The 111,675-nt window shown below is 64.4% G+C and carries 111 protein-coding genes (2 of these 111 only partly in view); 67 read left to right on the top strand and 44 right to left on the bottom strand.

Annotated elements, in window-relative coordinates:
- The 5 genes in view from ACSQ22_RS11390 to ACSQ22_RS11370 are tightly spaced (at most 35 nt apart) and all read left to right on the top strand, a layout consistent with a single transcriptional unit that may run on beyond the window.
- On the top strand, positions 1-381 hold the 3' portion of the coding sequence (locus tag ACSQ22_RS11390) for a trypsin-like peptidase domain-containing protein (RefSeq protein ID WP_436130342.1). It extends 1,554 nt beyond the left edge of the window; only the last 381 of its 1,935 coding nucleotides appear in the window; its start codon lies beyond the left edge, outside the window; it ends in the stop codon at positions 379-381.
- Between the two features lie 9 nt (positions 382-390).
- Positions 391-1,449 (top strand): Holliday junction branch migration DNA helicase RuvB, encoded by a 1,059-nt coding sequence (ruvB, locus tag ACSQ22_RS11385; protein WP_055396394.1) that lies wholly within the window; start codon positions 391-393, stop codon positions 1,447-1,449.
- 35 nt (positions 1,450-1,484) lie between these two features.
- Positions 1,485-2,771 (top strand): efflux RND transporter periplasmic adaptor subunit, encoded by a 1,287-nt coding sequence (locus ACSQ22_RS11380; protein ID WP_436130341.1) that lies wholly within the window; start codon positions 1,485-1,487, stop codon positions 2,769-2,771.
- A gap of 6 nt (positions 2,772-2,777) precedes the next feature.
- Positions 2,778-4,016, top strand: a complete 1,239-nt coding sequence (locus ACSQ22_RS11375) for an ABC transporter permease (RefSeq protein ID WP_436130340.1) — start codon at positions 2,778-2,780, stop codon at positions 4,014-4,016.
- Positions 4,016-4,753, top strand: a complete 738-nt coding sequence (locus ACSQ22_RS11370) for an ABC transporter ATP-binding protein (protein WP_436130339.1) — start codon at positions 4,016-4,018, stop codon at positions 4,751-4,753. Before ACSQ22_RS11375 ends, ACSQ22_RS11370 begins: the two co-directional genes overlap by 1 nt.
- Before the next feature lie 106 nt (positions 4,754-4,859).
- On the opposite strand, the gene ACSQ22_RS11365 is transcribed toward ACSQ22_RS11370, so the two are convergent.
- From ACSQ22_RS11365 to ACSQ22_RS11335, 7 genes are all read right to left on the bottom strand, one after another.
- Positions 4,860-6,704 (bottom strand): lysoplasmalogenase family protein, encoded by a 1,845-nt coding sequence (locus ACSQ22_RS11365; protein ID WP_436130338.1) that lies wholly within the window; start codon positions 6,702-6,704, stop codon positions 4,860-4,862.
- 79 nt (positions 6,705-6,783) lie between these two features.
- Positions 6,784-7,950: a DSD1 family PLP-dependent enzyme gene (locus ACSQ22_RS11360; protein ID WP_436130337.1), complete on the bottom strand. Its 1,167-nt coding sequence runs from the start codon at positions 7,948-7,950 to the stop codon at positions 6,784-6,786.
- Entirely contained in the window at positions 7,934-8,575 is a 642-nt protein-coding gene (locus tag ACSQ22_RS11355) for a histidine phosphatase family protein (RefSeq protein ID WP_436130336.1), read from the bottom strand. The genes ACSQ22_RS11360 and ACSQ22_RS11355 overlap by 17 nt, the downstream gene beginning before the upstream one ends.
- A 51-nt stretch (positions 8,576-8,626) precedes the next feature.
- Complete coding sequence (locus tag ACSQ22_RS11350; RefSeq protein ID WP_436130335.1) at positions 8,627-9,244, bottom strand: DUF4136 domain-containing protein; 618 nt, start codon at positions 9,242-9,244, stop codon at positions 8,627-8,629.
- Positions 9,245-9,299: 55 nt separating this feature from the next.
- On the bottom strand, positions 9,300-10,280 hold the full coding sequence (gene ttcA, locus ACSQ22_RS11345; RefSeq protein WP_436130334.1) for a tRNA 2-thiocytidine(32) synthetase TtcA: 981 nt from the start codon (positions 10,278-10,280) through the stop codon (positions 9,300-9,302).
- A 4-nt stretch (positions 10,281-10,284) separates the two neighbouring features.
- Positions 10,285-10,656 (bottom strand): dihydroneopterin aldolase, encoded by a 372-nt coding sequence (locus tag ACSQ22_RS11340; RefSeq protein WP_008907163.1) that lies wholly within the window; start codon positions 10,654-10,656, stop codon positions 10,285-10,287.
- Between the two features lie 26 nt (positions 10,657-10,682).
- A complete protein-coding gene (locus tag ACSQ22_RS11335; protein ID WP_431151754.1) occupies positions 10,683-11,468 on the bottom strand; it encodes an SDR family oxidoreductase in 786 nt (261 codons plus the stop codon).
- Between the two features lie 15 nt (positions 11,469-11,483).
- On the opposite strand from ACSQ22_RS11335, the gene ACSQ22_RS11330 reads away from it, so the two are divergent.
- Positions 11,484-12,602: a class I SAM-dependent methyltransferase gene (locus ACSQ22_RS11330; protein ID WP_436130476.1), complete on the top strand. Its 1,119-nt coding sequence runs from the start codon at positions 11,484-11,486 to the stop codon at positions 12,600-12,602.
- Positions 12,603-12,720: 118 nt separating this feature from the next.
- Here the strand turns inward: ACSQ22_RS11330 and eutC are convergent, their stop codons facing one another.
- From eutC to ACSQ22_RS11300, 6 genes are read right to left on the bottom strand one after another with little or no spacing between them, the layout of a single operon-like run.
- Entirely contained in the window at positions 12,721-13,530 is an 810-nt protein-coding gene (eutC, locus tag ACSQ22_RS11325) for an ethanolamine ammonia-lyase subunit EutC (protein ID WP_431151755.1), read from the bottom strand.
- Positions 13,527-14,936, bottom strand: a complete 1,410-nt coding sequence (locus tag ACSQ22_RS11320) for an ethanolamine ammonia-lyase subunit EutB (RefSeq protein ID WP_436130333.1) — start codon at positions 14,934-14,936, stop codon at positions 13,527-13,529. Before ACSQ22_RS11320 ends, eutC begins: the two co-directional genes overlap by 4 nt.
- Positions 14,937-14,962: 26 nt before the next feature.
- A complete protein-coding gene (locus tag ACSQ22_RS11315; RefSeq protein ID WP_436130332.1) occupies positions 14,963-15,739 on the bottom strand; it encodes a DeoR/GlpR family DNA-binding transcription regulator in 777 nt (258 codons plus the stop codon).
- Positions 15,740-15,749: 10 nt separating this feature from the next.
- Positions 15,750-17,417, bottom strand: coding sequence for an ABC transporter permease subunit (locus ACSQ22_RS11310; protein ID WP_436130331.1), 1,668 nt, complete (start codon positions 17,415-17,417; stop codon positions 15,750-15,752).
- On the bottom strand, positions 17,414-18,421 hold the full coding sequence (locus ACSQ22_RS11305; protein ID WP_108498518.1) for an ABC transporter ATP-binding protein: 1,008 nt from the start codon (positions 18,419-18,421) through the stop codon (positions 17,414-17,416). Before ACSQ22_RS11305 ends, ACSQ22_RS11310 begins: the two co-directional genes overlap by 4 nt.
- A gap of 52 nt (positions 18,422-18,473) precedes the next feature.
- Positions 18,474-19,499: an ABC transporter substrate-binding protein gene (locus ACSQ22_RS11300; RefSeq protein ID WP_436130330.1), complete on the bottom strand. Its 1,026-nt coding sequence runs from the start codon at positions 19,497-19,499 to the stop codon at positions 18,474-18,476.
- Positions 19,500-19,716: 217 nt separating this feature from the next.
- Here ACSQ22_RS11300 and hisN point away from each other — a divergent pair, with 217 nt between their 5' ends.
- Both hisN and ACSQ22_RS11290 read left to right on the top strand, forming a co-directional pair.
- Entirely contained in the window at positions 19,717-20,523 is an 807-nt protein-coding gene (gene hisN / locus ACSQ22_RS11295) for a histidinol-phosphatase (RefSeq protein WP_436130329.1), read from the top strand.
- Between the two features lie 32 nt (positions 20,524-20,555).
- Entirely contained in the window at positions 20,556-20,750 is a 195-nt protein-coding gene (locus tag ACSQ22_RS11290; protein ID WP_055396419.1) for a DUF2905 domain-containing protein, read from the top strand.
- A gap of 18 nt (positions 20,751-20,768) precedes the next feature.
- On the opposite strand, the gene otsA is transcribed toward ACSQ22_RS11290, so the two are convergent.
- From otsA to otsB, 3 genes are read right to left on the bottom strand one after another with little or no spacing between them, the layout of a single operon-like run.
- Positions 20,769-22,145: an alpha,alpha-trehalose-phosphate synthase (UDP-forming) gene (gene otsA, locus ACSQ22_RS11285; protein ID WP_121507649.1), complete on the bottom strand. Its 1,377-nt coding sequence runs from the start codon at positions 22,143-22,145 to the stop codon at positions 20,769-20,771.
- A 48-nt stretch (positions 22,146-22,193) separates the two neighbouring features.
- Positions 22,194-23,999 (bottom strand): glycoside hydrolase family 15 protein, encoded by a 1,806-nt coding sequence (locus ACSQ22_RS11280; RefSeq protein ID WP_121507648.1) that lies wholly within the window; start codon positions 23,997-23,999, stop codon positions 22,194-22,196.
- Positions 23,996-24,733, bottom strand: coding sequence for a trehalose-phosphatase (gene otsB / locus ACSQ22_RS11275; RefSeq protein ID WP_055396426.1), 738 nt, complete (start codon positions 24,731-24,733; stop codon positions 23,996-23,998). Before otsB ends, ACSQ22_RS11280 begins: the two co-directional genes overlap by 4 nt.
- Positions 24,734-24,965: 232 nt before the next feature.
- Between otsB and trxC the strand changes: the two genes are divergently transcribed.
- Positions 24,966-25,403 (top strand): thioredoxin TrxC, encoded by a 438-nt coding sequence (gene trxC, locus ACSQ22_RS11270; protein WP_436130328.1) that lies wholly within the window; start codon positions 24,966-24,968, stop codon positions 25,401-25,403.
- Between the two features lie 14 nt (positions 25,404-25,417).
- On the opposite strand, the gene ACSQ22_RS11265 is transcribed toward trxC, so the two are convergent.
- Genes ACSQ22_RS11265 through ACSQ22_RS11250 form a run of 4 tightly spaced genes read right to left on the bottom strand, consistent with a single transcriptional unit; the run spans position 25,418 to position 27,812 of the window.
- Positions 25,418-25,891, bottom strand: coding sequence for a DoxX family protein (locus tag ACSQ22_RS11265; protein ID WP_176888203.1), 474 nt, complete (start codon positions 25,889-25,891; stop codon positions 25,418-25,420).
- Entirely contained in the window at positions 25,891-26,673 is a 783-nt protein-coding gene (locus tag ACSQ22_RS11260) for an HvfC/BufC family peptide modification chaperone (protein ID WP_436130327.1), read from the bottom strand. The genes ACSQ22_RS11265 and ACSQ22_RS11260 overlap by 1 nt, the downstream gene beginning before the upstream one ends.
- Positions 26,664-27,515 (bottom strand): MNIO family bufferin maturase, encoded by an 852-nt coding sequence (gene bufB, locus ACSQ22_RS11255; RefSeq protein ID WP_436130326.1) that lies wholly within the window; start codon positions 27,513-27,515, stop codon positions 26,664-26,666. Before bufB ends, ACSQ22_RS11260 begins: the two co-directional genes overlap by 10 nt.
- A 3-nt stretch (positions 27,516-27,518) precedes the next feature.
- Complete coding sequence (locus ACSQ22_RS11250; protein ID WP_436130325.1) at positions 27,519-27,812, bottom strand: BufA1 family periplasmic bufferin-type metallophore; 294 nt, start codon at positions 27,810-27,812, stop codon at positions 27,519-27,521.
- A 212-nt stretch (positions 27,813-28,024) separates the two neighbouring features.
- On the opposite strand from ACSQ22_RS11250, the gene ACSQ22_RS11245 reads away from it, so the two are divergent.
- Both ACSQ22_RS11245 and ACSQ22_RS11240 read left to right on the top strand, forming a co-directional pair.
- Positions 28,025-28,570: a sigma-70 family RNA polymerase sigma factor gene (locus ACSQ22_RS11245; RefSeq protein ID WP_426306309.1), complete on the top strand. Its 546-nt coding sequence runs from the start codon at positions 28,025-28,027 to the stop codon at positions 28,568-28,570.
- Complete coding sequence (locus tag ACSQ22_RS11240; protein ID WP_436130324.1) at positions 28,567-29,208, top strand: NrsF family protein; 642 nt, start codon at positions 28,567-28,569, stop codon at positions 29,206-29,208. Before ACSQ22_RS11245 ends, ACSQ22_RS11240 begins: the two co-directional genes overlap by 4 nt.
- Before the next feature lie 35 nt (positions 29,209-29,243).
- Here the strand turns inward: ACSQ22_RS11240 and ACSQ22_RS11235 are convergent, their stop codons facing one another.
- Together ACSQ22_RS11235 and ACSQ22_RS11230 are read right to left on the bottom strand one after the other, a co-directional pair.
- Complete coding sequence (locus ACSQ22_RS11235; RefSeq protein ID WP_176888209.1) at positions 29,244-29,702, bottom strand: GNAT family N-acetyltransferase; 459 nt, start codon at positions 29,700-29,702, stop codon at positions 29,244-29,246.
- A 129-nt stretch (positions 29,703-29,831) separates the two neighbouring features.
- Complete coding sequence (locus ACSQ22_RS11230) at positions 29,832-31,085, bottom strand: multifunctional CCA addition/repair protein (RefSeq protein WP_436130323.1); 1,254 nt, start codon at positions 31,083-31,085, stop codon at positions 29,832-29,834.
- Positions 31,086-31,130: 45 nt separating this feature from the next.
- On the opposite strand from ACSQ22_RS11230, the gene ACSQ22_RS11225 reads away from it, so the two are divergent.
- Entirely contained in the window at positions 31,131-31,586 is a 456-nt protein-coding gene (locus tag ACSQ22_RS11225; protein WP_436130322.1) for a hypothetical protein, read from the top strand.
- A 24-nt stretch (positions 31,587-31,610) separates the two neighbouring features.
- Here the strand turns inward: ACSQ22_RS11225 and ACSQ22_RS11220 are convergent, their stop codons facing one another.
- The 3 genes from ACSQ22_RS11220 to ACSQ22_RS11210 form a co-directional block, all read right to left on the bottom strand.
- Positions 31,611-31,919: an NIPSNAP family protein gene (locus ACSQ22_RS11220; RefSeq protein ID WP_218298910.1), complete on the bottom strand. Its 309-nt coding sequence runs from the start codon at positions 31,917-31,919 to the stop codon at positions 31,611-31,613.
- Between the two features lie 8 nt (positions 31,920-31,927).
- Complete coding sequence (locus tag ACSQ22_RS11215) at positions 31,928-32,620, bottom strand: glutathione S-transferase family protein (protein ID WP_436130321.1); 693 nt, start codon at positions 32,618-32,620, stop codon at positions 31,928-31,930.
- Positions 32,621-32,746: 126 nt separating this feature from the next.
- Positions 32,747-33,319 carry a 5-formyltetrahydrofolate cyclo-ligase gene (locus tag ACSQ22_RS11210; protein ID WP_121422201.1) on the bottom strand — a complete coding sequence of 191 codons (573 nt, stop codon included), beginning with the start codon at positions 33,317-33,319 and terminating at the stop codon, positions 32,747-32,749.
- Positions 33,320-33,333: 14 nt separating this feature from the next.
- Here ACSQ22_RS11210 and ACSQ22_RS11205 point away from each other — a divergent pair, with 14 nt between their 5' ends.
- Both ACSQ22_RS11205 and ACSQ22_RS11200 read left to right on the top strand, forming a co-directional pair.
- Positions 33,334-35,319: a transglycosylase SLT domain-containing protein gene (locus ACSQ22_RS11205; protein ID WP_436130320.1), complete on the top strand. Its 1,986-nt coding sequence runs from the start codon at positions 33,334-33,336 to the stop codon at positions 35,317-35,319.
- 91 nt (positions 35,320-35,410) lie between these two features.
- A complete protein-coding gene (locus tag ACSQ22_RS11200) occupies positions 35,411-36,010 on the top strand; it encodes a DUF4124 domain-containing protein (protein WP_228897439.1) in 600 nt (199 codons plus the stop codon).
- Between the two features lie 136 nt (positions 36,011-36,146).
- Here the strand turns inward: ACSQ22_RS11200 and ACSQ22_RS11195 are convergent, their stop codons facing one another.
- The 9 genes from ACSQ22_RS11195 to ACSQ22_RS11155 form a co-directional block, all read right to left on the bottom strand.
- The gene (locus ACSQ22_RS11195) at positions 36,147-37,079 is read right to left on the bottom strand and encodes an MBL fold metallo-hydrolase (protein WP_228897438.1); all 933 of its coding nucleotides are present in this window, start codon (positions 37,077-37,079) and stop codon (positions 36,147-36,149) included.
- Positions 37,080-37,204: 125 nt separating this feature from the next.
- Positions 37,205-37,594 carry a D-ribose pyranase gene (rbsD, locus tag ACSQ22_RS11190; protein ID WP_121507634.1) on the bottom strand — a complete coding sequence of 130 codons (390 nt, stop codon included), beginning with the start codon at positions 37,592-37,594 and terminating at the stop codon, positions 37,205-37,207.
- Positions 37,591-38,535, bottom strand: a complete 945-nt coding sequence (gene rbsK, locus ACSQ22_RS11185) for a ribokinase (RefSeq protein WP_228897437.1) — start codon at positions 38,533-38,535, stop codon at positions 37,591-37,593. Before rbsK ends, rbsD begins: the two co-directional genes overlap by 4 nt.
- Positions 38,532-39,554, bottom strand: coding sequence for a LacI family DNA-binding transcriptional regulator (locus tag ACSQ22_RS11180; protein ID WP_176888217.1), 1,023 nt, complete (start codon positions 39,552-39,554; stop codon positions 38,532-38,534). Before ACSQ22_RS11180 ends, rbsK begins: the two co-directional genes overlap by 4 nt.
- Before the next feature lie 35 nt (positions 39,555-39,589).
- The gene (locus ACSQ22_RS11175) at positions 39,590-40,582 is read right to left on the bottom strand and encodes an ABC transporter permease (protein WP_436130319.1); all 993 of its coding nucleotides are present in this window, start codon (positions 40,580-40,582) and stop codon (positions 39,590-39,592) included.
- The gene (locus ACSQ22_RS11170; protein WP_436130318.1) at positions 40,579-42,240 is read right to left on the bottom strand and encodes a sugar ABC transporter ATP-binding protein; all 1,662 of its coding nucleotides are present in this window, start codon (positions 42,238-42,240) and stop codon (positions 40,579-40,581) included. Before ACSQ22_RS11170 ends, ACSQ22_RS11175 begins: the two co-directional genes overlap by 4 nt.
- 160 nt (positions 42,241-42,400) lie before the next feature.
- Positions 42,401-43,354, bottom strand: a complete 954-nt coding sequence (locus tag ACSQ22_RS11165; protein ID WP_436130317.1) for a sugar ABC transporter substrate-binding protein — start codon at positions 43,352-43,354, stop codon at positions 42,401-42,403.
- A 466-nt stretch (positions 43,355-43,820) separates the two neighbouring features.
- Positions 43,821-45,503 carry an AMP-binding protein gene (locus ACSQ22_RS11160; RefSeq protein WP_176888221.1) on the bottom strand — a complete coding sequence of 561 codons (1,683 nt, stop codon included), beginning with the start codon at positions 45,501-45,503 and terminating at the stop codon, positions 43,821-43,823.
- Positions 45,504-45,577: 74 nt separating this feature from the next.
- A complete protein-coding gene (locus ACSQ22_RS11155) occupies positions 45,578-46,321 on the bottom strand; it encodes an FFLEELY motif protein (protein ID WP_436130316.1) in 744 nt (247 codons plus the stop codon).
- A 97-nt stretch (positions 46,322-46,418) separates the two neighbouring features.
- On the opposite strand from ACSQ22_RS11155, the gene ACSQ22_RS11150 reads away from it, so the two are divergent.
- A complete protein-coding gene (locus ACSQ22_RS11150) occupies positions 46,419-47,312 on the top strand; it encodes an esterase/lipase family protein (RefSeq protein ID WP_436130315.1) in 894 nt (297 codons plus the stop codon).
- Positions 47,313-48,288: 976 nt separating this feature from the next.
- Here the strand turns inward: ACSQ22_RS11150 and phhA are convergent.
- The 5 genes from phhA to ACSQ22_RS11125 all read right to left on the bottom strand — a co-directional run bounded on the left by phhA (position 48,289) and on the right by ACSQ22_RS11125 (position 53,469).
- Positions 48,289-49,128 (bottom strand): phenylalanine 4-monooxygenase, encoded by an 840-nt coding sequence (gene phhA, locus ACSQ22_RS11145; RefSeq protein WP_218298897.1) that lies wholly within the window; start codon positions 49,126-49,128, stop codon positions 48,289-48,291.
- Positions 49,129-49,193: 65 nt separating this feature from the next.
- Complete coding sequence (locus tag ACSQ22_RS11140; protein WP_218298896.1) at positions 49,194-50,162, bottom strand: Bug family tripartite tricarboxylate transporter substrate binding protein; 969 nt, start codon at positions 50,160-50,162, stop codon at positions 49,194-49,196.
- A 73-nt stretch (positions 50,163-50,235) separates the two neighbouring features.
- Positions 50,236-51,348 carry a 4-hydroxyphenylpyruvate dioxygenase gene (gene hppD, locus ACSQ22_RS11135; RefSeq protein WP_056059508.1) on the bottom strand — a complete coding sequence of 371 codons (1,113 nt, stop codon included), beginning with the start codon at positions 51,346-51,348 and terminating at the stop codon, positions 50,236-50,238.
- Between the two features lie 186 nt (positions 51,349-51,534).
- Complete coding sequence (locus ACSQ22_RS11130) at positions 51,535-52,524, bottom strand: lipase secretion chaperone (RefSeq protein ID WP_436130314.1); 990 nt, start codon at positions 52,522-52,524, stop codon at positions 51,535-51,537.
- 3 nt (positions 52,525-52,527) lie between these two features.
- Positions 52,528-53,469 (bottom strand): esterase/lipase family protein, encoded by a 942-nt coding sequence (locus tag ACSQ22_RS11125; protein ID WP_055396875.1) that lies wholly within the window; start codon positions 53,467-53,469, stop codon positions 52,528-52,530.
- A gap of 163 nt (positions 53,470-53,632) precedes the next feature.
- Between ACSQ22_RS11125 and ACSQ22_RS11120 the strand changes: the two genes are divergently transcribed.
- The 6 genes from ACSQ22_RS11120 to fabB all read left to right on the top strand — a co-directional run bounded on the left by ACSQ22_RS11120 (position 53,633) and on the right by fabB (position 59,596).
- On the top strand, positions 53,633-54,115 hold the full coding sequence (locus ACSQ22_RS11120; protein ID WP_055396873.1) for an Lrp/AsnC family transcriptional regulator: 483 nt from the start codon (positions 53,633-53,635) through the stop codon (positions 54,113-54,115).
- 221 nt (positions 54,116-54,336) lie between these two features.
- Entirely contained in the window at positions 54,337-55,074 is a 738-nt protein-coding gene (locus ACSQ22_RS11115) for a GNAT family N-acetyltransferase (RefSeq protein ID WP_055396871.1), read from the top strand.
- A 114-nt stretch (positions 55,075-55,188) separates the two neighbouring features.
- On the top strand, positions 55,189-56,073 hold the full coding sequence (locus ACSQ22_RS11110; protein ID WP_055396869.1) for an HlyC/CorC family transporter: 885 nt from the start codon (positions 55,189-55,191) through the stop codon (positions 56,071-56,073).
- Positions 56,073-57,695 carry an apolipoprotein N-acyltransferase gene (gene lnt, locus ACSQ22_RS11105; RefSeq protein ID WP_436130313.1) on the top strand — a complete coding sequence of 541 codons (1,623 nt, stop codon included), beginning with the start codon at positions 56,073-56,075 and terminating at the stop codon, positions 57,693-57,695. Before ACSQ22_RS11110 ends, lnt begins: the two co-directional genes overlap by 1 nt.
- Positions 57,696-57,854: 159 nt before the next feature.
- Complete coding sequence (fabA, locus tag ACSQ22_RS11100; RefSeq protein WP_008907199.1) at positions 57,855-58,376, top strand: 3-hydroxyacyl-[acyl-carrier-protein] dehydratase FabA; 522 nt, start codon at positions 57,855-57,857, stop codon at positions 58,374-58,376.
- The gene (fabB, locus tag ACSQ22_RS11095; RefSeq protein WP_436130312.1) at positions 58,373-59,596 is read left to right on the top strand and encodes a beta-ketoacyl-ACP synthase I; all 1,224 of its coding nucleotides are present in this window, start codon (positions 58,373-58,375) and stop codon (positions 59,594-59,596) included. The genes fabA and fabB overlap by 4 nt, the downstream gene beginning before the upstream one ends.
- Before the next feature lie 228 nt (positions 59,597-59,824).
- Here the strand turns inward: fabB and ACSQ22_RS11090 are convergent, their stop codons facing one another.
- A complete protein-coding gene (locus tag ACSQ22_RS11090; protein ID WP_436130311.1) occupies positions 59,825-60,742 on the bottom strand; it encodes a LysR family transcriptional regulator in 918 nt (305 codons plus the stop codon).
- A gap of 213 nt (positions 60,743-60,955) precedes the next feature.
- Here ACSQ22_RS11090 and ACSQ22_RS11085 point away from each other — a divergent pair, with 213 nt between their 5' ends.
- The 7 genes from ACSQ22_RS11085 to ACSQ22_RS11055 all read left to right on the top strand — a co-directional run bounded on the left by ACSQ22_RS11085 (position 60,956) and on the right by ACSQ22_RS11055 (position 68,596).
- Positions 60,956-62,032, top strand: coding sequence for an asparaginase (locus ACSQ22_RS11085; protein WP_436130310.1), 1,077 nt, complete (start codon positions 60,956-60,958; stop codon positions 62,030-62,032).
- Between the two features lie 458 nt (positions 62,033-62,490).
- Positions 62,491-63,396 (top strand): glycine--tRNA ligase subunit alpha, encoded by a 906-nt coding sequence (glyQ, locus tag ACSQ22_RS11080; protein ID WP_008907201.1) that lies wholly within the window; start codon positions 62,491-62,493, stop codon positions 63,394-63,396.
- A 20-nt stretch (positions 63,397-63,416) separates the two neighbouring features.
- Positions 63,417-65,558, top strand: a complete 2,142-nt coding sequence (gene glyS / locus ACSQ22_RS11075; RefSeq protein ID WP_436130309.1) for a glycine--tRNA ligase subunit beta — start codon at positions 63,417-63,419, stop codon at positions 65,556-65,558.
- A gap of 52 nt (positions 65,559-65,610) precedes the next feature.
- Positions 65,611-66,222: a D-glycero-beta-D-manno-heptose 1,7-bisphosphate 7-phosphatase gene (gene gmhB / locus ACSQ22_RS11070; protein ID WP_055396855.1), complete on the top strand. Its 612-nt coding sequence runs from the start codon at positions 65,611-65,613 to the stop codon at positions 66,220-66,222.
- 65 nt (positions 66,223-66,287) lie between these two features.
- Positions 66,288-67,064, top strand: coding sequence for a lysophospholipid acyltransferase family protein (locus ACSQ22_RS11065; RefSeq protein WP_228897696.1), 777 nt, complete (start codon positions 66,288-66,290; stop codon positions 67,062-67,064).
- A gap of 11 nt (positions 67,065-67,075) precedes the next feature.
- On the top strand, positions 67,076-68,035 hold the full coding sequence (locus ACSQ22_RS11060) for a M48 family metallopeptidase (protein WP_436130475.1): 960 nt from the start codon (positions 67,076-67,078) through the stop codon (positions 68,033-68,035).
- A gap of 138 nt (positions 68,036-68,173) precedes the next feature.
- Positions 68,174-68,596 carry a rhodanese-like domain-containing protein gene (locus ACSQ22_RS11055; protein WP_121507620.1) on the top strand — a complete coding sequence of 141 codons (423 nt, stop codon included), beginning with the start codon at positions 68,174-68,176 and terminating at the stop codon, positions 68,594-68,596.
- A 197-nt stretch (positions 68,597-68,793) separates the two neighbouring features.
- Here the strand turns inward: ACSQ22_RS11055 and lysM are convergent, their stop codons facing one another.
- Positions 68,794-69,279 (bottom strand): peptidoglycan-binding protein LysM, encoded by a 486-nt coding sequence (gene lysM, locus ACSQ22_RS11050; RefSeq protein ID WP_436130308.1) that lies wholly within the window; start codon positions 69,277-69,279, stop codon positions 68,794-68,796.
- A 180-nt stretch (positions 69,280-69,459) separates the two neighbouring features.
- Here lysM and ACSQ22_RS11045 point away from each other — a divergent pair, with 180 nt between their 5' ends.
- Entirely contained in the window at positions 69,460-70,227 is a 768-nt protein-coding gene (locus tag ACSQ22_RS11045) for a type III pantothenate kinase (protein WP_436130307.1), read from the top strand.
- 192 nt (positions 70,228-70,419) lie between these two features.
- Here the strand turns inward: ACSQ22_RS11045 and ACSQ22_RS11040 are convergent, their stop codons facing one another.
- The 3 genes from ACSQ22_RS11040 to ACSQ22_RS11030 all read right to left on the bottom strand — a co-directional run bounded on the left by ACSQ22_RS11040 (position 70,420) and on the right by ACSQ22_RS11030 (position 72,738).
- Entirely contained in the window at positions 70,420-71,196 is a 777-nt protein-coding gene (locus ACSQ22_RS11040; protein WP_436130306.1) for a tetratricopeptide repeat protein, read from the bottom strand.
- A 56-nt stretch (positions 71,197-71,252) separates the two neighbouring features.
- Complete coding sequence (locus ACSQ22_RS11035; RefSeq protein WP_121422226.1) at positions 71,253-71,915, bottom strand: TetR/AcrR family transcriptional regulator; 663 nt, start codon at positions 71,913-71,915, stop codon at positions 71,253-71,255.
- 229 nt (positions 71,916-72,144) lie between these two features.
- Positions 72,145-72,738 (bottom strand): phasin family protein, encoded by a 594-nt coding sequence (locus ACSQ22_RS11030; RefSeq protein WP_228897423.1) that lies wholly within the window; start codon positions 72,736-72,738, stop codon positions 72,145-72,147.
- 227 nt (positions 72,739-72,965) lie between these two features.
- On the opposite strand from ACSQ22_RS11030, the gene ACSQ22_RS11025 reads away from it, so the two are divergent.
- The 38 genes from ACSQ22_RS11025 to ACSQ22_RS10840 all read left to right on the top strand — a co-directional run.
- Positions 72,966-74,951 carry an SDR family oxidoreductase gene (locus ACSQ22_RS11025; protein WP_228897422.1) on the top strand — a complete coding sequence of 662 codons (1,986 nt, stop codon included), beginning with the start codon at positions 72,966-72,968 and terminating at the stop codon, positions 74,949-74,951.
- Positions 74,952-75,062: 111 nt separating this feature from the next.
- Entirely contained in the window at positions 75,063-76,157 is a 1,095-nt protein-coding gene (rfbB, locus tag ACSQ22_RS11020; RefSeq protein ID WP_228897421.1) for a dTDP-glucose 4,6-dehydratase, read from the top strand.
- On the top strand, positions 76,154-77,044 hold the full coding sequence (gene rfbD / locus ACSQ22_RS11015) for a dTDP-4-dehydrorhamnose reductase (RefSeq protein WP_228897420.1): 891 nt from the start codon (positions 76,154-76,156) through the stop codon (positions 77,042-77,044). Before rfbB ends, rfbD begins: the two co-directional genes overlap by 4 nt.
- Before the next feature lie 14 nt (positions 77,045-77,058).
- The gene (gene rfbA / locus ACSQ22_RS11010) at positions 77,059-77,943 is read left to right on the top strand and encodes a glucose-1-phosphate thymidylyltransferase RfbA (protein ID WP_055396830.1); all 885 of its coding nucleotides are present in this window, start codon (positions 77,059-77,061) and stop codon (positions 77,941-77,943) included.
- Between the two features lie 6 nt (positions 77,944-77,949).
- Positions 77,950-78,495: a dTDP-4-dehydrorhamnose 3,5-epimerase gene (gene rfbC, locus ACSQ22_RS11005; RefSeq protein WP_431151801.1), complete on the top strand. Its 546-nt coding sequence runs from the start codon at positions 77,950-77,952 to the stop codon at positions 78,493-78,495.
- On the top strand, positions 78,492-79,685 hold the full coding sequence (locus ACSQ22_RS11000; RefSeq protein ID WP_436130305.1) for a DUF1972 domain-containing protein: 1,194 nt from the start codon (positions 78,492-78,494) through the stop codon (positions 79,683-79,685). Before rfbC ends, ACSQ22_RS11000 begins: the two co-directional genes overlap by 4 nt.
- Positions 79,686-79,753: 68 nt before the next feature.
- Positions 79,754-80,692: a glycosyltransferase family 2 protein gene (locus ACSQ22_RS10995; protein ID WP_228897417.1), complete on the top strand. Its 939-nt coding sequence runs from the start codon at positions 79,754-79,756 to the stop codon at positions 80,690-80,692.
- Positions 80,693-80,764: 72 nt separating this feature from the next.
- Entirely contained in the window at positions 80,765-82,483 is a 1,719-nt protein-coding gene (locus tag ACSQ22_RS10990; protein WP_228897416.1) for a GspE/PulE family protein, read from the top strand.
- The gene (locus ACSQ22_RS10985) at positions 82,476-83,684 is read left to right on the top strand and encodes a type II secretion system F family protein (RefSeq protein ID WP_121422233.1); all 1,209 of its coding nucleotides are present in this window, start codon (positions 82,476-82,478) and stop codon (positions 83,682-83,684) included. The genes ACSQ22_RS10990 and ACSQ22_RS10985 overlap by 8 nt, the downstream gene beginning before the upstream one ends.
- Positions 83,685-83,710: 26 nt before the next feature.
- A complete protein-coding gene (gene gspG, locus ACSQ22_RS10980; protein ID WP_055396821.1) occupies positions 83,711-84,154 on the top strand; it encodes a type II secretion system major pseudopilin GspG in 444 nt (147 codons plus the stop codon).
- A 50-nt stretch (positions 84,155-84,204) separates the two neighbouring features.
- A complete protein-coding gene (locus tag ACSQ22_RS10975) occupies positions 84,205-84,699 on the top strand; it encodes a GspH/FimT family pseudopilin (RefSeq protein WP_121422234.1) in 495 nt (164 codons plus the stop codon).
- Complete coding sequence (locus tag ACSQ22_RS10970; RefSeq protein ID WP_055396819.1) at positions 84,696-85,148, top strand: type IV pilus modification PilV family protein; 453 nt, start codon at positions 84,696-84,698, stop codon at positions 85,146-85,148. Before ACSQ22_RS10975 ends, ACSQ22_RS10970 begins: the two co-directional genes overlap by 4 nt.
- Positions 85,145-85,756 (top strand): prepilin-type N-terminal cleavage/methylation domain-containing protein, encoded by a 612-nt coding sequence (locus ACSQ22_RS10965; RefSeq protein ID WP_121507613.1) that lies wholly within the window; start codon positions 85,145-85,147, stop codon positions 85,754-85,756. Before ACSQ22_RS10970 ends, ACSQ22_RS10965 begins: the two co-directional genes overlap by 4 nt.
- A complete protein-coding gene (locus ACSQ22_RS10960; protein ID WP_121507612.1) occupies positions 85,756-86,670 on the top strand; it encodes a general secretion pathway protein GspK in 915 nt (304 codons plus the stop codon). The genes ACSQ22_RS10965 and ACSQ22_RS10960 overlap by 1 nt, the downstream gene beginning before the upstream one ends.
- The gene (locus tag ACSQ22_RS10955) at positions 86,667-87,668 is read left to right on the top strand and encodes a PilN domain-containing protein (RefSeq protein ID WP_228897414.1); all 1,002 of its coding nucleotides are present in this window, start codon (positions 86,667-86,669) and stop codon (positions 87,666-87,668) included. The genes ACSQ22_RS10960 and ACSQ22_RS10955 overlap by 4 nt, the downstream gene beginning before the upstream one ends.
- Positions 87,665-88,219 (top strand): type II secretion system protein GspM, encoded by a 555-nt coding sequence (gene gspM / locus ACSQ22_RS10950; RefSeq protein WP_228897413.1) that lies wholly within the window; start codon positions 87,665-87,667, stop codon positions 88,217-88,219. Before ACSQ22_RS10955 ends, gspM begins: the two co-directional genes overlap by 4 nt.
- A 140-nt stretch (positions 88,220-88,359) precedes the next feature.
- A complete protein-coding gene (locus ACSQ22_RS10945) occupies positions 88,360-88,719 on the top strand; it encodes a hypothetical protein (RefSeq protein ID WP_436130304.1) in 360 nt (119 codons plus the stop codon).
- 36 nt (positions 88,720-88,755) lie between these two features.
- Complete coding sequence (gspD, locus tag ACSQ22_RS10940; RefSeq protein ID WP_436130303.1) at positions 88,756-91,149, top strand: type II secretion system secretin GspD; 2,394 nt, start codon at positions 88,756-88,758, stop codon at positions 91,147-91,149.
- Positions 91,150-91,223: 74 nt separating this feature from the next.
- On the top strand, positions 91,224-91,676 hold the full coding sequence (locus tag ACSQ22_RS10935) for a hypothetical protein (RefSeq protein ID WP_436130302.1): 453 nt from the start codon (positions 91,224-91,226) through the stop codon (positions 91,674-91,676).
- Positions 91,677-91,848: 172 nt separating this feature from the next.
- Positions 91,849-92,802, top strand: a complete 954-nt coding sequence (locus ACSQ22_RS10930) for a hypothetical protein (protein ID WP_228897409.1) — start codon at positions 91,849-91,851, stop codon at positions 92,800-92,802.
- Between the two features lie 30 nt (positions 92,803-92,832).
- The gene (locus ACSQ22_RS10925) at positions 92,833-94,038 is read left to right on the top strand and encodes an FG-GAP repeat domain-containing protein (RefSeq protein WP_436130301.1); all 1,206 of its coding nucleotides are present in this window, start codon (positions 92,833-92,835) and stop codon (positions 94,036-94,038) included.
- 22 nt (positions 94,039-94,060) lie between these two features.
- Positions 94,061-94,954 carry a peptidylprolyl isomerase gene (locus ACSQ22_RS10920; protein WP_228897407.1) on the top strand — a complete coding sequence of 298 codons (894 nt, stop codon included), beginning with the start codon at positions 94,061-94,063 and terminating at the stop codon, positions 94,952-94,954.
- A 158-nt stretch (positions 94,955-95,112) separates the two neighbouring features.
- Entirely contained in the window at positions 95,113-96,090 is a 978-nt protein-coding gene (locus ACSQ22_RS10915) for a glycosyltransferase family 2 protein (protein ID WP_436130300.1), read from the top strand.
- Positions 96,091-96,092: 2 nt separating this feature from the next.
- Entirely contained in the window at positions 96,093-97,316 is a 1,224-nt protein-coding gene (locus ACSQ22_RS10910; RefSeq protein WP_436130299.1) for a glycosyltransferase family 4 protein, read from the top strand.
- Complete coding sequence (locus ACSQ22_RS10905; protein ID WP_218298873.1) at positions 97,316-98,236, top strand: NAD-dependent epimerase/dehydratase family protein; 921 nt, start codon at positions 97,316-97,318, stop codon at positions 98,234-98,236. Before ACSQ22_RS10910 ends, ACSQ22_RS10905 begins: the two co-directional genes overlap by 1 nt.
- Positions 98,233-99,057, top strand: a complete 825-nt coding sequence (locus tag ACSQ22_RS10900; RefSeq protein WP_055396791.1) for an ABC transporter permease — start codon at positions 98,233-98,235, stop codon at positions 99,055-99,057. Before ACSQ22_RS10905 ends, ACSQ22_RS10900 begins: the two co-directional genes overlap by 4 nt.
- 4 nt (positions 99,058-99,061) lie before the next feature.
- Entirely contained in the window at positions 99,062-100,285 is a 1,224-nt protein-coding gene (locus ACSQ22_RS10895) for an ABC transporter ATP-binding protein (protein WP_436130298.1), read from the top strand.
- Positions 100,282-101,181, top strand: coding sequence for a lysophospholipid acyltransferase family protein (locus ACSQ22_RS10890; protein ID WP_436130297.1), 900 nt, complete (start codon positions 100,282-100,284; stop codon positions 101,179-101,181). Before ACSQ22_RS10895 ends, ACSQ22_RS10890 begins: the two co-directional genes overlap by 4 nt.
- Entirely contained in the window at positions 101,178-102,194 is a 1,017-nt protein-coding gene (locus ACSQ22_RS10885; protein ID WP_436130296.1) for a methyltransferase domain-containing protein, read from the top strand. Before ACSQ22_RS10890 ends, ACSQ22_RS10885 begins: the two co-directional genes overlap by 4 nt.
- A 2-nt stretch (positions 102,195-102,196) precedes the next feature.
- On the top strand, positions 102,197-102,847 hold the full coding sequence (locus ACSQ22_RS10880) for an acyltransferase (protein ID WP_436130295.1): 651 nt from the start codon (positions 102,197-102,199) through the stop codon (positions 102,845-102,847).
- A gap of 5 nt (positions 102,848-102,852) precedes the next feature.
- Positions 102,853-103,545, top strand: a complete 693-nt coding sequence (locus ACSQ22_RS10875) for a lytic transglycosylase domain-containing protein (protein WP_436130294.1) — start codon at positions 102,853-102,855, stop codon at positions 103,543-103,545.
- Positions 103,546-103,765: 220 nt separating this feature from the next.
- On the top strand, positions 103,766-104,869 hold the full coding sequence (locus tag ACSQ22_RS10870) for a glycosyltransferase family 4 protein (RefSeq protein ID WP_029413975.1): 1,104 nt from the start codon (positions 103,766-103,768) through the stop codon (positions 104,867-104,869).
- A gap of 84 nt (positions 104,870-104,953) precedes the next feature.
- Positions 104,954-105,844, top strand: coding sequence for an acetylglutamate kinase (gene argB / locus ACSQ22_RS10865; RefSeq protein WP_055396782.1), 891 nt, complete (start codon positions 104,954-104,956; stop codon positions 105,842-105,844).
- A 173-nt stretch (positions 105,845-106,017) separates the two neighbouring features.
- Positions 106,018-106,710, top strand: coding sequence for a response regulator transcription factor (locus ACSQ22_RS10860; RefSeq protein WP_055396780.1), 693 nt, complete (start codon positions 106,018-106,020; stop codon positions 106,708-106,710).
- A gap of 90 nt (positions 106,711-106,800) precedes the next feature.
- Positions 106,801-108,252 (top strand): sensor histidine kinase, encoded by a 1,452-nt coding sequence (locus ACSQ22_RS10855; RefSeq protein WP_121422250.1) that lies wholly within the window; start codon positions 106,801-106,803, stop codon positions 108,250-108,252.
- Positions 108,253-108,429: 177 nt separating this feature from the next.
- Positions 108,430-109,092, top strand: a complete 663-nt coding sequence (slmA, locus tag ACSQ22_RS10850) for a nucleoid occlusion factor SlmA (protein WP_436130293.1) — start codon at positions 108,430-108,432, stop codon at positions 109,090-109,092.
- A gap of 190 nt (positions 109,093-109,282) precedes the next feature.
- On the top strand, positions 109,283-110,026 hold the full coding sequence (locus ACSQ22_RS10845) for a TetR/AcrR family transcriptional regulator (protein WP_055400968.1): 744 nt from the start codon (positions 109,283-109,285) through the stop codon (positions 110,024-110,026).
- 5 nt (positions 110,027-110,031) lie between these two features.
- Positions 110,032-111,675: the 5' portion of an acyl-CoA dehydrogenase C-terminal domain-containing protein gene (locus tag ACSQ22_RS10840; protein ID WP_218298868.1), read on the top strand. 153 nt of this gene lie beyond the right edge of the window; only the first 1,644 of its 1,797 coding nucleotides appear in the window; the start codon lies at positions 110,032-110,034; its stop codon lies beyond the right edge, outside the window.

The following is a 111,675-nucleotide window of genomic DNA, read 5'->3' as shown; positions in this document are numbered from 1 at the left end:
ATCAAACAGTTTGGATCGAACTTCATCTACGAAGGTCCGATCTTCTACGCTTACCCCGTTGAAGGCTCCAACCAAGACTCCAATCTGTTCCCCGTGTACCGCCTGGTCGATCTGGCGCGCAAGATGCATCTCTACACGGCCAACCCAGCAGAGCGCGACGGGCTGGTCCGTGCATTCCCCACTGTGGCCCTGGAAGGCACGGCATGGTGGGGTCAGGCTGCGCCGGGCAATGGTGCTATGCCTGTCTACCGCTACTTCAACCGCAGCACGAACACCTACTTCTACACAACCAGTGCAGCGGAGCGCAACTACATCAACGCCAACCTGAGCCAGCAGTACCTTGAAGAAGGCATCGGCTTTTATGTCTGGGCGGACAAGTAACCGCGCTGCATGACCATCCAGACCGACGACTTCGCCCCCGCCCCCGCAAAACGCGTCATCTCGGCCGTGCCCGCATCGCCTCAAGAAGAGGCGATCGAGCGCGCGCTGCGCCCCAAGCTCCTGCAGGAGTACGTGGGCCAGGCGAAGGCGCGCGAGCAGCTGGAGATCTTCATCGGCGCGGCGAGGAAGCGGGGCGAGGCGCTGGACCATGTGCTGCTGTTTGGCCCGCCTGGTCTGGGAAAGACCACGCTCAGTCACATCATTGCGGCTGAGCTGGGGGTCAACCTGCGCCAGACCAGTGGCCCTGTGCTCGAAAAGCCCAAGGACCTGGCGGCGCTGCTGACCAACCTCGAAAAGAACGACGTTCTTTTCATTGACGAGATCCACCGCCTGTCGCCTGTGGTGGAGGAAATTCTCTACCCCGCGCTGGAGGACTACCAGATCGACATCATGATCGGCGAGGGGCCTGCGGCGCGCAGCATCAAGCTCGACCTGCAGCCCTTCACGCTGGTGGGCGCCACCACACGTGCGGGCATGTTGACCAACCCGCTGCGCGACCGCTTTGGCATCGTGGCGCGGCTGGAGTTCTACACAGCCGAAGAGCTGGCCCGCATCGTCAAGCGCAGCGCGGGGCTGCTCAATGCGCCCATGGATGAAGAAGGCGGCTTTGAAATTGCCCGCCGCTCGCGCGGCACGCCCCGCATCGCCAACCGGCTGCTGCGCCGCGTGCGCGACTACGCCGAGGTCAAGGGCGACGGGCGCATCACCAAACCCATTGCCGACAAGGCGCTGGCCATGCTGGATGTGGACCCGCAGGGTTTTGACGTGATGGACCGCAAGCTGCTGGAGGCGGTCATCCACCGCTTTGATGGCGGCCCCGTGGGGCTGGACAACATTGCCGCCAGCATCGGGGAAGAGGCGGGCACCATCGAAGACGTGATTGAGCCCTACCTCATCCAGCAAGGCTTTTTGCAGCGTACGCCGCGTGGGCGTATTGCCACGCTGGCGGCGTTCCGACACCTGGGGGTGGCGCCGCCCAAGGCAGCTGGAGGGCTGTTTTCTGAATGACGGAAGGCACAGCGCATGGCAACCAGGGCAGATCTGTGAATAGGCGCTGGTTTGCTGTTGCGTTGGGCGCTGTCGTGCTGGTGGTGGCTGCCTTCACCGGGGTGATGGCGCTGCGTGGTCCGCAGGTCGATGCCCTGTTGGTGCAGTCGGCGCCGCTGGTGCGCACGCTGCAGTTTTCGGCGCGCGTGGCCACGTTGTCGCGGGTGGATGTGGGCAGCACCGTCACCGGCCGCGTGGCCCAGGTGCAAGTGACAGAAGGCGCGCAGGTGCGCCGGGGCGACGTGCTGGTGCAACTGGAGTCCGACGAGCTCGCGGCAGCGCTGGCGCAGGCCGTGGCGGCCGAGCGCCAGGCGCAGTCCCGCCTGGTAGGCCTGCGCAGTAGCGGCCGCAGCGCTGCACAGGCAGCGCGCGCACAGGCCAATGCCACCCTGCAAGCGGCCAGCGCCAGTCTGGCGCGGGTGCAGCAGCTGGTGGCCCAGGGGTTCTATAGCGCCGCGCAGCTCGATGAGGCGCAGCGCGCCGTCGATGTGGCCCAGGCGCAGCAATTGAGCGCGCAGGCACAGGTCCAGGCCAACGCCGATGCGGGCACTGACGTGGTCCAGGCGCAGGCGCAGCTGGCGCTGGCCCGGGCGGCCACGGTGGCGGCCCAGGCCCGCCTGGCGCAGACCACGCTGGTAGCCCCGGCCGATGCCCGCGTGCTGGTGCGCGACGTCGAGCCCGGGCAGATCGTGCAGCCTGGCAAGGCCTTGCTCAGCCTGGCGCTGGCCGGGCCCACCCAGCTGGTGGCACAGGTGGACGAACGTTTTCTGGACCAGTTGCTGCCGGGCCAAAAGGCCTCGGTGGTGGCCGATGCCTTTGCGGGCCAGCGCTTTGCAGCGCGTGTGCTCACCATCGCACCCTCGGTGGATGCCCAGCGCGGTGCCATCGAGGTGAAGTTTGCGCTGGAGCAGCAGGCCCCCGCCTTTCTGCGCGAGGACATGACCTTATCGGTCGAGGTAGAGACTGCGCGGCGCGAGCGGACCCTGGTACTGCCCCAGGCGGCCCTGCGCGGCCCGGTGGAGGGCGACCAGGCGACGGTGCTGGTGTTGCGGGAGGGGCGCGCCCAGGCCCGCCCCGTGCGGCTGGGGCTGCGCACACTGGACGCTGTGGAGGTACTGGACGGCCTGGTCGAGGGCGACACCGTGCTGAGGGGCGGTGCCGTCCAGGCGGGCGACCGCGTGCGTGCCCGCCCGGTGGCCTGGTCCGCAGGTGCGGCCACCGCCGTTTCCCCCACCCCGGGGGGCGATGCCGGCTCCGCATTGACGAACGCCATGGGCCGCTGAGCCGCCATGTGGATCTGGCCTGGCTTCGAGTTGCGCGTGGCGCTGCGCTTTCTGCGCGAGGGCCGCATGCAGACCGTGCTCATCATCGTGGGGGTTGCGGCGGGGGTTGCGGTCATTGCCTACATCTCGGCGCTGATCAGCGGCTTGCAGTCGAACACCCTGGCCAAAACACTGGGCGCCCAGGCGCACATCACCCTGCGGGCGCCGGACGACCTGGTCATACCGGCAGCCCCTGCCTTGCCTGGCACCGCTGCGCTGACCGAAACCCAACCGCGTGCCCAGCGCCTGCGGTCCGTGGCCAACTGGCAGGCGCTGGTGCCGCTGCTGGAGCGCTTGCCCGAAGTCGCCGGGGTGTCGCCCATGGTGTCCGGCTCAGGCTTGGCGCTGCGCGGCGAGGCATCGCAGGCCATTGCCCTGATGGGCGTGGACCTGGATCGCTATGACCGCGTGGTGGGGCTGCGCTCCAAGGTGGTCAGTGGCACGGCGCGGTTGTCACCGGGCGAGGCCATCGTGGGGCGCGAGCTGGCCTCCGACCTGGGCGTGCGCGTGGGAGACCGCCTCACCGTGCAGACGGGCGGCGCGGGCGGTACGGTGAGTGATTCGGTGCGCGTCACCGCGCTGGTGGACCTGGGGGTGAAAGACCTGAACCGGCGCACCGTGATCGTGCCGCTGCGCGCGGCGCAAAGCCTGCTGGCGCTGCCGGGTGGTGCCAGCCAGCTCGACCTGACCTTGAAGGACGTGTGGGTGGCACAGACCCTGGCGCGTGCGTTGCAAATGCAGTTCCCCTACAAGATCGAGAGCTGGCAAGAGAGCAATGCCCAGCTGGTGTCAGCACTCAATGCGCAGTCCATCAGCACCTCCATCATCCGGGGCGTGGTGTTGGCGGTGGTGGTGCTGGGTATTGCCAGCGTGCTGGTGGTCTCGGTAGTGCAAAAGGGCCGGGAGATCGGCATCCTGCGCGCCATGGGCGCCACGCGGGGCCAGGTGCTGCGCGTGTTTCTGGTGCAGGGCGCCGTGGTGGGTGCGCTGGGCTCGGTGCTGGGCCTGCTGCTGGCGGTGGCACTCATCTGGGTGTTCACGCACTTCGTGCGGGGCTCGGACGGCATGCCGCTGTTTTCGATCACGCTGCCGCCTGCCATGGCGCTGCAAATTGCGTTACTGGCGTCGGTGTGCGGCGTGCTCGCGGCGGTGGCGCCCGCGCGGCGCGCAGCCGCGCTGGATCCGGCGCAGGCCATCAGGATGTGATGAGCGCCGCCGCCGCCCCCGAACTGATCGTGCTCCACGCCGTGCGCAAGAGCTACAACCTGGGCCGCCCCAGCGAGGCCGAGGTGCTGCACGGCATCCAACTGCAGGTGCGCCGGGGCGAGTTCATCGCGCTGATGGGGCCTTCCGGCTCGGGCAAGAGCACGCTGCTCAACATCCTGGGCCTGCTCGAACGCATGACGACGGGCAGCTATCTGCTGGACGGCGAGGCGGTGCAGGGTCTGGACGATGCGGCACTCACCCTGCGCCGGCGCAGCACCCTGGGTTTTGTCTTTCAGTTCCACCACCTGCTGCCTGCTTTCTCCGCGCTGGAGAACGTGACGCTGCCGGCCCTCATGGCCGAAGGCCGCGTCAGCCCCGCCCACCGCGATCACGCGCGCAGCCTGCTCGACGCCGTGGGCCTGGCCCAGGCCATGGACAAGCGCCCCGCAGAGCTGTCAGGCGGCATGCAGCAGCGCGTGGCCATTGCGCGCGCGCTGGTCATGAACCCGCCGCTGGTGCTGGCCGATGAGCCCACGGGCAACCTGGACACCGCGTCCTCTGCCGAAGTGTTTGCCCTGCTGCGCCGTATCCATGCCGAGCGGGGCACGAGTTTTGTGGTGGTCACGCACGACCCCCGGCTGGCCGCGCGCTGCGACCGGCTGGTGGAGCTGATCGACGGCCGGATTGCCCGCGACGAGGCCATCACTGTGGGCGTGGAGCCTGCGCCCAGTGGGTGAGCTGCAGGCAGGTGATTTGCTATCAAATAAATAGCTATTCGCGCTTGATACTGAGGCGCTGGCGGCCATTTTGGTTAAAAAACCATCGCACAGAACACACAGGTGCTCAGGAGGAGCGTGAAGCCGTCCCTGGGGCGATGTTCGGAGCCCTGTCCCGAGCCATGTGCGTGCGGCCCTCTTCTCCGGCCGCGCCCGTTCGCTGCACTGCGGTGGCAGGCACCGAGGCCTTGCTGGCCAGCCATCCACTGACGATCAGCGCCTGCGCCGCATAATACGTGGCCAGCACCCAGACCTGCGCCATCGGCAGCGGCATCACAAACCGGTTGGTGGCCAGCAGCGAGTCGCTGAGCATGAAAAACCCGGCGCCGACCGCTACCAGCAGCGACGGCGCGTCGCGCAACACCGTCGCCCGGCCGATGGCCTGGGCCGCCATCAGCGCGATCACCAGCACATAGGCCGCCACCGGCGCGCGCAGTGCAGGCGGCAGGCCACCCGTCCACAGAAAGGCGTACATGGCCACGCCAATGCCCAGTGTGGCGGCCAGCGCACCCCGGTGCGGAAACCACGCTTGCCCGCTTTTGAACAGCGCCACATAGAACAGATGCGCCACCAGAAAACTCACCAGGCCCGGGATGAAGAAGCCCTGGAACATGAGGAACACATCCCCGGCCAGCGATCCGGCCAGCGCGGCCGCGAGGAGAAGCAGGGTCTTTGGGTTAAATTGGCCTCTAGCGCTTGGCGAATAAGCACTGGCAGCTACCAAAACAAGAGCAAAAACCATCGTCAGCGGCTTGAACAGCCAATGCCATTCCATGAACCCCATCGCGCTGGTGGCGGTGGCCAGCGCGCCGCTTTGCAGCATCAGCGCCATCAGCGCGGTGATACGTCCCTGCATCACTGCGCCCAGCGACCATTGCACCGTCAGCAGCACCGCAAACCAGATGGCGTTGCGCGCCAGCGGCGCCGCATCTGCCTGCCAGAGAAAAGCCGCCACGACCGCCAGCAGCAGCGCGAACTGCACCAGCGCAAACCACTGCGCGGCGCGCGACATCGGCGGGTGGTACAGCTGCATCTGTGCCATGCTGAAGGCGGGCTTGGGAAAGCGCTCTGCCACATCGGCAGGCCGCCAGCCCGGAGGCTTGACCCAGACCTTGAGCTTGTCGAGCCAGCTGCGCGCATGCCAGCTGTCATGTGCCAGCCCTGCGTACACCTGCGCGTTGGCCCAGAGCGGGTCCCAGCTGTTCAGCAGGCCGCGCGTGCCGTACACACACTTCTCCTGGTCGTCTTCGTCCTTGAAGGTGCCAAAGACCCGGTCCCACAGGATCAGGATGCCGCCATAGTTCTTGTCCAGATAAGCGTCGTTCACCGCGTGGTGCACCCGGTGGTTGCTGGGGCTGCAAAACCAGCGGTCAAACCAACCGAGCTTGCCCACCTGCTCGGTGTGCACCCAGAACTGGTAAAGCAGATCGATGAGCGCCACCACGCCAAACACCAGCGGCGGCACGCCCGCCAGTGCCATGGGCACATAAAAGATCCAGCCCAGCAGCGCGCCCGAGCTGGTCTGGCGCAGCGCGGTGGAGAGGTTGTAATCCTGGCTCTGGTGGTGCACCGCGTGCGCGGCCCACAACACGGCCGATTCATGCCCCATGCGGTGCAGCCAGTAGTAGCACAGGTCGTAGAACACCAGTGCCAGCAGCCAGCCGGGCAGGCTGGTCCAGAATGCATCGTTGCGCCACAGCGCCACGTGCTCGAACAGGGCCGTGTAGATGCCGATGCGCAGCAGCCGGGTGAACACTGCGCTGGTCTGGCTCAGCATGCCCAGACTGATGCTGCTGACGGCATCGGCCAGGCGGTAGGTGTTGCGCTGCCTTCTGTAGCCCACGGCCAGTTCGATGGCGATCAGCAAAAAGAAGACGGGGGTCGCAAGGACAATGATCTGGCTGGGGCTCATGTTGCCGGATTGTGGTCCAGCAGCCAGCTCACACCGGGGCAGGTGAACCCCTATAGCCCCGGTGTTTAGAGGGCTGCGCCTATGTCAGCGCTCCCCGTGCATCCACCTGGATGATGCGCTCCACCGTGCCGGCCGCCAAACCGCCGCGCACGCCGATCAAAAAGTCATGCAGGTTGACCGTGGGGTCGCAATGGCCAGGGATGAGCCAGAGCATATGGCCCAGGCTGGGCAGGCGGGCATCGGGAGCGTCCGCGTAGAGCAAGCCATGCTCGTCGCCCCCGTTGGCATAGCGCAGGGTGCGGTCGGCGGGCAGCAGGGCCACCGTGGGCAGGCCGGAGTCAATGGCGTGGCTCTTGTGACCGGCGTCGCACACGGCGTGGGTGTCGCGCACCGACACCACCTGGGTCTTGACGTACAGCGCATGTTCAAACGCGGGCTGCGCGGGATCGCGTTCGTTGCGCGCGTAATCTGCGTCCATGAACAAAAACGAGCCCGCCTGCAGCTCGCCAAACACGCCGCTGGCAGCCTCGTGCACCAGGGTGCCGGTGCCTGATCCGGTGACCAGCGGCACGGGCAGCCCGGCGGCTTCGATGAGCTGGCGCGTGTGATCCGCCGCGCGCACCACGGCGGCGATGGTCTCGCGCCGACCCACGCTGCTGGCCAGGTGCTGCGCGCGGCCATGGTAGGCCTGCAGGCCCGCGAAACGCAGGCGGGGGCTGCGCGACACGGCCAGCGCCAGTGGCACGGCGGCTTCGCCCGGTGGCACGCCGCAGCGGCCCTGGCCCACGTCGATCTCCACCAGCACGTCGATGCCCGCATCGCTGCCAGATTGCGCCATGGCTTCGGCCAGGCGCTCAATGCCGTCGATGTGGTCCACGGCCATGCCCAGGCGCCCGCCACGCGCCGCCAGCTGGGCGGCCAGCCGCGCCACGCGGTGCAGCTTGGGCATGGCGATGACCTGGTTGGTGATGGTGATGTCATCGACCCCACCGGCGGCCAGCGCCTCCGCCTCGGCCACCTTCTGCACGCACACGCCCTGGGCGCCCGCGCGTTGCTGTAGCAGCGCGATTTCGGCACTCTTGTGCAGCTTGGCGTGGGGGCGCCAGCGCACCTGGTGCTTGCGCGCAAAGTCGGCCATGCGCTGGATGTTGCGGTCCATGGCGTCCAGGTCCACCACCAGGGCGGGGGTGTCGATAGCGTCCACCCGCTGGCCGATGGTGGATTGCAATTCAGGCGTGGTTTTCATCGCGCAGGACGATCTGGTCAAGGTGTTGGGTGTCTGCCCAGCCGACGAGGGTGAGGCCGTCGGGCGTCCACAGCAGGCGGTTGATGGCGGCGTTGGACAGTTGCCAGGTGCGCGGCGCCTGGATGTCCTGGCGCGTGGCCAGGCGGTACAACACATCGAGCACGCCGCCGTGCGCCACCATCACCACCTGCTCGCCCACATGCAGCTGCGCCAGGACGGTCACGGTGCGTTCGATGCGCTCGCGCAGCGCGACGAGCGACTCGCCACCTTCGGGTGTGTAGTGCGGATCGCGCTTGCGCCAGCGCAGCGCGTCTTCGGGCAGCTCGGCCTCGATCTCGGCAAACGTGCGGCCCTGAAAGTGGCCAAAACTACGTTCGCGCAGGCCGGGATTGGTCACCAAAGGCGCGCCCGTGGTGCGGGCCACGGCCTGGGCCGTGGCGTGCGCGCGCTGCAGGTCGCTGGTGTAGATGGCGGCAATCGGTTCACCCACCAGTGCCTGGGCGACCTGATCGGCCTGCCACAGCCCGGTGTTGTTGAGCGGAATGTCCAGGTGGCCCTGGATGCGGGTGTCCACGTTCCAGGCGGTTTCACCGTGGCGGATGGCAATGATGCGGGTAGCGTGCATGTCAGTTTTCGATGGCGTTGGATGTAGCTCGCAGCCGCTCAGGGGAATGTTTCATTTTTGCGCCAGGGGCAGGCGCACCTGTCGAGGGCCCTGGGGTGGCTTTGGAAAGCCATCGAGTGCGGCGTCAAACAGCACGCCATAGACGGCCGGGTCGCTCACCCACACATCTTCGTGCACGGCCGAGGTTTCGTACACCACCGCCTGGGTGTTGGCATCGCGCATCACGATGCTGACAGCGCGGCGGTGCAGGGGCGTGGGCTCGCCAAAGCGCCACATGCCATGCACGCCCCAGCCTCGGCCATACCAGCCACCCACGCCCCAAGGGCCGGGGCCATACGCACCGTAGGGCCCGTAGGGGCTGAAAGGATCGTTGCGCGGCACCGTGTCAGCCTGCACGCCCAGTTGCACCCGCAGGCGGGGCGCGGCATCGTCGCGTTGCAGGCCGGCGCGTGCCAGGGACTGTTCTGCCAGTGCGGCGATGGCGTCAAACGATGGGGTTTGCTGCGAAGGCAGGCGTTCGATGCGGTAGGTGGCAGGTGCAGGCGCGGCCGCCAGGGTTGAGAAGCTCTGTACTTGCCCGTCGACCACGCGGGTGGTGCTGCAGCCCGCGAGCAAGGCGGTTGCCAAGCCCTGTATAAGAAGGGGAATCCATCGGCGTTGCGTTGTCATGGTCAGACGCTCCAGAAAAAGAAGTCTCCATGAGAGTGCCCCAGCTTGCCAGGGTTCACGACAGTTGCACCACCTGCACGCCGGGCAGCGTGGGCGAGGGCGCCACAAACTCTTCCTTGTCAAACGCCTTGTCGCCGTCTTCGCTGGCGATGCCCGTGGCCTTCGCGTTCTTGAAGTCGTACAGGCTGCCGTCCAGCAGGTGCGATGGCACCACGTTCTGCAGCGCATTGAACATGTTCTCCACCCGGCCCGGGAAGCGCTTTTCCCATTCGCGCAGCATCTCGCCCACCTGCTTGCGCTGCAGGTTCTCCTGGCTGCCGCACAGGTTGCACGGGATGATGGGGAAGTTGCGGTGCGCAGCCCAGCGGGTGGTGTCCTTCTCGGCCACGTAGGCCAGCGGGCGGATGACCACATGCCTGCCGTCGTCGCTGACCAGCTTGGGGGGCATGCTCTTCATCTTGCCGCCAAAGAACATGTTGAGCAGCAGCGTCTGCAGGATGTCGTCGCGGTGGTGGCCCAGCGCGATCTTGGTGCAGCCCAGCTCATCGGCCACGCGGTACAGAATGCCCCGGCGCAGGCGGCTGCACAGGCTGCAGGTGGTCTTGCCCTCGGGGATCAGCTTCTTGACGATGCTGTAGGTGTCTTCGTTCTCGATATGGAAGGGCACGCCGGTGCTGGCCAGGTATTCGGGCAGCACATGCTCGGGGAAGCCCGGCTGCTTCTGGTCCAGGTTCACCGCCACCAGGTCAAAGTGGATGGGGGCGCGGGCCTTGAGCTTGAGCAGGATGTCGAGCAGCGCATAGCTGTCCTTGCCGCCGGACATGCACACCATCACCTTGTCGCCTTCTTCGATCATGTTGAAGTCGACGATGGCCTTGCCGACCTCGCGGCACAGGCGCTTTTCCAGCTTGTGGGTTTCGCGCTCGATCTTCATGCGGGCGGCGCCGCTGGTGGCTTCGGTGCTTTCCTCCGTCCAGCCTGTGGATTGGGCGGAGCCGGGGTTGGATGTGAGGGCTTCGTTCAATACTGCGCTCATGGGGTCACCACTGTCCTGTCTCGATGCGAATGGCCACTTCGCAGTCGTCAAAAATTTCGAGTTTGGCAATCTTCACCCGCACCCCCAGCACGCCGGGCAGCTGCATGAGGCGGTTGGCCAGCTTGCCGATCAGGCTCTCCAGCAGGTTCACATGCTCTGCGGTGCACTCGTCGATGATGATCTGGCGCACACGGCGGTAGTCCAGCACATGGCCGATGTCGTCGTCGCGCGGGGCCAGCGGCTGCACACCCAGGCTCAGTTCGGCATCGACCTGGATGGGTTGCGGGTCGGTCTTTTCGTGGTCGAGGATGCCCAGGTTGGCGTCAAAGCGCAAACCGGTGAGCGTGAGGATCTGGGTGCCTGCAGCGGTGGTCATGAATAGGTCCTGGAGTGAGCGGGCGCTCACATCAAAGAGAAATCGCGGTCAAACTTCATCAGATGCTGGCCACCGTCGACCAGCAGCGTGGTGCCGGTCATCGACCGGTTCTCCAGCGCAAACTTCACCGCACTCGCCACGTCCTCGGCGGTGGACGAGCGGCCCAGGGGGCTGAGGGAGTGCAACTGGGCAAACTTTTCGTCGCTGAGCATGTGGCTGGTCAGCGTGAGGCCCGGTGCCACGCCCACCACGCGCACGCGCGGCGCCAGGGCGATGGCCAGCATGGTGCCCGCAGCTTCGAGTGCAGCCTTGGAGAGCGTGTAGCTCACAAAATCGGGGTTCTGATTCCAGAGCTTCTGGTCCAGCAGATTGACCACGACGCCCTGCGCGTCGGCCTCGCCCTGGGCCGCGCGGTCGGCCACGTGCTGGTGCAGCGCCTGGGCCAGCAGCACGGGGGCGGCGGTGTTGCTGCGCAGGTGCTTTTCGAGCGCGGCAAAACCAAAGGTGGCGGCATTGTCATGCTCGAACAACGAGGCGCTGTTGACCACCGCATCGACACGGCCAAAGTGCGCCACCACGCGGGGCAACAAGCCGCGCACGGCGGCCTCATCCTCAAAATCAGCATCAAAATGGGCGCTAGCGCTTGTCAGTTGTACGCAAGCAGCTACGGTATCGATAGCATTCTGCTGCGATGAGCGATAGTGGACCGCCACCTGCCAGCCACCCGCCGCCAGGGCCAGCGCAATGCTGCGGCCCAGGCGCTTGGCGGCGCCTGTGACCAGAACGGTGCGTGGGTGGGAGGGAGTAAGCATGTGGGCTGGGAGACAATGCGGGCCGTGACCCAAAGACCCGACAGTTTAACGACCGCCCTGCACCAGCACATCACCCAGGCCATTGCCGCCGAGGGCGGATGGCTGGGTTTTGACCGCTTCATGGCCTTGGCCTTGTACACGCCCGGCCTGGGCTACTACGCCAACGATTCCACCAAGTTCGGCGCCATGCCCGAGTCCGGCAGCGACTTTGTGACCGCGCCCGAGATGACCCCACTGTTCGGCCAGACGCTGGCCGTGCAGGTCGGTGAGGCCCTGGCGCACACCGCCACCGACGAGGTGTGGGAGTTTGGCGCGGGCTCCGGCGCGCTGGCGCTGCAACTGTTGGAAACGCTGGGCGATCAGGTGCAGCGCTACACCATCGTCGACCTGTCGGGCAGCCTGCGCGCGCGCCAGCAGGCCAAGCTGGTGGCGCACGCCCACAAGCTGCGCTGGGTGGATGCCTTGCCCGAGAAATTCAGCGGCGTGGTGGTGGGCAACGAGGTGCTCGATGCCATGCCCGTGCAGCTGCTCGCCCGCCACGGCGGCCAGCAGGGCGGTGTGTGGCACGAACGCGGCGTGGTGGTGGCCGAAGACGGCCACTTTGCCTGGGCCGACCGCCCCACCGACCTGCGCCCGCCCATCGACATCGAAGGCCCGCAGGATTACCTGACCGAGATCCACGCCCAGGGCGAAGGCTTCATGCGCATGCTGGCCGACCGGCTCACGCGCGGTGCAGCCTTCTTGCTGGACTATGGATTTGGCGAAGACGAGTACTACCACCCCCAGCGCCACATGGGCACCGTGATGTGCCACCAGGGCCACCTGGCCGATGGCGACCCGCTGGTGGCGGTGGGGCTCAAGGACATCACCGCCCACGTCAACTTCACCGCCATGGCGCTGGCCGCGCAGGAGGCGGGCCTGAACGTGCTGGGCTACACCACGCAGGCGCATTTCCTCATCAACTGTGGGTTGCTCCCCAAAATGGAGCAACAACCGCAAGTCCAGCGGGCGACAGCGGCCAAATTGATCATGGAACACGAGATGGGCGAGCTGTTCAAGGTGCTGGCCGTGGGCGCGGGCGAGCCCTGGGAGCCGCTGGGGTTCAGCCACGGCGACCGTTCGCACCGGCTGTAGGCGGCGCTGGTGGCCTTGCCGTCTTGCTCTAGAGCAGAGATGGGAAGGCGTTGCAGCGCGGGATCAGAGGCTCGCGGTCGGTTTGGGGCTGCTTTGCGCGGTGTGCCTTGGGGGGGGCTCAACCCAGCTGCGCTGCGTCGCCGCCCTGGTAAGCCGTTAGCGTCACCGCATCGCTGCGGTCCTTCAGCCCCACCCCCGTCAGCCCCAGTTGCCGCGCCTCCTGGCATAGCCACCACAGGCGTGCAGCGGCGGCGGCGGGGGGCAGACCCTCGGACCGCACGTTGGAGATGCAGTTGCGCTGCGCATCGTTGCGCCCCACCTGCGGGTGCCAGGTCAGGTAGATGCCCAGGCTGTCGGGCGAGCTGAGGCCCGGCCGCTCGCCAATCAGCACCGCCGCCAGGCGCGCGCCCAGCAGTGCGCCCACCTCGTCACCCAGCGCCACGCGGGCCTGCTGGGCAATGACCACGGGGCCCAGCTGCCAGCCGGCGGGCGCCTGTTGGCGAATCGCGTCGATGAGCGGTGGCGCCTGCCGCGCCACAGCCAGGGACGAGAGGCCGTCGGCCACGACCAGCAGCAGGTCGATGGGAGTGGTTCCGTTTGCCGAGGACTCCCGCAGCGCCTGCGCATCGGCGTCGCTCAGCCGCCGGCCCAGGTCGGGGCGCAGCAGGTAGGTGGCACGGTCGGGGGCGGCGCTGTGCACGGGGAGCGTTGCGCAGCCCTGGGCCTGCAGCTGGGTGGCCAGCGCTTCGGCGTCCAGCGGGATGTGCACGGCATCGCGCGCCTGCGCATGGGCCAGGCCAAAACGCAGCAGCTCGGCCGTGGGCAGGGCTGCGCCCGCACGCCCCAGGGCCAGGCGCGCCTGGGTGTGGGCGCGCAGGTCCTCCCAGGGGTCGGGAGGGATGCCGTGTGGCGCTGGTTCGTGTGTCATGCGCCCAGCCTCCATTGCCGCATCTGTGCCAGCGCCGGGTGTTGATCGTGGGCAGGCAGCAGGCGTCCGCCTGCATCGGTGATGTGCATGCGCTGCAGCCAGGCGCCAAACTCGGGTGCGCACTGCAGGCCCAGCACCTCGCGCAGGTAGAGCGCGTCGTGGAACGAAGTACTCTGGTAGTTGAGCATGATGTCGTCCGCCCCCGGCACGCCCATGATGAAAGTCAGGCCCGCCGTGCCCAGCAGCGTCATCAGTGTGTCCATGTCGTCCGAGTCGGCCTCGGCGTGGTTGGTGTAGCAGACATCACAGCCCAGCGGCACGCCCAGCAGCTTGCCGCAGAAGTGGTCTTCCAGGCCAGCGCGGATGATCTGCTTGCCGTCGTACAGGTATTCCGGGCCGATGAAGCCGACCACCGTATTGGTGAGCAGCGGCGCAAACGCGCGGGCCACGCCATACGCCCGCGCCTCGCAGGTCTGCTGGTCCACGCCGTGGTGCGCGTTGGCCGACAGGGCACTGCCCTGGCCGGTTTCAAAGTACATCACGTTGTCGCCCACTCCATCGCCAAAGTTTTTTCCGCGCCGCAGGGACAGTGCAGCCTCGCGCGCTTCTTGGAGCAGCGCCAGCGAAATGCCAAAGCTCGCGTTGGCCGCCTCGGTGCCCGCAATCGACTGGAAGACCAGGTCCACCGGCGCGCCTTGTTCCACCATCTGGATGGTGTTGGTCACATGCGTGAGCACACACGACTGGGTGGGGATCTGCAGCCGCTCGATCACATCGCCCAGCATGTGCACCAGCCCGGTGAGCGCTGCGATGCTGTCGGTGGCGGGGTTCACGCCAATCACCGCGTCGCCCGCGCCGTACAGCAGGCCGTCGATCATCGACGCCGCGATGCCACGCAGGTCGTCCGTGGGGTGGTTGGGCTGCAGGCGCACGGCCAGGTGGCCCGGCAGGCCGATGGTGTTGCGAAACCGCGTGACCACGCGGCACTTGCGCGCCACGGCGATCAAGTCCTGATTGCGCATCAACTTGCTCACGGCCGCCGCCATCTCGGGCGTGATGCCGGGTGCCACGGCGGCGAGCATGGCGCCGTCGGTGCCGTGGGCCAGCAGCCAGTTGCGGAAGTCGCCCACGGTGAGGTGGGCGAGGGGCGCGAACGCGGCGGCGTTGTGGGTGTCGAGGATGAGGCGCGTGACCTCGTCGCTTTCGTAGGGAATGAGCGCCTCGCTCAGAAAGCGCGACAGGGGAATGTCGGCCAGGCACAGGCGCGCGGCCATGCGCTCCACAGCCGATGTGGCCGCCACGCCCGCCAATGCGTCACCCGAACGCAGCGGCGTGGCCTTGGCCATCACTTCGCGCAGGTCGCTGAACTGCCAGCGCTGGCCGCCGATGGTGTGCTGGTAGGTCATGGTGTGCGTTGCCTCCTGTGAAAGTCTCAGGCCACCACGATGTGGCAGCCCGCTGCCTGCAGTGCCGAGAAGGCGGGCAGGGCGCGGGCGCCTGCGTCGGTGACCAGCGTGCCCACGTCGGCCAGGCTGGCATAGGTCACGCGGCTGGCTTGCCCCACCTTGCTGTGGTCGGCCAGCAAGATCAGCTCCTTGGCCTGCGCAGCCATGGCGCGGGCGATGGCGGCCTCGTGGTGTTCAAAGCTGGTGGCGCCACTGTGCACGCTGATGCCCACGGGCGAGAGCAGGGCCACATCGGCGCGGTAGCGGTGGATTTCGGCCACGGTGGTGTCGCCGTGCGTGGCCTGTACGGCAGGGTCGGTGCGGCCACCGAGCAGGATCACGTCGTTGCGCGTGTTGCGCCCGGCGTCGGCCGCAGCGAGCTTGAGCGCCACGTTCAGCCCGTTGGTAATGATGGTCAGGCCCGACAGGCTCGACAACGCTTCGGCCAGCAGGGTGGTGGTGCTGCCCGCATCAATGAACAGCGTTTGCCCCGGCTGCAGCAGCTGTAGGGCGGCGCGGGCGATGGCGCGCTTTTCGCGCTCGCGCACCGCCTGGCGTACGGCCAGCGGGGGTTCGGGCTCTGGCCCCTGGGCCACCACGCCCCCGTGCACGCGCCGCAGAATGCCCTGCGACTCCAGCGCGAGGATGTCGCGGCGGACAGTTTCGCGCGACACATCCAGGTCTTGCGCAATGCGCTCCGTGCTCACACGCGAGAGCGTGGACAGCAGGGTGCGGATGCGGAGGAAACGTTCTTCTTGCAGCATGGTGGCGATGTTAGGCGGGCTTGGAACCTGGTTTTCGGCGCTGCGTGCCAAAGTGCAGCAGCAACGCCAGCGACCCCACCACCGCCATGATGCAGGTAGAGAACGCTGCCGCCTGCGAGGTCAGCCCCGCTTCATCCAGCCGCATCACCGTCACCGCCCCCATCGGCAGCGAGGGCGTGATAAGGAAAATCACCGCCGACAGCGTGACCATGGAGCGCATGAACAAGAACACCAGCACCGCCAGCAGCGTGGGCAGCAGCGCGGGCAGGTACACATCGCGCAGCACGCGGGCGGTGCTGCCGCCCAGTACGGTGGTGGCGTCTTCCAGCGTGGTGGGCACGTTGCGCATGCCGGTCATCATGGTCATGAAGCCCTGCGTGTGGTAGTGGTAGTAATTGCACAGCGCCAGCAAAATGGCCGTGCCATACAGCATGCCCCAGGGCCAGGTGGCGGTGTTGAAGGTGAACACATAGGCCAGCCCCAGCACCAGGCCGGGCACGCCCACCGGCAAGGCCGACAGCGCCGTGGCCGCCTGCGCCAGCCGTCCCGGCAGGCGGCGGATGCCAAAGCACAGCACGAACAGCATCGCCGTGCCCACGCTGGCGGCCAGGGCCGACACCCAGACCGAGGTCCACAGCGGCGCATAGCCCCCCGCAATGGTGATGTCGTAGTGCTTGAGTGTGAGGTCCAGCCGGTAGGGCCACAGCCGGATGAAGCTGGCCACCACCACCGTGAGCACCAGAGCCACGATGCTGCCCGCAATGCCCATGCAGGCGATGAAGAACGCGGCATCGCGCCCTGGGCGGCGGTTGGGCGTGGGCGGCAGGGCCGATTCGGCCCCTGCCCCGGCGCGCTGTGCAGCCATGCGTTCGATGAACACCGACAACGCGGCGGGCGCCAGCAGCAGCATGCCCACCACCGCGCCCATGCCAAACTTCATCTGCCCGCTGACCTGGTTGTAGATCTCGGTGGCCAGCACGGCAAAGTTGCCGCCAATGACCACGGCGTTGCCAAAGTCGGTGATGGTGATGGTGAACACCACAAACCCCGCGCTCAGCAGGCCGTAGCGGGCCTGCGGCAGCGTGATGTCGCAAAACTGCCGCCAGGGCGTGGCGCCGAGCACCTCGGCGGCGTCGTACTGCCGGGCATCGCCCTGGCGCAGCGCGGTGCGCACGATGAGCACGGCCTGCGGCAGTGCATAGAGAACGTCTGCAATCAGCAGGCCCCAAAAACCATAGATTTCGGGCCGCACGCCCAGCATCTTGCCCACGATGCCGTTGCGCCCCAGCAAAAAGATGAGGCCCAGCCCCAGCACCAGCGAGGGCGCCAGCATGGGCAGGGCCAGCGCACCGGCCACAAAGCGGCGGCCCGGCATGCCGGTGCGCTCCAGCCCAAACGCCACCACAAAGGCCAGCACCAGCGTGACGGCCGTGGTTACGGCGCCCAGCAGCAGACTGTTGGCCAGGGCCCGCCACACGCCCGGGGTGTCGAGCAGCGCGGCGTAGTTGCCCCAGCCGATGCCGCCCGTGTCCTGCACCAGGCTGCGCCAGGCAATGGCCAGCATGGGCACGCCAAAGAACAGCACCAGCGCGGCCAGCGGCAGCAGCAGGCAGGCGCGCAGCAGCCAGCGTTCGCTGGCGTGCATGGGTGGCAGGTGGGGGGCGGCAGTGGTGCTCATGCGTGCACCCAGGCGCAGTCCTGTGCGCTCACCGAGATGTCCACGTTCTGGCCCGCCTCCCAGGTGCTGGCGCTGCTGGATTCGGCCAGCAGGTCCAGGTCGTTCCAGCGCAGCTGCACCCGCTGGATGCTGCCCAGGAAGGTGGTGCCGGTGACGCGGCCCGCACCCTGCGCGCTGGCTTGCAGCTGCAGGCGTTCGGGGCGGATGCACAGCAGGGCCGATTCGGGCGCCATGCCTTCGGGGGCCCCGCCCAGCGCGGGCTGCAGCAGCCGTGCCTGGGCGGGCGGCAGCAGGTTGCTGTGTCCCATGAAGTTGGCCACGAAGCGGGTGCGCGGTGCCAGGTACAGCTCGCGCGGCGAGCCCGCCTGTGCAATGCGCCCACCCTGCATGCAGACGATGCGGTCGGCCATGGCCAGGGCTTCTTCCTGGTCGTGCGTGACCATGATGGTGGGAATGCCCAGGCGGCGCTGCACCTCGCGCAGCTCATGGCGCAGGTCGGCGCGCACGCGGGCGTCCAGGGCCGACAGGGGTTCGTCGAGCAGCAGCAGCGAAGGGTTCACCGCCAGGGCCCGCGCTATGGCCACGCGCTGCTGCTGGCCGCCCGACAGCTGCGCCGGGTAGCGCCCGCCATAGTCGGCCAGCTTCACCATGTCCAGCAGCTCGGCCGTGCGCGCCTGCACCACGTCGGGCGGTGTGCGGCGGATGGCCAGGCCGTAGCCCACGTTCTGCGCCACCGTCATGTGCGGGAACAGCGAGTACGACTGGAACACGATGCCAAAGCCCCGGTCGCGCGCCGGCAGCGTGGCCAGGTCACGGCCGCCCAGCGTGATGCGGCCGCCATCGGCAGGCAGCAGCCCCGCGATGATGCGCAGCAGCGTGGTCTTGCCGCAGCCGCTGGGGCCCAGCAGGCACACGAACTCCGAGGCGCCCACGGCGAGGTGGATGCGTTCGAGCGCGACCTGGCCGTCAAAGCTCTTGTGCAGGTCGGTGATCTGCAGGGACATGGTGTGTGGTCCTCGGGGAGTACGGTTCAGTGCAGCGGTTCGGTACAGCGGCTCAGCGGCCGATGGTCTTTTGCCAGGTGCCCAGGATCGCGTCGCGTTCCTTGGCGGACTTGGCGAAGTCCATGGGGTAGAGCACCTTGGAGAGGTCGGCGGGCAGGCCTGCCGCTGCAGCCGCCTTGGATTGCGGCACGCCGGGCACGGTGACGATTTCCTTGTACTTGGTGTAGAGCTGTGCTGCGCCGGGCGACAGCGTCCAGTCCAGAAAGCGCTTGGCGTCGGCCTTGTTCTTGGAGCTGGCCATCAGGCCCGAGGCTTCCAGCTCATAGCCCGCGCCGTCGGTGGGGATCACCATCTTGACCGGATAGCCCTCGTCCACCGACTGCATGGCCGCAAACGCCAGCGAGGTGCCAATTGCAAACTCACCCGCCCGCGCGGCCTTGCAGGGGCGCGAGCCCGACTTGATGTACTGCGCCACGTTGCCGTCCATGGCCTTGATGAGCTTCCAGCCCTCGTCATTGCCGCGCGACTGGATCAGCGCGGCAATCTGCAGGTAGCCCGTGCCCGAGGACACCGGGTTGGGCATGACGACCTCGCCCTTGTAGATGGGGTTGGTGAGGTCCTTCCACGACGTGGGCATGGCCAGCTTCTTGGCCTTGAGTACCTCGGTGTTCACGCAGAACGCGGCCATGTAGCCGGTGGTGGTGAACCATTTGCCGTCGGCGGCCTTGTCCTTGGCGGCCAGCTTGTCGCTGCCCTTGGGGGTGTAGGGCTCCAGCAGTGCGGTGATGCGCGGGTCCAGCGTGTTGGTCAGCGCCCAGCCCCAGATCACATCGTGCTGCGGGTTGGCAGCTTCGGCCAGGATGCGCGCGCCCAGGTCGCCCGTGGACAGGCGCAGGACCTTCACATCCACATCGGGCAAGTCCTTTTTGGCGGCGGCCAGGTATTCCTTGATCTCGTCTTCTTCGAGCGCGGTGTAGGCCGTGACGGTGCCCGCCTGGGCGGCGGTCAGCCCGCAGGCCAATGCGCCCAGCACGGGCAGCAGGCGCAGGGCGGCAAAGAGGGAGGAGCGAGTGCGCATGAATTTCTCCAGAACGGTGCGTTGCCAAAAAACAGTGCGGGGTCACCGCAGGCCAGGGGGTTTGTTCACCAAAGTTGTGCGTTTTATTGCACTTGTGCAAATTATTGTTTTTGCACGAAAATGCACAAGCACTAAATATGCCAACCCGCTCATGCCGAGTGGAAGGCCCTTTTTCATTGCCCAACCACTGCCCGGACCTCTTCCCTTGACCCTTCCCATGAACACTTTGCCAACCCCCGTTTCCCCCTTCCTGGCCCTGGCGCACGCCCTGGTCGATGCGGCCCGTGTGCACTCGCTGCGGTACTTCCGCACCCCGCTGGATGTGCTGACCAAATCGGACGAGAGCCCGGTCACCATCGCCGACCGCGAGGCCGAGGCCGCGATGCGCGCGGTGCTGCAGGCGCAGGCGCCCACGCACGGCATCCTGGGCGAGGAGCATGGCCGCGAGCGGCTGGACGCCGAGTACGTGTGGGTGATCGACCCCATCGACGGCACCAAGAGCTTCATCACCGGATCGCCGCTGTGGGGCACGCTGGTGGCGCTGCTGCACCAGGGCCAGCCCGTGCTGGGGCTCATGGATTTGCCGGTGCTGGGTGAGCGCTGGACGGGGCTGGCAGGCCAGCTGACGCAGTGCAATGGCCAGCCTGTGCGGGCCAGCGGGTGTGAACAACTGGCGCAGGCCCGCATCTACACCACGTCGCCGGATGCCTTTGGTGCGGCCGACTGGCAGTGCTTTGATGCGCTGAGCCGCCAGTGCGCGCTGCGGCGGTTTGGTGGCGACTGCTATGCCTATGCCCAGCTGGCGGGCGGGCATGTGGACCTGGTGGTGGAGGCGGGGCTGCAGCCGTACGACTACCTCTCGCTGGTCTGCCTGGTGGAGGGCGCGGGCGGGCGCATTACCGACTGGCAGGGCCGCGCGCTCACGGTGGCATCGGATGGGCGCGTGGTGGCGGCTGCCACGCCGCAGTTGCATGCCCAGGCGCTGGCCCTGCTGGCTGACCGGGTCGACCGGGCCACGGCGTAGCCGAATGCGGTGGCGCCTACACTCGGCGCACCATGTTCCGCTGGCTCCTCGTCATTCTCCTGGCCCTGATGTTCATCAGCTGGCTCACACCGCTGCTGCGCCGCCTGGGCTTTGGGCGCCTGCCGGGGGACTTCCGGTTCCGCTGGCTGGGGCGCGACTGGGATGTGCCGCTGGCGTCCACGCTGCTGCTGAGCTTCGTGGTCAGCCTGATCACCAAGCTGTTGTAACGGGCCGCAGCTGGGCGGCTACCCCGCCGCCTGCAATGCGTCCAGAAACGCCTTGCGCCACCAGTGCACGTCGTGCTGGCGTATACGGGCCATCAGCTTTTGATGGCGCGCCTGCCGCTCCACCAGCGGCATCTGCAATGCCTGCTGGATGCTGTCGGCCATGCCTTGGGTGTCGTAGGGGTTCACCAGCAGCGCTTCTTTCAGCTGCTCGGCCGCACCGGCAAAGCGTGACAACACCAGCACGCCCGGGTCGTCCGGGTCTTGCGCCACCACGTACTCCTTGGCCACCAGGTTCATGCCGTCGCGCAGTGGCGTGACCAGCCCCACGGCGGCGGCGCGGCACAGGCCCGGAACCCGCTTGCGGGCCACCATGCGGTGGATGTAGCGCACGGGCATCCAGTCCAGTTCGCCATAGTCGCCGTTGACGGCGCCACACAGACCTTCCAGCTCCTGGCGCAGGTCGGCATAGGCGTTGACGTCGTCGCGCGTGGGCGAGGCGATCATGATGAGCGTGGCGCTGTCGCGGTTTTCCGGGTAGCGGTCCAGCAGTTCGCGAAAGGCCCGCACACGTTGCGGAATGCCCTTGGAGTAGTCGAGCCGGTCAATGCCCAGCAGCAGGCGCCTGCGTGAATACTCGTCGCGCATGTTCTCGTAGGTTTCCACCGCGTCGGGCGCGTGCGTGAGGCGTGTGAATTCGTCCACGTCGATGCCGATGGGAAAGGACTGCACCACCACGGTGGCTCCAAAGGCGCGCACGCGCTTTTCGTCCACCTCTTCCGCGCTGCCTTCGTTGCGCACATAGCGCGTGAAATGCGACACGTCGGCCTCGCTCTGCAGACCCACCAGGTCGTAGGCAAACAGCGAGCGCATCAGCCATTCGTGCTGCGGGATGGCCGCCATGATGAGCGGCGGCGGCATGGGAATGTGCAGAAAGAACCCGATGCGCTGCTTGCAGCCCATGGCCCGCAGCTCGGCCGCCAGCGGGATCAAGTGGTAGTCGTGCACCCAGATCACGTCGTCGTCGCGCAGCAGTGGCAGCAGCTTGCGCGCAAACATCTGGTTCACGCGGCGGTAGCCCGCGATGTAGCTGGCGTTGAAGTCGGCCAGGTCCAGTCGGTAATGGAACACCGGCCACAGCACGCTGTTGCTGTAGCCATGGTAGTAGCTGTCGTGGTCTTCGCGGCACAGGTCCACGGTGGCCAGGGTGACGGCACCTGCCTGTCGGGTGTGCAGTTCGCCCTCGCCGGGTGTGCCGCCTTCGACCACGGTGCCGCTCCAGCCGAACCAGAGGCCCCCGGTCTGGTTCAGGGCTTCGCCCAGGGCGACGGCCAGGCCGCCGGCGGCGGGTTTTCGGGGGTCTGCAAGGCGGTTGGAGATGACAACAAGACGGCTCATGGGTTCATCATCGTTGTGGATCGCCCCGGGCCGCTGTCGGACAGTGCCTCAAATCACGCTGTCCCAGGGGGCCGACAGGCGCACGGCGGCGTTGATGACGCCCACCATGGAGTAGGTCTGTGGAAAGTTGCCCCACATTTCCTGGGTCTCGGGGTGTGTGTCTTCGGACAGCAGGCCCAGCGGATTGCGGGCGGCCAGCATGGTCTCGAAGATGGCGCGGGCCTCGGCCTTGCGGCCAATGCGCGCCAGCGCGTCGATGCGCCAGAAGGTGCAGATGTTGAAGGCCGTCTCGGGCTTGCCGAAGTCGTCGGCCGCCTCGTAGCGGCGCATGTAGGGGCCATCGCACAGGCTCTTTTCCATGGCCTCCACGGTGCTCACAAAGCGTGGGTCCTTGGGGTCGATCAGGCCCACCTCGGCCATCAGCAGCACGCTCGCATCGAGTTCATGGCCGCCGAAACTCTCCGCGAACGCCTGGCGCGCTTCGCACCAGGATTTGTCGAGGATCTCGGCGCGCATGCGGTCGGCATGCTGCTGCCAGTGGCTGGTACGGTCGGCCAGCTGCAGGGTGGCGGCGATCTTGGCCAGCCGGTCGCAGGCTGCCCAGCTCATCAGCGCGGACGAGGTGTGCACCCTGGCGCGCGTGCGCAGCTCCCACATGCCGGCGTCGGGCTGGCCATACACACGCACCGCATTCTCGCCCACCTGTTCCAGCCGCGTGAACTCGGCCAGGCCCGCACGGTGCAGCAGGCGGTGGTCGTGGAACGCCTGGGCTGCGCCCAGCACGATGTTGCCGTACACATCGTGCTGAAAATGCTCGGCCGCCTGGTTGCCCACGCGCACCGGGCCCATGCCCCGGTAGCCCGCCAGCTGCGGCACAAGGCTCTCGGGCAGTTCTTGCTCCAGGCCAATACCGTACAGCGGCTGGATGTGGCCATCGCCGCCTTCCACCACCACGTTGCTGAGCCAGCGCAGGTAGTCCTCCATGGTGCCCACTTCGGAGATGCTGTTGAGCGCGCGCACCACGAAGAACGCATCGCGCAGCCAGCAGTAGCGGTAGTCCCAGTTGCGGCCGCTGTGGGCGGATTCGGGGATGCTGGTGGTCATGGCGGCCACGATGGCGCCGGTGTCTTCGTACAGCGAAAGCTTGAGCGTGATGGCCGCGCGGATCACGGCCTCCTGCCACTCCAGCGGCACGGCCAGAGCGCGGGTCCAGCTGCGCCAGTAGGAGGTGGTCTCCTGCTCAAACAGGCGCGCGGTGTCGGCAATGCCCTCCACCAGCGTCTCGTCCGCCCCCAGCAGAAAGTTGTGTTCGCGTGTGAGCACAAATGCCTGGCCCGACAGCACATGCGACACCGGCGCATCGGTGGACAGGCGCAGCGTCATGCTCTCGCCCACGTAGCGGATGTGGTTGCTGCCGCGTGTGATCTCGGGGGTAGTCTGGCCCCAGTCGTAGCGCACCTTGAGCGCCACACGGATGCGCGGCGCACCCTGGATGGGGCGCACCCGGCGCACCAGCGTCATGGGGCGAAAGTAGCGCGAGCGGCTGTAAAAGCGCGGCGCAAAATCGGTGATCTCGATGCCGTGGCCCGCCTTGTCAAACAGCTGCGTGCGCAGGATGGCGGTGTTCGGCTCGTACCACTGGTGGGCCGATGCCAGGTCTTCCAGTTCGATCGCGAAGTGGCTGCCTTCGTCGCCGGGCTGCAGCAGGGCGTTGAACACCGGGTCGCCATCAAAACGGGGCAGGCAGCACCACACCATGCGGGCGTGGTTGTCGATCAGTGCGCTGATGGCGCAGTTGCCGATCATCCCGAGGTTGAGTGAGCCCGCTTGGGGATCGTTGGCTGCCGTGTTCATCGTTCGCGCTCCAAGGTCGTGCGTGCAGAAGACAGCCAGCCGCGCAAGGCGGCGGATGTCATGCAGCGGTGTTGTGCCATGGTCGGCCCTTCGCCCACCTTGATGCCCCAGCCGCCCAGTGCCTGAACGGCGGCAAAGCCAGCCTCATCGGTGACGTCATCTCCCACAAAGACTGGGGTGCGCCCGGCAAAGGGGGCCTGTGTCATGAAATCGAGAATGGCCTGGCCTTTGTGGACGCCCCGGGGCTTCACTTCAAAGACACATTTGCCGCGCAGCAGTTCCACACCCTCCACCTGCTGCATGGCGCGCACGAGGGTGTCGTGGCACAACCCTTCCAGGTGGGGGGCCTGGCGGTAGTGCAGGGCCACGCTCGCGCGCTTGGGCTCTACCAGCAACCCCGGATAGTGCGCCGCAAGGTCGTACGCAGCCCGCAGAACGTTCTCCAGGTCTGGCGGCAGAACGGCAGGGTGGGATGTGTCGGTCAGTCGGTATTGGGCACCATGCTCGCTGGCCAGCGGCAGGTGCAGCGGGGCCAGAAATCCGTCGATGTCGGCCTCAGGCCGCCCGGTCACGATGGCCAGCGCGCCGTCCAGATGGGTGTACAGCGATGACAGCGTGGGGACCAGCCCGGAAGCGATGCGCACCGCCTCGGGGCGCGGCGCCAGCTCGGTGAGGGTGCCGTCAAAGTCCAGAAAAAGCGCATGGGCAGTTGTCAGTAGGGGGAGCAGCTGCATGGGCGAAACCTTATCAGACGCGGTGAAGCTGACCCGGGTGAAAGGGTGTTTCAGCGCTGGTAAACGCGCGCAAGGTGTGCGACGGGGTGCAACACCAAGTCCCCAGGACTGCCAAGCCCGCTCTTGAAACGCCCGGCTTGTGCCGCCATGTGTAAGAACCTGTTGCGATCCCCGAAAAGATCTTGAACAGGTTCTAAGAGGCCCGCTTTTTGCTCACACCGATTGCCGCACCATGACCGAAGCCCTGCACATCGTCTGCCCCCATTGCCACACCACCAATCGCGTGCAGCGCGCCGACCTGGGCAACGCGCCCGATTGCGGAAAGTGCCATCAGCGCCTTTTCGCGGGGGCGCCGCTGGAGCTGGATGCCACCAGTTTTGACAAGCATGTGGTGCGCAGCCACATCCCCGTGCTGGTGGACTTCTGGGCGCCCTGGTGCGGGCCTTGCCGCCAGATGGCCCCGGCCTTTGCGCAGGCCGCCCGCGAGCTGGAGCCGCGTGTGCGCCTGGCCAAGCTCAACACCGAAGACCACCATGCCATCGCGGCGCGCTATGCGATCCGCAGCATTCCGACCATGATTTTGTTTCAGCAGGGGCGCGAAGTGGCGCGCGTTTCGGGTGCGCTGGGGGCTGCGGACATCGTGCGCTGGGTGCAAACAGCGGCAGTTTAAAGAAGACAGACGCCTCAACGAATTCCGAGTGCCCGGTCCAGTGACACGTTGCCTGCGCCGCGCCCCACCAGGTACAGCATCAGCCCCGCCCATGACAGGTGCGTGGGCCAGGCATCGGGGTACACGAACACCTGGATGACCAGCGTCATGCCCAGCAAGGCCAGGGCCGACAGGCGCGTGAGCAGGCCCAGCACCAGAAGAACAGGGAACAGATGCTCTGCCACGGTGGCCATCTGCGCCGCCAGCTCGGGTGGCAGCAGGGGCAGCTTGTACTCGTCGCGGAACAGCGCATAGGCGCTGTCTGAGATGGTGAACCACCCCTCGACTTTGGTGCGCGCTGAAAGCCAGAAGATGCCTGCAATTGCCACGCGGTTGACCATCGCCAGCAGGCTGTGCGGGGTGAGCGAGGTGGCTGCATCGGCCAGGCGCGCCAACAGCTTGCGCTGGCCTTTGGCGGGTGCAGTGGGGAAATGTGTGCTGGTGGTCATCAGGGGCTCCTTGGCCTCGGTGTGAATTGGTGTGGGTCGGTGGGTATCAATGCGCCTGCGTCCAGCAAGGAGCCCATCAGGGCCGCAAAGTCTGCGGTGGGCTCGGCCGCAAGGGCTGAAGTGGCGGCGGCCTCCAGCGTCTGGCCTTGGGCGCAGGCGTCCAAAAAGGCCACTCCGGCGCGCGACAGTGGGCGCCACGTCACGGGTGCGTGGGGCCGGGTGAGCAAGGCCCCATCGCCGGTCCAGTCCAGCGGCTCTGTGGGGAGCAGACCTTCGCGGTGGCTCTGCCACAACGCGTAGGCGGGATGCTCGTCGCACCAGGCCCAGCGTGCGGCGGGGTGGGGGCGCAGTTGCACCAGGGGCAATGTATCGGGCGCCTGCTGTGCCAGCCAGTTGCGGTCCACAGCGGTGGCGTCTGCCGCCAGATGGCATTCGGTCCAGCCGCGGTCCAGGCGTGCCACGGCCGGCAGGTAAGGCAGCTCGGCCGCTGGTGCAAAACCGGCCAGAAAGTCAGCAAACCCCGCGCCGTAGTCCATCAGCAGTCCGTCAGCCGGCGGCTGCGTGCGGGCATACACCGCAGCGGTGGCGCGAAACCATTCTTCGCCCACCAGCTGGCACACCGTGGGGTAGCTGGCCTGCAGGGCATCAATGCAGCCCTTGAGCACGGTGTTGCGGTACACGGCAAAGCCGGGCTGGGATTCCAGCGCAGACAGCCACGGTGCGTGCTCGGCATGGCCGAGCAACGCGGCAGAGAAGCCGTCCTGGAATGCGCTCAGCTGCATGCTGCCTCCTCGGGCTGCGCCGCTGTGAGCGCGTTGTGGGCCTTGTCGCGCTCGGCCAGCAGTTCGCTGAAGGCGGGCAGATTGTCGTCGCGTTCGATGAGGGTGGGCACGGGGCCTGTGCGCGCGATCACCTGCTCGTACAGCGCCCACACCACCGGGGCGATGGACGCGTCGTGGCTGTCGATCAGCAGGGCATCGCCATGCACCGGGTCGGCATGGTGGCCCGCCAGGTGGATTTCGGCCACGGCGTGCAGGGGAAAGGCGTCGAGGTAGGTCTGCGCGTCAAAGCCCAGGTTGTTGGCACTGACGTACACGTTGTTCAAGTCCAGCAGCAGGGCGCAGCCAGTCCGCTGCACCAGCTCGGTCAGAAATTCGGTCTCAAGCCAGTCGTGGCCGTCGATGTGCAGGTAGTGCGTGGGGTTCTCGATGGCGATGGGGCGCTGCAGCGCATCCTGCGTTCGGGCGATGTTGTCTACGATGCGGTGCAAGGCGGCCTGCGTGCGCGGAAACGGCAGCAGGTCGGGCAGGTACTGCCCGCGCCACTTGGACCATGCCAAGTGCTCCGAGATGATGACTGGCTCCACCCGCCTTGCAAGGGCTGCGAGTCGCGCCAGGTGTGCCGCGTCGGGCGGAGTATCGGCAGCAAGCGACAGCGATACGCCGTGCAGCGCCACGGGGTGGCGCGCGCGGATGGCCTCCAGCCAGGCCAGGCGGGGGCCACCCTCGGCCAGATAGTTTTCGGGGTGCACCTCCCACCACAGACCCGTGGCGGTGCAGTGCAGCGCCTCGTCATAGTGCTGGGGCTTGAGGCCCAGGCCGGCGGTGAAAGGGCACAGGGCCATCGGTCAGGCCTTGATGGGGGTGAGCGAGCCCATGCCCTTGGGCGTCTTGATCGTGGTGCAGGTGCCTGCGGGCACAAACTTCCAGGCGTTGCCCTGGTAGTCCACCTTGGCGGAGCCCGCACAGGTGGTGCCGGGACCGGCGGCGCAGTCGTTCTTGCCAGCCATCGAGACGCCGTAGCACTTCTCCATGGCGGGTTTGGCGCCGTCCATGGGGACGGAGGTGGTTTGGGCCATGGCGGCGCCAGAGGTCAGGGCTACAAGGGCAAGGGCGCCGAGGCTGAGGGTGCGAGTGGTCATGGTACGGTTCTCCGAGGGTTGGGTCAGGGTTGAATCCGATCGGGGTGCGGCGAGAGGCCACGTTGAACTGCCCGATCTGCGTTGTAATTCGCGCAGCGCAGCTTGCGGGTTACAGCGCTGTACAGAAAATTTCGGAGCGGCATGGCGAAACATTTTTTGCGATGCCTGTAACCCAATGGCTCCGGCATACGAATTTCCTGCAGGGAGACACCATGGAGAGTGTGGAAGAACGCCTGCGCGGCTTGTTGATGCAGGGGCTGGATGCCGACGCAGCCGCCTACCAGCGCTTTTTGAAAGAGCTGAGCGCCCACCTGCGCGCCTTTTTGCGCCGCCGCCTGGCGCAGCGGCCCGATGAGGTGGAAGACCTGGTGCAGGAGACGCTGCTGGCGGTGCACAACCAGCGCCACACCTACCGGCCCGAGATGCCGGTGACGGCCTGGGCACACGCGATTGCGCGCTACAAGCTCATCGACTGGCTGCGCTCGCATGCCGTCAAAGAGGGGCGCAACGACCCGCTGGACGATGCCGACGAGTTGTTTGCCAGCAGCGACAGCGAGGCCGCCGAAGCCCGGCGGGACCTGGGGCAGTTGCTGCGCACGCTGCCCGACAAGCAGCGGCTGCCGATTGAGTATGTGAAATTGGAAGGTTTGTCGGTGGTCGAGACGGCGCGCCTCACGGGGCTGTCGGAATCGGCTGTCAAAGTCGGCGTGCACCGGGGGCTCAAGGCCCTGGCCGCCAAGATCAGGGGAATGGCATGAAAACCGATGAATTGATCCACCTGCTGGCCACCGATGACCGGCCGGTGCAGCGCAACGCGATAGAGCAGCGCTTTGTGGTGGCCGCACTGGCGGGCATTGCCGGCGCCGGGGTGCTGATGCTGGCCCTGTTCGGTCTGCGCCCTGATCTGCTGGCCACCATGGCGCTGCCCATGTTCTGGGGCAAGCTGGTGTTTGCCGCCGCGCTCGCTGCTGCCGGGCTGGCGCTGCTGCGCCGCATGGCCCGCCCGGGCATGGCGCTGGGCCATGCAGCCCTGTGGCTGACCGTGCCGCCGCTGGTGCTGTGGGCCATGGCCTTGTGGGCGTTGTCGCAGGTGTCCGCCGCAGAGCGCATGCCGCTCATCCTGGGCAGCACCTGGCGCACCTGCCCGTTCAACATCGCGGCGCTGTCGGTGCCGGCATTTGTTGCAGGCTTTTGGGCCCTCAAGGGCGCTGCCCCCACGCGCCTGGTGTGGACGGGTGCGGGCGCTGGTTTGCTGGCGGGTGCGCTGGGCGCCTTGGTGTACGCCCTGCATTGCCCCGAAATGGCCACACCCTTCCTGGCTGTCTGGTATGTGGCGGGCATGGCCATCCCGACTGCGCTGGGGGCGGTGCTGGGGCCGCGCCTGCTGCGCTGGTGAGGGGGCGCGGCAAGTGTGCCAAGCGCCCTGGTGGTTCAGGCGCTGACGCGTTTGTTGTAGGCGCGGAAAACCGTGTCCAGCGTCCAGCCCAGCGATTCGTAGAGGGACTGCGCTGTGGTGTTGGTGTGCGCTGTGGTCAGGTCCATGCGCACCTTTCCATGGGTGCGGGCCGTGGCTTCTGCTGCCATCAGCAAGCTGCGCCCGGCGCCTGTTTTGCGGGCCGCGGGGGCCACGAACAGGTCGTACAGCGTGTAGATAGGGGCGGCCTCCACCGAGCAGAACGTGGGGTAGAGCTGGCAAAAGCCTACCGCCGTTTGCGACGCATCCAGCGCCAGCAGGATCACCGACTCTTCACGCTCTAACCGCTCCGCGATGAAGGCCTTCGCTCCGGCCAGGTCTGGCGCCTGCTCGTAGAACTGCCGGTAGGCATCAAACAGCGGCGCGACGGTGTCAGCGTCGGCCGGGGTGGCAAGGCGGATGTGAACAGTGGTCATGGAGACGTTGGGATGGCTGTGCGGGCGCGAAACTGCACCAGATTCTTGCAAGGCTGTACCCCGGATGGAATACAGGCGGACGCGGATTGTAGGAGGGGCTGTCCGCGTCTTGGGCGGTCGCGTGCGGGGTCAGGCAACGTCGCTGCGGGGCTGCAGCCACTGCGCCACCGCTTCCACCCGCGCCTGGTGGATCAACGCACCCACCTGCGGCCCAGCCACACCCTTGGCCGCCGCCTGCGCTGCAATGTCGCGCGTGACGACCGATTGGACGGCCGCCAGCACAGCCGCCAGCCGCTGGCGCTGCGGGTAGGCGGATTCTTCAAACCCCAGCCGTCCGCGCGCATCGCATTCGCAGGCCAACAGGATGTCGGCGAACCGCTCGGGCTTGCGGATGGCGTCGCAGCGCTCCAGCAGGCGCACCAGCGCGGCGGCCGACAGATCGGTGCTGCGGTGGATGTGGCCGTGCTCGCGGGCCACCACATCGGCCGTCTCGCGGCATTCCACGGGCACGCGCAGGCGCTCGGCCACGTCTTTCAGCAGCTCCGCACTGCGCTCCTCATGCCCGATGTGGCGGGGCAGTACGTCGGCGGCCGTGGTGCCCTTGCCCAGGTCATGCACCAGGCAGGCAAACCGCACGGGGAGTGACGCCTGCAGCCGGGCCGCCATGTCCAGCACCATCATCAGGTGTACGCCCGTGTCCACCTCGGGGTGGTACTCGGCCCGCTGGGGCACGCCCCACAGGCGCGCCACTTCGGGCAACAGCACCTGCAGCGCGCCGCACTCGCGCAGCACCTCGAACATGCGCGAGGGTTGTGCTTCCATCAGCCCGCGCGCCAGCTCCTGCCACACGCGCTCTGCCACCAGGTGGTCCACCTCGCCATGCGCGACCATCTCGCGCATCAGCTGCATCGTCTCGGGCGCCACCGTGAAGTCGGTGAAGCGCGCAGCAAACCGCGCCACGCGCAGGATGCGTACCGGGTCTTCGCGGAAGGCATCGGTCACATGGCGCAGCACGCGCGCACGGAGGTCTTTTTCGCCGCGGTAGGGGTCAAAAAGGCGGGTGGCGCCGGATTCATCTGTGCTAGATGCTATCGAATTGATAGTGAGGTCGCGGCGCGAGAGGTCTTCCTCCAGCGTCACATCGGGCGAGCTTTGCACCACAAAGCCCCGGTAGCCGCGCCCGCTCTTGCGCTCGGTGCGGGCGAGCGCGTATTCCTCGCGTGTTTCGGGGTGCAAAAAGACGGGGAAGTCGCGCCCCACGGGCAGGTAGCCTTGCGCCAGCATCTGGTCAGGCGTCGCGCCCACCACCACCCAGTCGTGGTCATTCACCGGCCGGCCCAGCAGCTTGTCGCGGACCGCGCCGCCTACCATGTAGATTTGCATCGGTGTAGTTTAGGACGAGCACTCGGCCGTATATTCCAGCCCACCATGTCCCTATCGTCCGAACTCACCATTGCCCAGCTCAACCCCGACGGCAGCGTGCCCGTGCCCACGGCGCCCGACGCAGCGGCCAACGCCGCCGCCGAAGCCCTGCAGCGCGAGGCGCAGTTCGAAGCCCTCAAGGCCAAGGTGGACGACCTGCAAGAGATCCTGGCCAAGCCGCTCAATGAAATCCTGGCCGACCGCGACAAGTTCAAGGAAGCGATGGCCGCGTGGGACGCCTTCGGCGCCATGTGGATGCTGTCACAGCGCGCCATGAAGCGCGTGGCGCTGGATCTGGCTGCGCAGCAGGGTGTGAGCGACGAAGAGGTGGTAGCGCGTGCGCTCGCCTATGCCAACCAAGTGCTGAACGCGGAGGAGGACGACCTGGGCTGCACCATTGCCCCCGCCCAGTTGGCGCACATTGCGCGGCACAAGCCGTTTTTGCGCAAGCAGTTCCGGTAGTTGGGCGGGTGCGCCCACGCCTGTTCAGCGGAACACCGGCCTGAAAAAGCTCCGCTCATAACTCACGATGCACCCCGTCTCCTCGGCGTAGCGGAACGCTGCCTGGCACTCCGCGTCCTGCATCGACTGCTGGCGGTACACCTCGTAGGCCGCGAGGCTCTCAAACGTGAACAGCGCCAGCGCGATGTTGTTGGCGCCCTCGCTGGGCATGAAGTAGCCGTGGTGCTGGCCGCCGAACTTCTCGACCAGCGGTATCCACAGCCTGCCGTAGTGCTCGAACTCCTTGAGCTTGCTGGTGTTGAGCACGTAGCGCAGGTAGATGGTGACAGCCATGGCGATGCTCAACCCTCGGTATGGCGCAGGCGGTACGGCTCTTCGAAGTCCAGAAAGTCCTTCTCGGCCAGGGCTTCGTCGATCCAGGCTTTCACGCCGGGCAGTGCGCGCACGCGGTCTACATAGGCCTTGATGGGGGTGGGTACGGGCAGGGCATAAGAGTGCAGGCGCATGCACACGGGGGCAAAGTAGGCGTCGGCCACGGTGAACTCGCCAAACAGCATAGGGCCGCCGTGCTCCTGCAGCAGTGCACTCCACATCTCCACCAGGCGCTGGACGTCGGTGCGCACGCCGGCTTTGTCGCGCCAGATCAGCGCGCCGGCATCGGCCAGATTCGCCTCAATGTTCATGGGGCAGTTGCCGCGCAGGGCGGTGAAGCCGCTGTGCATCTCGGCGCAGACGCTGCGTGCGCGCGCACGGGCCTTGGCGTCCGCGGGCCAGAGCTTCTTGTCGGGGTGGGTTTCGGCCACGTATTCGGCAATCGCCAGGGTGTCCCACACGACCAGATCGCCATCGACCAGTGCAGGCACCTTTCCCGTGGGGCTTACGGGGCTCATCACACGCTTGAACTCCGAATCGGCGTCAAAGCTGTCGAAGCGCACGCGCACTTCTTCAAACGCAATGCCCGCCTGCCTGAGCAGCACCCAGGGGCGCATGGACCATGAGGAGTAGTTCTTGTTGCCGATGTAGAGCTTGAGCATGGGGGCACCTGAAAAATGAAGGTCAGCCCGCCATGCTAGCGGCTGCGCGATGCGCCAGCGATGCCAAAAAAGGTCTGAATGATGCGCAGCGCGCATCACCGGGCCCCGAGGAGCCGGTCTGGCCGCTCAGACAGGCCAGACTACCCCGTTGTCGTTCAGGATGGCGTCGAGCGGCAGGTCGAACTCCTCAGGCTCGAAATCATCCAGATAGCCATGGGTGAAGCCCAGACCCACGGTGAACGGCTTGGGCTGCAGCGTGGCCAGCGTGCGGTCGTAAAAGCCGCCGCCATAGCCCAGCCGGTAGCCACCCGGTGCGTAGCCCACGCAGGGCACAAACAGCAGAGTAGGCACGATGACCTCGGTGTCCTTGGGCTTGGGGATGCCGTAGGCGTCTTCTTCCATTGGGCAGCCGGGGTACCAGGCGTGGAAGGTGAGGGTCTTGTGCTGCTTGTTGACCACCGGCAGGCCGATGCGGCGGCGCAGGGGTTCGTCCAGCAGCTCGCCGTCTTCCTTCCAGCGGTGCAGGGCGGGCAGGGGGTCGAACTCGCCCTTGATGGGCCAGTAGGCGCCGATCACCGTATCCGGCCGGTTCACCAGCCAGATGCGCATCACCTGCTGTAACAGGTCGGCCCGCTGTAGGCGGTCGGGCAGGTTGAGGCGTTCTTCTATCAATGCGCGCCGAAGGGCTGCTTTGTCCATCAGATAATTCCCCCATGCAATTTCTCAGAGCGATTCTGACACCCCTTGTGGCCGCCACCCTGCTGGCTGCTACCGCGCCCCTTGTCATGGCGCAAAACCGTGGTGACGATACCCTGCTGGAGATGCAGCAGGCGTTCCGCAAGGGCGACCGCAACAAGCTCGCGCAGCTGCTGCCTGCGGCACGCGGCCATGCGCTGGAGCCCTGGGCTGCCTACTGGGAGCTGCGTGTGCGTCTTGGCGAGGCCTCGCCACAGGAGATCCAGTCCTTCATGCAGCGCTACGCCGGCACCTACCAGGAAGACCGCCTGCGCAACGACTGGCTGCTGCTGCTGGGTCAGCGCCGCGACTGGAGCCAGTTTGCCGAGCAGCACCCGAGCTACCGCATGTCGGACGACCGCGAAGTGCGCTGCTACGCCCTCCTGATCGACCAGATCAAGGGCACGGCGCCTGCCACGGTGGCTGAGGACGTGCGCAGCAACTGGTATGCGATCCGCGACGCCGACGATGGCTGCACCCACGCCGCGCGCGTGCTTTATGGCTACAAGAAGCTCTCGGCCCTGGACGTGTGGCGCAAGGCCCGCCTGGGTGTGGAGGCCAACCGCCCCCGTGTGGTGCGCACGGCGGTCGAAATCGTCTCGCCGGAATCGCTGCCGCAGCTCAAGGATGTGCTCGATGCGCCCAGCAAGTACCTGCTCTCGCGCGCCACTGCGGCCGGCAAGGCCCGGCAGGAACTGGTGCTGCTCGCCCTGTTGAAGCTGGCCACCAGCGACCCGGACAGCGCGGCCTACCAGCTGGAGAACAAATGGGGCGTGCATCTCTCCGCCGAAGAGCGCAACTGGGCCTGGGGCGTGATTGGCAAGACCGCTGCGCAGAAGCTGGCCAGCAACGCCCATGGCTACTTTGCCAATGTGACCAAGGACAGCGACCTCAACGACGACCTGCTGGGCTGGAAGGTGCGTGCCGCCCTGCGCGCCGGCCAGTGGAAGGCCGTGGGCAAGGCGGTGGACGCCATGGGCCCTGAAGGCCGCCAGGACAGCACCTGGGTGTACTGGAAGGCGCGCTCGCTGCTGGCGGGCCGCGTGAGCGATGCCGAACGCGCCGAAGCACGGCAACTGCTCGAAGGCATTGCCGGAACGCGCGGCTTCTATGAGCAGCTGGCGCTCGAAGAGCTGGGCCAGCGCATCACCACGCCGCCCGCGCCCGCGCCCCTCACCGCCGAAGAAAAGGCCGCCGCTCGCGCCAACCCGGGGCTCAATCGCGCCCTGTACGCCATCCTGCTGGGCCTGCGCAGCGAAGGCGTGCGCGAGTGGAACTACACCACCAACCTGCACCAAAGCGGCGGCATGCCCGACCGCGAACTGCTGGCCGCCGCCGACTTCGCCTGCCAGCGCGAGGTGTGGGACCGCTGCATCAACACCAGCGAGCGCACCAAGAGCGTCGTGGACGTCACGCAGCGCTTTCCCACCCCCTTCCGCAGCGCGGTGGTGGAGCGTGCCAATGGCATCGGCCTGGACCCGGCCTACGTGTACGGCCTGATCCGCCAGGAAAGCCGCTTCATCATGGATGCGCGCTCGCACGTGGGCGCCTCGGGCCTCATGCAGGTGATGCCCGCCACCGCGCGCTGGACGGCCAAGAAGATCGGTCTGAACGGTTTCACGGCCGACCAGATCAATGACCGCGACACCAACATCACCATCGGCACGGCCTACCTCAAGCTCGCGCTGGACGACTTTGCGGGTTCCATGCCCATGGCCGCGGCCGCCTACAACGCTGGCCCCGGCCGCCCGCGCAGCTGGCGCAACGGCCCGGTGCTGGACGCCGCCATCTGGGCCGAGAACGTGCCGTTTGCCGAGACGCGTGACTACGTGAAGAAAGTGCTGTCCAACACCACCAACTACGCGGCCATGCTCACCGGCCAGCCCCAGTCGCTCAAGAGCCGCCTGGGCACGATCGGCCCGCGCGATGCGGCGTTGCCAGAGGTGAACAAGGATTTGCCTTGATGGGCCGGTGGTTGCTATAAATAGAAGAGCTGCTGGCGCTTATCAGATAAGCGCTAGGGCCTATTTTTGCCAATATTTGGAGGGGTAAGCCATGGGAAAACTGGGTTGGGTGGCCATGGTCGCCCTGGCGATGGCTTTGGGCGCAGCAGCGCAGGCGCAGCCGGTGTACAAGTGGGTCGATGCCGACGGCAAAACCCATTACGGATCGCAGCCGCCGCCTACCTCACAGGATGCCGAGCCGATGAAGCTGCAGAACAACAACGGTACCAGTGGCAGCGGTGGGGCAGGCAGCAAGGGCAGTGCCTCTTCTGCTGGCAAGTCGGCGGGTGCCACCCAGTTCAACCCCGACGGCACCAAGAAGATTCCGAAAGACGTTCAGGAATTTGGCGAGGGGCTGAAGAAGGCCCTGGGCACGGTGGACGGCAAGCAAGTGCCGCTCAACTGCGCCACCGCCGTGGACAACATCCACTACCAAGCCGACCTCATGCTGGAAGTGGGCCAGAAGAACGTGCGCGACGGTTACATGGCCCAGGCGGACTTTGACAAGGCGGCACCCAAGATCCGTGAAGCCAAGGGCAAATACAGCGTATCGGACTGCCAGGGCGCATCGGGCAACAAGAAGGCGTTCTACCAGTGCATGTCCAGCAGCAACAACCATGTGACGGGGTGCGACAAGCAGCACAAGCATTGAAGCCGTGCCGAGGCGCTGTGTGCCGTCCCCCAAGAGGGACGCCTGCAGCGGCCCGGTCAAGGGCGTGCCTGGCGGCACTGACTGAGGTACGTTGCTGCGTTCATCGGGGATGCCAAGGTCCGGGCGGACGTCGTATCTATGCGTTGTGCAGCATGTCGCCTTGGCGGGTGGCCGCACCGGACCGCACCAGTTCGTCGCTCAGGCTGCCAAGCCATTCAACCTCGGCCTGATCGGCAAAGTGGCGCTCGCGCAGCATGCCGAAGTAGGGCGTGGCCTGCGCCCATGCAGCCAGGTCCTGGAGGCTGATCTGCTGCCATTCCAACAGCTTGTACTTGAGCAGCACCTTGGCCGCATAGAGCGCATGTTTGCCCGGGTTGCGCACAAAACCGTCCAGGCGGCGGCGTGCGCCATCGATGGCACGGGGCGCATCGACAAACACCGGCCCGTGGCCGGGGATCACGACCTGGGGCGATAGCTGCTCGATCACATCCAGCGTTGCGGCCACCTGGGCGAACGCGTCTTCGCCTTCCAGCTCGGGAAACACCACGCCAAAGCCGTTTTCCCACAGCGCATCGGCCGAGATCAGCACACGGCCCTGGGGCTCGAACAACACCACCGAATGCGGATCGTGCCCCGGCGCGGCATGCACCTGCCAGGGCTTGTCGCCCAGCAGTACGCAGGAGTCGGGCACCAGCAGCGTGTCGGCCCGAAAGGGTGGGCATTCCTGGCCCGTCGGTGTGTAGCTGAGCGCATAGGCATCCCACTGGCGCACATGGTCGGCCTGGCCGGGTGGAATGGCCGTGAGCACGCCGGGCCAGGCCTTTTGCAGCGCGGCATTGCCGCCGCAGTGGTCGCTGTGCAGGTGGGTGTTGAGCAGGCGGTCCAGCCTGCGGCCCGCGAGAGCATCGCGCACCAGCTCCACGGTTTGCTCGGCATGGCTGCAATAGCCGGTGTCCACGATGGCCGTGTCGTGGTGGCCGATGAAGAGGATGTTGTTGGCCGACAGCCAGCCGCGTTCGAGAACGGTGATTTCAGGGGGCAGGAGATCGTGGGGCGCTGTGGTGGGCATGGGTGCAGGAATTCGGGGCATCGGTGGCGGGCATCAACGCCGCGCCGTGGGCTGCTGCCCAGCGTACCGCAGGTCGCGCCTGCCCGAAGTCCTCCAAAACCCGCAGCCTGGCCACCCAGGCTGTGTCAGAACGTCACGCCCGCCACCAGAATCACATTGGCATAAGGCGTGCACTCACCCGTGCGCACCATCACACGGGCTTGCTGGGTCAAGCGCTTGAACTCATCGTGCGATACGGCCTGGGGATCCACCGGCAAGTGGCACCAGGCGGGCAACTGCCCTCTATTGCGCTCCACGGCTTCGGTGGCGATCAGCGCTTTTTCGACCTGCATTTCGTCCAGCACCACCCGCAGCACATCGGCCACGGCCGGGATGCCCGGCGTCAGCGCCAGGTCGATGCGGCGCGGGCCATTGGGGATGGGCAGTCCCACGTCGCCAATCACCAGCATGTCGCCGTGGCCCAGGGTGGCGATGGCGTGGGAGAGTTCGGCGTGCAGCAGGGCGGTGCGTTTCACAGGGGGCTCCAGGCGGGCGGTTGGGGGCTTTGCGCCACGGCGGCGCGGGTGGGGATGGAAGGCTGGGCGCCGGGCTGGGTGACGCACAGGGCCGATGCCCGAATGCCTTCGCGCACGGCGGCGTCCAGCGGATCGCCGCGTGCCAGCGCCACGGCCAGTGCCCCCAGGAAAGTGTCACCAGCGGCCGTGGTGTCCACGGCTTTCACGACCAGGCCGGGGTGGTAGCGGTTGCCTGCCGCATCGGCGGCCACGGCGCCCGCAGCGCCCAGAGTTACTACGACCTGTGCGGGGCCCTTGGCGCGCAGGGCTTGTGCGGCCTGCGCGGCATCGGCGGGGGTGTCCACGCTCTGGCCCGCCAGCGCGGCGGCTTCCACCTCGTTCACCACCAGCGTGTGCACCAGCGGCCACATCGCATCGGGCAGGGGCTGGATGGGCGAGGGGTTCAGCACCACCGGGCAACCCGCCCCACGGGCCATCTCGGCGGCGGCCAGCACCTGGGGCAGGGGGGTTTCGAACTGCAGCACCAGGCCGCCTGCGCCGTGCAGTGCGGTGCCCAGCGCGGCGGCATCCAGCACAAAGCGGCCGTTGGCGCCGGGCACGACCACGATGCGGTTTTGCCCGCTGGCCTCCACGGTGATGGCGGCCACGCCGGTGGTGGTGTCGGTGTCGGTCTGCACGCCGCTGTGGTCTATGCCGTCGGCATCGAGCCCGGCGCGTAGCGTGTGGCCGTAGCCGTCATCGCCCACGCGGCCAAACAAGGCCACCTGGGCGCCCTGGCGCGCGCAGGCCACCGCCTGGTTACCGCCCTTGCCGCCGGGGACCAGGTGCAGGGCGTCGGCCAGCACGGTCTCGCCAGGGCCCGGCGCGTGTTGAACCTGCAGCACCAGGTCCATGTTCAGGCTGCCGACGACGGCGATGCGGGGCGTGTGGGTGGTGCTCATGCCGCACCTCCAGGCGCATGGGCCGTGGAGGCGCGCACGCGCAGTTCGGGCTGCAGCATCACTTTGCGTGCGTCCTGGCGCTTGCCATCGATGCGCTCCAGCAGCATGTCCACCGCCAGTGCGCCGATGCGCTGCTTGGGCTGGGCCACGGTGGTGAGCGGCGGGCTGGTGAAGGCGGTGAGTTCGATGTCGTCAAAGCCGACGATGGACAGTGCCTCGGGCACGCGCAGGTCGCGTTCGTGCGCGGCGCACAGCGCGCCCATGGCCATGAGGTCGTTGCACACGAAGACGGCGGTGGGCGGCTCGGGCGCGCGCAGCACCGCGTGCATGGCTTCGTAGCCGCCCTGGCTGGTGAAGTTGCCGTGCCACAGCAGGCCTTCGCCGGTGCCGCAGCCCGCGTCGGCGAGGGCCGTGCGCCAGCCGGCAATGCGCTGCTCGCTGGGCGCAATGCCTTCGGGGCCGCCAATGCAGGCAATGCGGCGGTGGCCCAGCGACAGCAGGTGGCGCGTGGCCAGCAGGCCGCCCTGCATGTGGGCGGTTTCCACCAGGTCGCAGGGTTGTTGCCCGGCGATGTCGATTTCGCGGTCCACCAGCACGGTGGGGATGGACAGGCCCGCCAGCTGCGTGGCCAGCGTGGCGTCATGCCCGGTGGAGACCACGATGAGCCCGTCGATGCGCCGCTCGGCCAGCACCTGCAGGTAGGTGCCCTGGCGGTGCGCCTCGTCGTTGGTGTTGCACAGGATGACGTTGTAGCCCGCGCCAAAGCAGCGGTCTTCCACGCTGTGCACGATCTCGGCAAAGTAGGGGTTGGAGCTGTTGGGGATCAGCATGCCCAGCGTGCGCGTGTTGTTGCTTTTGAGGCTGCGCGCAATGGCGCTGGGCACATAGCCCAGGGCGCGGATGGCGGCCTCGACGCGCTCGCGCCCCTCGGGGCTCACGCGGCGCGTGCCGTTGACCACGTGCGACACCGTGGTGACCGACACCTCGGCGTGGCGCGCAACGTCCTTGATAGTAGCCATGCAGGAAGAAGAAAAATCGGTGTGTTGAAACAGGTTCAGCGGGCGGCGCGGCGCTGGCGCAGCGTGTCTACGATGACGGCCGCCACGATCACAAAACCCGTGATGATGCGCTTGCTGGGCTCGCTGGCGCCGACCTGGGCCAGGCCTGCCTCCAGCACCGCGATGATGAGCACGCCAAACGCGGTGTTGACCACCGAGCCGCGCCCGCCCATGAGGCTGGTGCCGCCAATCACTACGGCCGCAATCACCTGCAGCTCCATGCCGGTGCCAGCGTTGGGGTCGGCGGCTTCCAGCCGGGCCGACTGCATCAGGCCCGCCAGGCCCGCCAGCAAGCCAGTCATGGCAAACACGATGACACGGATGGGGCGCGGGTCCACACCGGCCAGGCGCATGGCTTCTTCATTGGTGCCAATGCCCACCACGCAGCGGCCGAACACCGTGCGCGACAGCACCAGCTGCGCCGCCACCACCAGCACCACGGCCAGCAAGAAGGCGAACGAGATTCCACCAAAGAAGGGTGCCGACAGCCACGAGATCGCATCGCCCACGTACTGCGTGCGCGAGTCGGTCACCACATACGCGCTGCCACGTACGGCTTCGAGCATGCCCAGCGACACGATGAACGAGGGCAGCCGCCATGCGACGGAAATGGTGCCCGTGATGGTGCCGCACACCAGGCCCGTGGCCAGTGCCAGCGCGGCGGCGGCGGGCACCGTCCAGCCCCACTGCAGGATGGCAGCGGCCGAGGTGGCGGCGGCCAGCGCCATCACCGAGCCCACCGACAAATCGATGCCCGCGATGATGAGCACAAAGGTCATGCCCACGGCCATCACGGCCAGGGCCGGGATCTCGTTGGCGATGGTGATGAAGGTTTCGGCGCTCCAGAAATACTCGGACAGCGACGAGAACAGCGCCACCATGCCCGCCAGCACGGCCAGCAGGCCCAGGTAGGTGCCCAGCTGGCTGCGCCAGACTGAAGCGGAGGAAGGCGCCGCAGCGGGCGCGGCAGATGCGGTGGGGGCGTTCATGCGGTCACAGGAGAAGAAGTTGAAGGGGTGGTGCTGGTGCGTCCGCCGGGCTCGGAGAACGCGGCTGCCAGCAGCGATTGCTCGGACCACTCGCCGCGCTCGAACACGGCCACCAGGCGGCCCGCGCTCATCACGCCGATGCGGTCGGCCATCGCCATGAGTTCGCGCAGGTCGGACGACACCATCAGCAGCGCGCGGCCTTCTGCGGCCATGCGGTCCAGCTCGCCATACAGCTCGGCGCGCGCGCCCACGTCCACGCCGCGCGTGGGTTCATCGAGCAGCAGCACGCGGCCTTCGCGATGCAGCCAGCGGGCGAACACCACCTTTTGCTGGTTGCCGCCCGACAGCTGCCCCACGGGCTGCTCGGGGCTGCGGCAGCGGATGCCCAGCGTGCGCACAAAGCCCTGCACCAGGCGGCTTTCGAGCCCGCGCTGCAGCCAGCCGCCGCGCGACACGGCCGACAGGTCAGACAGCGTGGCGTTGATCCGGATGGGTTGCGACAGCAGCAGGCCCTGGGATTTGCGGTCTTCGGTGACCAGGCCCACACCGGCGGCGATGGCCTGCAGCGGCGATGCGAAACCCCGCTGCCAGGTGCGGGGGGCGGTGGGTGCTGTAGTGGGTGGTTTTGCTATGTTTTGTGTAGCTGCTAGCGCATGATCTACTGGCGCTTGCGGCTGTTTTTGCTCTGAATTCGGGTGCAGCGTCACGCTGCCACGGTCTGCCCGGTCGGCGCCAAACAGCAGGCGGACCAGCTCGGTGCGGCCCGATCCAACCAGCCCGGCAATGCCGAAAATTTCGCCCGCGCGCAGCTCCAGGCTCACGTCCTCCACGGCGGTGCCCCGGCCCAGGCCCTGGGCGCTCATCACCACGGAGCCGATGGGGCGGCGCGGGCGGTGGTCCAGGTCGCTGACCACGCGGCCCACCATGCGCTGCACTAGGTCGTCCTCGCTCATGCCCGCCATGGGGCGCACGTCCACCAGGCGGCCGTCGCGCAGCACGGCCACGCGGTCGGCAATGCGGCGCAATTCTTCCAGCCGGTGCGACACATAGATGATGGCCACGCCACGTGCGGTGAGGTGCGCGATCTGCTCGAACAGGTAATTGGTCTCGCGCGGCGTGAGCATGGCCGTGGGCTCATCGAGCACCAGGATGCGTGTGTCGTCCTGCAGGTTGCGCGCAATCTCCACCATCTGCTGCTGGCCGATGCCCAGCTGCGAGACCGGGGTGGCGGGGTCGATGTTGTCGAGCCCGATCTTGGCCAGCTGCGCACGGGCGGCGGCGTGCAGCACATCGCGCTGCAGCCAGCCCAGCCGGTGCGGCAGGCGGCCCATCAACAAATTCTCGGCCACGGTGAGCGTGGGCACCAGGCCCAGTTCCTGCATCACCATGCGCACGCCTTGGCGCTCGGCATCGCGGCGCGACGTGGGCGTGTAGGTTTGGCCCGCCAGCACCATGCCACCGCGCGTGGGCTGCTCCAGCCCGCAGAGGATCTTGGACAGCGTGCTCTTGCCCGCGCCGTTTTCCCCGGTCAGCGCCAGCACCTCGCCCGCAAACAGCTCCACGTTCACGCCATCGAGCACGGTGGCGGTGTAGTCTTTGCCCACGGCCTGGATGGCGAGCAGGGGCGTGGCTTGTCGGGCGGCGGAGGGGCTGAGCATGGTGGTGTGATGGGGGCGACTGCAGAGTGGGCTTTATGTTTTAAGCGGTGAACAAAGCTCAGCGAAGCGGTTCTGGCTAGGCGCCGTGTCGCAGGCAGTACTGGAAGTACGACAAGACACGGCAACAACGCCAGAAGAGCTTTGTTCTCCGCTCCGAGGCTTACTTGCTGTCTTTCGTCACCAGCACCACCTCCGTCTTCACCGTGGCGGGCAGCTGGTTCTGCGGCGTCTTGGCGGCCAGGGCCTTCTGCGCCAGTTCGATGCCGAACACGGCCTGCTTGGCGGCGTACTGGTCGGCGGTGGCCAGCACGCGGCCGTCGGCCAACATGGGCTTGATGGCGCCGATGTTGTCGTAGCCCACCACCTGCACCTTGCCGGTCTTGCCTGCGGCCTTCACGGCGGCCACGGCGCCCAGGGCCATGCTGTCGTTGCCAGCCAACAGGGCCACGAGGTCAGGGTGCTCGCGCATCATGCCGGCGGCCACGGTGTTGCCCTTTTCGATCTCCCAGTTGCCGGACTGCACGCCCACCACGGTGATGTTGGCGGCCTTCATGGCGTCCTGGTAGCCCAGGGTGCGCTGCTGCGCATTGAAGGTGGTGGACACGCCTTCGATGATGCCGACCTTGTCACCGGCCTTCAGCGTGTTGGCCAGGTGGTCGCCCACCAGCTTGGCGCCAGCACGGTTGTCTGGGCCCACGAAGGGCACGGTGATGTTCTTTTCCTTCAGCGCATCGGCATCGAGCTGGTTGTCGATGTTGACCACGAGGATGCCCTTGTCGATGGCCGTCTTGACCACGGGCACCAGCGCCTTGGAGTCGGCGGGGGCCAGCACGATGGCGCTGACCTTCTGGGCCACGGCCTGCTCGATCATCTTGATCTGGGCTGCCGTGTCTGTCTCGTTCTTGATGCCATTGGCCACCAGCGTGTATTCCTTGGCATGGGCCTTCTGGTGCGCCTTGGCGCCGTCTTCCATGGTGCGGAAGAACTCATTGGCCAGCGACTTCATGATGAGCGCGATCTTCGGCTTGTCCTGCGCGAAGGCAGGGCTGGCCAGCAGGCTGCCCACAACGGCGAGGGCGGCGGCGGTCTGAACGGAACGGCGGGTGAACTGCATGGGTGTTGTCTCCAGGTTGGAATGTGGACAAAGGCAACGCTGAACAAGCCTCTCGCGCCCGGCGCATCCCTGGCTCAGACGGTCTGCAGCGTTGCAAATCCTCGCGATAGCTACGGCTATCACTGTGGTTTGCGCCTTGCAGCCCATCCCGATCCAGGGCCCGCCGCATCGCGGAGGCTTATTCAGCGTCGCCCTAAGGCGACCGACAGCGTGGAGGGAAATCCCCGGCAGCGCCCCAAAAAAGGAGCGGCTACGGATGCCCGGTGCCTTGTCGCGATTGGGATGATAACGAAAGCAAACGTTTGCGCAAACGTTTGCTAGTCAGTAAAAACCCGGAGATACAGACATTGGAGCACCTAGTGCAGGCGGCCGACCTGCATGGTCGGAACCCAAGAAAAAGGGCGCCGAAGCGCCCTTGGGGAGGTGGCAGGGGGCGGCGCTTGGCGCGCTGCCCTTGTGAACAGCGTCAAGCCTTGCGCAATTCCCTGCGCAAGATCTTGCCCACGTTGCTCTTGGGCAACTCGTCGCGGAACTCGATGTACTTGGGGCGCTTGTAGCCGGTGAGATTCTGGTGGCAGTAGTTGGCCACCTCGTCCTCGGTCAGGGCCGGGTCGTTCTTGATGATGAACACCTTGATGGCCTCGCCCTGCTTCTCATCGGGAACGCCAATGGCCGCGCATTCGACCACGCCGGGGCACAGGCTGATGACCTGCTCCAGCTCGTTGGGGAACACATTGAAGCCGCTCACCAGGATCATGTCCTTCTTGCGGTCGATGATGCGGGTGTAGCCCTGCGGGTCCATGATGCCGATGTCGCCCGTGCGCATGAAGCCGTCGGGCGTGAAGGCCTTGGCGTTTTCTTCGGGCTGGTTGTAGTAGCCCACCATCACGTTGGGGCCGCGGATGCAGATCTCGCCCGACTCGCCCTGGGGCAGGCTGTTGCCTTCGTCGTCCTTGATGGCGATGTCGATGCCCGGCAAGGGCAGGCCGATGTTGCCGCTGAAGGTGGTGCTGATCACCGGGTTGTTGGTGCCGATGGCGCAGGTCTCGCTCATGCCCCAGCCTTCGATCATGGTGCTGCCGGTCACTTTCTGCCACTGCTTGGCCGTGCCCTCGCTGGCCGCCATGCCCCCGGCCTGCGACACGCACAGGTGCGAGAAGTCCAGCGCCTTGAACTGCGGGTTTTGCAGCAGCGCGTTGAACAGCGTGTTCACCGCAGGCAGCATGTGGAAGGGGCGCTTCTTGAGTTCTGCCACGAACTTCGGTATGTCGCGCGGGTTGGGGATCAGCGTGAGGCTGGAGCCCTGGCGGATGGCCAGCAGGCACAGCGTGAGCGCGAAGATGTGGTACAGCGGCAGTGCGGCAATGCTGTTGGCCTTGGAGAGGTCGCCCACCTTGGACAACGCGGGCGTGAACCACGCCTCGGCCTGCAGCGTGGCGGCCACGATGTTGCGGTGGGTGAGCACTGCGCCCTTGGACAGGCCCGTGGTGCCGCCGGTGTATTGCAGAAAGGCAATCGAATCGAGCGTGGCCTGGCTGGGGGCCAGGGACTTGTGCTCGCCCAGCGACAGCGCCTTCTTGAAGGTGACGACCTTGCGGCCGTTCGACAGGGGCAGGTCGTAGGCGGGCACCATCTTGGCCAGGTGGCGCACGGCGAAGGTGATCCATTTGCCAAACCAGAAGCCCAGCAGGTCGCCCATGGAGGCCATCACCACATGTTTGACGGCCGTGTGGTCAATGACCTCAGCCAGCGTGTGGGCAAAGTTCTCCAGGATCACGATGGCGGTGGCGCCCGAGTCCTTGAGCTGGTGCTCCAGCTCGCGCGCGGTGTACAGCGGGTTCACGTTCACGCAGGTGTAGCCTGCGCGCAGCACGGCGGCCATGGTCACGCCAAACTGCGGGATGTTGGGCAGCATGATGGCCACGCGCGCACCCGGCTCCAGCCCCAGGCTCTGCAGATAGGCCCCCAGCGCGGCCGAGCGGCGCTCCAACTCGCCATAGGTCATCCACTGGTCCATGCAGACCGAGAACGGACTGGATGCGTGTTTGCGGAACGACTCTTCCAGCAGGTGGGCCACAGAGCGGTATTGCTCGGGCTTCACGTCGTGTGGGACGCCCGGGGGGTAGCTCTTGAGCCAGATCTTTTCCATGCGCTTGTTTCCTTGTGCTCGCCAAATGCCATTGATAGGTGGGCACAGATTGTGGAAGGCGGGCGCGTAACGGGCTATCGGGCTTGTCCTAGTGTGCTGGCGAGCTGGGTCCCGCAGGTGACAGGATCGGCATCGAAGAGCAAATCCATCAGCGCGCGCTCGCGCTGCTCGATGGTGGCCAGAAACTGCTCCACCCCGCCGCGCTGGCGCGCGAGCTGGCCGAAGGTGTCAAACCCGGCCTCCAGAAACCTCTGCAACGCGCCCATGCCGGCAGCGTTGGCCGGGCCGCGCATCATGCGCAGCATCATCCGCAGCCCAGGTGTGCGCGTGAGGCGCGCCAGATCAGTGCCCATGGCCAGCACGCGCTGCAGCTGCTGCGCTCGTGCATGGCGCTGGCCCACAGTGCGCCAGGCAGCGGTGTAGCGGGCGGCAGCGTTGGCCGCATCGGCTTCAAGCAGCAACCACGCGCGGCCCATGTCCTGGTCCAGCTCCTCGGTCTGTGCGTGCAGCACGGCCAGGGCCACGGCGGTGGTCACCACTGGCTGGGGGAACATGGGCTGCAGCGTGCCGGCGATGCGGCCAAACTGCAGATCGCGGTCGGTGTAGTCGGTGTCGCTGTACAGCTCTTCCAGAAAGAACTGTGCTGCGGGTCCGAACGCGGGCGAGCCCATCAGGTCCGCATAGGTGCCCCGAAAGCGCCGCGCCTGCAGGCTTTTGACGCTGCCCACCGCCGCGCCCAGCGCCGGGTCGCCCGTGCGGTGCAGGCGCAGGGCGGTCACGTCGGCGATGCAGTCGCGGATGGTCTGGGCGGCATCCATGGGGCGGGGTCCTTTCTGCGTTCCGCGGGGTGCGGTGTCGGGCGGTGGTCAGACCGCACAATGCGGCTGGTCAATTACAACATTTGCCCTCACCACCATGATCGCGCGCTGGCAACGAATCCTGCTCCTGTTCATCCTGCTGACCATGGCCGTCTGGCTGGTGTGGCAATGGCACCATTCACCGTTGCGTGCTGTGCTGGGGGCACTGGTGCCGCTAGGCATTTACCTGGTGGTGATGGCGGTGGAGTTTGTGCTGATGCACATCACCAACCGTGCCGATGCTGCGCCCCGCGCCCGCCTGTCACAGGTCGTGGGTGCCTGGTGGGCCGAGGTGTGGGTGGCGTTGATGGTGTTTTGCTGGCGCCAGCCATTTCGCCACCAGTCATTGCCCGATTGGCTGCCTGCGCAGCCGACAGGAAAACGCGGCGTTGTGCTGGTGCATGGCTTCATGTGCAACCGGGGCCTGTGGCTGCCGTGGTTCGCGCCATTGCAAGCCCGAGGCCATGCCTATGTGGCGGTCAATCTGGAGCCGGTGATGGGCTCGATTGACGAGTATGCCGACATCATCGAAGACGCTGTGCGCCAAGTGACGGCGGCCACGGGGCAGGCGCCGGTGTTGTTGTGCCACAGCATGGGGGGCTTGGCGGTGCGGGCGTGGCTGCGGGCGCACCAGGCGGACGGGCGGGTGCACCGGGTGTTGACACTGGGCACGCCGCATGGGGGCACGTGGCTGGGGCGTTTCAGTCGTGCGGTGAATGGGCGGCAGATGAGCTTGGCGGGGGATTGGGTGGTGGCGTTGCAGCGGGCAGAGCCGGCGGGGCGGGCTGCGTTGTTTACGTGCTGGTATTCGAACTGCGACAACATCGTGTTTCCGGCGACTACTGCGGCGTTGGTGGGGGCGGAACACCGGTTGGTGGAAGGGGTTGCGCATGTGGAGATGGCGTTTGATCCTGGGGTGATGCGGGCCTGTCTTGAGGAGATTGAGCGATAGTTTTTTTGGATAATTTTGGCTGCTAGCGCTTTTCTATAAAGCGCTAGCAGCTATTGTTTTTGTAGCTATTGAGTCTTGCCGGGAGCGTTTGGTCTTCGCTTGCTGAAGCCTGGGCTTTCGGTGGCTACTGCATGCCAGTGTTCCGGGCGGGAGCCGGGACTCGCCCCGGCGGGCGAGGTACTTGTTCTTTGCTTCGCCAAAGAAAAGTACCCAAAAGAAAGGCGACCCCCAGTCTGCGACCCCTTCGCTGTGCGAAGGGGCAAACCTGCGGCGGGGCGGTTGCGGGGTGCGCCGTGGAACTCGCTTTGCTGCTGCGCAGCGCCGCTCGGACAACCACGGCGAGTCAGTTCACGAGGCATGCGCGCTCCGACGCGCATACTCACCCCGCAACCGCCCCGCCGCAGGCGCAGCCAGCAGGGGGTTGGGCAGTCAAACATCCAACAGCCGAACAGCCAAGCAGCCGCACGGGCCTTTGCTGCGCTCGGCCCCATCTCGCGGGCGCAAGCGCCTCGCGCTGCGCAGGCTGGGCCGAGTGCAGCGATGGCCCGAATGGATGTCCGATTCGCGGGTTCCCTTCTGTATGCGCCTGGGGCGCGCAGGGCGCGGGGTGGCACGCGCGTCGGAGCGCGCGTGCTTCGTGTTCTAGCTCGCCGTGGCTGTTTGAGCGACGCGCGCAGCGCAAAGCGAGTTCCACGGCGCACCCCGTGACCGAGCACCCCAGGTTGCCCCGCAGCGCAGCGAAGGAGTCGCAGACAGTAGGGTCGCCCTTTCTTTGGTGACTTTCTTTCGGCGACGCGAAAAAAAGTTACTCGCATGCCGGGCGACTCCCGGCCTCCGCCCTGAAACACAGGCACGCCTTCCAAACTAGCACGCCAAAGCTCCAAGAGGTTCAGCCCGTACGGCCGCTGAATGCTATTAAAATGGTAGCTATTGGTGCTTTATAGAAAAGCGGTAGCAGCCAATTTCATTCGAAAAGTCAAGCCGCAACAGCTTCCCGCTCATCCGCAGCAAACTCCGGCAACCCCCGCAGCCGCTCATAGATCGGCGCAAAGTCCGCCGCCGTCATCTCGAACAGCTGCTCAAAACTGTCGATCACAAAATACGTCTGCTGGTACGTATCGATCTTGTACCGCGTGCGCATGGTGCGCTCCAGTTGCAGCGGAATGCGCTGTGGCTCCGGGCTCTGCACTGAGTACGCCAGTTCGCCCGACGAACTCAAAATGCCCGCGCCATAGGCCCGCAACTGCCCCGCTTCGCGGATCAGCCCGAACTCGATGGTGTACCAGTACAAGCGGCTCAGCATCTCGCACGACCCCAACCCTTGAGCCTTCAGACCGCCCTGGCCGTAGCGCTGCACATAGTCCGCAAACACCGGGTTGAACAGCAGCGGCACGTGGCCGAATAGGTCGTGAAAAATGTCGGGCTCGACGATGTACTCGAACTCCTCGGGCTTGCGGATCCAGTCCGTCACCGGGAACTTGCGGTTGGCCAGCAAGGTGAAAAACGGCACCTCGGGGATCAGCCCGGGCACGCCCACCAGCTCCCAGCCTGTGGCCTTGTAAAGGCGCTCGTTGACCTCTTCGAAGCGCGGAATGCGGTCGCTGGCGCCCAGTGAGGGCAGGGCGTCGATGAACGCCTGGCTCGCCAGGCCGGGCAGCAGGGCGCGCTGGCGCTCGTACAGGCGGCGGTAGGTGTCGTGGTCGGCGTCGGTGTAGCTCGCGTAGTCCTGCGGGCAGGTGTAGTCCGCGTTGGCACGCGAGTAGTCGCCACGCGGTGGGCGGGTGGATTGGCCATAGACGACAGGGGCTTGTCCCATTTTTTTCTCCTTTGCCGCCATGGTCGGCGCACCGCGACGGGGGTGCGCACCAGCCCACGCGGCTGCTAATCGATCTTGATCTTTGCGGCCCGGATCAGGAACTCGTACTTGCTGTTTTCCGAGCGCACAAACTGCGCAAACCCGTCGAGCGTCAGCTCTTCGGGCGTGATACCCATCTTCTTGAACTTCTCCTTGCCAGCGGGCGAATGCATCGCTGCCGAGAACGCATTGGCGTAGCGGCGCGCGTCGGCATCGGGCAGCGAGGCGGGCGCGAACAGGCCGAACCAGGTCGACACGTTGAAGCCCTGCACGCTGTCGTTGATGCTGGGCACGTTCGGCAGCGCCTCATTGCGGCTCAACGTGGTTACACCCAGCGCCAGCAGCTTGCCCGACTGGATCTGCGGCAACGCCGAGGCCAGGTTGTCAAACACCATCAGCACCTGGCCGGATTCCAGCGCGGCCAGCGCGGGCTTGGAGCCCTGGAAGGGCGTGTGGCCCATCTTGGTGTTGGTGAGCGACTTGAACATCTCTGCCGAGATGTGGCCGATGCTGCCGTTGCCGCCCGATCCGTACTTGGCCTGGTCCGGGTTCTTCTTGAGGTACTGCACCAAGTCGGGCGTGGTCTTGATGCCCAGCTTGACCGCCTGCTCCGCATTCACCACCAGCACGTTGGGCGTGCGGGCTACCAGCGCGATGGGTTTGAAATCCTTGAGCGCGTTGTAAGGGAAGTTCTTGTACAGCCAGGGATTGACGGCGTGGGTGGCCACGGCGCCCATCAGCACCTGGTTGCTGGTCTTGGGTGATTTGGCGACCTGGTCCGCACCGGTACTACCACCCGCCCCCGGTTTGTTCTCCACGGTAATGGAGCCAAGCTGGGCTGCAGCACCCTCGGCCACGATGCGGGCCGAGGTGTCCAGCGGACCACCAGCGGGGTAGGGAACCACGATGGTGAGCGGGGCAGAGGGGCTTTGGGCCATGGCAAAGGTGGCCACACAGGTCAGGCCAACACTGAACAGGGTGCTACGGAGCGACATCGGGATCCTTATGAGTTCCGGGGAGCGCGCAGTATAGGCACCTGTTCAGGGTTAACCCTGGATGTCTGATGTCTTAGGTGTTCAGCACGCCACGGCGGATCTGGTCGCGCTCCAGCGACTCGAACAGCGCCTTGAAGTTGCCTTCGCCAAAACCATCGCGGTAGTCGCCTTCGCGCTGGATGAATTCGAAGAACACCGGGCCCAGCATGGGCGTGGAGAAGATCTGCAGCAGCAGGCGGGGCGTGCCGTCGGCCGTGGTGCCGTCCAGCAAGATGCCGCGCGACTGCAGTTCGGGCACAGGCTGGCCGTGGCCGGGCAGGCGGGTGTCCAGCATTTCGTAATAGACCTCGTTGGGCGCGGTGGCCAGCTGCACGCCGGCCATACCCAGCTTGTCCACCACGTCCAGCAGGTTGTCGCAGATCAGCGCGATGTGCTGGATGCCTTCACCGTTGAATTGCATCAAGAATTCTTCGATCTGGCCGCCGCCCTGCTTGGATTCTTCGTTCAGCGGGATGCGGATCTTGCCGTCGGGCGCCGTCATGGCCTTGCTGGTCAGGCCCGTGTATTCGCCCTGGATGTCGAAGTAGCGGATCTCACGGAAGTTGAACAGCTTCTCGTAGAAATTGGCCCAGAAGCCCATGCGGCCGCGGTACACGTTGTGCGTAAGGTGGTCGATGAGGTTCAGGCCATGGCCCACGGGGCGGCGGTCCACGCCTTCGATGAACTCGAAGTCGATGTCGTAGATGGACTTGCCGTCTTCAAACCGGTCGATCAGATACAGCGGCGCACCACCAATGCCCTTGATGGCGGGCAGGCGCAGTTCCATGGGGCCGGTGGGGATCTCGATGGGCTGGGCGCCCAGCTCCAGTGCGCGGTTGTAAGCCTTGTGCGCATCCTTCACACGGAAGGCCAGGCCACAGGCGGAGGGGCCATGCTCGGCACCAAAGTAGGCGGCCTGGCTGTGGGGCTCGCGGTTCAGGATGAAGTTGATGCCGTTCTGGCGGTACAGCACCACATCCTTGGAGCGGTGCTTGGCGACCAGGGTGAAACCCAGCTTTTCGAACACGGCCTCCAGCACGCCGGGCTGGGGCGAGGTGAATTCGACGAACTCGAACCCCATCAGGCCCATGGGGTTGTCCCAGGCTTCGAGCTGGGCGGCGGTTTCTTGCGGCAAGGCGGCGTTCATGGGGTGTCTCCGGCATTCGTTGAGGAATGTCATGGACTGTAGGCGCGCCCTGCCTCATGTTTCTGGCGAAATCAAGAGGCTTGGGCCTCCGATTTGCAGGAATATTGTGAATGATCAAATTTCAGCGCAAGACGAGGGCGCTACCCCGGTATGTGGCGGCTGTCTCTTGCGTGGGGCCAGGGGAGCTCAGGAGCCTGACGCAGCAGGTGGCAGGCGCCGCAGCGCCAGGGCGGCGTCGATGCGTTGTTGCTCCTCGGCGGAGAAAAGCTGCTGGCGCAGTTGCTGCAATGCGGGGCCTTCGCCTTGTTGGCCGCGCGCCTGGTTGTACTGGTCAAGCCGCTGCTGCCAGTGTTGTTCTTCCCGGTCGAGCTGGGCCATGGCGTGGGCGGCGGCCTCGCCGTATTGCGCACTGCGGGCCGCGTGGCGGGTGCGCTCGTCGGTGTTTTGCGCGTTGAACGCGGCGGTCTGGGCGGCGGCGTTCAGGTGTTCGGTGGTGGCGGCGCGCTCGGCGCGGCGTGCTTGGGGCAGTTCGTTCTCTGCATCGCGCAAGGCCTGGGCGCGTTGCTCGGCGGTGAGCTGGGGGTTGCGTTCGATTTCCAGGCGCGCCAGGGTGTAGCGGTCCAGTTCCGCCTCGCGGGCGAACAGGGCGTCGTGCTCGGGACCGTCAAAAAACTGCTGGCGCACCTTGTGGCGGGCTTCCAGCGCCTCGCGCAGGGCACCGGGGTCGTTCGGGTCCTGGGGAGGGCGCAGCTGGCCCAGGGCCACGCGGTAGTCTACATAGCGCTCGGCCAGCGCCAACGCCCGCGTGGCCAGGGCTGCCGGGAAGTGTTTGCCCACCAGCGCCGCCAGGCGTTGTTTGAGTGCGGCGGGGTCTGTCGCGCCGTCCTCCAGGGCTTCTGTGAGCAGCGCCTCCAGCGTGTCGCGCAGGCCGTGCACCAGCAGGGGGTCTTCACTGCCGTCGGGGTCGGTGGCGCGGCGGGTGGCAAAGAAGCTGCTCTCCATGGGCCGCGCCGACAGGCTCTGGCCTGCACCGCCGGTTGGCGCTGCCGCCGCGCCGGGCACCGAACGCGGGTCCACCGCGCCCGGCAGGCCTTGCTGTGAACCCGGCCACCAGACCACGGCGGCCGTGGCGGCGACCAGGGCCACCCCTGCGGCGAAGGCGCGGGCACGGTTCACGGCTTACAGGCCCTGTGCCTTGAGGCGGTTGGCGTGCTGGCGGTACAGCGTCACCGGGTCGGTGGAGAACCAGTCGCGCAGGCCCAGCAGTTGGTTCACTTCGTCGAGGTGGTTCTGCCGGTAGTCGCCCAGGTGTTTGCCCAGGCGCGAGGAGCAGGCCGACACCAGGCCGTCGTTGGCTTCGCCGAAGACCAGGCCCAGCACGCCCAGCAGGGCGTCGCTCGCATCCAGCACGTTGGTCAGGGTCTTGGTGCCCGTCCAGGAGTAGTAGCGCACGCCGTTGACGAGTTCTGCGCCGCTGCCGCAGCCAGAGGTGGGGACGCCTTGCGGAAAGCGTCGGTTGAAGGCGGCGGAACCGGCGGTGGTGAGCGAGTCCAGCGCGGCGGTGGGCATCTGCGGCAGACCGGAGCCGCCCGAAGTCAGGTTGATCAGCGCGACCAGCGCCGACGCCGCCCCGTTGGCGATGGTTTCGGAGACCGAACCCGCGGGTGCCACGCCACGCATGATGTCCGCCACCCGCGATCCCCGGTTGACCCCACCGACCGAGGTCACCGAGGCAACCTTGCCCGGCGCCACCCCGGCCACGTAGCGCGCCGTAGGCCCGCCATGCGAATGCCCCACCAGGTTCACCTTGGCCGCGCCGGTGATGGCTAGGATGGTATTCACCTGTGCGAGCAGCTGCTCACCCCGGACCTCGGTGCTGTTGGCGGCCGACACCTGGGCTACATAGACCTTGGCGCCGCCCTGGCGCAGGGCGTCAGGGATGCCGTAGAAGTAGTCGACACCCAGGGCCGAATCAAACCCGAAAAGCCCGTGCACAAGCACGATGGGGTAGCGGGTCTGGGTGGTGCCCGTCTGGGCTTGCGCGCTGGCGCCGACGAGCAGCAATGCGGCGGTCGCGGCCAGAACAAATCGCCGCAAAAAGCGGCTGAGGAATCCGGTCATGCAGTTGTCTCCATAGGTATGTTTTTTGTATTCGCAAAAAAGAACGACCGTTCGTTTTTGCGAGATTTATTTTTCTTTTCTTCCTGTGGAGTCACTATCGGGACATACCCGAGCCTGCAATTCAGAAGGCGCGAAAAGTCAAAACTTCATAAAATCTTGCGCCATGCAAGCTTTAAACGCACTCGACAAGCTGGACAGGGCCATCCTGCGCCGTCTGCAAGAAAATGGCCGTGAGACGTACGACGTCATCGGTGAGCAGGTGGGCCTGTCGCCCAGTGCGGTGTTGCGCCGCGTCAAGCGCCTGGAGGAAAGCCGTGTCATCGACCGGTACGTTGCATTGGTGCCCCCCGAGGCCGTGGGCCTGGGACTGACGGCCTACCTCAATGTGCGCCTCGAAAAACACACCGAAAGCCACAAGCGCAACCCCATGGACCTGTTCCGCGCCAGCGTGCAGACCTGGCCCGAAGTGGTGGAGTGCGCGTCGCTCACGGGCGAGATGGACTACCTGCTGCGCGTGGTGGTGGCCGACATGGCGCACTACAGCAGGTTCATCATGGACACGCTGCTCAAACACCCCAGCGTGCAGGACTGCAAGACCAGTTTTGTGCTGGACCGCGTGAAGGCGACCACAGCCGTGCCGGTGTAAATAGGCTTTTGAACGGGTGCTGAAGGTGCCGCGAGCGTGACACCCCATGTTGCCCCGCGCCCCATGCCGCTATACCCTTGCGGGAAGCCGTTGGCGGAGGCGCCCAGCTTGCCAAGTGGGGCAGGAGTGCTGTGTGGAACAGGTTTGAGCTACCTCACTAATTTGTTGCAGCGCAGCATTTTTGCTGGAAATAATGAGGGAAAACCCTTATATTTGCAGCCATGATCGCAACCAAAGACTGGCTCAAGGCATCCTGGTATGCAGGCAGGGATATGCTGCGCCCGGTGATGGGCGAATCGCCTGCCCATGAAACTCGCGTCAAGCAGGAGGTCCCCGTGATGGTTCCCATTCGTGCCCTGGGTCCCTCCTACCGGGAGCGGATCACCCAACATTTGCTCCAGCTGGAGCCCGCAGACCGCTACCTGCGTTTTGGCTACGCCGCCAACGACGAGCAGATCCGGCGCTATGCCGAGCAGCTCGACTTCAACCGCGACGAGATCTTCGGCATCTACAACCGCCGCCTCGAACTGATCGCCATGGCGCATCTGGCCTTCTCGGAGCACCCAGAGTACAAACATTGCGCCGAATTTGGCGTGTCGGTGCTCAAGCAGGCGCGTGGCCGGGGCTTCGGTGCACGCCTGTTCGAGCGGGCCGTGATGCATGCGCGCAATGAAGGTGTGAACATGGTTTTTATCCATGCGCTCTCCGAAAACACCGCCATGCTGAAAATTGCCCGCAAGGCCGGTGCCACCGTGCGCCGCGATGGTTCGGAGTCCGAGGCTTACCTCCAGATCGAACCGGCCAGCCTGGACACGCGCATGACCGAGATGGTCGAGCAGCAGTTCGCCGAGGTGGATTACCAGATCAAGAAGCAGGCCAAGCAGTTCTGGGACTTTTTGGCCAGCGTGCAGGAAGTGCGCAGTGGCGTGCAGCACGCGCGCCACCAATCTGCTGAATAGTCCGTCCATCCATCCCAAGGTCGCGCTGCGCGGCCTGCGGGGTTTGCGTAGCGGGCCGTCACAACTATCCGCTATCCTAGGGGCCTGATTCACTACCGCACGTCGTGCACTCCAGTGTCTGACCCGCATCCCGCGCACCCCGGGCGACCACCCGAGAGGGAAGACAAGCGCACCTTCCTGCAGAAAGTGGCCGAGTTCATCCATCCGGGGCCAGACTCCACGGAAGAACTCATTGAGACCCTGGCCGAGGCCGAAGACAACCAGGTCATTGGGGCCGATTCGCGCGTGATGCTGGAGCGCGTCATCCGCATGGCCGACATGACGGCGGGCGACGTGATGGTGGCAGCCCCTCGCATGGACCTCGTCAACATCGACGCACCGTTTGACGAGATGCTGCACCTTGTCATCAACACCGCGCACTCGCGGTTTCCGGTGTACCAGGGCGAGCGCGAGAACATCATCGGCATCCTCATGGCCAAGGACCTGCTCAAGTTGCAGCGGGCGCCGGAGCTGAATATCCGAGCGCTGCTGCGCCCGGCCGCCTTTGTGCCTGAAAGCAAGGGCCTGAATGACCTGCTGCGCGAGTTTCGCGGCAACCGCAACCACCTGGCCATCGTGATCGACGAGTTTGGCCGCATGGCCGGGCTCATCACCATTGAAGACGTGCTTGAACAGATCGTGGGCGAGATCGAGGACGAGTTCGACATCCCCGAAGACGACGGCGACATCTTTGGCCTGGCCGACCGCACCTACCGGGTGAGTGGCGACACCTCGGTGGAGCGGGTGTGCGAGGCGTTTGATGTGCTGGTTCAGGGCAGCGACCCCCATGAAACCTTCGAAACCATCGGCGGCCTGATTGCCCATGAAATGGGCCATGTGCCCAAGCGCGGCGAGCACCTGCAGCTGAGCGGCCTGCACTTCGTCGTGCTGCACACCAAGGGCGGCGCCGTGCGCTGGTTCAAGGTGTCGCGGGTCGAAGAAGCCAGCGCCAGCGACTGATGGCCCGCGCTACTTCCACGCCGGGGCTGCCGCTGGCCCTGCAGGCGCTGCTGGCCGTGGCTGCCGGCGTTGCGCAGGCGGCCTCGCTGGCCTGGCCCTGGAGCGGAGAGCCTCTGTGGTGGCTGCAGATCGCCTCCATGGCGGTGCTGGCCTGGCTGGTGCGACCACATGCCACGGTGTCTGTCTCCTGGCAGCGCGGCGCGGCCATCGGTGGCCTGTTTGCCACGGCCTGGCTGGCCGGGACCTTCTGGTGGCTTTTCATCTCCTTGCACACCTACGGCGGGCTGGCAGCGCCGCTGGCCGTGGCGGCGGTGCTGGGGCTGGCGGCGTTCCTCGCCAGCTACTACGCGGCGATGTTGGGGGTTTTTTGCCGCCTGGCGCTTACCAGTAAAGCGCTAACAGCTATCATTTTTGGAGCATTCTGGCTGATGGCCGAACTGGCGCGTGGCACCTTGTGGACGGGGTTCCCCTGGGGCGCTGGCGGTTATGCCCATGTGGATGGGCCGCTGGCGGCGCTGGCGCGCTACGGGGGCGTCTATGGGCTGGGGGCGGTTGCTGCGATGCTGGCGATGGGGGCGGTGCAAGTGCGGCGCGCCGACTTCCGTGGCTGGCGCCTGTGGGCGGTGCTGCTGGCGTTGGGGGCAGCGCTGGCCCTGGCCACGGTAGACCGCTTTTGTGCCATCCATCTCTGCTCCACACCCCAGCAGCGCCCGGCGCCTTCTCTGAGCCTGGAGCTTCTGCAGGGCAATATCCCGCAGGACGAGAAATTTCAGTCGGGCAGCGGCGTGCCGCTGGCACTGAAGTGGTATGCCGAAGCGCTGCGCGACGCCAAGGCCGACCTGGTGGTGGCGCCTGAAACGGCCATCCCGCTGCTGCCCCAGCAGCTCATACCGGGCTATCTGGAAGGCATCCAGCAGCGCTACGCGCAGGGTCCGCAGGCCGCGCTGCTGGGCATTCCGCTGGGCGATGAGGCGCAGGGCTACACCAATTCGGTGCTTGGCATGAGCCCCGCCACCCAGGCCACGCCCTACCGCTACGACAAACACCACTTGGTGCCGTTTGGCGAATTCATCCCGCCCTTCTTTAAATGGTTCACGGCCATGTTGAACATTCCGTTGGGGGACTTCAACCGGGGTGTGGTGGGGCAGCCCTCCTTTGCCTGGGCGGGCCAGCGCATTGCGCCCAACATCTGTTACGAAGACCTTTTTGGCGAAGAGTTGGGGGCTCGTTTCATCGACCCGGCTCAGGCGCCCACGGTGTTCGTCAACTTCAGCAATATCGGCTGGTTTGGCGACACCGTGGCCATTGACCAGCACCTGCAGATCAGCCGCATGCGTGCCCTGGAGTTCGAGCGCCCCATGGTGCGCGCCACCAACACCGGCGCCACCGCCATCATCGACCACCGGGGTGTGGTGACGCACCAGCTGGCGCGCACTACACGCGGCGTGCTCAAGGGCGAGGTGCAAGGCCGGGGGCTGGATCCGCAAAGTGGCTGGGCCATCACGCCCTACGCCTGGTGGGTGTCGCGCTGGGGCCTGTGGCCGCTCTGGATGTTCGGGGCGCTGGTGCTGGCGCTTGGCGTGTGGGCCAGAAACAAGGACATGGGGGCGCGCCGCCATTGATCCAGGTCAGGCGCCGACAGGGCGGGGCGGGTGGCTTGGCAGGCCATTGTTTAGAGGCAGCTCCCTATGCCTTGATAATAGAGCCCCGCAAGACGGGGCTGTATTGCATACAACGATGATTTGAGGCGGGCCAACCGCTGTTCTGGAGCACGACTGAAAATGGCAGATTCCTTTTCCTACGAACAACTGATCGCCTCTGGCGAGGGCCGGCTGTTCGGCGCCGACAGCGGGCGCCTGCCGCTGCCGCCCATGCTGATGTTTGACCGCATCACGCACATCGACAGCGATGGTGGCGCGCACGGGCTGGGAAAGATCCGCGCCGAGCTCGATGTCAAACCCGACCTGTGGTTCTTTGCCTGCCACTTTCAGGGCGACCCGGTCATGCCCGGCTGCCTGGGGCTCGATGCCATGTGGCAACTCATCGGTTTTTACCTGACCTGGCTGCAGCTGCCCGGCCGGGGCCGTGCGCTGGGTGCGGGCGAGGTCAAGTTCACGGGCGAAGTGGGCCCGGACGTGAAGCTCGTCACCTACGAAATCGACATCAAGCGCGTCATCAAGCGCAAGCTGGTCATGGCCATTGGCGATGCCCGCCTGCTGGCTGATGGCAAGGAAATCTATGTAGCCAATGACCTGCGCGTGGGCTTGTTCAAGCGCGAGGAAGACGGCAAGGACGCAGCATGACCACCAAGAAGCGCGTAGTCATCACCGGCGCGGGCATCGTCTCGTGCATTGGCAACGACCTGGCCACCGTGGAAGCCTCCCTGCGTGAAGGCAAAAGCGGCATCAAGGCCGTCGAAAAATTCACCGAGCTGGGCCTGCGCAGCCAGGTGGGTGGTGCGCCCGAGATCGACATCGAGGCGCGTATCGACCGCAAGCAGCTGCGCTTCATGGGTGATGCGGCCGCGTATGCGCAGATCGCGCTCGAAGACGCCATTGCCCAGGCGGGTCTCACGCCTGAGCAGGTGAGCCACCCGCGCACCGGCCTCATCATGGGCTCGGGCGGCGGATCGCCTGCCAACCAGATCGAGGCGGCCGACACGCTGCGCGAAAAGGGTATCCGCCGCGTCGGGCCCTACCAGGTCACGCGCTGCATGAGCTCCACCGTCTCTGCCTGCCTGGCCACCAACTTCAAGGTCAAGGGCATCAACTACTCCATCACCTCGGCCTGCTCCACCTCGGCCCACTGCATCGGTGTGGCCGCGCAGCAGATTGCCTGGGGCATGCAGGACGTGATGTTTGCGGGTGGTGGCGAGGAATTGAGCTGGGGCATGTCGCTGCTGTTTGATGGCATGGGTGCCATGTCCAGCAAGTACAACGCCACGCCCGAGAAGGCCTCGCGCGCCTACGACGCGAACCGCGACGGCTTCGTGATCGCCGGCGGCGGCGGCGCCGTGGTGCTGGAAAGCCTCGAACACGCCCAGGCGCGCGGCGCCACCATCCTGGCCGAAGTGGTGGGCTTTGGCGCCACCAGCGATGGCGAAGACATGGTGGCCCCCTCGGGCGATGGCGCCATTGCCTGCATGCAGCAGGCCATGGAAGGGCTCGACGCCCCCATCGACTACATCAACACCCACGGCACCTCCACGCCGGTGGGCGACATGCAGGAAGTGCGCGCCATGCGCGCCCTGTTTGGCGACAAGGTGCCGCCGTTTTCGTCCACCAAGTCGCTCACGGGCCACTCGCTGGGTGCCACGGGTGTGCAAGAGGCCATCTACTGCGTGATCATGCTCAACAAGGGCTTCATCGCCGGTTCTGCCAACGTGGAGACGCCCGACCCGGCACTGGGTGACATGCCCCTGGTTACGCAAACGCGCGATGCGCAGCTGACCACGGTGTTGTCCAACAGCTTCGGCTTTGGGGGCACCAACGCCAGCCTGGTGCTGTGCCGCTGGAACCACTGACCGCAGCCTGCCCACTGCAACGGCCTGCCTGTCTTTGGACATGCAGGCCTTTTTTTTCATGGGCTAGGAGGCTGCGCGGCAGAAGGCATCGAAGCGAAACGCGCGAAAACCGAGGATCGCGTGGAGCTACCGACAAGCCCAGGGTGGGTCCCTGGGCGCAGGAGGTAGTACCGCGCGAGACCGGTTTATCGCGCGTTGCAGCCGATGCTCCTTCTGCAGCGCAGCCTCCTAGCGCTTGGCAGGCTTGGGGTTGGGCTGCAGGGCCTCGTGCAGCAGGGTGGGCAGCATGGCCAGCATGCGCGTGGCCTGCAGACCGGGTGGCAACGCCCTTGCGTGGTAGCTGTACAGCGACATGGGGGGCAGTTCGTGCAGCTCCTGCGCCACTATCTGCATGGGGTCGAGCCCCTTGGCGGTGAGAAAGTCCACCACCGTCCAGCCCATGCCCCGGCGGACCAGTTCCAGCGCCAGGCGCGATGTCTGCACCTGGATGCCAGGCCCGGCGGGGGAGCCCAGCCGTTGCGCGAGTTCGTCAATCGCCTGGCGCATGGGGTCGTCGCCCACCAGACGGATCACCGGCACCTGCGCCAGCCGCGCGCCGGGGCTGGCGGCACGGGGTGCACGTGCCCACACACTGGTCGCCACCGCCAGGTACAGGCGACCACTGACCAGCAGGTCGCTCGCAATTTGCGGGTGCGGGTGTTTGTAGAAACCCAGGCAAAAGTCCACGCTGCGCGTGAGCAGCGCCTGCGTCATCTGGTCCTGGTGGATGGTGCGCACCTCCACGCCCACCTGCGGATGCTGCTCGGCATGGTGTTGCAACAGGCGCGGCAGAAACTCGTGGGTGATCGACGGGATCGCCCCCAGGCGTACATCGCCCGAATCGCTGGTGGCCAGGTTGCGCGCAGTGCGCTTGAGTGCGTCCAGCTGCCGGTAGATGCCAGTGGATTCGGCCGCCAGCACCTGGGCCTCGGGGGTGGGGGTCAAGCCCGAAGGTGTGCGGTTGAACAGCCGGTAGCCCAACTGCAGCTCGGTGTGCGCAATGGCCTTGCTGACCGCCGAGGGCGTGATGCACAGCAGGCGCGCCGCTGCGCTCATGTTGCCGGTCTGCAGCACGGCCTGAAAAACTTCCAGTTGCCGCAGGTTCATTCCAGCGCTGCTCCGGTGTGTATGCCTGTGCGACCCGAATACTGGGATCGGGTGGAGGTCTTGGGGGTGTGAGTGAAATTCATAAGGGTGGGTCAATTATTCCGCATAACTGTGTTCTGCTTTCTCATAGGATGCGGCACCGCTTCACGGGCGGGTTTTGCAAAGAGCGGCGCAACGCGCGTCGCCAACCCCAAAAAATCAGGAGACACCCTCATGCGCATTTCTTCCTCCCCCACTGCCAGCCGCTGGCTCGCAGGCTTGCTGTTGTCGGCCGCGTCCGCTGTGGCCATGGCCCAGGCTGCCAAGCCCAATGTGGTGGTGCTGGCCACCGGCGGCACCATTGCAGGTGCTGGCGCCTCGGCCGCCAACAGCGCCACCTACGCTGCTGCCAAGGTGCCGGTCGATAAACTGCTGGCGGGCCTGCCCGAGCTGGCCAATGTGGCCAAGGTGTCCGGTGAGCAGGTGTTCCAGATCGCGTCTGAAAGCTTCACCAACGAGCACCTGCTGCGCCTCGGCCAGCGCGTGTCGGCCCTGGCCAAGCAGGCGGATGTGGACGGCATCGTCATCACTCACGGCACGGACACGCTGGAAGAAACCGCGTACTTCCTGAACCTTACCGTGCGCACCAACAAGCCCATCGTGGTGGTGGGCTCCATGCGCCCCGGCACGGCCCTGTCGGCCGACGGCGCGCTGAACCTGTACGACGCCGTGACCGTGGCCGCCAGCAAGGACGCTGCCGGCAAGGGCGTGCTGGTCACGATGAACGACGAGATCCAGAGTGGTCGCGACGTGAGCAAGACCATCAACATCAAGACCGAGGCCTTCAAGAGCCAGTGGGGCCCATTGGGCATGGTGGTGGAAGGCAAGAACTACTGGTTCCGCGCGCCGGTCAAGCGCCACACCATGCAGTCGGAGTTCAACATCGACGACATCAAGACCCTGCCCGCCGTGGACATCGTCTATGGCTACAGCAACATGAACACCACGGGCATTGAAGCCTACGGCAAGGCGGGCGTGAAGGCGCTGATCCACGCCGGTACGGGCAACGGCTCGGTGGCCGCACAGGCGGTGGATTCGCTCAAGGCACTGCGTGCTGCGGGCGTGCAGATCGTTCGCTCGGCCCGCGTGCCCGACGGTTTTGTGCTGCGCAATGCCGAGCAGCCTGACGACAAGTACGACTGGGTGGTGGCCCACGACCTGCGCCCCCAAAAGGCCCGCATCCTGGCCATGGTGGCCCTCACCAAGACCAATGACAGCAAGGAACTGCAGCGCATTTTCTGGGAGTATTGAAGCACCCCCTGAGGCGCTGCGCGCCTTCCCCCTGAAGGGGGACGCCCCCAGCGCGGCGGGGCGGCCCTTGCGCGGGTGCACTCGCCCAGGCAGCGCCCTGTGGTGGCGCTCCGGCCAGTGCGATGGATAGTTGATTTGACTTGGCGCACAACACGTGCGCCGACGGGCTACCCGCAAAGGTGGTCACTGGTACGCAACGGGCTATAGCCTGCGTGACTGGTTGGGAAGGCTGGTGCTCCAAAAGGGCTCCGGCCTTTTTTCATGGGCGCGGGCCGATGTTGCGGGCGCTGCCGCAGCACGTGCGGCTGCGCGCCGTAAAATCACCGGTTTGCGCGCGCGAGGCCCGTCCTTGCTACCTTTGGGGTGGCAGGCGCCGGGGCTGGCATCCGCACCGCCTTTTCTTCTTTTTCCCCTTACTTGCTCGGCCCTGGCTTGCCAGTGCCTCAGCCAAAGACGCCATGTTGACATTCCAGCAAATCATTTTGAAGCTGCAGTCCTACTGGGACGCGCAGGGTTGCGCCCTTTTGCAACCCTATGACATGGAAGTGGGCGCCGGCACATCGCACACCGCCACCTTCCTGCGCGCCATCGGCCCCGAGCCCTGGAAGGCCGCCTACGTGCAGCCCAGCCGCCGCCCCAAGGACGGCCGCTACGGCGAGAACCCCAACCGCCTGCAGCACTACTACCAGTACCAGGTGGTGCTCAAGCCCGCACCGGCCAACATCCTGGAGCTGTACCTGGGCAGCCTCGAAGCCCTGGGCTTCGACCTGAAAAAGAACGACATCCGCTTTGTGGAAGACGACTGGGAAAACCCCACGCTCGGCGCCTGGGGCCTGGGCTGGGAGGTGTGGCTCAATGGCATGGAGGTGACGCAGTTCACCTACTTCCAGCAGGTGGGCGGCATCGATTGCAAGCCCGCCACCGGCGAGATCACCTACGGCCTGGAGCGCCTGGCCATGTACCTGCAGGGCGTGGACAACGTCTACAACCTCAAGTGGACCGACACCCTGAGCTACGGTGACGTGTACAAGCAAAACGAGGTGGAGCAGTCCACCTACAACTTCGAGCACAGCGACGCGGACTTTTTGTTCACCGCCTTCAACGCGCACGAAAAGCAGGCCAAGTACCTGATGGAGCAGCAGCTGGCGTTGCCCGCGTATGAGCAGGTGCTCAAGGCCGCACACAGCTTCAACCTGCTGGATGCGCGCGGTGCCATCAGCGTGACGGAACGCGCCGCCTACATTGGCCGCATCCGCAACCTGGCCCGTGCCGTGGCGCAGAGCTACTACGAAAGCCGCGAGCGCCTGGGCTTCCCCATGGCGCCGCGCGAGTGGGTGGAACAGATGGTCAAAAAGGCAGCGTGAACGAGCGAAAGAACAAGAACATGACGACCCAAAACCTCCTCGTTGAACTGTTTGTTGAAGAACTGCCCCCAAAGGCACTGCAGAAGCTGGGCGACGCCTTTGCCACCGTGCTGGGCGACCAGCTCAAGGCCCAGGGCCTGGCGACGGCTGCCTCGGTGGTCACGCCCTTTGCCTCGCCCCGCCGCCTCGCTGCCCATGTGACGGCGGTGGCCGACAAGGCCGCCGACAAGGCCGTGCAGCAAAAGCTGATGCCCGTGACCGTGGGCTTGGACAAAGACGGCAACGCCACGCCTGCGCTACTGAAAAAGCTGCAGGCGCTGGGCGCCGATGTGTCCAACCCCGCAGCCGCTGTGGCTGCCTTGAAGCGCGCGCAGGACGGCAAGGCTGAAGCCATGTTCTACGACAGCGTGGTGCCCGGTGCCACGTTGGCGGCTGGCCTGCAAAAGGCGCTGGATGAAGCCATCGCCAAGCTCCCCATCCCCAAGGTGATGAGCTACCAGCTTGAAACCGACTGCGAGCTGCCCGGCTGGACCAGCGTGAACTTTGTGCGCCCCGCACACGGCCTGGTGGCGCTGCATAGCAGCACCGTGGTGCCCGTCAAGGCGCTGGGCCTCACGGCTGGCAACAGCACCACCGGCCACCGTTTCGAAGCCGCCGTGTCGCCCGTGGTGCTGGCCGATGCCGACAGCTACGCCGCCACGCTGAAGAAGGATGGCGCCGTGATCGCCAGCTTTGCCGAGCGCAAGGTCGAGATCGCGCGCCAGCTGGCCGCTGCTGCTGCGAAGGTGGGCAATGGCGCCCGCCCCATTGAAGACGAGGCGCTGCTCGACGAAGTGACCGCGCTGGTCGAGCGCCCCAACGTGGTCATCTGCCAGTTTGAAGAGCAGTTCCTGGGCGTGCCACAAGAGTGTCTCATCCTCACGATGAAGGCCAATCAGAAGTACTTCCCGCTGCTGGACGCTGCGGGCAAGCTCACCAACAAGTTCCTGGTGGTCAGCAACATCAGCCCCGAAGACACGAGCTTTGTGACCGGCGGCAACGAGCGCGTGGTGCGCCCGCGCCTGGCCGATGCCAAGTTCTTCTTTGACCAGGACCGCAAGAAGACCCTGGCCTCGCGCGTCGAGGGTCTGGGTAAGGTCGTGTACCACAACAAGCTGGGCACGCAGGGCGAGCGCGTGGAACGCGTGCGGGCCATTGCCAAGGCCATTGCCAAGCAGCTGGGTGATACGCAACTGGTGCAGGATGCCGACCTGGCCGCGCAACTGGCCAAGACCGACCTTGTGACCGACATGGTGGGCGAGTTCCCCGAGCTGCAGGGCATCATGGGCGGCTACTACGCCCTGAACGACGGCCTGGGCGAGACCGTGGCGCACGCGATCGAAGACCACTACAAGCCGCGTTTTGCGGGTGATGCGCTGCCGCGCAACACCGCAGGCGTCGTGGTGGCCCTGGCCGACAAGCTGGAAACCCTGGTGGGCATGTTTGGCATTGGCAACCTGCCCACGGGGGACCGTGACCCGTTTGCGCTGCGCCGCCACGCGCTGGGCGTGATCCGCATGCTGGTCGAGAAGGATCTGCCGCTGGAGATGAATGCGCTTCTGGCTGGTGCCGTGCCCGCCTTTGGCGACAAGATCACCGACGCCTCGGCGCAGCTCGCCGACTTCATCTACGACCGCCTCGCCGGCAGCCTGCGTGAGCAGGGCTACAGCGCCCAGGAAGTCGACGCGGTGCTGGCCCTGCGTCCGCAGCGCCTGGCCTTGGTCGAAAAGCAACTGGCCGCAGTGCGTGCCTTCGCCGCCTTGCCCGAAAGCCCCGCCCTCGCTGCTGCCAACAAGCGCGTTGGCAACATCCTCAAGAAGGCCGAGGTCGAAGGCCCGGTGGACGCGCACGTGAACCCCGAGCTGCTGCAGGAAAAAGCCGAGCAGGACCTGTACGCTGCGCTGCAGCGCTTCGTGCCCGAAGCCAACGCCCAGTTCGATGCTGGCGACTACACCGCATCGCTGCAGACCCTGGCCGTGCTGCGCGCGCCGGTGGATGCGTTCTTTGACGATGTGATGGTTAACGCCGAGCAGCTGGATGTGCGGATGAATCGCCTGGGCCTGCTCAAGATGCTGCACAACGCGATGAACCGCGTGGCCGACCTGTCCCGCCTGGCGGTTTGACCGGTTTGCACAAGCTGCTAGGCTGGCGGTTCTCACAAGGTAAACCCCTCCTATGAAACTCGCCATCCTCGACCGCGACGGCACCCTCAATCCGCTGGCGGACGACTACGTCACCGCTGCCGACGAGTGGACCGCTGTGCCGGGCGCGCTCGAAGCCATTGCGCGCCTCAACCATGCGGGCTGGCATGTGGTGGTGGCCACCAACCAGCCGGGCCTGGGCCGGGGCTTGTTTGATGTGGTAGCGCTCAACGCCATTCACGCCAAGATGCACCGCCAGGTGGCGGCGGTGGGTGGGCGCATTGATGCCGTTTTCTACTGCCCCCACGCGGCCGATGAGGAGTGTGCGTGCCGCAAGCCCGCCCCCGGGCTGCTGGAGCAGATCAGTGACCGCTATGGGGTGGAGCGTGAGGATGTGCAGGTGGTGGGCAGCTGCACTGCGCACCTGCAGGCAGGCGCCGCACTGGGCGCACAGCTGCACCTGGTGTGCACGGGGCAGTCGGCGCAGGTGCACCCGGGTGGCCCCTTGCCAGCGGGGGTTCCGCCGGGCACGCGCGTGCATGCCAGCCTGGGTGATTTTGTGGACCAGCTTTTGCCTGCTGTGCAGCCCGCTGCGGCACCCCTGGCGGCGACACCCCTGCCAGCGCCTGGTGGTGCCGCTTTCTGATGCTATTACTTTAATAGCTGTTAGCGCTTGATAGATAAGCGCTGGCGGCCAAAATGACCATCAAAATGGCCTTTATCCGTTCCGTCATTCACCTTCTCTGGATGGGCATCACTGTGGTGCCCTATGCGCTGACCATCATGCTGGGCACGCTGCTGGGCGTGCGCGGCAAGCCGCTGTACCGCATCGCCCGCGCGTGGCTGTCACTGTGCATCAGCGGTGCCCGCGTGATCCTGGGCATCCGCGCCAACGTGATCGGCATGGAGAACCTGCCGCAGGGCGAGAACGCGGGGGCGGTGCTGCTGGTCAAGCACCAGTCTACGTACGAGACCTTTCTGATGCCAGCGATCATGCCGCGCCCCCTGGCCTATGTGTTCAAGAAGGAGCTGCTGCGTGTGCCGTTCTTCGGCTGGGCCATCGGCCGCCTCGACATGATCCACATCGACCGCGACCAGCGCACCCAGGCCTTCCACAAGGTGGTGCAGCAGGGCAAGGACCTGTTGGCCCAGGGCATCTGGATCATCATGTTCCCCGAAGGCACGCGCATTGAGCGTGGGCAAAAGGGCAACTACAAGACCGGCGGCACCCGCCTGGCCATCGACACCGGCGCGCCAGTGGTGCCAATTGCTGTGACGTCCGCCAAGGTCTGGCCGCGCAAGGCGTTCATCAAGCGCCCGGGCGTGGTGGATGTGTCCATCGGCAAGCCCATTTCCAGCGTAGGCCGCAAGCCCGACGAGCTGATGCGCGAAGTGGAGGCCTGGATCGAGGCCGAGATGCGCCGCCTGGATCCTGATGCGTACCCAGCCGTGGTCATCCCCCCGCACGCCAAGGCGGGCGAGAAGTAGGCCACAGCGTGATGCAGCGGCTTGTGCAGTTGGCGCTCGACTTTTTCGACCCGCCGGTCGCACCGGCAGGACCGGCTGCGGCGCCGGGGGTGAAGGCTGCAGATTCCAAGTCAAAACTTCCCCCAGCGCCGGATGGGAAAGCGCCAGTAGCTCCTAAAACAGTAGTGAATCGGCCTGCTGCGCCTGCTGTACCGCTGCCATCTCTGCTGTCTCCGGCCGAATTCCGCCACCCGCAGGCCAGCCGCGAAGTGCTGCTGGGCGATGCCGTCGTGGCCTATGCGTTGCAGCGCGCGCGGCGCCGCACCATCGGCTTTACCGTGGGGGCCGATGGACTGTCGGTACGTGCGCCCAGCTGGGTCACCCTGTCGGGCGTGGATTCTGCGCTGCGCGAGAAGTCCGAATGGATCCTGCGCAAGCTGTCTGAGGCGCGCGAGCGCCACCAGCGCATGGAAGGCGGTCGCATTGTCTGGGCCGATGGCGCCGTGTTGCCCTATCTGGGCGAGCCTTTGACCGTGGTGCTGGACCCGAGCCACGGTTTTGCGGGCAAAGGCGGTGCGCTGGTGGCGGGCACCGATGTGGTGCCACCCAGCCTGCACATCGGCCTGCCCCACAGCGCCAGCCCCGCGCAGATCCGTGACGCCGTGCAGGCCTGGCTCATGCGTGACGCGCGCCGCCACTTCACGGCCCGGCTCGACCATTTCGCCCCGCTGCTGGGTGTGCGCTGGGCCAGCCTGCGCCTGTCGAGCGCCAACACCCGCTGGGGCAGTGCCAAGGCAGACGGCTCCATCCGCCTGAACTGGCGCCTGCTGCACTACCGCCCGGCCATCATCGACTACGTGGTGGCGCACGAGCTGGCCCACCTGCGCGTGATGGACCACAGTCCGCGCTTCTGGGACACCGTGGCCACCGTGGTGCCCGACTATGCGCAGCTGCGCAGCCGCTTGCGGGATGAGCCCGCGCCTTTGTGGTGAATCCCCCCTGAGTCGCCTTTGGCGCCTTCCCCCTAGGGGGACGACGCCCTCGCTGCGGGGCGGCCCTTGGCTTGCGTCCCTCGCACTGGTCGCGCCCAGTTCAAACGTTTTGCCTAGTGCCCAGAAAGGATCCAAACCATGACAAATACGCTCTCCTCCGTTTCTCCCGCCGACGGCTATGCCGGTGACGTGACGCCCCAGCAGGCCTGGCAGTGGGTACAGGCCGGCCAGGCCGTGCTGGTGGATGTGCGCAGCGACGCCGAACGTGAATGGGTGGGGCAGGTGCCCGGCGCCGTCGCCGTAGCGTGGAAGCAGTGGCCGGGCATGGCCATGAACGCGGATTTTGATGCGCAGATGCGTACTGCCGTGCCTGAGGGCGCCCGGGCTGTGCTGCTGTGCCGCAGCGGCGTGCGCTCCATCGCCGCCGCGCGCCGCGCCACCGAGCTGGGCATTACGGCCTACAACATCCTGGAAGGTTTTGAGGGAGACGCCGATGCGCAGGGTCAGCGCGGCAAAAAGGGCGGCTGGCGTTTTCACGGTCTGCCGTGGAAGCAGGGTTGATGCTCCCAAAAAAATAGCTGCCAGCGCTTTATAGATAAGCGCTGGCAGCTGGCTCTAAAGCTTGACTTGCCCCGGCGTTCCGTTCGTATGGGGCGTCGGTATACCCCCAACTCAGGCCAGCGCACCCGTGGAACCGGCTTTGCCGGGCCACCGGGTGTGTCCCCCTTGGGGGAAGGCGCCGCAGGCGACTCAGGGGGTTACTTAGCCTGCGGGATCCGCAGTTTCTGGCCGGGATAGATCTTGTCGGGGTGGCTCAGCATGGGCTTGTTGGCCTCGAAGATCACGGGGTACTTGTTGGCGTCGCCATAGAACTTCTTGGCAATGGCGCTCAGGGTGTCGCCGCGCACCACGTCGTGGTACTGGGCCTCGGGCTCGGGGTTGGTCACCTCCATCAGGTTCTCGACGCTGGTCACGCTGGCCACGTTGCCGCAGCACAGGGTGACTTTTTCCTTGGCGGCCTGGGTGGGCGCGGTGCCCTTGACGGTGACCTTGCCTTGCGTGCCGTCGAATGCCACCTGTACGTTGCTGGCGCCCAGGTTCTGGGACGCGATGTAGGTCTCGATAGCCTTGGATGCCTTGGCGTTGAGCTCATCCTGCGTGGGGGCGGCTGCCGTGGCGGCCTGCGCTTCTTTGCCGCCGAACAGCTTTTCGCCGGCTTCCTTGATGAAACTGAAAAGACCCATGTCGTACCTCCTAATGTTGCAGAAACAGGAAGGACCACTGTAGCGGGTACGGGCGGCTGCATCGTGTCGGACAGGGGCGCGACACGATTTTTCACAATTTGGGGGCCGGGGAGAGGTGGTGCCGCCGTGGCTGTCGCCTTCGGGCAGGGGCGCATCGCAAAACTCGGGATAATCCGCCGCATGACTTTTCTGGCCATCGACGTCGGTAACACCCGTCTCAAATGGGCGTTGTACGACGCTCCCCGCCCCGGGGCTGCGCTCATTGCGCATGGCGCCGAGTTTCTCGACCACATCGACCGCCTGGCCGAAGGCAACTGGGCCTCGCTGCCCCACCCGGAGCGCATGCTGGGCTGCGTGGTGGCGGGCGATGCCGTCAAACGCCGCGTACAGGAACAGATGGAAATCTGGGACGTCACCCCCTCGTGGGTGGTGTCATCGGCGCAAGAGGCGGGCTTGACCAACGGCTACGACCACCCCTCGCGCCTGGGCTCGGACCGGTGGGTGGCCATGATCGGCGCACGCCACCATGTGCTGACAAGTGGCCCCGCACGGCCGCTGGTGGTGGTGATGGTGGGCACGGCCGTGACGGTGGAGTGCATCGACACCGAGGGCCGCTTCATGGGCGGCCTGATCCTGCCCGGCCACGGCATCATGCTGCGTGCGCTTGAATCCGGCACCGCCGGCCTGCACGTGCCTACGGGCGAAGTGCGCCCGTTCCCTACCAACACCAGCGATGCGCTGACCAGCGGCGGCACCTACGCCATCGCGGGGGCCGTGGAGCGCATGTACCAGCACCTGTTGCAGCACTGCGGCCAGGAGCCTGCCTGCATCATGACCGGCGGCGCCGGCTGGAAGATGGCGCCCAGCATGACGCGGCCGTTTGAGCTGGTGGACAACCTGATTTTTGACGGTCTGCTGGAGATTGCCGCGCAGCGGTTTGGGGGCTGAGGGCTTTTGAGCTCCGCATCCATAGCAGCGCGACACGGCAATCTACTGCAAACCTCTGTGCAAAACAGGCGCTGCGCAAGCCAGAGACACCGAGCAAGGGCCGTCCCGCAGTGAGGGTGTCGTCCACCTTCCCGAATGGCGTAGCCAGTCGAGAGAAGGGGGAAGCGGCAAAGCCGCTCAGGGGGATGTCTCTTACTCTTCTTCCAGTTCCGCCCGTGCCATCTCCACATCCAGCCGCTCCATGGCATCCATGGGTTCTGCGGTGGCGGCCTTTTCGTAGAGCGCAGTGGCTTCCTTCATCTTCTTGTCGCCCTCCAGCATGACGAGGGCATTGGCGTACTCAATCATGGCGATGGCCGATCCCGGGTTGAGCTTGAGGGCCTCCTGGAACAACTTGAGGCCGGTGTCCTTCTTGGCGCCATAGGTCATGCCGCCAATCAGCGAACCCACCTTGTCGATCACCTCCGCATGGAAGGCACCCAGCGCAATGCGCGCATCGGCGTGTTTGGGCGACAGGGCGATGGCCTTTTCCAGCGACTCCTTCACCTTGCCGCCCAGGCCCTGCGCCAGCGCCTTGGCCACGCTGATGCCCTGGCTGTAGCGGCCCAGTGCGTAGGCATGCCAGTACCAGGCGTTGGCGTTGTCGGGCTCCTTGGCGGCCTGGGCCTCCGCCCGTTCGGCCACCTGCATGAACAGGTCCAGGCGCGCCTTCTCCTTCGGCTCCAGGTAGTTGGCATAGATGGAGGTGGCCTTGTTGGCGGCAGTGATACCCGCGCCACCGGCAGCCAGGCCCGCTGCCGCAGCTTTCTCAAAATCACCGTTGTGGAACAGCGCCCAGGCTTCCAGCACGGCAGCCTCCTTGGGGCAGGGTTCGGCATCACCGCCATGCAGTCGTGCCCAATGCTTCTTGACGCTCGCAGCGTCAAATTGGTAGTCGCCGGCGTGGGGGAAGGGGGTCCATTTGGCCATGGTGTGTGTCTCCGGAAGTTCTTGTTGGTGGGTGTCTGTGGCGGGTGGGCCGTGTATCAGCCTGGCGCTGGTGCGTAGGCGCCGACCAGCTGCAGCAGGTGGGCGCGCTGGCCGCTTTCGAGGTAGGGCATGAGCAGGTTCAGCACATGGTGGGCTCCGCGCAGCAGCGCAGCCTGGGCGCTTTCGGGCTCCAGTGCACGGCGCGGGTCGCGCACGTATTCAAAGCTCAGCCAGTAAGTGAGCACCACGACCATGCTGGTGGCGGTGGCCTCCAGCTCGCGCGAGTCGATGTGCAGTGCATCTGCGCGGCCCATGCCGTCGAGCATGGCGCGCACGGCGCGGGTCTTGTTCTTGAGGATGGCCTGGAAGTGGGTTTCCAGGCGCCGGTTCTTGGACAGCAGGTCGTTGAGATCGCGGTACAGGAAACGGTACTGCCAGATCAGCTCGAACAGCGAGTGCATGAAGAACCAGGCGTCCTCCACATTGCGCACACCATCGGCGGCGGCCAGTAGTTCGGTCAGCGAGGTTTCGTAGCGATCAAACAGCGCGTTGATCAGCTCGTCCTTGGCCGGGTAGTGGTAGTACAGGTTGCCGGGACTGATGCGCAGCTCGGCCGAGATCAGGGTGGTGGAGACGTTGGGCTCACCGAACCGGTTGAACAGGTCCAGCGTCACTTCCAGAATGCGTTCTGCGGTGCGGCGTGGCGCTTTCTTCACCATGTGTGCGGGCCCCTTCGCGTCGTTTGGCGTCGTTGTTGCGTTGTCTCTGATGGCTACTCTAACCCACGCGGTCATGCTGCAGTGCGACATGAACGTAGGGTGCGTATGCAGTACCTAGGCTGCTTGTAGCGCACTTCATGGGTTTCACCAAAAAAAGAAAAGCGGTCCAAACGCCTTGGCGCGTGGACCGCTTGGAGCGGGCTGGGTGCTTGCCGGTGGCAAGCCGTGATCAGCTGGCCGATGGCGTGCTGGTGGCTGCGTCGGCAGCGGCACGTGTCGCGGTCTTTTTGGCCGCAGCCTTCTTGGCGGGGGCCTTGGCGGCTGCCTTGGCAGGAGCCGCCTTCTTTGCCACTGCCTTCTTGGCGGGGGCCTTGGCTGCGGGTTTGGCGGCTGCCTTGGCAGCAGCTTTGGCGGGTGCAGCCTTGCTGCCCTTGGCCAGGGCGTCCACACGGGCGTTCAGGGCTTCCAGGTCGCGGGCCGAGGGCACGCCCAGCTTGGCGAGGGCCTTGGCCACGCGGTCTTCAAAGATGTTTTCGAGCTTGTCCCACTGGCCCTGGGCCTTGGAGCCGATGTCGCTGGCCATGGTGGTCACGCGGCTGGTGGCTTCGGTGATCTTTTCTTCGGCCACGGCCTGGGTCTTGCGCTGGATGGTCAGGCCTTCCTTGACCAGGGCTTCAAACACCTTGCCGCCTTCTTCCTGTGCCTTGGAGAAGGCACCCAGGCCTGCCAGCCAGATCTGCTGGGCGGAGTCCTTTACGGTGCTGGACAGTTGGGCGTTGCTCTTCTTTTTGTCGGCGCTGAGTTTCTGCAGTTTCTTGACCATGGGGCCTCCGTTGTGCGGTTGGTTGGGTTTGCCGGGGCGGGTTGCCTTCGACGCATGGCCGCACTGTACGCCGCACGGCGCGACAGGTGTAGGCGCGCGCTCCTAAAAATGTAGAGCGTGCCATCTAGCGGGGGCGTTCGCTGGCCGCCTAGCATCGGCGCGGGTTTCTGCTGAATCGGTGCGCGCAGGCCTTGGGCAAGAATGAAGCTATCTCAGAGGAGTTATCCATGCAGTATTTCGTGACGGGGGCAACGGGGTTCATTGGCAAGCGGCTGGTCAAGAAGCTGCTGGAGCGAAAGGGGGCGGTGGTGCATTTCCTGATCCGCAAGGAAAGTGCGGACAAGGTGGCCGACCTGCGTAGCTTCTGGGGTGTCGGGCCCACGCGTGCGATTCCCGTGTTTGGCGATCTCACCGCGAAGAAGCTGGGCGTGGCGGCGGAAGACGTCAAGAAGCTCAAGGGCCAGATCGACCACTTCTACCACCTCGCTGCCGTCTACGACCTGGGTGCGGACGAGGAAACCCAGGTGGCCGTGAACATTGAGGGCACGCGCAACACGGTGGACCTGGCCAAGGCGATTGATGCCGGGCATTTCCACCATGTCTCCTCCATCGCGGCTGCCGGGCTGTACGAAGGCGTGTTCCGCGAAGACATGTTCGAGGAAGCCGAGGGCCTGGACCACCCGTACTTCCAGACCAAACACGAGAGCGAAAAGATCGTGCGCCAGGACTGCAAGGTGCCCTGGACGGTGTACCGCCCGGCCATGGTGGTGGGCGACAGCCAGACCGGCGAGATGGACAAGATCGACGGCCCCTACTACTTCTTCAAGCTCATCCAGCGCCTGCGCCAGTTGCTGCCGCCCTGGATGCCCACGGTGGGCCTGGAGGGCGGGCGCGTGAACATCGTGCCCGTGGACTTTGTGGTGAACGCGCTCAACGTCATCAGCCACCAGAAGGACATCGGCAAGAAGTGCTACCACCTGGTGGACCCGGTGGGCTACCGCGTGGGCGATGTGCTCGATATCTTCAGCCGCGCAGCCCATGCGCCGCGCATGAACCTGTTCGTCAACGCCGCGTTGCTGGGCTTCATCCCCAAGAGCGTGAAGAAGAGCCTGATGGCGCTGGCGCCCGTGCGCCGCGTGCGCAACGCGGTGATGAAGGACCTCGGCCTGCCCGAGGACATGCTCACCTTCGTGAATTACCCCACGCGCTTTGATTGCCGCGAAACGTTGGCCGCGCTCAAGGGCTCCGGCGTCACATGCCCCAATCTCAAGGACTACGCTTGGCGGCTGTGGGACTACTGGGAGCGCAATCTGGACCCCGAGCTGTTCATCGACCGCACGCTCAAGGGCACGGTGGCGGGCAAGGTGGTGCTGATCACCGGTGGATCGTCCGGCATTGGGCTGGCGGCAGCGCACAAGTTTGCCGAGGCAGGCGCCACCACCATCATCTGCGGGCGTGACCAGGACAAGCTCGACGAGGCCTGTGCCGAAGCCAAGGCCAAGGGTTACCAGTTCATCGCCTATTCGGCAGACATTGCCGACATGACCGACTGCGACCGTTTTGTGCAGTTGCTCATCGACAACCACGGCGGTGTGGACTTCCTCATCAACAACGCGGGCCGCTCCATCCGCCGCGCCATCGAGTCGAGCTACGACCGCTTCCACGACTACGAGCGCACCATGCAGCTCAACTATTTCGGCTGCCTGCGCGTGACCATGGGCTTTCTGCCCGGCATGGTGGCTAAGCGCAAGGGCCATGTGGTCAACATCAGCTCCATCGGCGTGCTGACCAACGCGCCCCGCTTTTCGGCCTATGTGGCCAGCAAGGCGGCGCTGGACGCGTGGACGCGCTGTGCCTCCAGCGAGTTTGCCGACCAGGGCATCACCTTCACCACCATCAACATGCCCCTGGTGCGCACCCCAATGATTGCGCCCACCAAGATCTACAACAACGTGCCCACGCTGAGCCCCGAGGAGGCGGCGGACATGATCGCCCAGGCCTGCATCTTCAAGCCGGTGCGCATCGCCACGCGGCTGGGCATCACCGGCCAGCTGCTGCACGCGCTGGTGCCACGCGTGGCGCAGATCACCATGAACACGAGCTTTCGCATGTTCCCGGACTCCACCGCCGCCAAGGGCAGCAAGGACGCCAAGCCGCAGCTGTCGGCCGAGGCCGTGGCGCTGCAGCAGATGATGCGAGGCATCCACTTCTGATGACCCGCCGGCCCGGGCAGAAATACCCGCGTTGAACTCTGTTACCCGGGGGCCGGGCGGGGTGGGATAATCGTGGGTTCTGCCGAGCAGGCATTTCACACGGCCCTCCCTATGATTCTGGTTACTGGCGGCGCGGGTTTCATCGGCGCCAACTTCGTTCTTGACTGGCTTGCTGCCTCCAGCGAGCCCGTGGTCAACCTCGACAAGCTCACCTACGCGGGCAACCTGCACAACCTGGACAGCGTGCAGGGTGACGCGCGCCACATCTTTGTGCAGGGCGACATCGGCGACACCGCGCTGGTGGCCCGCCTGCTGGCCGAGCACAAGCCCCGCGCCGTGGTCAACTTCGCGGCTGAATCGCATGTGGATCGCTCCATCCATGGCCCCGAGGATTTCATCCAGACCAACATCGTGGGCTCGTTCCGCCTGCTGGAGGCCGTGCGTGCCTACTGGAGCGCGCTGCCCGAGGGCGAACGTGCCGCCTTCCGCTTCCTGCATGTGTCCACCGACGAGGTCTACGGATCGCTGGCCCCCACCGACCCGGCCTTCGCCGAGACGCGTGGCTTTGAGCCCAACAGCCCTTACAGCGCCAGCAAGGCCGCCAGCGACCACCTGGTGCGCGCCTGGCACCACACCTACGGCCTGCCGGTGCTCACCACCAACTGCAGCAACAACTACGGGCCCTACCACTTCCCCGAAAAGCTGATCCCGCTGATGATCGTCAACGCGTTGGCTGGCAAGAGCCTGCCCGTGTATGGCGATGGCATGCAGGTGCGCGACTGGCTCTACGTCAAGGACCACTGCAGCGCCATCCGCCGCGTGCTGGAGGCCGGCGCGCCCGGTGAGACCTACAACGTGGGGGGCTGGAACGAGAAGCCCAACATCGAGATCGTGAACATGGTCTGCAGCCTGCTCGACGAGCTGCGCCCCCGTGCTGACGGCCAAAGCTACCGCACCCAGATCACCTATGTGAAAGACCGTCCGGGCCACGACCGCCGCTACGCCATCGACGCCCGCAAGATCGAGCGCGAGCTGGGCTGGAAGCCCGCCGAGACCTTCGACACCGGCATCCGCAAGACCGTGCAGTGGTACCTGGACCATGCGGACTGGGTGGCCAGCGTGCAGACCGGCGCCTACCGCGACTGGGTGCAGACCCAGTATGCGCAGGAGGCCTCCGCTGCGGCTGTGACGGGCGCCACTGCATGAACATCCTGCTGTTTGGCAAGGGTGGCCAGGTCGGCTGGGAGCTGCAGCGCAGCCTGTCGGTGCTGGGCTCCGTCACGGCGTTGGACTTCGATAGCACCGAGCACTGCGGTGACTTTTCCAACCCCGCCGGCGTGGCTGATACGGTGCGCGCCCTGCGCCCCGATGTCATCGTCAATGCCGCCGCCCACACGGCCGTGGACAAAGCTGAGAGCGAAGCCGAGTTTGCCCGCACCCTCAATGCCACAACGCCCGGAGCCCTTGCGCAGGAGGCCGCGAAGCTGGGTGCTTGGCTCGTGCACTACAGCACGGACTATGTTTTCGATGGCAGCGGCAGCCGCCCCTGGGTGGAGACCGATACACCCGCCCCGCTGAGCGTTTACGGCCGCACCAAGCTCGAAGGCGAGCAGCTCATTGCAGAGGCGGGCGCCAAACACCTGATCCTGCGCACCAGCTGGGTCTACGCAGCACGCGGCGGCAACTTCGCCAAGACCATGCTGCGGCTGGCGCAAGAGCGTGAGCGGCTGACGGTGATTGATGACCAATGGGGTGCGCCCACCGGTGCCGACCTGCTGGCCGATGTGACCGCCCACGCGCTGCGCCACCTGCAGCAGCGCCCGCAGGATGCAGGCCTGTACCACTGCGTGGCTGCGGGCGAGACCAACTGGAATCAGTATGCAAAATACGTGCTGGCGCAAGCCCAGAAAGCGCAGATAGCTGCAAAAATAATAGCAAAAGAGGTCGCGCCTGTGCCCACAAGCGCATTTCCCACACCGGCCGTGCGCCCCCACAACTCGCGCCTGGGTACCCACAAGCTGCAGTCCACCTTCGGTTTGCAGATGCCCCATTGGCAACAGGGCGTGGCGCGCATGCTCACGGAAATTCTCTGAACGGACCCCAGACCATGACGCAACGCAAAGGCATCATCCTCGCAGGAGGCTCCGGCACCCGGCTGCACCCGGCCACGCTGGCCATCAGCAAACAACTGCTGCCCGTTTACGACAAGCCCATGATCTATTACCCGCTCAGCACGCTGATGCTGGCGGGCATCCGGGACATCCTGGTTATCAGCACCCCGCAGGACACGCCGCGTTTTGCCCAGCTGCTGGGGGATGGAAGCCAATGGGGCTTGAACCTGCAATACGCGGTGCAGCCCAGCCCGGACGGCCTGGCGCAGGCGTTTGTGATCGGGGAGTCTTTTCTGGATGGGGCTCCGAGCGCTCTGGTGCTGGGAGACAACATCTTCTACGGGCACGATTTCCATGAACTGCTGGGCAACGCTCAACAGCGCTCTGCGGGTGCCAGCGTGTTTGCCTACCATGTGCACGACCCGGAGCGCTACGGTGTGGCCGAGTTCGATGCCCAGGGCAAGGTGTTGTCGTTGGAGGAAAAACCTGCTCAGCCCAAGAGCAGCTATGCCGTCACAGGCCTCTACTTCTACGACAACCAGGTTGCGCAGATGGCCCGGAGCTTGAAGCCATCGCCACGCGGCGAACTGGAAATCACCGACCTGAACCGGCTGTACTTGGAGCAGGGGCAGCTCAATGTCGAGATCATGGGCCGCGGCTATGCCTGGCTGGATACTGGCACCCATGAAAGCCTGCTGGAGGCCAGCCAGTTCATTGCGACGCTGGAGCATCGCCAGGGCCTCAAGATTGCCTGCCCCGAGGAAATTGCCTGGCGCGCCGGCTGGATCGACAGTGCCCAGTTGCAGCGCCTGGCACAACCTCTTGCCAAGAACGGCTACGGCCAGTACCTCCAGCGTTTGCTGAACGACAAAGTCTATTGATCCCCCATGCACTCCATCCGGCAATCCATCCCAGACGTTGTCCTCCTTGAGCCCAAGGTGTTCGGCGATAGCCGTGGTTTTTTCTACGAAAGCTTCAACCAGCAGGCCTTCCGGGAGGCCACGGGTGTCCAGTGCGACTTTGTGCAGGACAACCACAGCCGCAGCAGCCAGGGTGTATTGCGGGGCCTGCACTACCAGTTGCCCCCCAGGGCGCAGGGCAAGCTCGTGCGCGTGGTGCGTGGCGCTGTGTTTGATGTGGCGGTGGATATTCGCAAGGGGTCACCCACCTTTGGCCAGTGGGTGGGGGCCCTGTTGACCGAAGACAACCACCGGCAGCTTTGGGTGCCGCCGGGGCTTGCTCACGGTTTTCTGGTGTTGTCCGAATCGGCTGACTTCCTTTACAAGACCACCGACTACTACAGCCCAGAGCATGAGCGCTGCATTCGCTGGGACGATCCACAGCTTGCCATCGCCTGGCCAGCCGTGGAGGCCGCCATTCAGCTTTCGGCGAAGGATCAGGCGGGGCGCTGGTTCGCTGAGGCAGACCTTTGACGACGGCGCAGGGGCGTGCAACGGGCGGATCTCTGGACCGCCCTGCCAAGCTGCGGATCGCCCTGTTGGGAGCCAGGGGCATCCCCGCGAGCTATGGGGGGTTCGAAACCTTTGCCGAACAACTCTCGATACGCCTGGTGGAGCGTGGCCACGAGGTCACTGTGTATGCAGAGACCAGCGAGTCGTCCGTCGAAGACACCTTCTACCAAGGTGTTCGCGTGCGCCACAAACGTCGGCCCCGGTGGGGAGCTGCATCGGTCCTGGCCTACGACTGTGCCTGCCTGTGGGACGCCCGGCGGGGGTACGACCTGGTCTACATGCTGGGGTATGGCGCTGCCTGGGCCTGCTGGTGGCCCCGGGTTTTTGGGGTTCCGGTCTGGATCAATGTGGACGGACTGGAGTGGGCCCGCAGCAAATGGGGGAGGGTTGCACGCATCTACCTGCGCTGCATGGAGTGGGTGGCCAGCCGGGTGGCCACGCGCCTCATCGCCGATGCCGAGGCCATTGCACAGCGGTTCCGCGAGACTTATCCCAAGGGGGCTCCGTCGAGCTTCATTGCCTACGGCGCCGAACTGGTGCAGGACCGGGACGTGGACCCTTCCGTGCTTTCTGCCTGTGGGCTGAAGCCCCGCCGCTACATGCTGGTCGTGGCGCGCCCGGAGCCGGAAAACCATATCCTTGAAATCGTTCAAGGCTATGAGATGCACGGCGGTGACTGGCCGTTGGTCATCGTAGGGGATGTGTCCGGTGCCACGGCCTACCAGCAACTGCTGAGGCAACATGCCAGCGACCGCGTGCGTTTCTTGGGGGGCATCTACGACACCGGGCAGCTCGCAAGCTTGCGTGTACATGCGGCCTGTTACCTGCACGGGCACTCGGTGGGGGGGACGAACCCTTCGCTGCTCGAGGCACTGGCCTGCGGAAACTGGGTCATTGCGCATGACAACCCGTTCAACCGCGAAGTGGCACGCGATGCGGCCGACTACTTTGCCACCCCCGAGCAACTCGCTCGCAGCCTGGACCTGGTGGTTGGCCAGTCGGACGCCATGCTGCCGCAGCGAAGCCAGCGCGCCCGCGATATCGTGGCGGAGCACTACACCTGGGAGGGCATCGCAGATGCCTACGAGGCGCTGATGCTTTCAGAATGCCGGCCCCACAGCGCTGCAACAACCAGCACGGGGACCGTGTGACTGAGCCGACTCATCGATTGGCCTCACGCGGAGGGGCGGGCGGGGCTGCCCCGTCGCAGTCACCGCTGGTGGATGTGCTGCTGGCTACGTACAACGGGGCGAAGTATCTCCGTGCCCAGCTCGATTCGCTGTTGGCCCAGACCCACCAGAATTTCCGCCTCCTCGTCAGCGATGACGGGTCTTCGGATGACACGCTTGCAGTCCTGGAGAGCTACCGGGTGCGCTTTGGAGAGCGTTTGGTACTTGTACCCAATCCCCACCATGGGCAAGGGCTGGTCCGAAACTTTGAGAATCTCATGGTGGCCAGCCTGCATGATGGTGTGGCTGCTTGGGTTGCTTTCTCGGACCAGGACGATGTCTGGCTCCCTCCGAAAATCGAGCTGTGTCTCCAAGAAATGGTGCGAATGGAGCAAGAGGGTGGTGCGGAATTGCCTTGTCTGGTGCACTCCGACCTGACGGTGGTGGATGAGCACTTGGGCGTGATTTCGGAGTCCTTCGCCACATACCAGCGTATGGACCCTCTGCAGTGCTCGCCACTTTCGCTGCTCAGCGTGAACCAGGTGACGGGATGCACGATGATGGTGAACCGCACCCTGTTGCGAATGGCCTTGCCCCTCCCGCAGGAAACCATCATGCACGACTGGTGGTGTGGCCTGGTGAGTGGAAGCGGCCATAGGCGTTTTGTGCCAACCCCGCTGATCCTGTATCGCCAGCATGGCGCCAACCAGGTAGGAGCCAAGGATCGTAGCCTGAAGACGCGTCTGCTCCGGCTGTTGACGAACGGCCAGGGGATCGTCCGGCGTGTCCGGGGGCTGGGTGGGGCTACCTATCTGCAGGCGCAGGCGCTGCAGCTGCGATTGCGCGCCTTGGGGCTGGATGAAGGCTACGTGTCAGAATACCTTGCGTGGAGGGATGGGCCTCTGAGGGCGAGAATTTTTGGGTATCGCGAATATTATGTGGGCCCCGAATTGGATCGATTAAGCCGCTGTTTGCTGTGGTTCAAGTGATTCACTCCGCCCGAGTGAGACAAGTCGGGCCCGGGTATTGGGTGGTTGGAAGAATGTTCAAAGGCGTTGGTAATGAAGCTCTCGGCTGAAATTGGTGAAGTGGAAAGCGTCGATATCGCTGCGCCCAGGCTCGGTGAGATGCTCCTTGCGGACCAGAAGTTGTCGCGCAATGACCTGGAGAGGGCGCTAGAGGTCCAGCGTTCCATGGGCGGTCGCCTGGGGCGCCTGCTTATCAGTCTGGGGCTGGTGTCTGAGGTGGATGTCTACTCCGCACTGTCCCGGCAGGCCGGATTGCCTTTGGTGCGTCAGGACGCTTTCCCGAAGGAAAAGCCGGAAACTTCACGACTGAACACCAGCTTTTTGCTGGCCAACAACCTGCTTCCTTTGGGAAATGCAGAGGATGCAGAGTCCACGCCGGATTTCGCGTCGGTAGATCCGAAGAGCGCGGCATTGCGCGATGCATTGCGCCTGGTCTTTGGGGATGTGCCCAGGGTCTTTTTTGGCCTGGAGTCTGAAATATCCAGTCAGCTCAATGCCTGGTACGTCCAGGAGTCGGAGCCGGAAGGAGAAGTCGTTGCGGACCAGTTTGAGGCTTCGGAATTCATCGAGCACCTGAGGGACATGGCCTCGGAGGCCCCCATCATCCAGCGCGTGAGCCATATCCTCTCCCAGGCCGTGGCGGCCCAGGCCTCCGACATTCACATCGAAACCTACGAAGAAAAATCGGTGGTCCGGATACGGGTGGACGGCGAGCTGTACCCCATTGACGAGATTGATAACAAGGATGCCCCCGCTGTGGTGTCCCGCATCAAGATCCTTTCGCAGCTGGACATTGCGGAACGCCGGATGCCGCAGGACGGGCGCACCAAGCTGCGCGTGCATGGCAAGGAAATGGACTCTCGCGTGTCCACCATTCCCACCATGTTTGGTGAATCGGTCGTCATGCGCTTGCTGGAAAAGAACTTCGACCTGCTCTCGCTGGAGAGCCTGCACTTCACGCCACCCACTTTGAAAACCATGCGTCAGCTGCTCAGCGTGCCACATGGGATCTTTCTGGTGACCGGTCCCACAGGCTCCGGGAAGTCCACCACGCTGTATGCCTCCATGCAGGAACTGGAGGGCGAGAACCTCAAGATTCTGACGGTGGAAGATCCGGTGGAGTACCGGCTGCAATGGCTCAACCAGGTGCAGGTCCAGCCCCAGATCGGGCTGACCTTTGCGAAGGTGCTGCGATCCTTTCTCCGCCAGGATCCTGATGTGATCATGATCGGGGAAATGCGCGATGGCGAAACCGCTGAAATTGCGGTCCAGGCGGCATTGACGGGCCACTTGGTCATGTCCACCCTACACACCAACAGCGCGCTCGGGGCCATCGTGCGGCTCATCAACATGGGGGTCGAGCCCTATTTGATCACGGCGTCCGTCATTGGCGTGCTGGCGCAGCGCCTGGTGCGCAAGCTGTGTGAGGAATGCAAAGCGCCGTTGCTGCCGGACCAGGCGCAGGCTGCCGCAGCCTCCCTGGGCATGGCCATGGAGGAGGGCCAGGTCATCTATCGGTCCGTCGGTTGTTCTGCATGCCGGGGGACCGGCTACCGAGGGCGGTTGGCTGTTCATGAATTGCTGGTAATGTCAGAAGACGTAAAAAAAGTGGTGCTCGAAAGAGGTTCTTCGTTGGGGGGCGGAGATGGCGCCTATGCCGGGGGGAACTTGTTGCAGGATGGCGCCACCAAGGTCTTCAAAGGTCTGACGACTGCGGAAGAAGTCCTGCGCGTTGCGCGTCAAAATGATTGAATTTCAATACGATGGAATCACGTCCGATGGCAAGGCCTGCCAGGGGACGATCCGCGCGCTGAACGTGGAGACCGCGCGACTGCGACTCATTGGGCAGGGCGTGACGCCGGTTCGTATTGCAGACGAGTCGGCAGCAGTTGCCCAAGATGAGCCGCAAAGCCGAGGGGGCAAGCTCAAACGTGGCGAGATCCTTTTGTTCAGCCGCGAGATGGCCCACCTCAAGCAGGCCAACATGCCGCTGGACAAGGCGCTGGTCATGCTCAAGGAGACGGCCAACACGGAGCGGCTGAAAGCGTTCATTGCCAAGGTCGAGGAAGGGGTGCGTGGCGGTAAGTCTCTGTACCAGTCGCTGCTGCCGTTTGAGCGGGATCTTGGGCGCCAATATCTGGTTCTGATTCGGGCGGGGGAAACTTCTGGTTCGCTGCATGTGGTTCTGAAAGAACTCACAGTGCAACTGGAGGCAGAAGACAAGCTTCGCAACTACGTCATTTCCTCCATGACGTACCCCGTCATCTTGCTGATTGTTGCGGTGCTGTCCGTCGTGATGCTCCTGGCATTTGTGGTTCCCCAGTTTCGGGAAATTTTTGATTCCATGGGCGACAAACTGCCTTACTCCACGCGCTTGGTGGTCGATCTCAGTGATCTGATCCGCTCGCACTGGATGGCAATCCTGTTAGGCTTGACGGTGGTCTTGTTCCTGGGCTCCCGCTGGGGCGCGACGCCTGCGGGGCGGTTGCGCGTTGACAGTGTGCTGTTGGACCTCCCCCTGTTCGGCAAGGTGTTGCGGAATCTGCAGTTTGCTATTTATTTCCGCACCTTCGGCATCTTGCTGCAGCGGGGTGTACCCATGGTGGATGCGTTGCGCATTGCTGTGGACACACTGACCAATACCGCATTGCGCAAGGATATTGAACCTCTGGTGGGCATTGTAAAAACAGGCAAACGACTTTCCACAGGGTTTGTCTCTCCTTACTTCGGGAAATCCAGCACCCCGCAGCTTATTCGGGTTGCTGAGGAAACAGGGCAGCTTGATATTACTCTGCTGGGTTTGGCAGATCGTTACGAGGATGAAGGTCGGCGTACCATGGGGCGTGTTTTGGCAGCCATGGAGCCCTTGATTATTATTGTTTTGGGGGCCTTGGTTGCCTTCATTATTATTGCGATTCTGGGTGGCGTTTTGTCGATCAACGACACAATTTGATTCTGGATTATTTGAGAGATTTTGAAATGAATGTAGTGAATTTTGAACACAAAGCAATGGCGCGAGCGCAGCGTTCCTCCGGCTTCACGCTGATTGAGTTGCTGGTGGTTCTGGTGATTCTGACGTTGCTTGCCGGGCTGGTGGGCCCGAAGGTGCTTGATCAACTCGGCGGTGCCAAGTCCAAGACGGCCCGCATTCAGATCTCGGAAATTGAGCAGAGTCTGGACCTTTTCAAGCTGGATGTCGGCCGTTATCCCAATGATGCGGAAGGGCTGCGTGCCCTGGCAGAGCGGCCTGCAACGGCCCAGGGATGGAATGGTCCCTACCTGAAGAAGGGCCTGCCTTCTGATCCTTGGGGTGCCGCCTATTTGTACAAAAACCCGGGACGCAATGGCGGGCCCGACGTGTTCTCTCTGGGGTCCGACGCCAAGCCGGGCGGTGACGGTGAGAACGCGGACGTTTTTAACTGACGCTCTGTTGCGCTTTCCACTCCCCAGTGCCGTCTGGTGACTTGTTTCGCATGAGCCGCCCTTTGTTGGCGTCAGACCTCCGCATCCGTGGCTTCACCTTGTTGGAGATGCTGGTCGTGCTGGTGCTGGCTGCCATTACTGTATCCGTGGTAGGGGCGGGCGGGCAGGCGTACATGGAGCGGTCACGCTACAACCAGACGGTACGGGATGTTTCCAGCCAATTGAACAAAGCGCGTGCGCTCAGCGTCCAGGAAGGCCGTTCGGTGACCGTGACCTACCAGTCAGACATTCGCAGGCTGGTGGTTGACGGGCGCCTGGCCCTGGAGGTGCCTGCATCACTGGTGGTCCAGTGGGAAGCGATTGAACGCAATTCGCGGACTGGCAAAACTGCAACTGCCGTGGGAGAACCTATTTTTGTGTTCAATTCCGACGGCGGCGCACGTGGCGGGCGGCTTGCAGTGCTAAGAGGTGGGCAGGGCGTCAGCTTTCGCGTGAACTGGCTCCTTGGGACGGTGGAGCAATCCATGGTCGCGGCCCAGTCATGACCGTGACGTGCTGTCTGTTGCCCCTGATTGATCCTATTTTCAAGTCATTCAGGCGAGCGCCACGGAATCAACGGGGGTTCAGTTTGCTGGAGGCCTTGGTCGCCATGGCAATTGCTTCCATTGCGCTTGCGAGTCTTTACCGCAGCGTGGGGCAAGGCTCTAAAAATGTGGTGGATGTGGAGGCTCGGGTGGAGGCCTCTCTCGTGGCCAGGTCGGCAGTGGCTGCTGGAACCTTTGCAGAGGATTTGATGCGACAGGATTCCGGGCGGGCAGGCGATTGGAATTGGCGGATTCAGGTGGCGCCCGAACCGGTCCAAATGATGGACGAGAGTGGTCGCCCGGTGGCCGGGCCACCTGTGCGTGCGGCAAGGGTGACCGTAGAGGTCAGTAAAGATGGGGTGACGGCCGTCACATGGACCACATGGAAGCCCTACAGGTCTGCACCATGACCCACTCTTTTCGAAAAACTTCCCGTGGTTTTACCTTGTTGGAGTTGCTGGTCGCATTGGCCGTGACGTCCGCAGTGGTCGCTCTGATGTTTGCGGGCGTGGGAGTCATCGGGCGTTCGGAAGAGCGCAACCAGCGCGTCATTGAGCGCTCTGAACGCATGTTGGTGGTCAGCCAATGGCTTGGGCGCAAGTTTGACACCCTGCGCTTGTTGAGTCGGCGCGACGAAAACATCTTTGTGAATTTCTTTAGCGGAAATGCTGCGGGTGCGATCTGGGTTGCGCCATTGCCGGAGCGGGGGGATGCTGGGGGGCTCTATGTATTTCGCATGAGCCCCCTGCGCCATGCCGATGGGCGCGTCGATCTGTCGGTAGAAGCCGTTCCTTATGACGGAGCACTGATGGCGCTGGACTGGGGCAAGGCTTTGCGCGAAACACTTCTGTCGGATGTGCGAACGCTTCAGTGGCATTACCAGGACGGACTGACGGGGCAGTGGACTCAGCAATGGGACTCTGCCAAAGCGCAGTACCCGGCACGTATCCGGGTGGAAATTGCCGATGCGCGCGGAGACTGGCCTCCTCTGGTGTTCCCTCTCGCGAGGGCAAGGTGATGAAGCGGTCGAAACACGGCAGCCGGGGCGCAGCGCTGATTCTGGTGCTGTGGCTGGTTGCGTCCTTGTCATTGGTGGTGATGGCGAGTTCACGGGGGATTCGCCAGCAAACGCAGCGCGCAGGGCTGGATTTGGAACGCTTGCGCGCTGAGTCCGTGCTGGACGCCGCGATCCAACTGACTGCGCAGCGAATGATGACCGAAAAGACCGCAGACAGTTGGTACCGCATTCAACGTTTGCCAATGGGGTCGAATGACATCTGGGTGGAGATCACGCCCTCTGGAGGGCTGGTAGACGTTAATGTCGCCAGCGAAGCTTTGCTGCAGGCGCTCTTTCAAAGAGCTGGAGGGCTCTCCTCGGGGGAGGCTGCCATCTTGACCTCACGTGTGCGGGACTTCATCGACCCTGACGACACGCCAGGTGGGGTGGGCGGGGCTGAGGCTGCCCAATACCGCGCTGCTGGCTGGCCCTCCCTGCCTCGAAATGGCGCGCTGGATGACCTTTCGGAACTGAGATCAGTCCTGGGAATGACGTCTGAGCTCTATGAGATAATCGCGCCCCACTTGGGTATCAATGGGCAGCAACGCATCGAAATCGATTCAGCCCCTCCCGCCCTGATCGACGTCCTCACGGGACAGCCAGGTTTGGGGGCGCGCATTCACAACTCCCCACCGGAAACGCGGGCTGGCGTGCTTTTGACAGGAGCTGCAGCCGAATTTTTCTCGCCTGCCCGCGCTGGAGGCGGTCTGACAGTGCGCCTCAATGCTTTTGTGCGGGCTGAAGGTGATCGCTGGTGGCAGCGTGAGGCATGGATCGATCTCAGCGAGCGTCCCGGTGGTCTGACGCCCTGGACAACGCTCTCTTTGGAGCCGACACGCCGCTTAAACAAGCCGGAACAGGAATTCAAGCCATGACAGGTTGGGGGCAGCTATCTCTTCGTGCGCAAAAAACACTGGACCGAATGGCATGGGGTTTCGGTGATCTCAAGCGCGTTCTCATGGAGCATGGCGCCTGGCCTGCAATCGCGAGTGCAGCCATTGCGTCCGACGGAGGGCGTTGGACCATCACTGGAACCCGTGCCCGCAAGCGCGCCAACAATCGAAAGGCTTCCAGCCTGCTGGTACCGGAGTCCGGCTGTCTTTGGGGCACCGTGCAGTTGCCGGATATGCCGCGGCGCTCGTTGGCAGGCGGCGTCGAAGAAGCCCTGTGGCGGGTCTCTCCCATGCCGCCGGAACAGATTGTGGCGGCATGGTGGGCAGAACCTCAAGCCCAAGGTGGTTGGATGGTGGAGTGGGGCATGTGCCGACGCAACACCCTGGCCGAGCAATTGACGCAGCACGGGTTTGCCGAAAATGCCCCTGTATATCTGATGCGCCAGGGGCGCGCGCTTCCCGTCCGTACAGCGGCGTGGCAAAAGCAGTACAACCGCCAGCGTTGGATGGATTGGTTGGGGGTGGGGCTGGTGCTTGTCCTGCTCGCCGCACTGTCATTGCCGGCACTCATGCCTCTGGTCTTGAAGCGCCAGGCGGTGGTCCGCGCTGTGGAGCACGTCAACATGCTGGAGCCCAAGGCGGCTCCCTTGCGCCAGAAGATGGATGAACTGCGCCGCCAGGCAGACTTGGCGGAAGAGCTTCGCAAGAACATCAGTACGGACCTGCCTCTCGCCAGTGTCGTGGATGCGCTTTCCGCCGCTATTCCTGCCGACACCTGGCTGGATCGCATCGAAGTCAACGGTAGCGAAATCCGGATCACGGGATTGACGGCAAATGCTACCGAACTTATTGGGCATCTAGGGCGCCAGCCTGGCCTGGTGGATGTGCGCGCCACCGGGGCAAATGTGCGCGACGGCACGCTGAATAAAGAGCGCTTCACGTTTGAAATGCGCTGGCGGGGCGAGGGAGCAAAACCATGAAAATGAATGTATGGCGCCGTCATTCGGTGGTTTTGCTGCTGGTGCTGTTTGTTGGCGCCTTGGCTTGTGCCGCTCTGATTTACAGCACTCTCTGGGCGCGTTACAACAACGCCCTGCAACAACTGGAGCCCCGTAGCGAACGCCTGGAAGGGGTGGTGAACGCCGGCGCTGAAATCGAAACCCTGCTCAGCGCTGCAAGCAGTACAGTGGCCCCGCTGGTGCACCCTGCTGGCGAAACTTCTCAAAACGATATCCAGCAGAAGCTTCGCCAGATGATCATGGCTTCTGGCAGCACGCTGGTTTCATCCCAGGTCGCGCTGGAGCCTGGGGTGGATGGCAAGCTGGCGCGCATACGCTTGACGGCAACCGTGAATGGTGAATGGGTCAAGTTGGTGAGTTTTATGGAAAGTCTTCAGACGCACCGCCCTCCTTTCTGGGTGCGCACCGCCAACATCACGCGTGAGGGGGCAAGTTCTGGCGCGGGTCCGCAAAATGCACGCCTGTCTTTGCAGCTGGAGGCCCCCTTGGCACCAGAAAAGGCCAAGCCATGATCAAACCTTGGTACGTCGGCCCCGTCCTGGGTGCCGTAGCTGTGGCTGCGAGCGCTTACTGGTGGCATACCGAAAAAGAGCGCTGGAACCCGCCGCAAGCGCGCCGGCCCGATCTTCCAAAGGTTGAGCCCATGCCCCCTGTGATCAAGGTCCGGGCAAAGCAGGCAGTGGAGCGCCCCTTGTTGTGGGCATCGCGGCGCCCGGTGGCGGTGGAAGAAAAAAAGACCAGTTTGGTCACGGAGTTGCTGCAGGCGCGCCTCACTGCAGTATTTGAGTCTGGCAAGGAGCGTGTGGCCATCTTGCAGCGCCCCGATGGCAGCACCCTCAAGATCACCGGGGAAACCAAACCCTGGCGAGTTGAGTCCTTTGATGGCCGCAAGGCTCTCTTTGTGTCAGCTGATGACCAACGTGTAGAGCGCCCGCTGGAAGCGGGAAGTGCGGCGGCCGTGAAAGCCGGACCGATCGGTGACCGCCTGCGCAGGCCTGCAACAAATCAATAAGCCCTAGCGGCGTACCCCAATATTGGAGCTATCTCTATGAATATTCGGCCATCCATCCTCTTGCTCGCATTGCTGGCGGCAGGCTGTGCCAGCACGCAGGGAGGTCCTGCGGCGTCCGGAGTTGCGGACTCCAAGGTCGCAGTTGGCGGAGCACCGGGGCCATCGCAGCCTGTTGCAGCTGCGGCTGCGCCAGTGGCGCCAAGCCCTGCACCGGCGGCGTCAGCGCCCAAGGAGCAGGCGCAAAAGAATGCTTCTTCCAGCACCAAGCTATATCCTGGCAACGACCAGTTTTTCAAGCGCGACAAGGCGCCTGCAATCGATCCCGTGCTTGCCAAGGGCGACAAGGTGGCGCTCAATTTCGAGAATGTCACTGTCAGCAACTTGGCTACAGCGTTGCTAGGTGACCTGCTCAAGCTCAACTACACCATCGACGCAGGTGGCGAAACGGTGGTGAGCCTGCATACGCGCCAGCCGCTGCTGCGCAGTCAGGTGCTGGATGTGCTGGATGCGGTGCTGTTGCCCCACGACTTGGCCATCGTCCGCGACAACGCGGGGGTCTATCACGTGACCAAGCGTACCGTTACCGTAGGCGCGCGCCCGGTGGTAGGGGCGTCCAAATTCAAGGATCTGTCAGGTGCCGGGACGGTTATCGTTCCCTTGAACCACATAGCAGCGGCCGAGATGGCCAAGATTCTGGCGCCTATCGCACCCCGTGAGGCCATCGTCTACGTGGACTCCCTGCGCAACCTGCTGGTGCTGCAGGGCAGCAAGGCCCAGTTGGGTGGTTGGCTGGAAATGGTAGAAGCGTTTGACGTGGACTTTCTCTCTGGCATGTCGCTGGGTGTGTTCGTGTTGGAAAACGCCAACGTCAACGTGGTACGGGATGCTCTGCAGGCGATGCTAGGCTCCGACAAATCCTCCGATCCCTATGGGGGGGCTGGTGCCGCACCTGCGGGGGGGGCGCCTAGCACGTCGGGTGCTGCTGCAGGTGGTGCGGCCGCAAGTGGTGGTGCCAGCGGTGCCGGCGCCCAGATGGCGACCCCTTTGGGTGGCTTGATTCGCGTCTTTCCCGTTGAGCGTCTGAATGCCCTGGTGGTGGTCACGCCGCGCAGTCATTTGTTGGCCCAAGTGGAAACCTGGATCCGTCGCCTGGACCGTCCCACCGATACGCTGGAGGCCAGCCTGTTCGTGTATCCGGTGCAAAACGGCTCGGCATTGCAGCTGGCGGAAATGCTCAATGGCCTTTTTGGTGGGCAGTCCGGGCAAGCCGGCTCGGGTGGCGTCGCGGCGGGCTCGGCGCCCACGCAGTTCTCTCGGGGGGCGGGGGGCTCCGGTCTGGGGACGGGCAGCACTGGCAATACGGGCAGTTCCAGCGGCCTCTATGGCAATAGCAGCAGCTCCGGCACGGGCAGTAGTCCTTTGAACGCCGCGCTGGGTGCTGGCGGAAACAGAACTTCTTCGAACAACACATCCCTTACGTCAACGAGTCAATTGGATGGCAATGTGCGTGTGGTTGCAGACGAGAAGCGCAACGCTCTGCTGATTCGCGCTCCGCGCACCGAATACCGCCGGATCGAGCAGGCATTGCGCGAGCTGGACAAGGCTCCGATGCAGGTGTTGATCGAGGCCAGCATCGTGGAGGTGAGCCTCACGGGCAACCTGGAATACGGCGTTGAGTGGTACTTGCAAAACGGTCTTAGCAGGGGGCGTCAAGGCGAGGCGTTGTGGGACGCAAACAAAGATGCTGGCATAGGTCCCAAACTGCCCGGTTTTTCGTACACCATTAGCAAGGCGGACGTTGTTCGCGCCACGCTGAACGCCGTTGCCACTAAATCACAAGTGCGGTTGTTGTCCAGTCCGTCCATCTTGGTTTTGAACAACCACACCGCCAACATTCAGGTCGGACAGCAACAACCCATTCTGAGTTCAACCTCGGCCGCTACTGGCAGTAGTTTTATCAGTCAGTCCATTACATACAAAGACACTGGCGTACTGCTCACCGTCACGCCATCCGTCAATGCGGGAGGGTTGATCTCCATGGACATCTCTCAGCAAGTCACCGATGTGGGTGAAGAGGATGCTGTGACAAAACAGCGGTCCTTTCAGACCCGGCAAATACAAACGCGTGTCGCAGTGCGTTCCGGCGAGTCCATCGTTCTGGGCGGGTTGATCCGTGAAAATGACAGCAATACTCGTAGCGGGTTGCCGGGGCTTGCGGATGTCCCATTGTTGGGGGCCTTGTTCTCTAACACGTCAAACCAGCGCAACCGCACGGAGCTGCTGGTGTTAATGACGCCCCGCGCCCTGGAGGACGATGATCAACTGCGTTCGGCCAGTGCGGAGATGCGCGAACGCATGCGCTCCTTGTCTTTGCAGGCCCAACCCATGAGTTTCCGCCCCCCAGATGCCCAGTTGCAACCTTCGCGCTGACTGCGCCTGGCTGCTATGGCCCTAGCCAGCGTGGCGTATCCCATATATAGATAGTCAATCAGGAGATTCTTTACATGACAAAACCTGTTACCCGTCGTCATCTCGTCGCGACCTTGGCAGCGCCTGCGGTTTTGGCGGTGCTGGTGGGCTGTGCCGCCACAGGTGGCGCAGTGGTGTCGGCCGAAGATGACCAGGCAGCACTTCTAGCCCGCACAAAAGCGTACTGGGCGCTCATTCAGAAAAATGACCGTGTAGGCGCTTGGGCCTATGAGGCGTTGTCCAAGGACCCGAGCGCCACGTTGGAAGGCTACCTCAAGCGTGGGGGCATTACATTTGATGCCGTGGAGGTGCGTGGTGTGCGCAGCATTGAAGGGGATCGCGCTATCGTTACCGTGTGGATGCGCTACTCATTACCATTGTTGCGTGTAAAAAAACTGGAGGCCGTTCTGGAAGACGAATGGCGTCGCATTGATGGTGCATGGCACCATGTACAGCGGCCTAGTGTCATGTTTCCAACAGCGCAGTGATGGTTCGTTGTTTGAGTGCAACAAACTGCCGTGCAGTGGTTTTCTGGCTGAAATAGGTTGAAAAAATCGAAGGTATCAGTATAAGATTGCATCAACCCAAACGGAGTACGGATGGGTTGCAGATCCCGCACAGGGTGGGAAAGCTTCCTTCAATTATCTAAGGACTGAGAAGATGAAAAAATTTGCAATGGCAGCCGTTGCAGCCGCTGCGCTGAGTGCAGGTGTGGCGCAGGCGTACACCGTGGGTACGTACAGCAATGGTTTCGTGGTTCCTAACGTGATCCACAACGGCGATGCCGATACCACCGCAGTGGGTATCGTCAACAACACCGGCAACGTTGTGCCTGTGTTCTGGACGTTCTTTGATGCGAACTCCAACCACGTTACCGACGGTTGCTTCCCCATGACCAACAAGGACTTCGAGCCCTTCATCTGGTCGCAGCAATCTGGCAATGGCTTGGCTGGTACGCGTGGTTACCTGGTGTTCGCTGTTGGTGCAAACACTGCAACCACCAGCGCAGCTACCGCATGTAACGTGGCTAACGCAACGGCTGGTGTGGCTGCTAACGGCCAAATCGGTGCGAGCGCCTTCCACGTGACCACTGGCGCCCAAGACGTGGCTTATGTTCCAGTGATCGACGGCCCTCTGACGCTGGCTACTGGCTCTGATCTGACGATCCTGGGCCCAATGAGCCTGCTGAACGTTGCTGGCGCTCGTTCGGTAACGGGTAACGTTGCTTCGGCCACGCCTGCTTTCGCCATGCGCTACGCTGTGGACAACACCCTGAATGCAGGTCTGGAAACCCGCATTGTGGTGTGGTCGACTGGTGACCATCGTGGTACCCACACGGTCAACATGTACGATGCGGCTCAAAACCGTAAGTCTGTGAACTTCGCTCTGGCTGAAGCCGAACTGTCGTTCTTCAACCCAGAAACGATCCCAGGCCGTCCTGCAAACTTCGCCGATGGTTTCATCGAGTGGTCGCCTATGTCTGCTGAGCCAGCTGACTACCCAGGTACTTCTGGTCAGTCGCTGTTCTCCCTGGGTGGCTCTGTGTTCACGTACAGCGTGATCTCCATGCCTGCCTTCGGCGCTGTGCAGTCCATCCTTGGTACGCACAACTAATTTTTCTTGATATACACGGCGATTTCTGCTGTGTATAAAATAGAAAAACAAGCAGTCCCATTGGGGCTGCTCCAAAAAAATGGCGCCAAACGGCGCCATTTTTTTTGCATGTCTGGGGTTCCTATGAAATTCTCTTGCTCTGTTCCTTTCCGACTTCTTGCTGTGCTGGGTGTTTGGGTTCTGGCGGGTTGCCAAATGCATCCTGTATCTGTTGAAGGGGGAGTGGCCCCTCCCGTCAAGGCGCCGGACACTCAAAAGGCTTCTGATCGAATGGCCATTGAAGCCCACATGGTCTGGGGTGGTGAGGTGCGCTGTTTTGCCAAGGGAGAGTGCCGCTTCGTGCTAGTCGAGCATGAAGAGGGGCGGGTGGTTCTGCACCAACTCAGCGGAAGAACCTCTCGTCAGCTGGATCGTCAACCTGTGGCCTATCATCCGGATTCTGCGGTGTGGTTATCGGACACTCTGGTGGCGGCAGCTGTTGAAGCTACGGGTAGCCTCGATATCTTCAGGGTTGAGGGCGAGCGCCTAGTACGGATACACCAGGCTCCCGTCGGATTTGCCCCGCGTGATGTCATCTTGGTGAGTGCGTCACAAGGCCGATACAAGTTGTTGGCAACACCTTACAGCGGAAAGAATGTGGCTTGGATCGATTGGCATGAAGACAATCGACAGGCAGCAGTGCCAAAAGCGGTGCGATGGTGTGAGGCTCCGTGGCATCCTGTTCGCGTAACCAAAATTCCTGGCTTGGCAGGGGGTGGGTTTGCCGTCGCTTGTCTTGACGACCGCAAGGTTGTCGCAGTCTCCGATGCAGATCTCTTGGCGGCACCTCGTGTGCTTGCCACTTTTGGTGCCGTCGCTCGCCATGCGCGGCCTTCACCTTCGGGTCAATGGTTGTATGTGGCGCTAGAGACCGGCGCACGCAATGCCCGTATCAACATGCAAACCGGGGAACTCCAATACATACAGTCACCTCTGACGGGCAGTGTTGCTGTCGCTCCACTGTCTGACGATCTGGTGGTGTGGGCTGAAGATGGAAAGATGTATCTGCAGCGCCTTGATGCTGACGCGAAAGTGTTGGAAACGCGCTGGATAAAGACCAGCGGATTCTCTACGGGTCTACAGCTCATCGATGTGGATGGCGATGGTGAGCAGGATCTGGTGGTGCTCAATTCCGTCGATACCGTTGTGGATGTGATCTACGGCCCGCTTTGGAATCGCGCTGTCGAACGTCTTTGAGTTTGTTTTTTTAGTTATTTCTATGACCCCTTCTTTGTGCAACTCGGGCTGGCTTCGAGCCTTGGTAATGTGTGCTGCGGTCGCTGCTGCCTCGCTGGCAAGTGCGTCGGAGACATTGGTTCGTCTATCCAACGGTGAAACGATCAGTCGCGATGACTTTTCGGCCTACGTGGAGAGGCGGGTAGATCTGCGTGCTTCTAGTCGCAACGTATGGGGTGTGCAAACCGTATTGCGGGAAATGGCCACAGTGCGGGTGCTCTCCCTAGAGGGCGCGCAAATCGGGGAGCCGCGCCAAGATGGACGGGAGGAACAGCGTTTCGATGATGTCTATGCGCAAGCTGTCTATGCCAAGTTGCTTCCTGTATGTGCGCCTCCTGCTGACGAGAAGGCATCGCGACAGTACTTTAGCGACAACCCTCAAGCATTCCGGGTGCCGCCGATGGCTCGGCTCAGTCGAGTTATTCTTCCTGCATCCGAGACCCTGGATGGTGAGCCTGCCGCAGCTTGGCTTATGAAAGAGGCGGAAGCCGTTGCTTCGGGGAAGAAGTCGTTTGATGATTTGGTCAAGCAAGCAGAGGCCGTGTACAAGCTGAATCCCCAAGGCGATTTGGGATGGGTTACCCTCTTTGACGAAGATGTGAGTGTGCTGCGTGTTTTGGCTACGACAAAACAAGGGGAGATGGTAGGCCCACTGCGCGAAGGTGATTTCGCCTATCTTTTCAAGGTGAATGAAAAGCGTGAGGGGCGTCAGTTGGCGTGGGAAGAGGTTGCTGTGTCTGTTCCCGCCCGTGCCGTCTCCTTTTGTCGCCAAGAGGGTGTCAAGAAGGTTCGAAGCGATTTGTTTGCTAAGTACGGCGTTGAACTGGATAACGCTGCAATCAGATCGTTATTCTTGAAGCAGCCTCCAGCCAAATAACCGCTGACGTAATTGGAAGCCGGGGAGGGGCGCCACTTTTGGGTGGCGCAGTACAATGGTCGGTTTTGCAGATTGCCATGGCGCTCTGCCAGAAATGTGCAATCTGACGACAAGGCGCATGGCGCTATCTTCCTATTGAGCCCCCGCCAATTCTGCCAATGACTGAAATACGCGCCTCCGTGTTGATCCCCGTCAAGAACGGAGGCTCCTTGCTGGGTGAAGTGCTGGATGCCGTGCTGTCGCAGCAAGCGCCGTGGCCATTCGAGGTCATTGTGGTGGACTCCGGATCATCCGACGATTCTGTGGAATGCGCCCGGCAGCGTGGCGTTCGCGTAGAGACTATTCCTGCGGCAGAGTTCGGCCACGGGCGTACACGCAATCTACTGGCTTCCATGGCAAGGGGGCAGTTTCTGGTGTTTATCACGCAAGATGCGCGACCTGCGAGCTCCAAATGGTTGCACAACATGGTGCAGGGCTGCGACGCTGAGCCAGGTGTGGCGGGGGCTTTTGGTCCTCATCGAGCCCATCCCCAAGCGCGGCATATTACGCACTGTGAGCTGAACCAGCATTTTGCCGGCTTTGGCGACAAGCTGTCCGTGGTTCGCCTTGAAGACCCCGCCCGGTTTGCTAGAGATACTGGTTATCGCCAGTGGCTGCACTTTTTTTCCAGCAACAATTCATGCATCCGCCGCTCGGTGTGGGAGCAACTGCCTTTGCCAGAAGTGGCATTTGCAGAGGACCAGACATGGGCGCTGCGCGCCATTGAGGCGGGGCACGCGAAGGCCTTTGTGCCAGATGCGGTGGTCTACCATTCGCACGATTTCGGTGTGTGGGAGACGTTGCAGCGCAATTTTGACGAAGCACGCTCATTCCATCTCTACTTTGGCTATCGCATTCAGGACAGCTTGGCGCAGGCTTTGAAGTCTGGTCTGTACTTGGCTAAGCGGGATCTTGGCTGGTTGCGCAGCGGGGGGCTGCAGGGCTGGCGCCTTTGTAAAAATGCGATTTACATGGGCTTCATTGAAATGGCGAGGGTTTCGGGACAATACCTGGGCACGCACCATGACCGTTTGCCCGCTTGGCTGCTGCGCTCGGTGTCACGCGATGAGCAATTGCAGCGTGCGGGAGCTGTCTGACCATGGCGTTGAATCTGTCCAAGAAGATCTGGCGTGTGAAAGAAATGGCGCGCAAGGAAGGTGTTTTTGCCGCCCTGCGTGCTGTGGTGCGTCGCCTGCGCCAAGGCCCAGGGAAGTATGTGGATGTCTTTCGACACTACGACTTTGCCCTGCCTTATGTCTTGCCTGCCCAGTCGGGTGAGGCCAAGCCGGGCACCTTGCTGTGGTTTATTCCTGACTTCAATGTCGGGTCCGGTGGCCATCTGAACATCTTCCGCACCATCTGGCATCTGGAGCAGATGGGCTACACCTCCAGTATCGTGATCGGCAAGCCCGTCATGCACCACGATGCGCAGGAGGCCCGCGAGGCCATTCGGAAGCACTTCTTTCCGCTTCAGGCGCAGGTGTTGTTGGGTCTTGAAGATCTGCCGCCGTGCGAATTCTCCATTGCTACGGGATGGGACACTGCCTACACCGTACGCGCCTTTACGGGCGCGAAGCACAAGCTCTACTTTGTACAGGACTACGAGCCGCATTTTTACCCCGTCGGATCGGAGTCGGTCCTGGCACAGAATACTTACAGCTTTGGATTTTTCGGCATCACGGCGGGCGGCTGGCTGGCCAGCAAGTTGGCGAATGAATATGGCATGACCACCCACGCTATAGGTTTTGGTGTGGAACTAGAGCGTTACCGGCGCTTGCCGCGCAGGGAGCCGGAAATTCGCCGGGTGTTTTTCTACGCGCGTCCCCCCACGCCCCGCAGGGCGTTTGAGATCGGACTTCTAGTGCTGAACGCAGTGTGGGAGCGGATGCCCGACGTCCAGTTCGTACTGGCGGGCTGGGACACGGCTGGCTATCACATTCCGTTTCCACACTTGGGGTGTGGAACTGTGGCCCTCGATGATCTGCCGGATCTCTACAGCCAGTGCGATGTGGCGCTGGTTCTGTCGCTCACGAATGCGTCGCTGTTGCCCCTGGAGTTGATGGCTTCGGGTTGTGCCGTGGTTTCGAATCGGGGGCCCAATGTGGAATGGCTCCTCAACGAAGACGTGGCCGCTTTGGCGGAGTCTTCGCCCGAGGGGTTGGCGGATGCAGTCTGTGACTTGTTGCAGAACGATGAACGGCGCCATGCCTTGAGCGTGCGGGCCGAAAAGTTTGCACGGGCGCAGACTTGGGACATGGTTGCGAAGGACTTTGAAGCCGCCCTGCTGCACGCGCGCACCCAGCAGCAAGTGGAGACTTCCTGATGCGTTGCGCGATTCTGGGAGGTGCTGGGTTTCTGGGGCGCCATATTGGGCGTGCCATGGCGTCGGAGGGCGCAGAGGTGTGGTCGGTAGACCGGTCATTGTCGGCTGCGGGTAGTGCTCCCTGGCTGGCGGGAGAGGTGCAGGCAGATTGTTTTGACCTGCCCTCCTGGTGGGATGTGGTGGGGGGGGCAGACGTGATTGTTCACCTCGCTTCCTCCACGGTGCCGGCCACTGCCAGTGAGGACCCCATCCAGGATGTCCAGACCAATCTGGTGGGAACCTTGCGCCTTCTTCAGGAATTGCGCAAAAAGGCCGCGCGCCCCAGGTTGCTGTTTGCGTCATCCGGTGGGGCGGTGTACGGGCGGCCGCAGTATGTGCCTTTGTGTGAGGCCCACCCCACCATGCCCATGGGGGCCTACGGCGCCACCAAACTGGCGATTGAGCACCACTTGCGCATCGAAGAGGCACAGCATGGCCTGCCATGCCGGATTCTGCGTTTGAGCAATCCCTACGGTGAGTGGCAGCAACCCCATGGGGTCCAAGGTGTGATTGCCGTTTTTGCACACCGTGCGCTCAATGCGCAACCGCTGGATGTGTGGGGGGACGGGTCCGTGGTGCGCGATTTTGTTTACGCTGCGGATGTGGGATATGCGTTCGCAGCAGCGGCACGCCATGAGGGGGAGACCCGGATATTCAACATTGGCGGTGGTGCAGGGCACAGCGTCAACGATATTGTGCACACACTGGAGCAGTTGTTGGGGCATGCCGTAGAACGGCGTGTATTCCCTGCGCGTCCTTTTGACCCACCGGTCAATGTGTTGGACATTCAGCGTGCCCGGAACGAGCTGTTCTGGAAGCCGACGATGGCTTTCGAGGATGGGGTGGCCAAATCGGTCGAATGGCTGCGGACGGTAGCATGACGCGCCCTGTTTCCCATTCCACTGGGGTCTCATCGGCAGCGCCGCGCAATGCGCGCCAGTTGTGGGTGCTTTGGCGGTACTGGATGGTGCGCGAGTTCAAGACGCGCTATGCCGGTTCGGTATTGGGTTTTGCCTGGGCTTTTGTTCAGCCCGTCGCCACGCTGGCTATCTTCTATGTTCTTTTTGGCTTGGTGCTGGCGGTGCGGGTGCCCGGGCTGGACGTGAACAATGGCTATCTGCTGCACCTTCTGGCGGGGCTTGCAGTCTGGCTACCCTTTACCGATGCCATTGGCCGTGGGGTTGGGTCCCTGGCGGCGTACGAGGACTTTCTGCGCAAGCAGCCTATGCCTGCGGAGATACTGCCCGCAGTGTCCGTTGGAGGTAGCCTGCTCGTTCTGGGTATTGGCTATGCGCTGTTGATTGTCTTGTCGGTGGTGCAGGGTGTGGGGCCTTACGCGTCACTGGCTTGGCTACCGGTTCTGGTGCTGGCCCAGATTGCGCTGACCTTTGGTCTTACGTTGCTGCTGAGCATGGCCCACTTTCTGTGGCGTGATGTGGGCTCCATGGTGGCCTTCGCACTACAGCTCTGGTTCTACCTAACACCTGTCGTATACCCCCTGTCCCAGGTGCCGGAGAAATTCCACAACTGGTTTCTTTTCAACCCCGTAGCTTGCCTGGTCCTGATGGTGCAGAGCACTGTATTGCATATGCCGGTGCCGCCGGGAACCCCCGTGGCCTTGGCCGTATGGGTGTTGTTGCTGGGTGGAGGGGGGTGGTGGTTCTTCCGCTCAATGAAGTCTGCACTGGGCGAGGCCTTGTAAAGCCATGACGATCCGCTTTGAAGGCATTGAAAAGACCTATATGGTCTACAGCCGTCCGCAGGACCGGCTTTGGGAGTGGGTGACGCGTAAGCAGCGCCACCGTATACATGTCGCTTTGACCGGGGTGGATTTTGAGGTGCAGGCCGGCGAAACGTTTGGCCTCATCGGTGAAAACGGTGCGGGCAAAAGCACCTTGCTGAAAATCGCGGCAGGCACCATCCGTCCCACCCGTGGGCAGGTGTTTCAAGAAGGCCGCGTTGCCGCGTTGCTGGAGCTTGGTGCGGGTTTTCACCCGGAGGAGTCCGGCTACGACAACATCCGCTTCATGGCCGCGTTGCATGGGCTGGAGGGCATCGCCATGGAGGACTTCATTGTCCGCGCCACTGCGTTCTCGGAGTTGACCAAGGAGACGCTGGAGCGGCCGGTGAAGACCTACTCATCGGGCATGTTCATGCGGCTCGCTTTTGCCGCTGCGACGGCCATCGATCCGGATGTTTTGATCGTGGATGAGGCGCTCTCCGTGGGCGACCTGCATTTCCAGAAGAAGAGCCTCAATCGCATTCTGGAGCTTCGTGAGCGAGGCGCCACGGTGCTTTTCTGTTCCCACAACCTGTATCAGGTACGAAGCCTCTGTCAGCGGGCGGCATGGATACACGGCGGTCGAGTGCAGGCGATCGGAGCTACCGAGGACGTGGTGACCGCCTACGAATCCCATGAGCGACGCAGGTATGCCCACCTGCGCGTCGAGGCCCATGAGGCTGCAAAAAAGGATGAAGCGGCGCAGCCCGCAGCGGCGTCTTCGTCGGGAGCGCCATTGGTAAAAATCGCCGGCCTGACGATCGAAACGGGGGACGGCATCAACCCTGCGCAGGTGGATTCGTTTCAGGATCTGTCGGTAGAGATCGAGATCGAGTCCTATGCGGACGCGCCGTTTCATGTGTTGTTTGCAATTGTTCGCCCGGACAAGGACAACGTTTTTGGCACGAGCACGCAGTTTCGTGCCGAGGGTAAGCCGCTGCAGGGCACTGGCAGCCACCGCATTCGCGCCAGGTTCCCACGCTTGCCGCTCCTGTCGGGTGAATACCTCTGGAGCGTCTATGTCCTGGATGATTCAGGTATCCAGGTGCTGGACATGGCGGAACTTATCCAGCCCTTTACCGTGCTGAACCAGAAGCACCGGGAGTTTGGTGTTGCCTGGCTGGAACACGAATGGGTGCTGGTGGAATGACGCGAGCCTGGTCTCTGGACCTGCTTTTCCCTTTCATTGCCCGGCTGCCTACGACCCTGCCCTGGCGGCTGGCCGGGCGGATAGGGCGGGAATCAGCGGCGGAGCGTGAGCACCTGCTGCGCTGGCTCGAAAGCTTGTTTGCCCGGGTCTTCCCGCAAGCCACGGGGGGGCAGCATGCGCAATGGGCTCGCGCCCACTTGGACATGTTAGCGCAGGAGATGGTGGATGCCATGGCCTTCAGCCGCCTGGGCCGTTCCGGAGGGCCGACCATTGATCTGCAAGGTGCCGAGTTTGCCAAAGGCCTTGCTCGCCAAGGCAAGGGCTTCATACTGGTTCTCAATCACTATGACCGGCTTCTGACGGCCCCGGTTGCTTTGGCGAGGGAGGGTGTCGCCACCAATGTTCTGACCATGCCGGTCTTGGACAATCCGGAGCTTGAGGCTGCGCAGCGCCGTTTTTTGCTGCGAAAAATTCAAGGCTATACCGAGGTGACGGGTGGAAAATGGCACACCACGAGTGAAGGGCTGCGCCCGGTGCATGAAAGCCTGCGGGCGGGGCAAGCGTGGGTGATTCTGGCTGATGCATGGCGACCTGAGTTTGGCCGCTTGCGTGGTAACCCTTTTCTGGGCGGCAACCTGAGTCTGCCCACAGGTATTGAGCGTCTGGCGCAATCCACGGGCGTTCCGTTGCTGCATGCTGTGACTTATTCCCGACGCCCTGACCATCTGGAGGTTGTCGTCGAGCCATTGCCGGAAAATCCCAGGCAGGCGATCGATATAGTCATCCAGCGGCTGGAGCAGGATGTTCTGGCCCGGCCTTGGGCATGGTGGCAGTGGGGATTGTGGGATCAGATGTGGCAGCCCGAACCGGCGCCAAAGGCGGAGGGAAATGCATGACCAATATTGAGCGATACGACTACGCATTCGACCCGGATGGTGAGGAGTGGGCCGCTCGGTTGCTGCGCCGCGTACCACCAGATGGCGGCTCGGTCTTGGAGCTTGGGCCGGGCCCTGGCGCCATGACCCGTGTTCTCCTGGCTCGGGGCTATCGCGTCACGGTGGTGGAAAACGACCCCGAGGCGCTGGAAGTGCTCAAGACACTGGACGTGGAGGTCATCCCTGGAAATCTGGACAGCACCGACTGGCTGGATGCGCTCAAGGGTCGGCAGTTTGATACGGTGATGGCTTGTGATGTGCTGGAACACCTCAGAAAGCCCGAAGATGTGCTGCAGCGGTTGAGTGAGTTTGTCGCTCCCATGGGCTGTCTACTGATTTCCGTTCCGAACATCGCCTATGCCGGGGTGCTGGCTTCTATGCGAAGCGGCATCTTTGACTATTCCGACAAGGGCCAACTGGACAGGACCCATGTCCGTTTCTTTACCAAACGCAGCATGGAGAAGATGTTGCTGGACTGCGGATGGGCTCCCCGGGTCTGGGAAGCCAACAGGGTACCCGTTGAATGCAGCGAATTCGCCGGCTACTGGAGCGCCCTGTCGGGCGACCAGCGCCAGGCGTTGTTGGCTGGGTGGCAGGACTTTGACGTCTACCAGTGGATGGTGGTGGTCACGCCTTCTGTGGATGCTCCAACGTGGGAGCTGAAAGAGGCTCGGGGCATGGCGGAAAGCTTGCGCGACGAGTTGCAAGCACTGACGGTGCTGCACCAGCGCGAACGAGCTTCGTTGCTGGAGCACCAGAAGGCCTTTGCGGAAGCCAAGGACCTCATTGGGAAACTCCAGCAAGAGATCAATGAGTTGCGCACAGAGGTGGGTTCGCTGCGGGCCGAAAAGACACTGGTGGAGTCTGAGCTTGCGACCACGCAAATAGCGTTGCAGGCCAGGACGGCGGAGCTGAACGATCGCGCATGGCGCAGCCGTTGGCGCAGGCTCATGGGCTCGCATCACAGCCGGTGAACATGACGGACATGCTGCTGGGAATTCCTGCTTTCACGGCGTCACACGCAGGTGTGGATCGCATGGGCGCCGAATGTCGGATCGACCCGTCCGTCTCGGTCATGCGTTTCGGCCAGCGCTCCGATGTCTTGTGCCTGGCCGACGGGGTCAGTATCTATGCCCAGACACGGCTGGTGCTGGGCGATGTGGTGGCAGATCCCTGCGTGGGTATCCGCATCGGAGCCCGTACTATCGTCAATGTGGGAGGCTACCTGTCGGGTGAAGGTGGCCTGGAGATTGGTGAGGATGTCCTGATTGGCCCCCATGCCAAGCTGCTGTCCGCCGGCCATGCCATCGATGGGGGGGATGTGGTGATTGCTCGCAACCGAATCACCCGGGCAAGAATCGTTGTGGAAGACGGTGCCTGGATCGGTGCTGGCGCGATTGTTCTAGAGGGCGTGACGATTGGCCGTGGCGCGGTCGTGGCAGCCGGGGCGCTGGTGCGACAGGATGTCCCGGCGGGCATGGTAGCTGCAGGTATGCCCGCCAGGCTGATCCGTTCAAGGCGGGGGGATGCATGGCCGGAGCCTGAGCCCGAGGCAGCGGCCTCCTGGTTGCAACAGGTCGGTGCTGGGCTGAAAAGTTTCTTTCGCGAAGGGCGCGAGGTCAAATGAGAACCATGAGTCTGTTTTGGAAGGAGTCTGATGAGCACGACCTCCCATCGCTTGGGACGGTCATGCGTGGTGTCATGCTCTTGGTTTTTCTGGTTGGGGGATGGTTGCCGTCCTCCTGGGCGAACCAGGTGTGGGAGTTTGTGGATGGGGAGGGCGTAACCCACATCGGCAATGTGCCTCCTTCGGCGGCTACGCGGGGTGTGATCTGGCTCAGCCGTGTGCCTCCCGCCTCGGTGGTGAAGGGCAAGGATCGCAGCCCCTCTGCACTGCAGTTTCCGGGCTATGACGACGTCAAGCAGCACCTGGAAGCGGCGGCGGTGGCGCAGTCGCTGGACCCTGCATTTGTGATTGCCGTCGCGGCAGCAGAGTCGGCCTTCAATGTGAAAGCCGTTTCGCGCAAAGGTGCGTTGGGGCTGATGCAGGTCATGCCGGCAACGGCTGAGCGTTATGGGGTTGCAGCGCGCCCTTCGTCAGACGGAGAGCATGCCGCGATGGAGCCCAAAGTGAATGCGCAGATTGGCACCCGCTACCTGGCCGATCTGCTGCGCATGTTCGATGGCGACAAGGAACTGGCGCTGGCGGCGTACAACGCCGGGGAAGGTGCCGTGATCAAGTATGGTCGGCGCATCCCGCCGTATCCCGAAACGCAGCAGTACGTGGAAAAGGTGATGCGTTTTTACCGTGGCTCGCTTCGGTAGTGGCCCCGGGTTCTGACCGCATGAACCCCTCCATGGCCCCCTCGGAGTTGTCGAGGGGCCGGCCTGATTCCGGCTCGGGCCTTCGTGGTGGCGTCTTCCCAGGTTCTCCCCACATGGCGTCCTTGCAGCATGCCAACAGCCCCAGTTCGCTGGGGTGGGGCTGCGTGGATAGCGCTTTCTTACAGGTGCTGGGACTGAGTGCGGGTACCATCGGCCGCTCATGATCTGGTTATCTGTGGTGGCATTCATCGTTGCAGCGTTGGCGGCAGGGTTCATCGTGCGGTGGATGCACAGCCACGCTTCCGTGTACGGCAACGGCATGCCCCAACGCTTTCATCTGGGGGACGTTCCCCGCTTGGGGGGAGCCGCATTGCTGCTGGGCATTGGGTGCAGTTGGGGCCTTGGTGTTCTTCAATCTACCCATTGGGGTGATCCTGGCTCGCTGAAGCTCGGAGCTTGGGTGGGGGGCTGGCTGGTGGCCTTGCTGCCCGCCGCGCTGGGCGGCATTGCGGAGGACATGACCCAGCGCCTGTCTGTGCGTTACCGTTTGAGCCTGACCGGCGCATCCGGCGCTCTGGCGGTGATCCTGCTGGATCTGACCTTGCCGCGCATGGGGTGGCCTTGGCTGGATTCTTTGCTGGCCGCTGCTCCGTGGCTGGGCGTTGCGGTGGTTGTTCTGGCGGTTGCGGGACTTCCCCATGCGTTCAACATCATTGATGGCTACAACGGCCTGGCGGGCATGGTGGCTCTGATCGTCTGTCTTGCGCTGGCCCATGTGGCCCTGCAGGTGGGGGACCGTGCGCTGGCTGCGCTGTTGGTGTCCACAGCGGCGGCGACGGGCGGGTTTCTGGTCTGGAACTACCCGCGCGGAATGTTGTTCGCGGGGGATGGCGGTGCCTACGTGTGGGGCGGCGTGATTGCCCTGGCCAGCATTTCCCTGGTGCAGCGCAACGCCGATGTGTCGCCCTGGTTCCCCATGCTTTTGCTGATCTACCCTGTATGGGAAACGATCTTCTCGATATACCGCAAGACAGTGCGGGGCGTTTCCCCCGGCGTGGCCGATGCGCTGCACTTCCACCAATTGATTTACCGTCGCATTGTTCGGGGTGTCTTCCATGACGATGAATCGCGCAGGGTGTTGATGCGCAATAACCGCACATCCCCCTACCTGTGGGGCTTCACCTTGCTGACGGTGGTGCCTGCGGTACTGTTCTGGAGCAATACCCCGCTGCTGATGGCGTTTTGCGGCCTGTTCGTCATCAGCTATGTGATGGCCTACCTGGCCATTGTGCGTTTCAAGGTACCCAACTGGTTGCGCCACTGACGGCGGGTGCGCGGGCAAACCCAGCGCGCCGCACGAATGCGGCACAATTTGCGCCTTACCGTTTTCTCTGGATGGCCCGCCTCCATGACCGACCTTCTTTCGATTGCCCCGCGCGACAAGGCTGAAATCCTGGCCCAGGCGCTGCCTTACATCCGCAAGTTCCATGGCAAGACCATGGTCATCAAATATGGCGGCAACGCCATGACCGACCCCGCGCTGCAGGCCGACTTTGCCGAGGACGTGGTGCTGCTCAAGCTCGTGGGCATGAACCCCGTGGTCGTGCACGGCGGCGGACCTCAGATTGAGACGGCGCTGAACCGCCTGGGCAAGAAGGGCGAGTTCATCCAGGGCATGCGCGTGACCGATGCTGAGACCATGGAAGTGGTCGAGTGGGTGCTGGCCGGAGAGGTGCAGCAGGACATCGTGGGCCTGATCAACCAGGCCGGCGGCAAGGCTGTGGGCCTGACGGGGCGCGACGGCGGCATGATCCGTGCGCAGAAGCTCAAGATGGTGGACAACAAGAACCCGTCCATCGAGCACGATGTGGGGCAGGTGGGAGACATCGTCTCCATCGATCCGAGTGTGGTCAAGGCGCTGCAGGACGACGCCTTCATCCCCGTCATCAGCCCCATCGGCTTTGGTGAGAACAACGAGAGCTACAACATCAACGCCGACGTGGTGGCCAGCAAGCTGGCCACGGTGCTGCAAGCGGAAAAGCTCATGCTGCTGACCAACACGCCCGGCGTGCTGGACAAGGCGGGCAATCTGCTCACCGACCTGACGGCCCGCGAGATCGACGCGCTGTTTGCCGACGGCACCATCTCTGGCGGCATGCTGCCGAAGATTGCGGGAGCGCTGGATGCTGCCAAGGCCGGCGTGAACGCAGTGCACATCATTGATGGGCGTGTACCGCACGCCATGCTGCTCGAAATCCTGACCGACCAGGCCTACGGGACCATGATTCGTAGCCATTGAAATGGTCTATCCCTCTGAGTCGCTTCTCGCCTTCTCCCTTCTCTCGCTTCGCGGGGTGGGTGACGTCGCCAGCGCCAGCACAGGGTATTGGCTGCCCTTGCACGGCGGCCGCCGGATGAGGCTGCGCCAGCCTATCGGGCATGCTGCTATGCACAGCGAACAAGTGGGTTGATATGCGACTCTTGCTGGTCGAAGACGATGTGATGGTTGCCAGCGGCATCAAGCTGGGGTTGACCGACGCGGGGTACGCCGTGGATTGGGTCGGAAGCGGTGAGCGCGCCGAAGAGGTGCTGCGCACCGAGTCGTTCGACGCGGCCATCATCGATATCGGCCTGCCGGCCATGGATGGGCTGGAACTCACCCGCCGCCTGCGCCGCCCTGATATGGCAAGCCCCGCCCTGCCGGTGCTGATCCTCACCGCGCGCGATGCACTGCACGACCGCGTGCAGGGGCTGGACCTCGGGGCCGACGACTACATGGTCAAGCCCTTCGAGTTGCCTGAACTGCTGGCACGCCTGCGCGCCCTGCTGCGCCGCTCGCAGGCCGCGACCACAGCGGTGTTGAGTTTTGGTCCGCTGGAGCTGGACACGGCTGGCCGTCGCGCCAGCATCCGTACCGGGGACGGGGAGCAGGTCATTGAGCTCGGTCCGCGCGAATGGACTGTGCTGGAGTACCTGCTCATCAATGCCCCCAAGCCTGCCAGCAAGGACAAGCTTCTGCAGGCTCTGACGGGTTGGGACAAGGAGATCACGCCCAACGCGGTGGAGGTCTACGTCTCCCGGCTGCGTGGCAAACTGGAGCCGCATGGCGTGGCGCTGCGTTCGATCCGTGGGTTCGGCTATCGGCTTGAACTCCAGGCCGCCTGAGCGGAACCGGCCTGGCTGAAGCCGTCGGTAAGGATCATGATGACGCCGCCGGACCGAGCCATCCCTTCCCCACGGCCCGGCCTGCGTGCCATGACCTCCGACCTGCGCAATCGGCTGCTGATCTTGCTGGTGCTGCCTTTGTGCGCGCTGGCTCTGGTGGGCGTGTGGCTCGACTACCGCTCGGCCGACGAGGCCGCCGGGCGGCACGACCAGCGCCTGCTGCGGCTGTTGCCCGCTCTGGCAGATTCGGTGCTGGCCCCCTCCATCCGTGACCACGAGCCGCCCTTGCTGCTGCTGGCGCCTCCGGTCGAAGACTTTCTGCGCCAGAACACCGGGTTTGCGGGTTACAGCGTGCGCGACATCTCTGGACGCCTGCTGCTGGGCGACGACTGGGTGCACAGTGCCGTGCCCACCACCCATGCGCCCGAATTCCACAGCGTTGAGTTTGGCGGGGTGACCTATAGGGTGGCGGTGCAGCGTGGTCGCACCGGGGCTGGCGAACTGGTGGTGGCGCTGGCCGACGGGTCTGACCCGCGCCAGCAATGGGCGCAGCAGCTCCTGCTGCGGGTGCTGCTGCCCAACCTGGTGCTGGTGGCCGCCGCCGCGCTGGCCATCCACTGGGCTGTGGGCCGGGCCTTCAAACCGCTGGTGGACTTGGCCGAAGCGGTGGAGCACCGTTCGCCGCGTGACCTGAGCCCTATCGACGAAGCCTCGTCGCCCGCCGAGGTGCGCCCGCTCGTGCACTCGCTCAACCGCCTGTTTGCACTGGTCAATGCGCAGGCGGAAGGGCAGCGCCGCTTTGTGGCCGATGCGGCGCACCAGCTGCGCACCCCGCTGGCGGGCCTGCAGGCACAGGTCGAAGCCTGGGCCATGATGGCCAAGGCCGCGGCACCACCCCGGGTGTCCTTGTCAAATCTTGAGGGAAAATTGCCGCTAGCGCACGATGGGCAAGCGAAAGGTGCTATTGTTTTAGGAGTTGACCAGATCGAGAAGCTGCGCAATGCCACGCGCCGCACTTCGCAGCTTGCCCACCAGCTGCTGGCACTGTCGCGCGCCGATGCGCGCAGCCTGGACGCGCAGCCGCCCCAGCGCGTAGACCTCAAGGACCTGTGCGAAACCCTGCTGGAGACCTTTCTCGACCCAGCCACCGGCAAAGGGCTGGACCTGGGGCTGGAAGTCCAGCCCGTGCATGTCACCGGCCATGGCTGGCTGCTGCGCGAGTTGTTGTCCAACCTGGTGGACAACGCCATCAAGTACACCCCGGCGGGCGGCATTGTGACCATACGCTGTGGCATGCGCCAAGGGCGCGCAGGGCCGCCACGTGTGTTCATCGAGGTGGAAGACGATGGGCCTGGCGTGCCCGATGCCGAGCGAGGGCGCGTCATGCAGCGTTTTTACCGGGTGCCCGGTACGGTGGGCGAGGGCACGGGGCTTGGGCTGGCCATTGCCGACGAAATTGCGCGCGTGCATCGCGCTGCCCTCACGCTGGGCACCGGCCCGCTGGGGCACGGCCTGCTGGTGACTGTGGTGTTTCCGCTGTAAATCGGCGTAGTGGCAGCTGCTCTCGCCCGTGCCCATGGGGCCGCCCCAGGGCCTGTGCGAGAATCATTTCCACACATGATTTACGCCCTGCCGCAGGCCGGTGCATGCTCACCTGGCATGTGAACCCGGCGCAGGGTGCCCTTGGCCGCATGGCCTTACCCCAGCCCTTGTCCCTGCATGTCTGAACTTTCGCCCCTCCCCGAGCCAGCCAGTACCGACGACGGGGGCGAAACTCCGGCTGCGCGCAAACGGCCCAAGCCGGGTGAGCGGCGCGTACAGATCCTGCAAGCGCTGGCGGCCATGCTCGAGCAACCCGGGGCAGAGCGCATCACCACCGCCGCGTTGGCGGCGCGTCTTTCAGTCAGCGAGGCCGCGTTGTACCGCCACTTCGCCAGCAAGGCGCAGATGTTCGAAGGGTTGATCGACTTTATCGAGCAGACCGTGTTCACCCTGGTCCAGCAGATTACCGGCCGCGATGTACCCGATCCGGACCAGTCTGCCGAAGTGGGCACGCGCCAGGCTGCGCGCATCGTGGCGTTGCTGCTGCAGTTTGGCGAGCGCAACCCCGGCATGGTGCGCGTGATGGTGGGCGATGCCCTGGTGTTTGAGCACGAGCGCCTGCAGCAGCGCATGAACCAGTTTTTTGACCGCATCGAATCCACCCTGCGCCAGTGCCTGCGCCCTGCGGTGGCGGGCTCTGCCACACCCACTGTGGATGCCCAGGTCGCAGCCAGCGTGCTCACGGCGTTTGCCGTGGGGCGCCTGCAACGCTACGCGCGCTCGGGTTTCAAGCGCATGCCGTCGGAACATCTGGAAGCCAGCCTGGCGCTGATTCTCTGATACCACCGCCTGGGTGCCGCCTGCCGTGGGCAGCCCTGTGGCGGGGGCGGAAGCGATGGGGTGGGGTGGGGCAGAGGGTGGCACCGCCGCAACGAATGGTTTGGGTGGGCCTCCCTATTTTTTCCGGGGGTTTTGGTCGGGCGGAGAATTTGCTGCAGAATAGAACGAACGTTCGTTTTTATTTGCCCGCATGTCCGCCACCTCTTCATCCAGCCAGGTCACCCGCATCCCGCGCGCTCGCAGCGGTACCGGCCGCGCCCTGCAAAAAGGCCAGCAAACCAAGGCGGCCATCGTCGAGGCAGCGCTGGGCCTGGCCACGCACATCGGGCTGGAAGGCCTGTCCATTGGGGCGTTGGCCGACGTAACGGGCATGAGCAAGTCGGGCGTGTTTGCCCATTTTGGCTCTCGCGAAGAGCTGCAGATCTCCGTGGTTCGTGAATACCACACGCGTTTCGAGCAGGAAGTGTTCTACCCCGCCATGTCCGCGCCGCGTGGCCTGGCCCGGCTCAGCGCCATGTTCGACAACTGGATGAAGCGCACTTCCATCGAAATCGATTCGGGCTGCATCTACATCAGCGGTGCGGTCGAATTTGATGACCGCACCGGCCCCGTGCGCGACGCGCTGGCCAGCTCGGTGCTGACCTGGCACGCCGCCATGCGCCGCGCCATCGAGCAGTGCAAGGGCCTGGGCGAGCTGCGCGCGGACACCAATGCCGAGCAGATGCTGTTCGAGATCCACGGCCTCATCCTCGCGCTGCACTACGAGGCGCGGTTCCTGCAAACCCCGGGCTCCATGGCCCGGGCGGTGCAGGGCTTTCACAACATCCTGGCGCGTTACAGCGCCGCAAAACCTGGCGCCACCGCAGAAGCCGCCCCCGCTGCTGCTGCCAAGCGCCGCAAAGTTTCCAACCAAACCACCACCTCCAAGGAGTAAACCCCATGCCTATGTACACGCCGCCCCTGCGCGACATGCAATTCGTCATGCACGAAGTGCTCAAGGTCAGCGATGAATTCAAGGCCATGCCGCCCCACGCCGAGGTGGATGTGGACACCATCAATGCGGTGCTCGAAGAAGCCGGCAAGTTCACTGCCGAAGTGACCTTCCCGTTGAACATCAGCGGCGACACCGAAGGCTGCGTGCTCAACAAGGCCACCCACGAAGTGAAGACCCCCACGGGCTTCAAGGATGCCTACGCCAAGTACGTCGAAGGTGGCTGGGCGGCACTGTCGTGCGACCCTGCCTACGGCGGCCAGGGCCTGCCCTTCGTGCTGAACCAGTGCCTGTACGAGATGATGAACTCGGCCAACCAGGCCTGGACCATGTACCCCGGCCTGTCGCACGGCGCGTACGAAGCCCTGCACGCCCACGGCACCGAAGAGCAAAAGGCCCTGTACCTGCCCAAGCTGACCAGCGGTGAGTGGACCGGCACCATGTGCCTGACTGAACCCCACTGCGGCACCGACCTGGGCCTGCTGCGCACCAAGGCCGAGCCGCAGGCCGACGGAACCTACAAGATCACCGGCAACAAGATCTTCATCAGCGCCGGCGAGCACGACATGACCGCCAACATCGTGCACCTGGTGCTGGCCCGCCTGCCCGATGCGCCCAAGGGCAGCAAGGGCATCAGCCTGTTCGTGGTTCCCAAGTTCAATGTGAAGGCCGACGGCTCGCTGGGCGAGCGCAACCCCATCTTCTGCACGGGCCTGGAGCACAAGATGGGCATCCACGGCAACGCCACCGCGCAGATCGCCATCGACGGCGCCATCGGCACCATGGTGGGCCAGCCCAACAAGGGCCTGGCTGCCATGTTCGTGATGATGAACGCCGCCCGCCTGGGCGTGGGCAACCAGTCGCTGGGCCTGACCGAAGTGGCTTACCAGAATGCGCTGGCTTACGCCAAGGACCGCATCCAGATGCGCAGCCTCTCGGGCGTGAAGGCCAAGGACAAGGACGCCGATCCCATCATCGTGCACCCCGACGTGCGCAAGATGCTGCTCACCGCCAAGGCCTACGCCGAAGGCGGCCGCGCGCTGCAGATCTTCTGCACGCTGCTGCTGGACAAGGTGCACAGCCACCCCGATGAAAAGGTGCGTGCCGAATCCGAAGAGATGGTGGCGCTGCTCACCCCCATCGTGAAGGCCTTCATCACCGACAACGGCCACATCTCCACCAACGCCTGCATGCAGGTCTTCGGCGGCCACGGCTTCATCAAGGAATGGGGCATGGAGCAGTACGTGCGCGACAACCGCATCAACATGATCTACGAAGGCACCAACACCATCCAGTCGCTGGACCTGTTGGGCCGCAAGATCCTGGGCAACAACGGCGCCACGCTCAAGAAGCTGGGCAAGCTGATCGGCAAGCTGGTGGAAGAAGAAGGCGTGAACGAGAAGATGGCCGAGTTCATCAACCCGGTGGCCATGCTGGGTGACCAGATGACCAAGTTCACCACCGAGATCGGCTTCAAGGGCATGCAGAACCCGGACGAAGTGGGCGCTGCCGCCGTGGACTACCTGCGCGTGGCCGGCCACCTGGTGTTCGGCTACCTGTTCGCCCGCATGGCCCAGGTCGCCCTGCGCGAG

It is taken from the genome of Acidovorax sp. LjRoot38 (genome assembly GCF_964252975.1).
Taxonomy (GTDB): domain Bacteria; phylum Pseudomonadota; class Gammaproteobacteria; order Burkholderiales; family Burkholderiaceae_C; genus Acidovorax; species Acidovorax facilis.
The sequence above is the reverse complement of the archived record's forward strand: the minus strand, read 5'-3'. Positions and strand labels throughout refer to the sequence as shown.

Coding starts and splice junctions, on each gene's coding strand:
- otsA (WP_121507649.1), bottom strand. CDS start 22,145: ATGAGCCGTCTTGTTGTCATCTCCAACCGCCTTGCAGACCCCCGAAAA.
- rfbA (WP_055396830.1), top strand. CDS start 77,059: ATGACGCAACGCAAAGGCATCATCCTCGCAGGAGGCTCCGGCACCCGG.
- fabB (WP_436130312.1), top strand. CDS start 58,373: ATGACCACCAAGAAGCGCGTAGTCATCACCGGCGCGGGCATCGTCTCG.
- ACSQ22_RS11340 (WP_008907163.1), bottom strand. CDS start 10,656: ATGACCACCGCTGCAGGCACCCAGATCCTCACGCTCACCGGTTTGCGC.
- ACSQ22_RS11310 (WP_436130331.1), bottom strand. CDS start 17,417: ATGAGCACCACTGCCGCCCCCCACCTGCCACCCATGCACGCCAGCGAA.
- otsB (WP_055396426.1), bottom strand. CDS start 24,733: ATGCAGCTGCTCCCCCTACTGACAACTGCCCATGCGCTTTTTCTGGAC.
- bufB (WP_436130326.1), bottom strand. CDS start 27,515: ATGGCCCTGTGCCCTTTCACCGCCGGCCTGGGCCTCAAGCCCCAGCAC.
- ACSQ22_RS11320 (WP_436130333.1), bottom strand. CDS start 14,936: ATGACCTACCAGCACACCATCGGCGGCCAGCGCTGGCAGTTCAGCGAC.
- ACSQ22_RS11210 (WP_121422201.1), bottom strand. CDS start 33,319: ATGGACAAAGCAGCCCTTCGGCGCGCATTGATAGAAGAACGCCTCAAC.
- gspG (WP_055396821.1), top strand. CDS start 83,711: ATGAATGTAGTGAATTTTGAACACAAAGCAATGGCGCGAGCGCAGCGT.
- hppD (WP_056059508.1), bottom strand. CDS start 51,348: ATGAACGCCGCCTTGCCGCAAGAAACCGCCGCCCAGCTCGAAGCCTGG.
- ACSQ22_RS10885 (WP_436130296.1), top strand. CDS start 101,178: ATGACCAATATTGAGCGATACGACTACGCATTCGACCCGGATGGTGAG.
- ACSQ22_RS11155 (WP_436130316.1), bottom strand. CDS start 46,321: ATGGATGCCGCCCAGACCATCCGCGACTGCATCGCCGACGTGACCGCC.
- ACSQ22_RS11120 (WP_055396873.1), top strand. CDS start 53,633: ATGCAAGCTTTAAACGCACTCGACAAGCTGGACAGGGCCATCCTGCGC.
- ACSQ22_RS10960 (WP_121507612.1), top strand. CDS start 85,756: ATGAAGCGGTCGAAACACGGCAGCCGGGGCGCAGCGCTGATTCTGGTG.
- ACSQ22_RS11025 (WP_228897422.1), top strand. CDS start 72,966: ATGCAGTATTTCGTGACGGGGGCAACGGGGTTCATTGGCAAGCGGCTG.
- ACSQ22_RS11115 (WP_055396871.1), top strand. CDS start 54,337: ATGATCGCAACCAAAGACTGGCTCAAGGCATCCTGGTATGCAGGCAGG.
- gspD (WP_436130303.1), top strand. CDS start 88,756: ATGAATATTCGGCCATCCATCCTCTTGCTCGCATTGCTGGCGGCAGGC.
- ACSQ22_RS10855 (WP_121422250.1), top strand. CDS start 106,801: ATGACCTCCGACCTGCGCAATCGGCTGCTGATCTTGCTGGTGCTGCCT.
- eutC (WP_431151755.1), bottom strand. CDS start 13,530: ATGACACACGAACCAGCGCCACACGGCATCCCTCCCGACCCCTGGGAG.
- ACSQ22_RS11200 (WP_228897439.1), top strand. CDS start 35,411: ATGGGAAAACTGGGTTGGGTGGCCATGGTCGCCCTGGCGATGGCTTTG.
- rfbD (WP_228897420.1), top strand. CDS start 76,154: ATGAACATCCTGCTGTTTGGCAAGGGTGGCCAGGTCGGCTGGGAGCTG.
- ACSQ22_RS11350 (WP_436130335.1), bottom strand. CDS start 9,244: ATGACAACGCAACGCCGATGGATTCCCCTTCTTATACAGGGCTTGGCA.
- ACSQ22_RS11365 (WP_436130338.1), bottom strand. CDS start 6,704: ATGAGCCCCAGCCAGATCATTGTCCTTGCGACCCCCGTCTTCTTTTTG.
- ACSQ22_RS11305 (WP_108498518.1), bottom strand. CDS start 18,421: ATGTCCCTGCAGATCACCGACCTGCACAAGAGCTTTGACGGCCAGGTC.
- ACSQ22_RS10915 (WP_436130300.1), top strand. CDS start 95,113: ATGACTGAAATACGCGCCTCCGTGTTGATCCCCGTCAAGAACGGAGGC.
- ACSQ22_RS10970 (WP_055396819.1), top strand. CDS start 84,696: ATGACCGTGACGTGCTGTCTGTTGCCCCTGATTGATCCTATTTTCAAG.
- ACSQ22_RS10975 (WP_121422234.1), top strand. CDS start 84,205: ATGAGCCGCCCTTTGTTGGCGTCAGACCTCCGCATCCGTGGCTTCACC.
- ACSQ22_RS11265 (WP_176888203.1), bottom strand. CDS start 25,891: ATGACCACCAGCACACATTTCCCCACTGCACCCGCCAAAGGCCAGCGC.
- fabA (WP_008907199.1), top strand. CDS start 57,855: ATGGCAGATTCCTTTTCCTACGAACAACTGATCGCCTCTGGCGAGGGC.
- ttcA (WP_436130334.1), bottom strand. CDS start 10,280: ATGAGCGCAGTATTGAACGAAGCCCTCACATCCAACCCCGGCTCCGCC.
- ACSQ22_RS10965 (WP_121507613.1), top strand. CDS start 85,145: ATGACCCACTCTTTTCGAAAAACTTCCCGTGGTTTTACCTTGTTGGAG.
- ACSQ22_RS10930 (WP_228897409.1), top strand. CDS start 91,849: ATGAAAAAATTTGCAATGGCAGCCGTTGCAGCCGCTGCGCTGAGTGCA.
- ACSQ22_RS11085 (WP_436130310.1), top strand. CDS start 60,956: ATGCGCATTTCTTCCTCCCCCACTGCCAGCCGCTGGCTCGCAGGCTTG.
- ACSQ22_RS11060 (WP_436130475.1), top strand. CDS start 67,076: ATGCAGCGGCTTGTGCAGTTGGCGCTCGACTTTTTCGACCCGCCGGTC.
- ACSQ22_RS11370 (WP_436130339.1), top strand. CDS start 4,016: ATGAGCGCCGCCGCCGCCCCCGAACTGATCGTGCTCCACGCCGTGCGC.
- ACSQ22_RS11180 (WP_176888217.1), bottom strand. CDS start 39,554: ATGGCTACTATCAAGGACGTTGCGCGCCACGCCGAGGTGTCGGTCACC.
- ACSQ22_RS10905 (WP_218298873.1), top strand. CDS start 97,316: ATGCGTTGCGCGATTCTGGGAGGTGCTGGGTTTCTGGGGCGCCATATT.
- ACSQ22_RS11215 (WP_436130321.1), bottom strand. CDS start 32,620: ATGCTCAAGCTCTACATCGGCAACAAGAACTACTCCTCATGGTCCATG.
- ACSQ22_RS11055 (WP_121507620.1), top strand. CDS start 68,174: ATGACAAATACGCTCTCCTCCGTTTCTCCCGCCGACGGCTATGCCGGT.
- lysM (WP_436130308.1), bottom strand. CDS start 69,279: ATGGGTCTTTTCAGTTTCATCAAGGAAGCCGGCGAAAAGCTGTTCGGC.
- ACSQ22_RS11045 (WP_436130307.1), top strand. CDS start 69,460: ATGACTTTTCTGGCCATCGACGTCGGTAACACCCGTCTCAAATGGGCG.
- ACSQ22_RS11175 (WP_436130319.1), bottom strand. CDS start 40,582: ATGAACGCCCCCACCGCATCTGCCGCGCCCGCTGCGGCGCCTTCCTCC.
- ACSQ22_RS11230 (WP_436130323.1), bottom strand. CDS start 31,085: ATGCAAATCTACATGGTAGGCGGCGCGGTCCGCGACAAGCTGCTGGGC.
- ACSQ22_RS10935 (WP_436130302.1), top strand. CDS start 91,224: ATGACAAAACCTGTTACCCGTCGTCATCTCGTCGCGACCTTGGCAGCG.
- ACSQ22_RS11035 (WP_121422226.1), bottom strand. CDS start 71,915: ATGGTGAAGAAAGCGCCACGCCGCACCGCAGAACGCATTCTGGAAGTG.
- ACSQ22_RS11335 (WP_431151754.1), bottom strand. CDS start 11,468: ATGCTTACTCCCTCCCACCCACGCACCGTTCTGGTCACAGGCGCCGCC.
- ruvB (WP_055396394.1), top strand. CDS start 391: ATGACCATCCAGACCGACGACTTCGCCCCCGCCCCCGCAAAACGCGTC.
- ACSQ22_RS11170 (WP_436130318.1), bottom strand. CDS start 42,240: ATGCTCAGCCCCTCCGCCGCCCGACAAGCCACGCCCCTGCTCGCCATC.
- lnt (WP_436130313.1), top strand. CDS start 56,073: ATGGCCCGCGCTACTTCCACGCCGGGGCTGCCGCTGGCCCTGCAGGCG.
- ACSQ22_RS11250 (WP_436130325.1), bottom strand. CDS start 27,812: ATGACCACTCGCACCCTCAGCCTCGGCGCCCTTGCCCTTGTAGCCCTG.
- ACSQ22_RS11065 (WP_228897696.1), top strand. CDS start 66,288: ATGGCCTTTATCCGTTCCGTCATTCACCTTCTCTGGATGGGCATCACT.
- ACSQ22_RS11040 (WP_436130306.1), bottom strand. CDS start 71,196: ATGGCCAAATGGACCCCCTTCCCCCACGCCGGCGACTACCAATTTGAC.
- ACSQ22_RS10870 (WP_029413975.1), top strand. CDS start 103,766: ATGATCTGGTTATCTGTGGTGGCATTCATCGTTGCAGCGTTGGCGGCA.
- ACSQ22_RS10920 (WP_228897407.1), top strand. CDS start 94,061: ATGACCCCTTCTTTGTGCAACTCGGGCTGGCTTCGAGCCTTGGTAATG.
- glyQ (WP_008907201.1), top strand. CDS start 62,491: ATGTTGACATTCCAGCAAATCATTTTGAAGCTGCAGTCCTACTGGGAC.
- ACSQ22_RS11290 (WP_055396419.1), top strand. CDS start 20,556: ATGTTCCGCTGGCTCCTCGTCATTCTCCTGGCCCTGATGTTCATCAGC.
- ACSQ22_RS10860 (WP_055396780.1), top strand. CDS start 106,018: ATGCGACTCTTGCTGGTCGAAGACGATGTGATGGTTGCCAGCGGCATC.
- phhA (WP_218298897.1), bottom strand. CDS start 49,128: ATGGGACAAGCCCCTGTCGTCTATGGCCAATCCACCCGCCCACCGCGT.
- hisN (WP_436130329.1), top strand. CDS start 19,717: ATGAACACTTTGCCAACCCCCGTTTCCCCCTTCCTGGCCCTGGCGCAC.
- ACSQ22_RS11355 (WP_436130336.1), bottom strand. CDS start 8,575: ATGCACGCTACCCGCATCATTGCCATCCGCCACGGTGAAACCGCCTGG.
- ACSQ22_RS10900 (WP_055396791.1), top strand. CDS start 98,233: ATGACGCGCCCTGTTTCCCATTCCACTGGGGTCTCATCGGCAGCGCCG.
- rfbB (WP_228897421.1), top strand. CDS start 75,063: ATGATTCTGGTTACTGGCGGCGCGGGTTTCATCGGCGCCAACTTCGTT.
- ACSQ22_RS11150 (WP_436130315.1), top strand. CDS start 46,419: ATGATCGCGCGCTGGCAACGAATCCTGCTCCTGTTCATCCTGCTGACC.
- ACSQ22_RS11140 (WP_218298896.1), bottom strand. CDS start 50,162: ATGTCGCTCCGTAGCACCCTGTTCAGTGTTGGCCTGACCTGTGTGGCC.
- ACSQ22_RS10890 (WP_436130297.1), top strand. CDS start 100,282: ATGACGCGAGCCTGGTCTCTGGACCTGCTTTTCCCTTTCATTGCCCGG.
- ACSQ22_RS11030 (WP_228897423.1), bottom strand. CDS start 72,738: ATGGTCAAGAAACTGCAGAAACTCAGCGCCGACAAAAAGAAGAGCAAC.
- rbsK (WP_228897437.1), bottom strand. CDS start 38,535: ATGAGCACCACCCACACGCCCCGCATCGCCGTCGTCGGCAGCCTGAAC.
- ACSQ22_RS11315 (WP_436130332.1), bottom strand. CDS start 15,739: ATGCTGCAAGAAGAACGTTTCCTCCGCATCCGCACCCTGCTGTCCACG.
- ACSQ22_RS10895 (WP_436130298.1), top strand. CDS start 99,062: ATGACGATCCGCTTTGAAGGCATTGAAAAGACCTATATGGTCTACAGC.
- ACSQ22_RS11195 (WP_228897438.1), bottom strand. CDS start 37,079: ATGCCCACCACAGCGCCCCACGATCTCCTGCCCCCTGAAATCACCGTT.
- ACSQ22_RS10875 (WP_436130294.1), top strand. CDS start 102,853: ATGAGTCTGTTTTGGAAGGAGTCTGATGAGCACGACCTCCCATCGCTT.
- ACSQ22_RS11245 (WP_426306309.1), top strand. CDS start 28,025: ATGGAGAGTGTGGAAGAACGCCTGCGCGGCTTGTTGATGCAGGGGCTG.
- ACSQ22_RS10955 (WP_228897414.1), top strand. CDS start 86,667: ATGACAGGTTGGGGGCAGCTATCTCTTCGTGCGCAAAAAACACTGGAC.
- argB (WP_055396782.1), top strand. CDS start 104,954: ATGACCGACCTTCTTTCGATTGCCCCGCGCGACAAGGCTGAAATCCTG.
- ACSQ22_RS10990 (WP_228897416.1), top strand. CDS start 80,765: ATGAAGCTCTCGGCTGAAATTGGTGAAGTGGAAAGCGTCGATATCGCT.
- ACSQ22_RS11220 (WP_218298910.1), bottom strand. CDS start 31,919: ATGGCTGTCACCATCTACCTGCGCTACGTGCTCAACACCAGCAAGCTC.
- gspM (WP_228897413.1), top strand. CDS start 87,665: ATGAAAATGAATGTATGGCGCCGTCATTCGGTGGTTTTGCTGCTGGTG.
- ACSQ22_RS11090 (WP_436130311.1), bottom strand. CDS start 60,742: ATGAACCTGCGGCAACTGGAAGTTTTTCAGGCCGTGCTGCAGACCGGC.
- ACSQ22_RS11235 (WP_176888209.1), bottom strand. CDS start 29,702: ATGACCACTGTTCACATCCGCCTTGCCACCCCGGCCGACGCTGACACC.
- slmA (WP_436130293.1), top strand. CDS start 108,430: ATGTCTGAACTTTCGCCCCTCCCCGAGCCAGCCAGTACCGACGACGGG.
- ACSQ22_RS11165 (WP_436130317.1), bottom strand. CDS start 43,354: ATGCAGTTCACCCGCCGTTCCGTTCAGACCGCCGCCGCCCTCGCCGTT.
- ACSQ22_RS11225 (WP_436130322.1), top strand. CDS start 31,131: ATGTCCCTATCGTCCGAACTCACCATTGCCCAGCTCAACCCCGACGGC.
- gmhB (WP_055396855.1), top strand. CDS start 65,611: ATGAAACTCGCCATCCTCGACCGCGACGGCACCCTCAATCCGCTGGCG.
- ACSQ22_RS11330 (WP_436130476.1), top strand. CDS start 11,484: ATGCGGGCCGTGACCCAAAGACCCGACAGTTTAACGACCGCCCTGCAC.
- ACSQ22_RS11360 (WP_436130337.1), bottom strand. CDS start 7,950: ATGAAAACCACGCCTGAATTGCAATCCACCATCGGCCAGCGGGTGGAC.
- trxC (WP_436130328.1), top strand. CDS start 24,966: ATGACCGAAGCCCTGCACATCGTCTGCCCCCATTGCCACACCACCAAT.
- glyS (WP_436130309.1), top strand. CDS start 63,417: ATGACGACCCAAAACCTCCTCGTTGAACTGTTTGTTGAAGAACTGCCC.
- ACSQ22_RS11160 (WP_176888221.1), bottom strand. CDS start 45,503: ATGGAAAAGATCTGGCTCAAGAGCTACCCCCCGGGCGTCCCACACGAC.
- ACSQ22_RS10845 (WP_055400968.1), top strand. CDS start 109,283: ATGTCCGCCACCTCTTCATCCAGCCAGGTCACCCGCATCCCGCGCGCT.
- ACSQ22_RS11240 (WP_436130324.1), top strand. CDS start 28,567: ATGAAAACCGATGAATTGATCCACCTGCTGGCCACCGATGACCGGCCG.
- ACSQ22_RS11375 (WP_436130340.1), top strand. CDS start 2,778: ATGTGGATCTGGCCTGGCTTCGAGTTGCGCGTGGCGCTGCGCTTTCTG.
- ACSQ22_RS11205 (WP_436130320.1), top strand. CDS start 33,334: ATGCAATTTCTCAGAGCGATTCTGACACCCCTTGTGGCCGCCACCCTG.
- ACSQ22_RS10985 (WP_121422233.1), top strand. CDS start 82,476: ATGATTGAATTTCAATACGATGGAATCACGTCCGATGGCAAGGCCTGC.
- ACSQ22_RS11300 (WP_436130330.1), bottom strand. CDS start 19,499: ATGCGCACTCGCTCCTCCCTCTTTGCCGCCCTGCGCCTGCTGCCCGTG.
- ACSQ22_RS10880 (WP_436130295.1), top strand. CDS start 102,197: ATGACGGACATGCTGCTGGGAATTCCTGCTTTCACGGCGTCACACGCA.
- rfbC (WP_431151801.1), top strand. CDS start 77,950: ATGCACTCCATCCGGCAATCCATCCCAGACGTTGTCCTCCTTGAGCCC.
- ACSQ22_RS10910 (WP_436130299.1), top strand. CDS start 96,093: ATGGCGTTGAATCTGTCCAAGAAGATCTGGCGTGTGAAAGAAATGGCG.
- ACSQ22_RS11280 (WP_121507648.1), bottom strand. CDS start 23,999: ATGAACACGGCAGCCAACGATCCCCAAGCGGGCTCACTCAACCTCGGG.
- ACSQ22_RS11125 (WP_055396875.1), bottom strand. CDS start 53,469: ATGACCGGATTCCTCAGCCGCTTTTTGCGGCGATTTGTTCTGGCCGCG.
- ACSQ22_RS11260 (WP_436130327.1), bottom strand. CDS start 26,673: ATGCAGCTGAGCGCATTCCAGGACGGCTTCTCTGCCGCGTTGCTCGGC.